This is a genomic window from Lysobacter hankyongensis (assembly GCF_039543145.1).
Lineage (GTDB): Bacteria > Pseudomonadota > Gammaproteobacteria > Xanthomonadales > Xanthomonadaceae > Lysobacter_I > Lysobacter_I hankyongensis.
Genome location: NZ_BAABJE010000017.1, coordinates 170,433 through 285,775, shown reverse-complemented (window position 1 = coordinate 285,775; position 115,343 = coordinate 170,433). Strand labels below are relative to the sequence as shown.

The 115,343-nt window shown below is 67.3% G+C and carries 82 protein-coding genes, 2 pseudogenes and 1 riboswitch (2 of these 85 cut by a window edge); of the genes and pseudogenes, 38 read left to right on the top strand and 46 right to left on the bottom strand.

What is annotated here, in order from left to right; translation table 11 throughout:
• A protein-coding gene (locus ABD974_RS16420) for a class I SAM-dependent methyltransferase (RefSeq protein ID WP_345304414.1) crosses the window boundary here: on the top strand, window positions 1–979 show its 3' portion. The gene continues 206 nt to the left of window position 1, outside the view; 979 of the gene's 1,185 nt are visible here — the last part of the coding sequence; its start codon lies off the left edge, out of view; its stop codon occupies window positions 977–979.
• Window positions 980–1,021: 42 nt separating this feature from the next.
• On the top strand, window positions 1,022–1,426 hold the full coding sequence (locus ABD974_RS16415; protein WP_345304413.1) for a VanZ family protein: 405 nt from the start codon (window positions 1,022–1,024) through the stop codon (window positions 1,424–1,426).
• Window positions 1,427–1,516: 90 nt separating this feature from the next.
• Here ABD974_RS16415 and ABD974_RS16410 read toward each other — a convergent pair whose 3' ends face one another.
• From ABD974_RS16410 to ABD974_RS16395, 4 genes are all read right to left on the bottom strand, one after another.
• Window positions 1,517–2,752 (bottom strand): multifunctional CCA addition/repair protein, encoded by a 1,236-nt coding sequence (locus tag ABD974_RS16410; protein ID WP_345304412.1) that lies wholly within the window; start codon window positions 2,750–2,752, stop codon window positions 1,517–1,519.
• On the bottom strand, window positions 2,749–3,126 hold the full coding sequence (locus ABD974_RS16405; protein WP_345304411.1) for a PH domain-containing protein: 378 nt from the start codon (window positions 3,124–3,126) through the stop codon (window positions 2,749–2,751). Before ABD974_RS16405 ends, ABD974_RS16410 begins: the two co-directional genes overlap by 4 nt.
• Window positions 3,127–3,190: 64 nt before the next feature.
• The gene (locus ABD974_RS16400; RefSeq protein ID WP_345304410.1) at window positions 3,191–4,084 is read right to left on the bottom strand and encodes a complex I NDUFA9 subunit family protein; all 894 of its coding nucleotides are present in this window, start codon (window positions 4,082–4,084) and stop codon (window positions 3,191–3,193) included.
• Complete coding sequence (locus ABD974_RS16395; RefSeq protein WP_345304409.1) at window positions 4,081–6,123, bottom strand: lytic transglycosylase domain-containing protein; 2,043 nt, start codon at window positions 6,121–6,123, stop codon at window positions 4,081–4,083. Before ABD974_RS16395 ends, ABD974_RS16400 begins: the two co-directional genes overlap by 4 nt.
• Before the next feature lie 320 nt (window positions 6,124–6,443).
• Here ABD974_RS16395 and ABD974_RS16390 point away from each other — a divergent pair, with 320 nt between their 5' ends.
• Window positions 6,444–9,335: a TonB-dependent receptor gene (locus ABD974_RS16390; protein WP_345304408.1), complete on the top strand. Its 2,892-nt coding sequence runs from the start codon at window positions 6,444–6,446 to the stop codon at window positions 9,333–9,335.
• 62 nt (window positions 9,336–9,397) lie between these two features.
• On the opposite strand, the gene ABD974_RS16385 is transcribed toward ABD974_RS16390, so the two are convergent.
• Entirely contained in the window at window positions 9,398–10,378 is a 981-nt protein-coding gene (locus ABD974_RS16385; protein WP_345304407.1) for a GlxA family transcriptional regulator, read from the bottom strand.
• On the opposite strand from ABD974_RS16385, the gene ABD974_RS16380 reads away from it, so the two are divergent.
• From ABD974_RS16380 to ABD974_RS16340, 9 genes are all read left to right on the top strand, one after another.
• Window positions 10,320–11,312 carry a dienelactone hydrolase family protein gene (locus ABD974_RS16380; protein WP_345304406.1) on the top strand — a complete coding sequence of 331 codons (993 nt, stop codon included), beginning with the start codon at window positions 10,320–10,322 and terminating at the stop codon, window positions 11,310–11,312. The two genes, ABD974_RS16385 and ABD974_RS16380, sit on opposite strands and share 59 nt — an antisense overlap.
• An 80-nt stretch (window positions 11,313–11,392) precedes the next feature.
• Entirely contained in the window at window positions 11,393–11,992 is a 600-nt protein-coding gene (locus ABD974_RS16375; protein ID WP_345304405.1) for a 2-hydroxychromene-2-carboxylate isomerase, read from the top strand.
• A gap of 330 nt (window positions 11,993–12,322) precedes the next feature.
• Window positions 12,323–12,613: a co-chaperone GroES gene (locus ABD974_RS16370; protein WP_345304404.1), complete on the top strand. Its 291-nt coding sequence runs from the start codon at window positions 12,323–12,325 to the stop codon at window positions 12,611–12,613.
• 109 nt (window positions 12,614–12,722) lie between these two features.
• A complete protein-coding gene (gene groL / locus ABD974_RS16365) occupies window positions 12,723–14,366 on the top strand; it encodes a chaperonin GroEL (RefSeq protein WP_345304403.1) in 1,644 nt (547 codons plus the stop codon).
• An 88-nt stretch (window positions 14,367–14,454) separates the two neighbouring features.
• On the top strand, window positions 14,455–17,424 hold the full coding sequence (locus tag ABD974_RS16360; RefSeq protein ID WP_345304402.1) for an SNF2-related protein: 2,970 nt from the start codon (window positions 14,455–14,457) through the stop codon (window positions 17,422–17,424).
• Window positions 17,421–18,746, top strand: a complete 1,326-nt coding sequence (locus ABD974_RS16355) for an ATP-binding protein (RefSeq protein ID WP_345304401.1) — start codon at window positions 17,421–17,423, stop codon at window positions 18,744–18,746. Before ABD974_RS16360 ends, ABD974_RS16355 begins: the two co-directional genes overlap by 4 nt.
• A gap of 6 nt (window positions 18,747–18,752) precedes the next feature.
• Window positions 18,753–20,453 carry a site-specific DNA-methyltransferase gene (locus ABD974_RS16350; RefSeq protein WP_345304400.1) on the top strand — a complete coding sequence of 567 codons (1,701 nt, stop codon included), beginning with the start codon at window positions 18,753–18,755 and terminating at the stop codon, window positions 20,451–20,453.
• Window positions 20,450–23,230, top strand: a complete 2,781-nt coding sequence (locus ABD974_RS16345; protein WP_345304399.1) for a DEAD/DEAH box helicase — start codon at window positions 20,450–20,452, stop codon at window positions 23,228–23,230. Before ABD974_RS16350 ends, ABD974_RS16345 begins: the two co-directional genes overlap by 4 nt.
• Window positions 23,231–23,564: 334 nt before the next feature.
• On the top strand, window positions 23,565–24,998 hold the full coding sequence (locus ABD974_RS16340) for a hypothetical protein (RefSeq protein WP_345304398.1): 1,434 nt from the start codon (window positions 23,565–23,567) through the stop codon (window positions 24,996–24,998).
• A gap of 120 nt (window positions 24,999–25,118) precedes the next feature.
• Here ABD974_RS16340 and ABD974_RS16335 read toward each other — a convergent pair whose 3' ends face one another.
• Window positions 25,119–25,622, bottom strand: coding sequence for a hypothetical protein (locus tag ABD974_RS16335; RefSeq protein WP_345304397.1), 504 nt, complete (start codon window positions 25,620–25,622; stop codon window positions 25,119–25,121).
• Window positions 25,623–26,070: 448 nt separating this feature from the next.
• On the opposite strand from ABD974_RS16335, the gene ABD974_RS16330 reads away from it, so the two are divergent.
• A complete protein-coding gene (locus ABD974_RS16330; protein ID WP_345304396.1) occupies window positions 26,071–27,591 on the top strand; it encodes a DUF3370 family protein in 1,521 nt (506 codons plus the stop codon).
• Between the two features lie 216 nt (window positions 27,592–27,807).
• Window positions 27,808–29,946, top strand: coding sequence for a S9 family peptidase (locus ABD974_RS16325; protein ID WP_345304395.1), 2,139 nt, complete (start codon window positions 27,808–27,810; stop codon window positions 29,944–29,946).
• Window positions 29,947–30,055: 109 nt separating this feature from the next.
• On the opposite strand, the gene ABD974_RS16320 is transcribed toward ABD974_RS16325, so the two are convergent.
• Window positions 30,056–30,916 (bottom strand): DUF8213 domain-containing protein, encoded by an 861-nt coding sequence (locus ABD974_RS16320; protein ID WP_345304394.1) that lies wholly within the window; start codon window positions 30,914–30,916, stop codon window positions 30,056–30,058.
• 555 nt (window positions 30,917–31,471) lie between these two features.
• On the opposite strand from ABD974_RS16320, the gene glnE reads away from it, so the two are divergent.
• The 4 genes from glnE (at window position 31,472) to ABD974_RS16300 (ending at window position 35,544) form a co-directional block, all read left to right on the top strand.
• Entirely contained in the window at window positions 31,472–34,312 is a 2,841-nt protein-coding gene (gene glnE, locus ABD974_RS16315; protein WP_345304393.1) for a bifunctional [glutamate--ammonia ligase]-adenylyl-L-tyrosine phosphorylase/[glutamate--ammonia-ligase] adenylyltransferase, read from the top strand.
• Window positions 34,313–34,478: 166 nt separating this feature from the next.
• Complete coding sequence (locus ABD974_RS16310; protein ID WP_345304392.1) at window positions 34,479–34,790, top strand: ElaB/YgaM/YqjD family protein; 312 nt, start codon at window positions 34,479–34,481, stop codon at window positions 34,788–34,790.
• Between the two features lie 14 nt (window positions 34,791–34,804).
• Entirely contained in the window at window positions 34,805–35,200 is a 396-nt protein-coding gene (locus ABD974_RS16305; protein ID WP_345304391.1) for a phage holin family protein, read from the top strand.
• On the top strand, window positions 35,197–35,544 hold the full coding sequence (locus ABD974_RS16300; RefSeq protein ID WP_345304390.1) for a hypothetical protein: 348 nt from the start codon (window positions 35,197–35,199) through the stop codon (window positions 35,542–35,544). Before ABD974_RS16305 ends, ABD974_RS16300 begins: the two co-directional genes overlap by 4 nt.
• Window position 35,545: 1 nt before the next feature.
• On the opposite strand, the gene ABD974_RS16295 is transcribed toward ABD974_RS16300, so the two are convergent.
• The gene (locus tag ABD974_RS16295; protein WP_345304389.1) at window positions 35,546–36,520 is read right to left on the bottom strand and encodes a mitochondrial fission ELM1 family protein; all 975 of its coding nucleotides are present in this window, start codon (window positions 36,518–36,520) and stop codon (window positions 35,546–35,548) included.
• 109 nt (window positions 36,521–36,629) lie between these two features.
• On the opposite strand from ABD974_RS16295, the gene ABD974_RS16290 reads away from it, so the two are divergent.
• Window positions 36,630–37,220: a malonic semialdehyde reductase gene (locus ABD974_RS16290; protein ID WP_345304388.1), complete on the top strand. Its 591-nt coding sequence runs from the start codon at window positions 36,630–36,632 to the stop codon at window positions 37,218–37,220.
• Between the two features lie 92 nt (window positions 37,221–37,312).
• Window positions 37,313–37,933, top strand: coding sequence for a YceI family protein (locus ABD974_RS16285; RefSeq protein ID WP_425562721.1), 621 nt, complete (start codon window positions 37,313–37,315; stop codon window positions 37,931–37,933).
• Between the two features lie 62 nt (window positions 37,934–37,995).
• Here ABD974_RS16285 and ABD974_RS16280 read toward each other — a convergent pair whose 3' ends face one another.
• Entirely contained in the window at window positions 37,996–38,643 is a 648-nt protein-coding gene (locus tag ABD974_RS16280) for a glutathione S-transferase family protein (RefSeq protein ID WP_345304387.1), read from the bottom strand.
• Window positions 38,644–38,990: 347 nt separating this feature from the next.
• On the opposite strand from ABD974_RS16280, the gene ABD974_RS16275 reads away from it, so the two are divergent.
• The 3 genes from ABD974_RS16275 to ABD974_RS16265 are packed head-to-tail and all read left to right on the top strand — an operon-like array spanning window position 38,991 to window position 41,705.
• A complete protein-coding gene (locus ABD974_RS16275; RefSeq protein ID WP_345304386.1) occupies window positions 38,991–39,182 on the top strand; it encodes a zinc-finger domain-containing protein in 192 nt (63 codons plus the stop codon).
• Between the two features lie 25 nt (window positions 39,183–39,207).
• A complete protein-coding gene (locus tag ABD974_RS16270; protein ID WP_345304385.1) occupies window positions 39,208–40,362 on the top strand; it encodes a glycosyltransferase in 1,155 nt (384 codons plus the stop codon).
• Complete coding sequence (locus ABD974_RS16265; RefSeq protein WP_345304384.1) at window positions 40,359–41,705, top strand: O-antigen ligase family protein; 1,347 nt, start codon at window positions 40,359–40,361, stop codon at window positions 41,703–41,705. The genes ABD974_RS16270 and ABD974_RS16265 overlap by 4 nt, the downstream gene beginning before the upstream one ends.
• Here the strand turns inward: ABD974_RS16265 and lpxL are convergent.
• Window positions 41,696–42,607 carry an LpxL/LpxP family Kdo(2)-lipid IV(A) lauroyl/palmitoleoyl acyltransferase gene (gene lpxL / locus ABD974_RS16260; protein ID WP_345304383.1) on the bottom strand — a complete coding sequence of 304 codons (912 nt, stop codon included), beginning with the start codon at window positions 42,605–42,607 and terminating at the stop codon, window positions 41,696–41,698. The two genes, ABD974_RS16265 and lpxL, sit on opposite strands and share 10 nt — an antisense overlap.
• Window positions 42,608–42,679: 72 nt before the next feature.
• Here lpxL and waaA point away from each other — a divergent pair, with 72 nt between their 5' ends.
• Both waaA and ABD974_RS16250 read left to right on the top strand, forming a co-directional pair.
• A complete protein-coding gene (gene waaA, locus ABD974_RS16255) occupies window positions 42,680–43,978 on the top strand; it encodes a lipid IV(A) 3-deoxy-D-manno-octulosonic acid transferase (RefSeq protein ID WP_345304382.1) in 1,299 nt (432 codons plus the stop codon).
• Between the two features lie 234 nt (window positions 43,979–44,212).
• Window positions 44,213–44,455, top strand: coding sequence for a hypothetical protein (locus ABD974_RS16250; RefSeq protein ID WP_345304381.1), 243 nt, complete (start codon window positions 44,213–44,215; stop codon window positions 44,453–44,455).
• 121 nt (window positions 44,456–44,576) lie between these two features.
• Here the strand turns inward: ABD974_RS16250 and ABD974_RS16245 are convergent, their stop codons facing one another.
• The 3 genes from ABD974_RS16245 to ABD974_RS16235 form a co-directional block, all read right to left on the bottom strand.
• On the bottom strand, window positions 44,577–45,950 hold the full coding sequence (locus ABD974_RS16245) for a TolC family outer membrane protein (protein WP_345304380.1): 1,374 nt from the start codon (window positions 45,948–45,950) through the stop codon (window positions 44,577–44,579).
• A 52-nt stretch (window positions 45,951–46,002) separates the two neighbouring features.
• Entirely contained in the window at window positions 46,003–46,662 is a 660-nt protein-coding gene (locus ABD974_RS16240; RefSeq protein WP_345304379.1) for a protein-L-isoaspartate O-methyltransferase family protein, read from the bottom strand.
• A 178-nt stretch (window positions 46,663–46,840) separates the two neighbouring features.
• The gene (locus tag ABD974_RS16235) at window positions 46,841–47,518 is read right to left on the bottom strand and encodes a TetR/AcrR family transcriptional regulator (protein ID WP_345304378.1); all 678 of its coding nucleotides are present in this window, start codon (window positions 47,516–47,518) and stop codon (window positions 46,841–46,843) included.
• 90 nt (window positions 47,519–47,608) lie between these two features.
• Between ABD974_RS16235 and ABD974_RS16230 the strand changes: the two genes are divergently transcribed.
• Both ABD974_RS16230 and ABD974_RS16225 read left to right on the top strand, forming a co-directional pair.
• Window positions 47,609–48,733: an efflux RND transporter periplasmic adaptor subunit gene (locus ABD974_RS16230; protein ID WP_345304377.1), complete on the top strand. Its 1,125-nt coding sequence runs from the start codon at window positions 47,609–47,611 to the stop codon at window positions 48,731–48,733.
• Between the two features lie 93 nt (window positions 48,734–48,826).
• The gene (locus ABD974_RS16225) at window positions 48,827–52,006 is read left to right on the top strand and encodes an efflux RND transporter permease subunit (RefSeq protein ID WP_345304376.1); all 3,180 of its coding nucleotides are present in this window, start codon (window positions 48,827–48,829) and stop codon (window positions 52,004–52,006) included.
• Window positions 52,007–52,311: 305 nt separating this feature from the next.
• Here the strand turns inward: ABD974_RS16225 and thrC are convergent, their stop codons facing one another.
• The 13 genes and pseudogenes from thrC to ilvD all read right to left on the bottom strand — a co-directional run bounded on the left by thrC (window position 52,312) and on the right by ilvD (window position 69,432).
• Entirely contained in the window at window positions 52,312–53,610 is a 1,299-nt protein-coding gene (gene thrC, locus ABD974_RS16220; protein ID WP_345304375.1) for a threonine synthase, read from the bottom strand.
• Window positions 53,610–54,584 (bottom strand): homoserine kinase, encoded by a 975-nt coding sequence (locus tag ABD974_RS16215; RefSeq protein ID WP_345304374.1) that lies wholly within the window; start codon window positions 54,582–54,584, stop codon window positions 53,610–53,612. The genes thrC and ABD974_RS16215 overlap by 1 nt, the downstream gene beginning before the upstream one ends.
• Window positions 54,581–57,142: a bifunctional aspartate kinase/homoserine dehydrogenase I gene (thrA, locus tag ABD974_RS16210; RefSeq protein ID WP_345304373.1), complete on the bottom strand. Its 2,562-nt coding sequence runs from the start codon at window positions 57,140–57,142 to the stop codon at window positions 54,581–54,583. Before thrA ends, ABD974_RS16215 begins: the two co-directional genes overlap by 4 nt.
• A 403-nt stretch (window positions 57,143–57,545) precedes the next feature.
• Entirely contained in the window at window positions 57,546–58,640 is a 1,095-nt protein-coding gene (gene leuB / locus ABD974_RS16205) for a 3-isopropylmalate dehydrogenase (RefSeq protein WP_345304372.1), read from the bottom strand.
• Window positions 58,630–59,217, bottom strand: coding sequence for a 3-isopropylmalate dehydratase small subunit (gene leuD / locus ABD974_RS16200; protein WP_345304371.1), 588 nt, complete (start codon window positions 59,215–59,217; stop codon window positions 58,630–58,632). Before leuD ends, leuB begins: the two co-directional genes overlap by 11 nt.
• Window positions 59,214–60,662 (bottom strand): 3-isopropylmalate dehydratase large subunit, encoded by a 1,449-nt coding sequence (leuC, locus tag ABD974_RS16195; protein WP_345304370.1) that lies wholly within the window; start codon window positions 60,660–60,662, stop codon window positions 59,214–59,216. The genes leuD and leuC overlap by 4 nt, the downstream gene beginning before the upstream one ends.
• Window positions 60,663–60,696: 34 nt before the next feature.
• Complete coding sequence (locus ABD974_RS16190; RefSeq protein ID WP_345304369.1) at window positions 60,697–62,313, bottom strand: 2-isopropylmalate synthase; 1,617 nt, start codon at window positions 62,311–62,313, stop codon at window positions 60,697–60,699.
• Complete coding sequence (locus ABD974_RS16185; protein WP_345304368.1) at window positions 62,313–63,512, bottom strand: threonine dehydratase; 1,200 nt, start codon at window positions 63,510–63,512, stop codon at window positions 62,313–62,315. Before ABD974_RS16185 ends, ABD974_RS16190 begins: the two co-directional genes overlap by 1 nt.
• A gap of 2 nt (window positions 63,513–63,514) precedes the next feature.
• Window positions 63,515–64,465, bottom strand: a complete 951-nt coding sequence (locus ABD974_RS16180; protein ID WP_345304367.1) for an aminotransferase class IV — start codon at window positions 64,463–64,465, stop codon at window positions 63,515–63,517.
• A complete protein-coding gene (locus tag ABD974_RS16175) occupies window positions 64,456–64,692 on the bottom strand; it encodes an ACT domain-containing protein (RefSeq protein ID WP_345304366.1) in 237 nt (78 codons plus the stop codon). The genes ABD974_RS16180 and ABD974_RS16175 overlap by 10 nt, the downstream gene beginning before the upstream one ends.
• Before the next feature lie 143 nt (window positions 64,693–64,835).
• Window positions 64,836–66,515 (bottom strand): annotated as a pseudogene (ilvG, locus tag ABD974_RS16170) (acetolactate synthase 2 catalytic subunit); the annotation flags it as partial.
• Window positions 66,515–67,561: a ketol-acid reductoisomerase gene (ilvC, locus tag ABD974_RS16165; RefSeq protein WP_345304365.1), complete on the bottom strand. Its 1,047-nt coding sequence runs from the start codon at window positions 67,559–67,561 to the stop codon at window positions 66,515–66,517. The gene ilvC and the pseudogene ilvG, both read right to left, overlap by 1 nt.
• Window positions 67,562–67,698: 137 nt before the next feature.
• Entirely contained in the window at window positions 67,699–69,432 is a 1,734-nt protein-coding gene (gene ilvD, locus ABD974_RS16160; protein ID WP_345304364.1) for a dihydroxy-acid dehydratase, read from the bottom strand.
• A 655-nt stretch (window positions 69,433–70,087) separates the two neighbouring features.
• On the opposite strand from ilvD, the gene ABD974_RS16155 reads away from it, so the two are divergent.
• The 4 genes from ABD974_RS16155 (at window position 70,088) to thiC (ending at window position 77,005) form a co-directional block, all read left to right on the top strand.
• Window positions 70,088–71,926 (top strand): FAD-dependent oxidoreductase, encoded by a 1,839-nt coding sequence (locus tag ABD974_RS16155; RefSeq protein ID WP_345304363.1) that lies wholly within the window; start codon window positions 70,088–70,090, stop codon window positions 71,924–71,926.
• Window positions 71,923–73,806: a 2-oxoacid:acceptor oxidoreductase subunit alpha gene (locus tag ABD974_RS16150; protein WP_345304362.1), complete on the top strand. Its 1,884-nt coding sequence runs from the start codon at window positions 71,923–71,925 to the stop codon at window positions 73,804–73,806. The genes ABD974_RS16155 and ABD974_RS16150 overlap by 4 nt, the downstream gene beginning before the upstream one ends.
• Before the next feature lie 3 nt (window positions 73,807–73,809).
• The gene (locus ABD974_RS16145) at window positions 73,810–74,865 is read left to right on the top strand and encodes a 2-oxoacid:ferredoxin oxidoreductase subunit beta (protein ID WP_345304361.1); all 1,056 of its coding nucleotides are present in this window, start codon (window positions 73,810–73,812) and stop codon (window positions 74,863–74,865) included.
• A gap of 77 nt (window positions 74,866–74,942) precedes the next feature.
• A riboswitch (TPP riboswitch) is annotated at window positions 74,943–75,043 on the top strand.
• 81 nt (window positions 75,044–75,124) lie between these two features.
• Entirely contained in the window at window positions 75,125–77,005 is a 1,881-nt protein-coding gene (gene thiC / locus ABD974_RS16140) for a phosphomethylpyrimidine synthase ThiC (RefSeq protein WP_345304360.1), read from the top strand.
• 184 nt (window positions 77,006–77,189) lie between these two features.
• Here the strand turns inward: thiC and ABD974_RS16135 are convergent, their stop codons facing one another.
• The 7 genes from ABD974_RS16135 to ABD974_RS16105 all read right to left on the bottom strand — a co-directional run bounded on the left by ABD974_RS16135 (window position 77,190) and on the right by ABD974_RS16105 (window position 86,360).
• Window positions 77,190–78,683, bottom strand: coding sequence for an FAD/NAD(P)-binding protein (locus ABD974_RS16135; protein WP_345304359.1), 1,494 nt, complete (start codon window positions 78,681–78,683; stop codon window positions 77,190–77,192).
• A gap of 242 nt (window positions 78,684–78,925) precedes the next feature.
• Window positions 78,926–80,164 carry a saccharopine dehydrogenase family protein gene (locus ABD974_RS16130; RefSeq protein ID WP_345304358.1) on the bottom strand — a complete coding sequence of 413 codons (1,239 nt, stop codon included), beginning with the start codon at window positions 80,162–80,164 and terminating at the stop codon, window positions 78,926–78,928.
• A 100-nt stretch (window positions 80,165–80,264) separates the two neighbouring features.
• Window positions 80,265–81,671, bottom strand: a complete 1,407-nt coding sequence (locus ABD974_RS16125; RefSeq protein ID WP_345304357.1) for a hypothetical protein — start codon at window positions 81,669–81,671, stop codon at window positions 80,265–80,267.
• Between the two features lie 400 nt (window positions 81,672–82,071).
• Entirely contained in the window at window positions 82,072–83,124 is a 1,053-nt protein-coding gene (locus tag ABD974_RS16120; RefSeq protein WP_345304356.1) for a PA5033 family protein, read from the bottom strand.
• A gap of 205 nt (window positions 83,125–83,329) precedes the next feature.
• Window positions 83,330–83,860: a hypothetical protein gene (locus ABD974_RS16115; protein ID WP_345304355.1), complete on the bottom strand. Its 531-nt coding sequence runs from the start codon at window positions 83,858–83,860 to the stop codon at window positions 83,330–83,332.
• Complete coding sequence (locus tag ABD974_RS16110) at window positions 83,857–84,780, bottom strand: c-type heme family protein (RefSeq protein ID WP_345304354.1); 924 nt, start codon at window positions 84,778–84,780, stop codon at window positions 83,857–83,859. The genes ABD974_RS16115 and ABD974_RS16110 overlap by 4 nt, the downstream gene beginning before the upstream one ends.
• Window positions 84,777–86,360, bottom strand: coding sequence for a (2Fe-2S)-binding protein (locus ABD974_RS16105; RefSeq protein WP_345304353.1), 1,584 nt, complete (start codon window positions 86,358–86,360; stop codon window positions 84,777–84,779). The genes ABD974_RS16110 and ABD974_RS16105 overlap by 4 nt, the downstream gene beginning before the upstream one ends.
• A gap of 304 nt (window positions 86,361–86,664) precedes the next feature.
• Between ABD974_RS16105 and ABD974_RS16100 the strand changes: the two genes are divergently transcribed.
• Window positions 86,665–88,182, top strand: coding sequence for a malonate--CoA ligase (locus ABD974_RS16100; RefSeq protein ID WP_345304352.1), 1,518 nt, complete (start codon window positions 86,665–86,667; stop codon window positions 88,180–88,182).
• 173 nt (window positions 88,183–88,355) lie between these two features.
• Here the strand turns inward: ABD974_RS16100 and ABD974_RS16095 are convergent, their stop codons facing one another.
• The 4 genes from ABD974_RS16095 to ABD974_RS16080 all read right to left on the bottom strand — a co-directional run bounded on the left by ABD974_RS16095 (window position 88,356) and on the right by ABD974_RS16080 (window position 89,980).
• Window positions 88,356–88,802 carry a hypothetical protein gene (locus ABD974_RS16095; RefSeq protein WP_345304351.1) on the bottom strand — a complete coding sequence of 149 codons (447 nt, stop codon included), beginning with the start codon at window positions 88,800–88,802 and terminating at the stop codon, window positions 88,356–88,358.
• Between the two features lie 64 nt (window positions 88,803–88,866).
• Window positions 88,867–89,208 carry a hypothetical protein gene (locus ABD974_RS16090; protein ID WP_345304350.1) on the bottom strand — a complete coding sequence of 114 codons (342 nt, stop codon included), beginning with the start codon at window positions 89,206–89,208 and terminating at the stop codon, window positions 88,867–88,869.
• 9 nt (window positions 89,209–89,217) lie between these two features.
• Window positions 89,218–89,718 carry a hypothetical protein gene (locus ABD974_RS16085; RefSeq protein WP_345304349.1) on the bottom strand — a complete coding sequence of 167 codons (501 nt, stop codon included), beginning with the start codon at window positions 89,716–89,718 and terminating at the stop codon, window positions 89,218–89,220.
• A gap of 19 nt (window positions 89,719–89,737) precedes the next feature.
• Complete coding sequence (locus ABD974_RS16080) at window positions 89,738–89,980, bottom strand: hypothetical protein (RefSeq protein ID WP_345304348.1); 243 nt, start codon at window positions 89,978–89,980, stop codon at window positions 89,738–89,740.
• Window positions 89,981–91,177: 1,197 nt separating this feature from the next.
• On the opposite strand from ABD974_RS16080, the gene ABD974_RS16075 reads away from it, so the two are divergent.
• A complete protein-coding gene (locus tag ABD974_RS16075; protein ID WP_345304347.1) occupies window positions 91,178–92,440 on the top strand; it encodes a hypothetical protein in 1,263 nt (420 codons plus the stop codon).
• 200 nt (window positions 92,441–92,640) lie between these two features.
• On the opposite strand, the gene ABD974_RS16070 is transcribed toward ABD974_RS16075, so the two are convergent.
• From ABD974_RS16070 to ABD974_RS16030, 9 genes are all read right to left on the bottom strand, one after another.
• A complete protein-coding gene (locus tag ABD974_RS16070; protein ID WP_345304346.1) occupies window positions 92,641–93,849 on the bottom strand; it encodes an IS4 family transposase in 1,209 nt (402 codons plus the stop codon).
• A gap of 424 nt (window positions 93,850–94,273) precedes the next feature.
• Entirely contained in the window at window positions 94,274–94,804 is a 531-nt protein-coding gene (locus ABD974_RS16065) for a hypothetical protein (RefSeq protein ID WP_345304345.1), read from the bottom strand.
• Between the two features lie 15 nt (window positions 94,805–94,819).
• Window positions 94,820–96,094 carry a hypothetical protein gene (locus ABD974_RS16060; protein WP_345304344.1) on the bottom strand — a complete coding sequence of 425 codons (1,275 nt, stop codon included), beginning with the start codon at window positions 96,092–96,094 and terminating at the stop codon, window positions 94,820–94,822.
• Between the two features lie 20 nt (window positions 96,095–96,114).
• Window positions 96,115–97,377, bottom strand: coding sequence for a hypothetical protein (locus ABD974_RS16055; RefSeq protein WP_345304343.1), 1,263 nt, complete (start codon window positions 97,375–97,377; stop codon window positions 96,115–96,117).
• Between the two features lie 89 nt (window positions 97,378–97,466).
• Window positions 97,467–98,483, bottom strand: a complete 1,017-nt coding sequence (locus ABD974_RS16050) for an OmpA family protein (protein WP_345304342.1) — start codon at window positions 98,481–98,483, stop codon at window positions 97,467–97,469.
• 531 nt (window positions 98,484–99,014) lie between these two features.
• Window positions 99,015–100,535, bottom strand: coding sequence for a 4-alpha-glucanotransferase (malQ, locus tag ABD974_RS16045; RefSeq protein WP_345304341.1), 1,521 nt, complete (start codon window positions 100,533–100,535; stop codon window positions 99,015–99,017).
• Window positions 100,532–102,673: a glycogen debranching protein GlgX gene (glgX, locus tag ABD974_RS16040; protein ID WP_345304340.1), complete on the bottom strand. Its 2,142-nt coding sequence runs from the start codon at window positions 102,671–102,673 to the stop codon at window positions 100,532–100,534. The genes malQ and glgX overlap by 4 nt, the downstream gene beginning before the upstream one ends.
• A 147-nt stretch (window positions 102,674–102,820) precedes the next feature.
• Window positions 102,821–104,998: a 1,4-alpha-glucan branching protein GlgB gene (glgB, locus tag ABD974_RS16035; protein WP_345304339.1), complete on the bottom strand. Its 2,178-nt coding sequence runs from the start codon at window positions 104,996–104,998 to the stop codon at window positions 102,821–102,823.
• Window positions 104,999–105,000: 2 nt separating this feature from the next.
• The gene (locus ABD974_RS16030) at window positions 105,001–107,523 is read right to left on the bottom strand and encodes a glycogen/starch/alpha-glucan phosphorylase (RefSeq protein ID WP_345304338.1); all 2,523 of its coding nucleotides are present in this window, start codon (window positions 107,521–107,523) and stop codon (window positions 105,001–105,003) included.
• A gap of 300 nt (window positions 107,524–107,823) precedes the next feature.
• On the opposite strand from ABD974_RS16030, the gene ABD974_RS16025 reads away from it, so the two are divergent.
• The 5 genes and pseudogenes from ABD974_RS16025 to ABD974_RS16005 all read left to right on the top strand — a co-directional run.
• Complete coding sequence (locus tag ABD974_RS16025; protein ID WP_345304337.1) at window positions 107,824–109,032, top strand: serine hydrolase; 1,209 nt, start codon at window positions 107,824–107,826, stop codon at window positions 109,030–109,032.
• Between the two features lie 20 nt (window positions 109,033–109,052).
• Window positions 109,053–109,691: an ion channel gene (locus ABD974_RS16020; RefSeq protein WP_345304336.1), complete on the top strand. Its 639-nt coding sequence runs from the start codon at window positions 109,053–109,055 to the stop codon at window positions 109,689–109,691.
• A gap of 160 nt (window positions 109,692–109,851) precedes the next feature.
• On the top strand, window positions 109,852–112,131 hold the full coding sequence (locus ABD974_RS16015) for a winged helix-turn-helix domain-containing protein (RefSeq protein ID WP_345304335.1): 2,280 nt from the start codon (window positions 109,852–109,854) through the stop codon (window positions 112,129–112,131).
• Window positions 112,132–112,302: 171 nt separating this feature from the next.
• Window positions 112,303–113,212, top strand: a pseudogene (locus ABD974_RS16010) (helix-turn-helix domain-containing protein).
• Between the two features lie 164 nt (window positions 113,213–113,376).
• Window positions 113,377–115,343: the 5' portion of a TonB-dependent receptor plug domain-containing protein gene (locus ABD974_RS16005; protein ID WP_345304333.1), read on the top strand. 1,051 nt of this gene lie beyond the right edge of the window; the window shows 1,967 of its 3,018 coding nt (coding positions 1–1,967); its start codon is at window positions 113,377–113,379; its stop codon lies off the right edge, out of view.

Below are 115,343 nucleotides of genomic sequence, written 5' to 3'. Positions count from 1 at the left end.
ACTGGGGCCGCTGTTCGCCGAATGCGTCGCCGACGCGCTCGCGCCGGTGCTCGCCGGGCTCGGCGACGATGCGGTGTTCATGGAAATCGGCGGCGGTACCGGTGCGTTCGCCGAGGCTGCGCTCGAACGGCTGGCCGCGTCTCACCGTCTGCCGGCGCGCTACGCCATCCTCGAACCGAGCGCCGATCTGCGCCAGCGCCAGCAGGCGCGGCTGCGCGAGCGTCTCGCTCCGGACGTGTTCGCGCGCGTGGAATGGCTGCAGAGCCCGGTGAACAATCGCTGGAACGGCGTGGTCTTCGCGAACGAAGTCATCGACGCGCTGCCGACCTCGCGGTTCGCGGTCCTCGACGGCGAGATCTACGAGGAACACGTCGCGCTCGATGCCGCCGGCGGTTTCGTCCGCCAGGACCGACCCGCCGATGCGCTGCTGGCGGCGGCCGTGCGCCACGTCGAGCGCCAGTGCGAACATCCGTTCAAGAACGGCTACCGCTCCGAAGTGTTGCCGCAGTTGCCGTACTGGGTACAGGCGGTGGTGGGCGGGCTGGAGGCCGGCGCCATGCTGTTCGTCGACTACGGTTATCCGCGCCGCGAATACTACGATCCGCGCCGCACGGACGGCACCCTGCGCGCGTTCCACCGTCATCGTCTCGCCGACAACGTGTTCGCGCGGGTGGGGTTGCAGGACGTCACCGTCTCGGTGGATTTCACCGCGCTGGCGGAGGCGGGCACCAGCGCCGGTTTCGAGTTCGCCGGCTACTGCTCGCAGGCGAGCTTCCTGATCTGCAACGGGCTGGAGCAGCGGCTGCAGGACCATGAGGACCGCAGCAGCGACGAGGCCGCGCGCTACGCGCTGCGCCAGCAGGCGAAGAAGCTGACGTTGCCCGGCGAGATGGGCGAGCGCTTCCAGGCGATCGGTTTCGCGCGGAAATCCAGCCTCGCCCACGCCTTCCTGGCGGGCGATCTGAGTCATCGGCTCTGACCCGCGCCACTGGGGAATCGATTACGGCATGATCGCCATCGCATGACCGCCTACCGCTTCGGCCGTTCGCTCAAACCGTTCCGCCGCCCGTGGCTGTGGGCGGGCCTGTGGTGCGTCGGCGTGGCCGCGACCGTGGTCGTGTCGCTGATGCCGGTGCCGGACCTGGGACGGCTGCCGTCCGGTGGCGACAAGCTGGAACATTTCGTGACCTACGCGGTGCTCGCCGCGGGCGCGGTGCAGTTGTATCCGCGCTGGCGTTCGCTGCTCAGCGTCGGCATCGGTCTGGTGATCATGGGCATCGGCCTGGAATACGCGCAGGGCGCGTTGACCACGTACCGGGTGATGGATCGTGCCGACGCCTTCGCGAACACGCTGGGCGTGATCGCGGGGCTCGGCCTGCAGCTCACGCCGTGGCGGGATCTGCTGTTGCGTTTCGATCGTCGGTAGCGCGGCCTCCTGTCTGCGCTTTTCACGCTTTTCGTAGGAGCGACGCGAGTCGCGACGGAGTCCTTGCGTCGCTCGCACGAAAAGCGGGTTCTATGGCGACGGCAGAGATTTTCGCGCCGCGCCGATCGCGGCGATCCTCGCGCGCCGCAGCGCGTCGCCGATCGCGGGGCCATCCATGCCCGGTTTGGCGACGTCGGCGCCGCGCACGGTCATCGCCGCCGCGTGCAGGCGCACCAGTTCGCGGCCCTGCGGGTAATCGGATTCGGCCATACCGCCGCGTCCGCGCTTGTCGGCTTCGCAGACGGTTGCCAGCAGCGCGATCCGCTGCGGTTGGCGGAAGCCGTCGTTGCGCGCGATGAGGTCGTGGACGCTGGCATTGCGCAGTTCCATCAGGCGATGCACGTTGAGATGCTCGCGGCATGCGCCGATCGCGAGGTCGCGATGCGCCAGCGGCACCTTCAGCCGCGCGCACAGCGCCTTCAGCGGTTCGACCCCGCGCTCCTCGTGCAGGATATGTTTCGGCAGCTCGGCTTCGGGTGTCAGCGCCTTGCCCAGATCGTGGGCGAGCGCGGCGAAGCCGACGAGGTCGTCGCCCGACGCGATCCGCGCAGCCATGTCGCAGACCATTTCGGTATGCACGCCGGTATCGATTTCGGGGTGATATTCGGCGCGCTGCGGCACGCCGTACAGCGCGTCCACTTCCGGCAGCACCACCGCCAGCGCGCCGCAGTCGCGCAGGGTGCGCAGGAACGCCGACGGCCGCGGCTGGCGCAGCGCCCGCGACAGTTCCTGCCAGACCCGTTCGGCGGTGAGGTCGGCGAGTTCGCCCTCGGCCACCATGTCGCGCATCAGCGCCATCGTTTCCGGGGCGACCCTGAAGCCGTGCGTCGCGAACCGCGCCATGAAGCGCGCCGCGCGCAGCACCCGCAGCGGATCCTCGACGAAGGCCGGGCCGACGTGGCGCAGCACCCGCGCATCGAGATCGCGCGCGCCGCCGTAAGGATCGACCAGAGTGCCGTCGTCGGCTTCGGCGATGGCGTTGATGGTGAAGTCGCGGCGGATCAGATCGTCTTCGAGCGTCACCGTCGGCTCGGCGTGCACCACGAAACCGCGGTGGCCGCGCGCGGACTTCCGTTCGGTGCGCGCCAGCGCGTATTCCTCGCCGGTCTCGGGATGGAGGAACACCGGGAAATCCTTGCCCACGGTCTGGAAACCCGCGGCGAGCATCGACGCCGGGGTTTCGCCGACCACCACGTAATCGCGATCGCCGCAGGGCAGGCCGAGCAGTTTGTCGCGGACGGCGCCGCCGACGAGATAGGTCTTCACTTCGGTGCGTGCTGGGCCAGCAGGGCGACGATGTGCTGCGCGCCGGAGCCGCGACCGAGATGCAGTTCGATCGGCGCCGGTTGGCCGGACAGCCAGATCCTCAGTTCGGCTTCCAGGTCGAAATGACCGGCGGTCTCCAGCGAGAACATCGTGATCGCGCGGTAGGGGACGCTGCGGTATTCGGTCTTCTTCGCGGTCACGCCCTGTTTGTTCACCAGCATGACGCGGCGATCGGTGAACACGATCAGGTCGCGGATGGTGGAGAACGCGCGCTGGATGACTTCGCCGGGCGCGAGCAGCGGCGCGAACTCTTCTTCGATCTTTTCCACCGGCTTCTCGCCGGCATGGCCCAGCAGGGCGTCGAGCAGTCCCATCGCGGTGTCCTCTTGGTGCGGTGTGGTGCGGTGATGCGGCGATTATGCCGCGGCGGTGCGCCGATCAGCCGCGGACGCCGAGAATTTCCGGCAGCTTCGCGCGCACGTCGGTCGGTGGGATCCCGAGTGCCGGCAGGCCGTTGTCGTCGCTGGTGGAATCGCGCTGCAGCGAGCGCCAGTTGTCGCGGCTGATCGGCTTGCCGGGCAGGTGCTCGCCGACTTCGGCCTGCAGTCGCCCGAGTGCGCCGGGCAGCGGCAGCACGACGCGCGTCCAGCCCTTGGTGCGTGCGGTGAGTTTCACGATGCCGCCCAGGGTCATGACCTCGGGGCCGACCAGGTCGTAGCTGCGGCCGATGGTCGCGTCGTCGTCGAGCGCGCGCACGAACGCGTCGGCGACATCGCCCACCCACACCGGCTGGAAGCGCACGTCGGCGCCGCCCAGCGGCAGGCCGGGCGCGAACCGCAGCAACTGCGCGAAGCGGCAGAACAGGCCGTCGCCGGGACCGGCGATCACCGAGGGCCGGAACAGCGTCCACTCGAGCGTGGACGCGCGCACGCGCGCTTCGGCTTCGCCGCGCGCCTTCAGATAGTGGCTCTCGCCGTCGCCGGCGTGCAGCGCGCTCATCTGCAGCAGCCGGCGCGGACCGGCGGTGTGCATCTCCGCGATGACGGCCTCGGCCAGTTCGACATAAACCTTGCGGAACCCGCGGCCGTCGTCGCCGCGTTCGTTGAGGATGCCGACGAGATTGATCACCGCGTCCGCGCCGTCGAAGGCCTCGTGCAGGAACGCCGCATCGAACACGTCGCCGGCCAGCAGCGTCGCGTCGGCAGGCACGCGGGCGCGGGTCTGTGCATCGCGGGTGAGGACGCGGACGCGATGGCCCTGCGCCAGCAGCCTCGCGACCAGCGTGCGGCCGACGAAGCCGCTGCCGCCGAGCACGACGACAGTGCGGCTCATCGCTGCGGCTTCCGTGCCGGCGCGGGCGCGGGTTTCGCAGCCGGAACGGCGGCGGGCGGCGCCGGCGGTTCGGGTGGCAGCGGACAGACGAACGACTTGCGGGTGTCGACGATGCGTCCGGCGAGGCGGTCGGTGATCGGCATCGCCCTGCCGTTGAGCCGCCAGTCGTAGATCACGCTGAAGGCGAGGATGCGCGCGACGTAGTCGCGGGTTTCCTTGTAGCTGATGGTTTCGATCCAGAAGTCGGCGTCCATGTCCGGACGCTGCGACTGCCAGCGCGCCACCGGCGCCGGGCCGGCGTTGTAGGCGGCGATGGCGACGTAGGTGTAGCCGTATTTGTCTTCCAGTTCGCGCAGGTAGGCGGTGCCGAGCTGGATGTTGAACTCGGGTTCGTACAGGCTGTCGCCGCCGCGCCACGGCAGGCCGAGCCGCCTGGCGATGCCGGCGCCGGTGCTCGGCAGCACCTGCATCAGGCCGCGGGCGTCGGCGTGCGAACGCGCTCGGGGATTGAACACGCTCTCGGCGCGGATTTCGGCCGCCACCCAGGTCGGGTCGATGTTGTGCTTCGCGGCCTCGCGACGGATGACGGTGTCGTGGTGCAGCGGGAAGCGCAGTGCGTACAGCCGCGATTCTTCGGGATACGACTTGCCCCCGACGTTCACCAGGCCGAACACGCCACGGTCGAACCAGCCGTTGTCCTGCGCGATGTCGACCGCGATCCGGCGCTGCTCGGGCGTGAACCGCGCCAGCGCGTCGCTCCATTCGCGTTCGGCCCAGCCGCCGCGTTCGAGGCGGTACAACAGCATCGCCCGGACCATGCCCGGGTCGCGGGCGATCGCGGCCTTCGCGGCGGCGTCGGTTTTCGGTGTCCACGGGCACAGCGCGTAGGGCGCACCGATGCGGTCGGCGGCGAGGAAGCCGTGGAACTCGGGCTTGTTCGCGGCGTCGCGATACAGAATGTCGGCGTTGGTCTTGTCGCCGGCCATTTCCAGCAACCGCGCCTCGAAATAGCGCCAGCGCGAATCGCGGCGCATTTTCCTGCCGGGCTCGGTGTCGCCCATCTTCCGGATCGCCGCGAGCGCGGCGCGCCAGTCGGAACGGGCCATGGCTTCGCGCACGCGCCACTCGTGCAGCTTCTCGTCGTAGGCGACATCGGGAACGGCGTTGAGCCGTCGTGCCGACTCGGGTTCGTAGGAGGCCACGGTCCACAGCGCGGCCTGGTACAGCGCTCGGCCGCGCTCGGCATCGTTCATGCCCAGCGCTTCGGCGAACTTCGGCAGCCGGGTGTCGGCCGAAGACGGCTGCGCCTTCGCGAGCTTCGCCAGACCGTGCGAGGCGATCAGCCGGCTGCGCAGCGTCTTCGGCCAGTTCAGGGCGCGGTCGTGCGGCGATTCGACGAACGCTGCGTAGTCGTTCGCCAGCGCGAACTCTTCCGCGGGCAGGCCGCGGGCCGCGGCGCGCATCACCCCCGGCTGCCACTCGGCGGCGGCCTTTTCGATCCGCTCCCAGCGCAGCGTGGGCGGCAGTCCGCCGTTGGCGGCGAGGATGGCCATCGGCGCATCGCATTCGTTCGGCAGCGATTTCGCGGCGCCGCGCCACAGCGCCTGCGCGTCGGCGGTCCAGTCGGCGTCGGTCGCGCCGAGGGCCTGGCGGGCGTTGAGTTCGGAACAGCGCAGGGCCGCGCTTTTGATCGATGTCGACCAGGCGCTGCGGAAGGCGGGCCAGTCCTCGCGCCGGGCCAATGCCGCCAGCCATTGCTCGCGGAACACCTCCGCCACAGGTTCGCCGCGATGGCGATTGAGGAAGGCCTGGCCGCTTGCGGCAGGCAGGGTGTCGAAGCTGCGGCGCAGCGCGGCGTACTCCGCCCAGCCGGCCAGCGGGTGATCCGCAGGCAGCGTCGACCCGTCTTCGCCGCGCTCGGCGGCATCGAGGGCCGCGCGGGCGCGGCTGAGGGAGGCGGTGTCGTTCTGGGCGTGGCAGGCCGTCGGCAGCAGGGCGATCAGCAAGGCTGCGACGATGCTCGGTGGGGAGATTCGCATGCGGGGGACTATAGCCCAGCCGGGTTTCGGGGTCAGGCGCGGGCCCCGGCAGGCTGATGTGTCGGCCGCCTGCTTGGGCCGTCCGGGCGGGCGGCGACGACAAGATGGGTGCGCAAGTAATTGATTTATCAGGGATGGGCTTGGGGGCTGGCCAGGCTCGCGGCTCCAAAAACGCCCGCGGTGCGCTCATCTCCGCGGACGCCGTGCCGGCCGGCATCTTGCCCCTGTTTCACATTTTGTTTACAAAGTCGCGATACCGCCCAAGGAGGGGGCCGACAGGCGGTGGCTGCGTCAACCTCAAAACGAATGGAGAGAACCCAATGAGCAAGCTGCGCCGTAATCGCCTGACGGCCGCCGTCCACCTGACCTTGCTTCTCGCGCTGCCCACCATGGCTGCAGCGCAGGACGCACCGAAGGAAGAGAACACCCTCGACACGATCAGTGTCACCGGCTCCCGCATCAAGCAGACCAATGCCGTTACCGCTCAGCCGGTGTACGTGATGGACCGCGCCAAGATCGAAGAAACCGGCGTCGCCAGCGTCGGCGAACTGTTGCAGCAGCTGACCGCCAGCGGCAAGGCGCTGAACGCCAAGTTCAACTCCTCCGGCAACTTCGGTTACCCGGCGGACGGCGGCGGCATCGGCGCCGGTTCCGCGCAGGTCGACCTGCGCAACCTGGGCTCGCAGCGCGTGCTGGTCCTCGTCGACGGCATCCGCTGGGTCAACGAATCCTCGGCCTCCGGCGTCAGCGGCAGCGCCGACCTCAACACCATTCCGCTGGCCATCGTCGAGCGCGTCGAAGTGCTCGAAGACGGCGCGTCCGCCATCTACGGCTCCGACGCCATCGCCGGCGTGGTCAACATCATCACCCGCAAGAATTTTCAGGGTGCCGAAGTCCACACCTATTACGGCCAGTACAGCCGCGGCGGCGACACCAAGGAAGCCTCCTTCACCTTCGGTACCGGCGGCGACCGCTGGACCGCGGTGTTCGGCGCCAGCTACTACGATCAGGAACGCATCAGTTCCGCCGAGTGGGATCAGTCCTCGTTCCCGGTGCCCGGCGGCGGCCTCGATTTCGGCAGCTCGGGTACGCCCCAGGGCCGTTTCCGTTTCTGCGATCCGGCGATCGCCGCCGGCCCGGGCTCCTGCAGCAGCGCGGCCACGTACTACAACATCACGCTGAATCCCGGCACCACCACCCCGATCTTCGTGCCGGGCAACCCGAACGGCGGCACCTACAACCAGTTCGACAGCGCCGATCGTTTCAACTTCGCGCCGTTCAACCTGCTGCTGACCCCCAGCGAGCGCAAATCGCTGTTCGCCAGCATCAACATCGACCTGAGCGACAACACCCGCCTGCACGTCAAGACGCTGTTCAACAACCGCCAGTCCGCCAACCAGGCGGCGCCTGAACCGATCTTCGTCGGCCCGGGCGCGGGCACCGGCGGCATCGCCGACACCATCTCGATTCCGGCGAACCATCCGTTCAATCCGTTCGGGATCGCGCTCGACGCCAACTCGAACTTCCTGTTCATCGGCCGCCGTCCGCTGGAAGTCGGCCCGCGCATCTTCGAGCAGAACGTCGATACTTGGTATTTCAACGTCGGCCTCGACGGCCTGCTGGACATCGGCGGCCGCAGCTATGGCTGGGACGCCAATTACGTGCATACCCGCAATTCGGCCACCCAGCGCTTCACCAACGGCTACAACATCGCGCACATCCGCACCGCGCTCGGCGATCCGGCCGTCTGCGCCGCCACGCCCGGCTGCACCCCGCTGGATCTGTTCGGCGGCCAGGGTCGTCCGTTCACCCGGGCGATGATCGACTGGATCGTGACCGACCAGCGCGACGCCAGCACCCAGGAACTGGACATCTTCTCGGCCAACGTCACCGGCGATCTGTTCGCCATCGGCGACCGCACCGCCGGCTTCGCCTCGGGCATCGAGCACCGCCGCTACAAGGGCGACTTCGACCCGGATCCGCTGCGCCAGACCGGCGAGTCACAGGACTCGTTCGCGGCTCCGATCTCCGCCAGCTATGACGTCACCGAAGTCTACGGCGAGTTCAACTTCCCGGTCATGGCCACCCTTGACCTGACCGCCGCACTGCGTTTCTCCGACTATTCGACTTTCGGCAGCGCCACCACCGGCAAGGCCGGCTTCCGTTGGCAGCCGATCGAAGACCTGGTCGTCCGTGGCACGTACTCGCAGGGTTTCCGCGCGCCGAACCTCGGCGAGCTGTACGGCCTGACCCAGTTCGGCGCCACCCTGGTCGACCCCTGCGGCCCGACCAATCAGGTCGTCGTCGACACCACGAACGGGATCTCGGCCGGGCTGGAAGCGGCCTGCGTCGCCGCCGGCGTGCCGAACAACTTCGAACAGGCCAATACCCAGATCACCACCTTCACCGGCGGCAATCCGGATCTGGATCCGGAAGAGTCCGACAGCTGGACGATCGGCGCGGTCTACAGCCCCGGTTGGGCGGAAGACAAGTCGTGGTCGCGCAAGCTCGACTTCGAACTGGGCTACTACCGGCACAAGATCGAAGGCGCGATCCAGGCCAACGATCTGCAGGGTCTGCTCGATACCTGCTACAACGCGCAGAACGGCACCGGCCCGGCCTGTGCGCCCTTCACCCGCATCTCCAGCGGCGACCTGCGTCCGCCGAACAACTTCCTCGCCAACCTCGGCCAGATCGAGACCGACGGCGTCGACATCAAGGTCAACTGGCTGAGCCCGGAATGGGGCTTCGGCAATCTCAGCGCTTCGCTGCAGTCGACCTTCGTCAACGACTACGAGGCGGTCGATGCCGCGGGCAATGTGTCTTCGCGCGCCGTCGGCGTCGAAGTCGGGGACAGCGCCATTCCCGAGTGGCAGTCCAATCTCCAGCTCGGCTGGCAGCGTGGCGGCCTGGGCTTCACGCTCTCCACGCGCTACATCAGCAGCGTCGAGGAGAGCTGCGCGGGCGTCGAGGGCCTGCCGGGCTGCGATGGCGTCGCCACCAACAAGCTGGGCGCGACGACCTACCACGACGTGCAGTTCGCGTGGAAGAACGCCTTCACGATGGAAGGCCTGAAGCTCTCGCTGGGCGCCAACAACGTGTTCGGAAAAGAGGCCCCGATCTGCCTCGGCTGCTCGTTGAACGGCTACGACGCCGGTACCTACGATCTGCCGGGTGCGTTCTGGTACGTCAGCGCCGATTACCGGTTCTGATGGCCGCTGCGCAACAGGCTTGAGCGAAACGGCCGGGGAAACCCGGCCGTTTTTCATGGCGCTCAACCAGCCGCCACGACCGGGCGGTAGCGGCTGGGATTCGCGCCGGTGGTTTTCTTCATCAACCGGCGCAGGGCGGTGGCATCGCCGTAGCCCACGGCTTCGGCGACCTGTTCGACCGTCATCCGGCTGGTTTCCAGCAGGATGCGCGCGCGCCTGAGGCGAATGCCCTGTACCAGCGCGGCCGTGCTCTTGCCGGTCGCGCGATGCAGATGGCGCGACAGCGTGCGCTCGGACATGCCGAACTCCTGCGCCAGTTCGAACACCGTCGGCGGATGCGGCAATGCGGATTCGATGCGCGTCGCGATCCGCGCGACCAGCGCGTTGCCGCCGGCCTGCTGCTCCGCCACGATGAACGGGGCCTGCGCTGGACGACCGTCGATCAGCAGCGACCGCGACACCGCATCGACCAGCGCGCTGCCGCAGCATTCGCGCAGGAGATGCAGCATCAGATCGGTCTGCGCGAAGGCGGCGCCCGCGGTCACGATCGGGCCATCGACGCACACCATGCGGTCGGCATCGACCATGCAGCCCGGCGCCATCTGCTTCAGCAGGGGCGCGAGCCACCAGGTCGTGGTGGCGCGGCGCCCGTCGAGCAGGCCGGCGGCCATGAGCAGGAAGACCGACGAGCACGAGGCCGCGACGCGTCCGCCCTGTTTCGCGTGACGCGCGATGGCGCCGATCGTGCCGATCGCATCGGCATGTTCGAGTCGTGCTTGCAGTGCCGCGGGGGTGGCATGACCGAGCCCGGGCAGGACCCACGTCGAGCGATCCTGTCTTGATCTCGCCGGCAATCTGGCGGTTTCGATGGAAAAGCCGCCCTGCAGCCGGACCTGGCCGCCGTCGATCGAACACAGCCGCCATCGCGGTGCCGTGGCGGCCGTGCGCGCCGCCAATACGCCGGCGGCCACGAGAATGTCGTGGGTGGCCGCCACGCTGGTGGGGTGCGCATCTTCGAGCACCAGGATGGTGAAATCGTGCATGGCGGATAAGGCCCGAAAAATGTCTGGACAGACACTGCCATTCTTGCCCTCGCGACGTTCCAATACAAGCCCGGACGGCTTGAGGTGCGATATGGCGATGACAGGGGATCGGGACACCAATCGACACGATGCGCTCGACGACTTCGACCCGCGCGAGGTGACCATCGACGGCATCGCGAAGCGCGTGCATGTGGCCGGCCGCGGGCCGGCGGTGATCGTGATGACCGAAATGCCCGGCATCAGTCCGCACGTCGCACGGTTCGCGCGCTGGGTGCGCGAGGCAGGATTCACCGTCTACATGCCGTCGCTGTTCGGCCGCGATGGCGCCGTCCCGGACGCGGAGGAAGGCCTGGCGATCATGAAGCGGGCCTGCGTCAGCGCGGAGTTCCGCGCCTTCGCTTCCAACGAATCCAGTCCGGTCACGCAGTGGCTGCGCGCGCTCGCGCGACGGGCCCATGCGGAATGCGGCGGTCCGGGCGTGGGCGCGATCGGCATGTGTTTCACCGGCAATTTCGCACTGTCGATGATGCTGGAATCCGCGCTGCTGGCGCCGGTCGTCTGTCAGCCCTCGCTGCCCATCGACGATCCCGCGGGCATGAATGTGGCCGCGCAAGAACTGGCGGCGGTGCGCGCAAGGCTGGAGCGCGAGGACCTGACCGTCATGGCCTATCGGTTCGAAGGCGACCGTCACTGCCGGGCGGAACGGTTCGCGGCGTTCGCGACGGCGCTCGGTCCGCGCTTCGTCGCGCGGGTGCTGCCGGACAGCGCGGCCAATCCGGAGACGCCGCCGTTCTTCGACAAGGTGGTGGCGTCGCCGCACAGCGTGGTCACCGCGCATCTCATCGATGCCGACGGTCAGCCCACACTCGCGGCGCGCGACGAGATCCTCGCGTTCTTCGCGCACCGCCTCCACGCGCCGCATGCCGATGCCTGAGGCGCATGCAGTGATGCCGCCCGCCCCGGCATTCGCCCATCCGTATGCGACCGAAGAAGGCCGCCCGTGAAGGAATACGCATGAAACTGGAGTTCTGGTTCGAATTCGCAAGCACGTACTCGTATGTCGCCGCGATGCGGATCGAGGACGCGGCCGCGCGCGTCGGCGTCGAGGTCGAATGGCGCGCGTTCCTGCTCGGTCCGATCTTCCGGCAGCAGGGATGGACCGATTCGCCGTTCAATCTGTTTCCGGCGAAGGGCCGCTACATGTGGCAGGACCTGCAGCGGCAATGCCGCAAGCATGGGTTGCCGCTGCGGATGCCGTCGATGTTCCCGCGCAATGGCCTGCTGGCGGCGCGCCTCGCCTGCGCGCATGCCGATGCCCCGTGGTTGCCCGCATTCGTTCAGGCCGTGTATCGCGCCAATTTCGAGCATGATGAGGACATCGCGGACGAAACGGTGATCGCCGCCTGCCTCGCGCACGCCGGCCAGGATGCGGCGTCGATCCTGCCCGATGCACAGTTGCCGGCGGTGAAGCAGGCGCTGATCGCGCGCACCGGGGACGCGGTCCGGCACGGCCTGTTCGGGGCGCCGTCGTTCCGGGTCGGCGACGACCTGTTCTGGGGTGACGATCGTCTGGCGGACGCGCTGGAGGCCTGCACCGCCCTGCGGTCGCGATGACCGGTTCGCGCGCGATGCCATGCCCGGGTCGCGGGATCCGGGCCGGCGGGCCGGCGGGCCGGCCTGCGTTCCGCAGGTCGGGGTGGAATCGTTCCCCGGTACAGGGCTCGCCGCCTGAGTCGGCGGGCCGTACTGTCCGCCGCCGTCGACGATCCGCGGCCCCGCGTGGACCGGTGCATCGAAGCCCCCTTGAAAGCCTTCGCCGCCGCCCCATATCCGCCGGGTCCCGGTCTGCCGGGGTTTCTTTGCCCGCGGTTTTGGCACTCTCCCCGGGAGACTGCTAGAATCGCCGGCCTTTTCTCCACCAATCAATCACTTGCGAGGGTTCCCATGAATCTGAAGCCGCTCTACGACCGCGTGGTCGTCAAGCCGATCGAAGCCGAAGAAATGACCGTTGGCGGGATCATCATCCCCGACGCCGCCAAGGAAAAGCCGACCAAGGGCGAAGTGGTCGCCGTCGGCGAAGGCAAGTTCATCGACGCCACCGGCGGCGTGCGCGCGCCGAAGGTCAAGGCCGGCGACAAGGTCATCTACGGCCAGTACGCCGGTTCGGCCTACAAGCACGAAGGCGTCGAATACAAGGTCATCAAGGAAGACGACATCCTCGCGATCGTCGGCTGATGCGCGCGGGCGGAGCGATCGCTTCGCCAGGCTGCGCTGATGCGCCGATCCCGCAATGGCGGGCCAGGGCCCGCCCTACGAAATCCATCAAATTCCGGAGCTTCAAACAATGGCTGCCAAAGATATCCGTTTCGGTGAAGATGCCCGCGTCCGCATGGTCCGCGGCGTCAACGTCCTCGCCAATGCCGTCAAGGCCACCCTCGGTCCGAAGGGCCGCAACGTCGTGCTCGAGAAGAGCTTCGGCGCCCCGACCATCACCAAGGACGGCGTGTCCGTCGCCAAGGAAATCGAACTGGCCGACAAGTTCGAGAACATGGGCGCGCAGATGGTGAAGGAAGTCGCCTCGAAGACCTCCGACAACGCCGGCGACGGCACCACCACCGCCACCGTGCTGGCCCAGGCCCTGATCCGCGAAGGCATGAAGGCGGTCGCCGCCGGCATGAACCCGATGGACCTCAAGCGCGGCATCGACAAGGCCGTCGTGGCCGCGACCGCCGAACTGAAGGCGATCAGCAAGCCCACCGCCGACGACAAGGCCATCGCCCAGGTCGGCACGATCTCGGCCAACTCCGACGAATCGATCGGCAACATCATCGCCGACGCGATGAAGAAGGTCGGCAAGGAAGGCGTGATCACCGTTGAAGAGGGCTCGGGCCTGGACAACGAACTCGACGTTGTCGAGGGCATGCAGTTCGACCGCGGCTACCTGTCGCCGTACTTCGTCAACAATCAGCAGTCGATGTCGGCCGAGCTGGACGACCCGTTCATCCTTCTGCACGACAAGAAGATCTCGAACGTCCGCGACCTGCTGCCCGTGCTGGAAGGCGTGGCCAAGGCCGGCAAGCCGCTGCTGATCGTCGCCGAGGAAGTCGAAGGCGAAGCCCTCGCGACCCTCGTCGTCAACACCATCCGCGGCATCGTCAAGGTCTGCGCCGTGAAGGCCCCGGGCTTCGGCGACCGTCGCAAGGCGATGCTGGAAGACATGGCCATCCTCACCGGCGGCACCGTGATTTCGGAAGAAGTCGGCCTGTCGCTGGAGAAGGCCACGATCAAGGACCTCGGCCGCGCCAAGAAGGTGCAGGTCTCGAAGGAAAACACCACGATCATCGACGGCGCCGGCGCCGCCGACGGCATCCAGGCCCGCATCAAGCAGATCAAGGCCCAGATCGAAGAGACCTCTTCGGACTACGACCGCGAGAAGCTGCAGGAGCGCGTCGCCAAGCTCGCCGGCGGCGTGGCCGTGATCAAGGTCGGCGCCTCGACCGAAATCGAAATGAAGGAAAAGAAGGCCCGCGTCGAAGACGCGCTGCACGCGACTCGCGCCGCGGTGGAAGAAGGCATCGTCCCGGGCGGCGGCGTCGCGCTGATCCGCGCGCTGGCCTCGATCTCCGGCCTGAAGGGCATCAACGAAGACCAGAACCACGGCATCCAGATCGCCCTGCGCGCGATGGAAGCCCCGCTGCGCGAAATCGTCACCAACGCCGGCGAAGAGCCCTCGGTCATCGTCAACAAGGTGAAGGAAGGCACGGGCAACTACGGCTACAACGCGGCCACCGGCGAATTCGTCGACATGGTCGAGGCCGGCATCCTGGATCCGACCAAGGTCACCCGCACCGCGCTGCAGAACGCGGCGTCGATCGCCGGCCTGATGATCACGACCGAAGCCATGGTCGCCGAAGCGCCGAAGAAGGACGAGCCGGCCGCCGGTGGCATGGGCGGCGGCATGGGCGGCATGGGCGGCATGGATTTCTGATCCGTCCCCGCACATCGCTTGCTGTACCACGGGAACCCCGCCTTTTTGGCGGGGTTCCTGCTTTCAGACGCAGCACTTCGCCTGAAAGTTGGCGAAGTGCCCCGTACTCGTCATACTCGCCAAGTGCGCGCCCTGCGTCCCATTTCAGGCACGAACCATGTCTCCCTCGCCCAATGCATTGAGTGAAGATGCGCGGTCCGGCAGCCGCTCGGAGGGGGGGCGCTACACGCATCATCAAGGGAAGTTCTTCTCGCATTGGCTGACGCTGCGCAGCCGCGACGAGTCGGCGATCGCCCGTGCGCTTTCCGTTGCGCGCGTCGACATGAACCCGCATCAGGTCGATGCAGCCCTGTTCGCGCTCAAATCGCCGGTGGAAGCCGGTGTGCTGCTTGCGGATGAAGTGGGGCTCGGGAAGACCATCGAGGCCGGCCTGGTGCTGGCGCAGCTCTGGGCGCAGCGACGTCGGCGCATGTTGCTCGTCGTGCCTGCGACATTGCGCAAGCAGTGGAGTCAGGAGCTTCTGGACAAGTTCCAGTTGCCGACCACCATCCTCGAAAGCCGGTCCTACGCAGAACGATGCAAGGCGGGCGATGCGAATCCGTTCGATGTCGACGATGCCATCGCCATCACGTCGTACGAATTCGCAGCGAACAAGGCCGCGGACCTTGCGCGGGTGCCATGGGATCTGGTCGTACTGGATGAAGCGCACAAACTGCGCAACCTCTACAAGGGGAAATCCGACGCGAAACGCGCCTCCGCGCTGAACGATGCATTGCGCGGGCGCAAGAAGGTGCTGCTGACCGCCACGCCCTTCCAGAATTCGCTGATGGAACTGTATGGCCTGGTGTCGTTCATCAGCGACGAATTCTTCGGCAGCCAGCAGGCGTTCCAGATGCAGTACGCCAGCGGACGCCATTCCGAAGCGCGGCTCAACGATCTGAGGCATCGCCTCAAACCGATCTGCCACCGCACGCTGCGCAGGCAGGTGCAGGCCGAGGGCGGCATCAATTTCACCAAGCGTTTCTCGATTACCCAGGATTTCACGCCTTCCGACGACGAATTCGAGCTGTACGAACAGGTGTCTGCCTATCTGCAGGACCCGTCCATTCTCGCCATCAAGCCTGCAGCCCGTCATCTGATCACGCTGGTGGTGCGCAAGATCTTGGCATCGTCCACTTTCGCCATCGCCGACACGCTCGACGCCATCATCGAGCGACTCCAGGCCAATCAGGCACTGACGGCGCGGATGCTGCAGGATTTCGAGACCGTCGATGAAGTCGGGGACGAGCTTGAGGCACCAGACCCGTCGTCGACCGATATGCCGGGAAGCGAGGCCCTGCAGGCCGAACTGTTCTGCCGGAATCTCGAAATCGAACGCCTCAGCGGCTATCGCGATCTCGCCAGACGCATCCAGTCGAATCGGAAGGGCGATGCCCTGCTTCTGGTGCTCGATCGTGCATTCGCCATGACCGAGAACCTCGGCGGGCGGCGCAAGGCGGTCATCTTCACCGAATCGAAACGCACGCAGGAATACCTGCGCGACCTGCTGGAAGCCAACGGCTATGCCGGGCGCACGGTCCTGCTCAATGGCAGCAACGACGACGCGGATTCGAAGGCGCTGTATGCCGACTGGATGGCGCGCCATGCCGGTACGGCGCTCATGTCCGGCTCGCGGACGGCCGACATGAAGGCTGCCGTCGTCGAGGCCTTCCGTGATCAGCGCGACATCCTGATCGCGACGGAGGCCGGCGGCGAGGGCATCAACCTGCAGTTCTGCTCGCTGCTGGTGAACTACGACCTGCCGTGGAACCCGCAGCGCGTCGAGCAGCGCATCGGGCGCGTGCATCGCTACGGCCAGCAGAGCGATGTGGTGGTGGTGAATTTCGTCAACCGCAAGAATCGCGCGGACCAACTGGTCTTCGAGCTGCTGGAGAAGAAGTTCCGGCTGTTCGATGGCGTGTTCGGCGCCAGCGACGACATCCTCGGCTCCATCGAATCCGGGGTGGATATCGAGCAGCGCATCCTGCGCATCTATCAGGAATGCCGCGATACGGCCCGGATCGAGGCCGAGTTCGCCGCGCTGCAGGCGGAGCTCGACGACAGCATCGCACGGCGCGAATCGGAGGCCCGGCGGACCTTGCTGGAGCACTTCGACGAGGATGTCGTGCGCAACCTGCGCTCCCGGCGCGAGGGCATGCTGCTGCGCATCAACCAGTACGAAGGCCAGTTCCTGCGCCTGATCGAGGCCGAATGTCCTGATGCGCGCATCAAGGATGCGCTCGTCGAGCTGGAGGAAGGACGGTTCGCGGTCAGCTGGCCGCCCGCAGAGGCCGCCAATGCTGGACTGCTGCGGCCCGACGCCGGGCTGGGCGCCGAACTCGTGCAGAGCGCCGCACAGCGCGAGACACCCGCAGGTGTGCTCCATTTCGACTATGCCGCGGTGGATGCACAGCGCGCCGACGTGCGCGAGTGGCTTGGTGCGCGCGGGCAGCTGAGGGTCGGTATCGTGACCATCGATACAGCGAACGAACAGCTGCAATCTTTGGTCTGCAGCGCGCGCAGCGACGATGGTCGCGTACTGTCCGACGAGACGGCGGCGCGCCTGATGGAAGTACCGGCGCGATACGCGCCGGCCAGGCGTGTCGCCGATGCCCCCCCGCTGCTTGCCTTCGAGGCCGCAGTGCAGCGGGTTCTGGACGACGCGGCCGAGCGCAACCAAGCCTGGTTCCTGCAGGAATCCGAGCGACTGGATCGCTGGGCGGAAGACCAGCGCCTGTTGCTGAAGCAGCGGGTCGACGCGCTGGATGCGCAGATTCGCGAGGCCAAGCGCACGCTGCGGCAATTGGAGACGCTGGAGGAGAAAGCCAGGCTCAAGCGCGAGATCAAGCGCATGGAGCAGCAGCGCGACGATGCCATGCTGGATTTCTATCAGAGCAGGAAGGCCATCGATCTTCAGCAGGACGCCATGCTCGATCGGGTCGAGGCCCTGCTGCGCATCCAGCACCGGGTGGACATCCTGTTCGATGTCGAGTGGACGTTGGAGCATACGCAGTCATGAGCAATTCCCGTGAATTGGCCGATGTGCTGACCCAGATTCGCCTCGGCGAAGATTCCCTGGTCGAGTTCAAGCGCATCGTCTTCGAGAACGACAGGATCAAGGGGCCCAACACGGAAAGCCTCTGCCAGGAGATCGCGGCCTTCGCCAATGCGATCGGTGGGCGGCTGATCCTGGGGGTGGACGACAAGACCCGGGAGGTCGTCGGCATCGAACTGGATCGACTCGACGAGGTGGTCGGCTGGGTCGAACGCAGCGTGCACGACCGGATCAAGCCCGAGCCCACGGTCTATCTGCGGCGCATGCTGGTGCCGGACCGTGCAGGCATCGAGTGCGCCGTGCTGGTGGTCGATGTGCCGCGTTCGCTGTACGTGCATCTGGCCCCCGGTGGTTATTTCCGTCGTCAGGGTAGTTCGAAGTACGAGCTGCCGCCCAACGAGCTGTTGCGTTTGATGCAGTCGCGCCAGCGTGCGGGCACGCTGGGCTTTGACGAAATGCCGGTGTTGGGTTGCACACGCAACGATCTGGTGCCGGAACTGTACGACCGCTTCATCGGCAATACCGACGAACCTGCCGAACTGCGCCTGCGCAAGCTCAAGCTGCTGGTGCCGGGCGAGCCGGGCGAGGAGTGGGTCAGCGTGGCGGGCGTGCTGATGGCGACGGCCACGCCGCACGAATGGCTGCCCCAGGCCTACATCCAGTGCGTGCACTACGCCGGCAGCGAACGCATCGCGCAGGAACAGCTCGATGCGCAGGATGTGCGCGGCCCGCTGGACCATCAGATCCGCGAGGCGACGGCGTTCGTGCTGCGCAACATGCGGATCGCCGCCTTCAAGCATCGGGGGCGGGTGGATGTGCCGCAGTTCGATCCGGATGCGGTGTTCGAGGCCATCGCCAATGCCGGCGCGCATCGCGATTACTCGATCCCCGGTGCGCCCGTGCAGGTGCACCTGTTCGCCGACCGGCTGGAGATCACCTCGCCGGGTGCGCTGCCCAATTCGCAGTCGGTGGACTCCATCGCGCTGCGCACCGCGACGCGCAACGAACTGCTGACCAACCTGCTGGCGCGCAGCCCGGTCGATATCGTCGTGGTGGCGCGTGGCCGGGTGATGGAAAAGCGCGGCGAAGGCGTGCCGCAGATCCTCGGCCGCAGCGAGCGCCTCTCCGGGCGCCGACCGAGGTTCGAGCTGCTGGGCGACAATGCCCTGCGCGTGACCCTCTACGCTGCCGACCCCGAGACCAGCCCGCTGGTGAGGGATGTGTACCTCGACGGCCTGCACTATCCGGCGCCGGGGCGCGGGAACGACGCGCAAGACCAGGACTGAACATCGATGAGCCGCAAGCAGAAGCTGGAACTGACCTGGGTCGGCAAGGACGAGCGCCCGCGCCTGGAGCCGCGCATCCTGCTGGAAGACCCGGCGCTGAGCCACCACGCCGCGCATCGCGTCGGCGATGCCGACCGCTTCGACAACCTGCTGATCCACGGCGACAACCTGCTGGCACTGAAGGCGCTGGAGCAGCAGTTTCGCGGGCAGGTGAAGTGCATCTTCATCGATCCGCCGTACAACACCGGCAGCGCCTTCACCCATTACGACGACGGTATCGAGCATTCGCTGTGGCTGTCGATGATGCGCGACCGGCTGGAAATCCTGAAGGAACTGCTGAGCAAGGACGGGTCGATCTGGATCACGATTGATGACAATGAGGCGCATTATCTGAAGGTGTTGTGTGATGAGGTTTTCGATAGATCAAATTTTGTGACATCTATTGTCTGGAGAAAGAACTACTCACCTAAATCTACAGCGCGTCATTTTTCGGAGGATCACGACTACATCTTCGTGTATGCGAAGTCTGCGGATGACTTTTCGCCAAATTTAATGCCGCGAACTGATAGGCAAGACAAGGCGTACAAGAATCCTGACAAAGATCCGCGAGGGCCATGGAAGCCTGGGGATCTCTCTGCTCGGAACTACTACAGCCTCGGCACCTATCCAATAACCTCTCCAAGTGGGCGTTTCATACCAGGTCCGCCCCCCGGAATGTTTTGGCGGGTATCCGAAGAGAAGTTTCGGCAGTTAGATAAAGAACAGCGGATCTGGTGGGGTAAAGATGGATCGAATATTCCTGCCATTAAGAGGTTTCTAACTGATGTGAAGCAAGGAACTGTTCCGCAAACTTGGTGGACATACGAAGAAGTTGGGCACACGCAGGATGCCAAGAAGGAGGGTGTAGCGCTGTTTGGAGATCAAGTGTTCGGAACGCCCAAGCCAGAGCGACTACTTCATCGAATACTGCATCTGGCCACCAACCCCGGCGATCTCGTCCTCGATTCCTTCGCCGGGTCCGGCACCACCGGCGCGGTGGCGCACAAGATGGGCCGGCGCTGGATCATGGTGGAGCTGGGCGAGCACTGCCACACCCATATCGTGCCGCGGCTGCGCAAGGTGATCGACAATGAAGACCCGGGCGGCGTCACCGTCGCCACCGGCTGGCAGGGTGGCGGCGGCTTCCGCTACTACCGGCTGGCGCCGTCGCTGCTGCGCGAGGATGCGTTCGGCAATCTGGTGATCAACCCCGAATATCGCGCGGAGATGCTGGCCGAGGCTGTGTGCAAACTGATGGGCTTCACCTATGCCCCCAGCGATCAGCGCTATTGGCAGCACGGTCAGGCATCGGAGTCCGATTTCCTGTACGTCACCACCGCCGCACTGACCCACGAACAATTGCGCGCACTGAGCGAAGAGGTGGGGCCGGAGCGCACGCTGCTGGTGTGCTGCAAGGCGTTTCGCGCCAAGGCCCATGCCTTCGACAACCTGACCATCCAGAAGATTCCGCAGACCGTGCTGGATCGCTGCGAATGGGGCCGCGACGATTATTCGCTGCGCATCCTCGATCTGCCGCCCGCGCCGGCGCAGGCCGCTGCCGCGCCATCCGCCGACGAGCCGTCGGCAGCAGAGGAGAAACCCGCGCGCGGACGCAAGCGCAAGCCGCAGGCCGACAGCGCCGATCTGTTCGGCGGGGACGCGACATGAATCGCGAGGTCCGCCAACTCTGCGCGCGCATGAGTCTGCGCGAGCCGCAGGCGCGTGCGCTGACGCTGCTGGCCGAAGTGCTGGATCGCATCACCCTGCGCAAGTCCGAGCAGGGCGGGGACGCCGATGTCGCGGCCCAGCTGGCGGCGATCCAGTTGATCGCTCCGCAGGTGGAGGATTTCGAGCGCGAGTTCGCCTCGCTGTGCTTCGCGCTGGCCACCGGCGTGGGCAAGACGCGGCTGATGGGCGCGTTCATCGCCTATCTGTATCTGACCGGACACAGCCGGCATTTCTTCGTGCTGGCGCCCAATCTCACCATCTACGAAAAACTGAAGTCGGACTTCGACCCCGCCAGCCCGAAATACGTGTTCAAGGGCATCCCGCAGCTGGCGCAGACGCCGCCGCTGCTGATCACTGGCGAGAACTACGAAACCGGCCTGGGCGTGCGCACCGAGCACATCGCGCCGGGCACCACCACGCCGCAGCTGTTCGGCGCGGCCACATCGGTGCAGATCAATATCTTCAACATCAGCAAGATCAACAGCGAAGTGCGCGGCGGCAGCGCGCCGCGCATGAAGCGCCTGCAGGAATACATCGGCGAAAGTTACTTCGAATATCTGGCCGGTCTGGACGATCTGGTGATGCTGATGGACGAGGCGCACCGCTACCGCGCCAGCGCCGGCGCGCGCGCCATCGGCGAACTGCGCCCGCTGCTGGGCCTGGAACTCACCGCCACGCCCAAGACCATCGGCGCCAAGCCGCAGCCGTTCCGCAACGTGATCTACGCCTACGGCCTGGGCGAAGCGCTGGCCGACGGTCTGGTGAAAGAGCCCGCCGTCGCCACACGCAAGGACTTCGACCCCACCTCGGTGCCGCCCGACGAGCTGGAACGCATCAAGCTGGAGGACGGCATCCGCTATCACGAATACGTGAAGGTGGAACTGGACACCTACGCCCGGCAGACATCGCTGCCGCGCGTGAGGCCCTTCATGCTGGTGGTGGCGCAGGACACCGCGCATGCGTCGCGCGTGAAGGCCTTGATGATGTCCGACGGGTTTTTCGAAGGGCGCTACCGCGGGCGCGTGATCGAAGTGCATTCCGCGCTGAAGGGCGAGGAATCCGACGAGGCCACGCAGCGCCTGCTGGCGGTGGAGCGCGACGAGACCACCGAGGTGGTGATCCACGTCAACAAGCTCAAGGAAGGTTGGGACGTCAGCAACCTCTACACCATCGTGCCGCTGCGGGCTTCTGCATCCGAGATTCTGACCGAGCAGACCCTGGGGCGTGGCCTGCGTCTGCCGTACGGCAAGCGCACCGGCGTTGCGGCGGTGGACCGCTTGACCATCGTGGCCCACGACCGTTTCCGCGAAATCATCGACCGGGCCGGCGCGCCCGATTCGGTGATCCGCGAACAGGTCACCATCGGCAACGGCGGCGATGTTCCCGAGCGCGCGCCGCAGGCATCGCAGGCGCAGCCCTTGAGCTACAGCGCGCTGACCGGCGAACCATCGCAAGTGGGCGCGAATGCCCATGAGGGCCGGGTGTCGGACGATGTTGCCGCGTACACCATCACCTCCGCAGCCGATCAGGCGATTGCGCGCGAAACTCTGCGCGTGTTGCAGCGCTACGAGCGCCTGCCGTCGATTTCGCAGCTGAACACGGAAGCGATTCGCGCCAAGGTGTCGGCCGAAGTGGCCGCCGTGCTGCAGCCGCGACAAACGCCCCTGGCGTTGCAGCCCGCACCGGGTGAACCTGCGGTTGAACGCTTCGAGGATCAGGTCGCGCGGATGGTGGCGCACGTCACCCGTGCGGTGGTGGAGCTGACCATCGAGATTCCCAATGTGGTGCTGATCCCGACCCGCGACGTGTCGTTCGGCTTCAGTGATTTCGATCTGCAGCAGCTGTCGCGGATCGCGTATCCGGCCGTCTCGGAGGAGATTGTGGTGCAGCAACTGCGCGACAACGCCCGCGAAATGATCGGCTGGACCAAACGCGAAGGCCGCGAGCGCCGAGCGGAAGACTACATCGTGAGCACGCTGATCGAGCGCGACGAGATCGACTACGACGCCCACGCCGAGCTGCTTTACAAACTCGCCGGCCAGATCGTCGCGCACCTGCGCAGCTATCTGCCGGACGAAGCGGCGGTCGAAAATGTGCTGATCTACTACCGGCGCCAGCTGGCCGAGTTCGTCTGGGCGCAGATGGAAGGGCATCTGTGGGAAACGCCGACCGATTATGTGCCGCGGATCACTCGCGGTTTCAGCCTGCTGCGGCCCATGGCCTTCAGTCTTCCCGCCGGCCAGACGCCGAGGCCGTTCCGGCAACCGGTGGCGCGCGGCGACAACATCCGGACACTCGTGTTCACTGGATTTCAGAAATGCTGCTACGACCTGCAGCGCTTCCAGTCGGCCGAGGGCGAACAGCGCCTGGCGATCGTGCTGGAAGACGACACCGACGTCCGTCGCTGGATGAAACCCGGCCCCGGCCAGTTCCAGATCGAATGGAAGAGCGGCCGCGCCTACGAACCGGATTTCGTGGTGGAAACGGGCACCCACAAACTGATCCTGGAACCCAAGGCGCGAGGCGATATCGACGATGTCGATGTGCAGGCCAAAGCCCGCGCCGCCGCCCGCTGGTGCAGCCATGCCAGCGAACATGCCCTCGGCAACGGCGGCAAACCCTGGCGCTATGCGCTGATCCCGCATGACGCCATGGAAGGTGGAGCGACGGCGTTGGGGTTGGCGAATCGGTATGGGGTGGATGTGGTGGAGTTGTGATGGGTTGGTCAGAATGGCGGGTGTGTACCAGCTTTTCGCTTCTTCGATATCAGGCTGCAAAAAAAACCGGCAACGATGCGTGGGTTTATTCTTTATTGAAGAAACCCAGTATGCTCGAGGTGTGGGGACAGGATCATTGTGGGGTCGTATCGAGATGTTGTCGGGCATGCGCATTCCAAAAGCGATTCGGAGTGCCAGAATGTCAACGAATCGTGTCGGCTACTGCGCCTGCAGTCGAGCCGGCGCTGTTTCGATCGGTTGATCCGGCCATCCTGTCGAATGTACGGAAGATCATTTAATCGCTAAACATCGAGCTAAGGCCAAGGAGGCTGTCATGACTATGCAGAACGCATCATGGGTGAAATGGACAGGGTGCACGGTATCGCTGGCGCTATTGGCCGGCTGCGTGATCAATCCGTATGTCAAGACTGCGGCAGTGCCACGCAACGATCCGATTGCGAAGAAATGTAAGGAAATTGCAAAGGCTGCTGTTGGTGCGAATGAGGCGAGAAATTACGCCGAGTGTGTGCGGCGCACGATGGAAAGCAAGGCCGGCAGATACGCATGGATGAACAATGGTGGTAGCGTGTTGCTGATGCAGATGGCAGGGTTCGCGGGTTACAGCGGCGTGCGCGGCGGGCATCAGGCGCAAGTCGCGGCATTCACGACGGGTGGGGCGAGCATGTATGGCGCGCAGCAATATCTGTATCGCAAGCCGCGCGAAGTGATCTACTGGTCCGGTTCAAACGCGATCGGTTGCGCGATCGGCGTGACTCAGCGTAGGACGGTGGTTGCAACTGCGGCAAAGGTTGAGTTCGAAAAGATGGTCGGACTGTACGCTACCGAAGGAAAGCAATTACAGAGCCTCTTGGAATCGTTGCAAACAAGACTGGAAAATCCTCCGAACCCAACGCAATGCAGCGCTGCTGTAAAGAACGATTGGGCTGTCCTCAAGGAAAAATTCGAAGACACCATTTTGTCTGCGATAGAGAGCGAGGCAAGAAAAGACGAGATTCAGATGAGAGTGCAGAACCTGTTTTTTTCCACGCAGAATGCAGACATCGATCTGATTGCAATCACGAACGCGATTCGCGACACCGTCAATCGTCAATTGGCGCTCGAACAGCCGGATCCGGCCGAGCTGGGTAAGATTTTGGGGGCGCTCAAGCTGCCTGCATTGGCGGGAGCAGCGTCTCCTTCTGGTCAAAAAGAAGCGGATATGTTGACCACTATTAGTGTGACGGGGCTCAATGCCATGATGTCTGATCGACGGATGGGGCTTGATCAGGAAGTGCATGTCTGTGGGACGCAGGCTGATCACGACGCAATTGCAGCCGATGCGCAAAATGTTTCAAGGATTCTTGCGGTGTTGGATCAGGGGCTGAAGGACATGGAGTTGAATCTCGATGTGCTTGAAGAGCGCGCCAAGGCGACCACCGAAGATGGTTCACAGCTCAAGTATTGCACGCTGACGAAAACCAATACGCTCATGCCGTTCGGGCTGCAGCTCGCTCAGCAAGGCGTGCAGAAGGTGACTGAAGGCCAGATGTTGTCGATCGCCATCGGCGGTGGCGTGCCTCCATTCTCGGTCGCAGCGATGTCGACCGACTCAAACGGAATCACTGCAATCCCCAAGGATACCGATGAGGGCGGCTACAAGATCGAGATAAGCGCTGTCTCTGCAAAAAAAGGTGCAAAGTCGATGTTCTTCGCCAGCGATGCGGTGGGTGCGGGGGCCGTATTCGCGGTTGAGGTCGTGGCTAAATGAGCCGGCTATCACATGGTTCCATGTGACAGCGGCGGCATGAATACCATGCCATGCATGTTTTCCGTCACGAAGAACCCCGCCGGAAGGCGGGGTTTTTCTTTGCGCGAAGCGGGCGCGGAATCAATCCTTGATGATGTAGACCTGCCCGAAGACGAATTGGGCGTTGCCGTGCTGGTAGATCGCGGTTTCCACCTCCTCGAAGCAGGGGTTCTCGAAATGCAGGGTGAAGAACTTCCAGGTGTTGGCCGCGAGGAAGTCGCGGCGGCTGAGGTCGCGTTGCGCGAGGATGCGTCGCCCCTGATGGGTGCAGATCTGCAGTGAGGCGATCACCGCTTTCGGCGTGGTGGCGATGTCGTTGACCTGGAGATAGTAGCTGGCGCGATGCGGGCCGACGCCGAAACGGGTGTCGTAGGGACCGTAGACCAGATAGCCGGGCGCGTCGATGTTCGGACGCGCACGGCAGTCGAGCCCATAGGCCGAGCCGGTCTGGTGCGAGGTGTTGCCGGCGTAGTACTGATAAGTGCCGGTGGCGCCCGCGGCGCATTGCGCGTGCGCGCGACCGGTGGCGAGCCCGGCGAGCGCGAAGGCGACGATGGCGAGACAGCAGGGGTTCGGGCGGAACATGGTGACTCCTATGTGCGGATGGGGGGATGGGGTGGCGATGCGCCGAGCGTCCGGCGCGTGCTGACACATGGGCGCCGCTGGGCGCACGCCGCCGCTCGGATCACAGCCGGCCCGTCGGCTGAAGTCAATGCGCATGGCGCCGGGATCGGACGGCGGGGGACGAGCGCGGCGATGGCGACATCAGCGATGACGATCAATGGAATCGTGGGATTCGATGGATCGCCCTGATCTAAAAAATCTCTCGTGTCCGCTGAGAGATCTCTCGTCCCGGCACTCTTGGACGTTGATCACGCTTCGCCTGCGGGTCGATCCCTAGGATGCCGCCCGCGCCGGAGCCGCTCGACCTCCGCCGCCGCTGCCCCCGGTCGAGCCTGCCGCCGCTGCGATGCGATCCGATCCATGCGCTCCGATCCGCGCGCGGCCTGCGGCCCAACAAGGAACGAAACAGATGAAGGAATCCGTTCGTACATGCCTGCGGCTGTTCGTCGCCGCCACGGCGATGCTGACCGCCGCGACCGCCCAGGCCCAGACCTGGTCGCAACTCAATGCACTGCCCGGCACGATGGAGGGCATGCCGTTGATCAACAGCAACAACCCCGAAAGCGTCAGCCGCGAAGGGTTGTTGCTGGCGACCGAGCCGATGCTGTCGGCCGACGCCACCAAGGTCACGCGGACGCTGGGCACCGGCACCCTGGACTCGGCCTGCCCCAGCGGCAGCCTGCGCGAGTTCGCGTTCTACATGCATCACCTCGTGGCCGCGGCCAGCGGGACCGATGCCCAGGTGCAGCGGGTGTTCGTGATTCTGGAACCGGCGGGCGCGAGCGCCACCTTCAACGCCTACGGTGCCGCGATCTCTCAGCGCGACATCACCGTGCCGGCGGGCCAGACCACGCTGGATCCGGGCAGGAGCCCGAGTTACTCGGTGTCGCTGGCGTCGCTCACCGGCACCCTGCCGAGCTGGGTCACCAGCAGCGCGAACGGTTCGAGCTTCATCAACCTGAGCGGACAGACCATCACCGGTGCCTTCGCGCTGGCCAACATCGGCGGCACCCAGGGCGCGTCCCTGGACGCACGCATCAAGGTGCGCGCCACGGCCGGCTGCCTGAAGGTCCGCGTGGTCGCCGCGTCCGCCAACAACAACACGCTGGCGCTCGCCAACACGCTGGGCAAGCGTCTGTATGCCTGGGGCAATGTCGCGTCCACGTACAACGCATCGGGCCAGCAACTGGTCTTCGGCGGCGCGCCGTGCTCCAGCCGCCAGCCGGTCAACGGCAACGGCACCTACGACTGGATCGGCTGGGGCCGTTCGGCGGGCGTCTATCGCTACGAGCGCTGGAGCGGCACCAACAACGTCTCGTTCACGTCGACGAACCAGAACTTCGGCTACAAGTTCCTGGCCGCGCCGTCGAACCTGATCAACACCACCAGCACCGGCACGGTCACGCCCACCGGCGCCTGCAACCCCACCACCGCCGATCCCTCGCCTTCGAGCAACGCGCAGCGCGCGCCGGCGCTGCGGTACTACAGCACCAACAGCTCGGGCGTGACCGGTGGCCGCGACAGCGATCCTTGGTCGACCGCCAACTACGGTGCCGAGTACCTCATGACCCATCGTGTGACCAACAGCAGCGGCGCCTGCGTCACCGCACGGCTGCAGATCACGATGTATCCGGCCCAGCAGCAGTGCTCCGCATACGGCGGTTCCGCCACCCGCCACTGGGACGGCGCGTTCAAGGTCACCCAGAACGGCACGGTGCAGCCGATCGTGCGCAATTACGTGAAGTGCAACGAATCGCCCGGTTCGACCAACCCCAACATTCCGGTGGCACGGGTGCCGGTCAGCACCATCGCGTCGAAGGTGATGACTCCAGGCGAAACTGTGACCTGGCTGGTGCAGGGTTTCGTGCCCGGCCTGATCTCGGCGCCGGGCGCCTTCCTGGTGAATTCCACGCCCGCGACCTGCCCCTGACGGATGCCCGCGTCGCCCGTGCCGGCGCGGCCGGTGCGGGATGGTATTCCGCCGCATCCGACGGCCCCGCGAGCGATCGCGGGGCTGTCGTGCCGGTGATCGCGGCAGGGCCGGGGCCGACCTCTGGCACATGCCGGCACGCCGGATTCGGGCATCCTCCGACGAGGTCCGTGCGCCGATGTCGCACGGAGGCCGCATTCCCTTCCGGAGAGTCCCATGATCCGTGGCATCCCCACCGCGCTGGTCGCGGCGCTGTGCGCCGGCGCGTTCGCGCCCGCGCAGGCGCAGACGAAGAAAGAACCGTTCACCGTCGAACGCAGTTGGCAGATCCAGCGCATCGGCGCGCCCACGCTGTCGCGCGATGGCCGCACCGTCATCGCACCGGTCACGCGCATCGCGATGGATGAAGACAAGTCCTACGTCGACCTGTGGATCTGGAATGCCGCCGACGGCAGCGGCCAGCGGCGCTTCACGACCGATGCCGCGAATGACGGCGCGCCGACGATCAGTCCCGACGGCCAATACGTAGCCTTCACTTCGCAGCGCGGCGACGACAAGGCGCCGCAGTTGTACGTGATGCCGATCGGCGGCGGCGAAGCGCGGAGACTCACGAAACTCGCGACCGGCGTGCAGAGCCCGAAGTGGTTCGGCGACGGCAAGCGCCTGGCGTTCGTGTCGCGGGTGTTCGCCGACCTGGCGCTGGACCAGCAGGGCAAGCGCCTGGACGAGCGCAAGGACCGCAAGATGACCGCGATGGTCTGGGATGCCGGCCCGGTGTCCGCCTGGGACCAGTATCTCGACGAACGCCAGTTCCACGTGTTCTCGGTGGCGTTCGACTCCGGCGCCGATGGCGCGGAACCGCCGGCGATCCGGGCGCTGACCCAGCCCAGCGGCCTGCAACTGCCCCGCGCTGCGGTGCAGGGCACCGACGGCCATTACGCGATCTCGCCCGATGGTCGCGAACTGGCGTTCGTCGCTGACAGCGATCCCGCGATCAACGTCGCCAACAACGATGTCTTCACCGTCGCGATCGCCGCCGACGGCAGCGGCGGCAAGGATCCGCGCAACCTCACCGCGGGCAATGTCGCCGGCGATGGCTCGCCGCTGTACAGCCCCGATGGCCGCCATCTGAGTTTCGTGCAGCAGCGCATCCGCGGCTTCTATGCAGACAAGGGGCGGCTGATGCTGCGCGATCGCGTCAGCGGCGCGACGCGCGAACTGTTCGCCGACTGGGACCGCAGCGCGGGCGGTCTGGTGTGGGCGCGCGACGGCCGGCGGCTGTACGGCGCGATCGACGACGCCGGCACCGTCCGCGTGTACGAACTGCCGTTGGACGGTGCACCGCGCAAGGTGACCGGCGCGATGTCGTTCGGCGGCCTCGCGCTGGCCGACAACGGCACCCTGGTCGCGCTGCGCGAAAGTTTCGTCGAGCCGCCGACGCTGGTGCGTCTGGATGCGAAGACCGGCGCCGCGACCAAGCTGTCGACGATCAACGACGCGCTGCTGGCCGCCACCGACTTCGGCACCTACGAATCGGTGACCTACACCGGCGCGAAAGGCAGGGACATCCAGATGTGGGTGAACTATCCGCCGGGCTTCGACAAGTCGAAGAAATATCCGTTCTTCATGCTGATCCACGGCGGACCGCACAATGCCATCACCGACGGCATGGCGTTCCGCTGGAACGCGCAGGTGTTCGGCAGTTGGGGGTACGTGACCGCCTGGCCGAACTTCCACGGCAGCTCCGGCTTCGGACAGGCCTTCGCCGATTCGATCAACCCGGAGTGGGCCGAGCAGCCGTACCAGGACGTGATCAAGGCGGCGGACTGGTTCGCCGCACAGCCCTGGATCGACAAGGACCGCATGGTCGCGGGCGGCGGCAGCTACGGCGGTTATCTCACCACCGTGATCCTCGGCCGCGAGCATCCGTTCAAGGCGCTGCTCGCGCATGCGGCGGTGTACAACCTCTACACCCAGCAGGCCGCGGATTTCTCGGCGGAACCCGCGCGTTTCGGCGGTTTCTGGGAAGGCGACAACCGCGCGGCGCTGGAGCGGAATTCGCCGCATCTGCGTGCCGCGCACTTCAAGACGCCAACCCTCGTCGTCCACGGGCAGACCGATCTGCGCGTGCCGGTGAATCACGGTCTGGAGCTGTATCACACGCTATTGAACAAGGGCGTGGCCAGCCGCTACGTCTATTACCCGAACGAAAACCACTGGGTGCTGAAGCCGCAGAATTCGGTGTTCTGGTATCAGCAGGTGAAGAAGTGGTTCGACGAACACAATCCGCCGCAGCGTGTCGGCGCGAGCGTGCCTGCGGCCCCGTCCTCCTCCGGCGCTGCCGCGGCCGACTGATCGCCGGCGTCATCGCGCCAACGCGGAGGGCCCGCTTCGCAGCGGGCCCTCTGTCGTCCGGCATCGTATTGCGCTGCGACGGCGGACTGGGTCTGCGCGTCCGCCGCGATCAATGACAGGTGGTGTAGCAGGAGATCGCGCCGAACGCGTAGTCGTCGGCCGCTTCGGTCCATTCGTCGCCGCAGGCGCCGAGCTGCGAGTTGTGGTCGCGATTGCAGATGTCGTGGTCGAGGCAGTCCTGATACCAGGCGCCGAGGCCGTCGCCCACGCCGCAGCCCGCGCCGCAGCGGCCCGGGCAGGAACTCGCGCCGCAGCCGTAGGCCACGCTCTTGCTGCTGTAGCCGTGCGACGGGCAGAAGTCGTGCGCCGAGGAACGATAGAACACGCGGTCGTCGTCGCAGACATCGACGATGGCGTGCAGGTTGGTGAAGCTGCCGCCGCCCTGTTCGTTGCATGCGGCCGCGGCCACGATCGGCTGCCGGTTGAGCGCCTGCGCGCCCGGCACGATGCTGCTGGACTCGCGGTCGAAATCGCGCGCCTGCGGTGCGATCGGCTTGGCGTCGCCGCGCTTCACCACCCATTCCGCCGCGAAGGTCTTGCCCAGCGGCACTTCCGAATACATCTCCGCCAGACGCCACAGCATGTCGTGCGATTTCGGCACGCGCTGGCCGCCGGCCAGCGTGGGCAGCGTGCGGCCGAGTTCGGTCTGGAAGCTCTTGAGAACGGCGCGGTCCTGTTCGTCGATGACGACCCGATCCACGGTGCGGACCGTCATGGTGCCGGCGGCGTAATCGATGTCGTGATCGATCACGGCGCCGTTGACTTCCAGCCGCACGGTCACGCGATCGGGGGAGACGCCCTGCGCCGCGGACTTGCCGGCGGAGAGGCTGGCGGTGCGGAACGAGAGCGCGCCGGATGGCGTGACCAGCGTGCCGGCGACATCGTCGCCCGGGGCGGCGAGGACTTTCATCTGCCCGGGCTGTGCAGGCGCTTCTGCGGCTGCGGCGGACGCCGCCTCCGGAGATGCGGCGGACACCGGCCGCGATGGCCATGCGCCAACGGCCAACAACAGACTGCATGTGCCTGCAGCCAACAACAGTTTGAGATTCGGGTTCATTTCGGAAACGCTCCTTGTCGATGCGGTGGCGGGGAGTCGGCAGGGTCGCCAACAGGATTGCCGGCTGCGCGTCGCGTCCACGCGCCCGAAGTCCGGCGCGGATCGTGATGTCGCGAAGGCTTCCGGGGCCCCGTCCCCGGAGACCCGCATTGTGCCCGCAAATCCGCGCGGCGCGGCGTTCGTTTCGCAAGCGGGCGGTGAGCCGAAAAGTCGCCGAGGGCAATTAAATGTACCTGCCGGTTCTTTTTTGCACCGCAGCGTGATTTGTCCTAACGCTTCCTTCACGATGCTCGCGCATCCCGACGTGGGGGAGGGAGCAAGCCCGCTACCGGTTCGACCGGGGCGGGCTTTTTTATTGCTTCGCTCGCCACGGAGATGGCCATCCGCGGGAGATGCCAGAATCCGTGCATGGACCCCGCCGAGCTTTCCTCCGTCGAACCGACCGCGGCCTCTGCCGCCATCGTCGCGCGCATCGACCGTGCCGTTGCCCGTCTGCGCATGGCGCATGCGGACTGGCCGGCGGCCGCCGAGACGCGCGTCCGCGCCCTGGCCCTGGTGAGCGATTTCGCGGTCGACGTCTGCCTGCGCCAGCCCGCACTGTTGCCCGTGCTGCTGGCCGACGACGGCGCGCGGTCGGCGCCGATGCCGGCCCTGACCGCGGATCTGCGCGCCGAATGGCCGACCCTGCTGCGGCGCTATCGCCAGGCCGAGTCGGTGCGACTGATCTGGCGCGACGTGCATGGGCTGGACACGCTGGACCAGACGCTGGCCTGCATCACCGCGCTGGCCGAAACCTGCCTGCAGACGGCGCTGGCGGCGCTGGAACGCGATTTCGCCGAGCGCTTCGGCACGGTGCGCGATCCCGACGGTGCGTCGGTGCGGCTGGTGGTGTTCGCGCTGGGCAAACTGGGCGGCGGCGAACTGAACTTCAGTTCCGACATCGACTTGGTCTACGCCTACGCGCAGGACGGGGACAGCGACGGATCGCGTGCGCTGGCGGCGGAGGACTACTTCGCCCGGCTCGGCCAGCAACTGGCGAAGCTGCTCGACGAAGTCACCGCGGAAGGCTTCTGTCATCGCGTGGACCTGCGCCTGCGGCCGTTCGGCACCGCCGGCCGCATCGCGCTGTCGTTCGCGGCGATGGAGCAGTATTTCCAGCGCGAAGGCCGCGACTGGGAGCGTTACGCCTGGCAGAAGGCGCGGCCGGTGGCTGGCGACCTCGACGCCGGCGCGCGTTTCCTCGACACCCTGCGGCCGTTCGTCTATCGGCGCTATCTCGATTACGGCGCGCTCGACGGCCTGCGCGAGATGAAGGCGAGCATCGCCGCCGAAGTCGCGCGCAAGGACATGGCCGACGACATCAAGCGCGGCCCCGGCGGCATCCGCGAAGTGGAATTCTTGGCCCAGGCGCTGCAGTTGATCCGCGGCGGGCGCGAGCCCGCGCTGCGTGAGCGCCGGTTGCAGCCTGCGCTGTCGGCGCTGCGCGATGCGCGCCATCTGTCCGCGGAGGCCTGCGACGCGCTGCTGGCGGCGTATCGTTTTCTGCGCCTGCTCGAAAACCGGCTGCAGATGCTGGGCGACGCGCAGACCCAGCGGCTCCCGGACGACCCGGCGACCCGGGCGCGACTTGCGCAGGGGCTCGGCGAAGCCGACTGGGATGCGCTGCATGCCCGGCTGCAGGCGCATCGCGAACGGGTGACGCAGGAGTTCGACGCGCTGCTCGCGCCGCGCGGGCGCGCGGCGCAGCCCGATGCGCTGGTGTCCTACTGGCGCGGGCTGCGCGACGGTGCTGGTCGCGACGGCGAGGACGACGACGCGGCGCGGACGCTGCGCGATGCCGGCTTCATCCATGCGACCGAGGTCGATCGCGCGCTGCGCGATTTCGCGCGCGCGCCGGGTGTGCGCGATCTGTCGGATGCCGCCCGCGCGCGGCTGGATCGGCTGATGCCGGCGCTGCTGGCGGGCGTGGCCGGGTCGGCCGAACCGCTGCTGGCGCTGCGGCGCGCGCTGGCGCTGCTGCAGGCGATCCTGCGCCGCGCGAGTTATCTCGCCTTGCTGGACGAACAGCCCGCGGCGCTGTCGCGGCTGGTCGATACCCTGGCGCGCAGCGCCTTGCTGGGCGACCGCCTCGCCGCGCATCCGCTGCTGCTGGACGAGCTGCTGGACATCCGTGTCGCCGGGCCGTTGCCGAAGCCGGAGGCATTCGCCGCCGCGGCCGACGCCGCGCTGCAGGCGGAGGATTCGGAAGCGGCGCTGTTGGCGCTCAACGAAGCCCGGCAGACCCTGAGCTTCCGCATCGCCCTGGTCACCCTCGACCGGCGCATGCGCGCCGTCGACACCGCGCGGCTGCTGGCGGCGTTGGCGGATGCGTTGCTGGCGGCGGTCTACCGGCTGGCGCTGCGCGAGCTCGAAGCGCAGCACGGCCGCATCGACGGTTTCCGTTTCGCGGTACTGGGCTACGGCAGCCTCGGCGGCCGCGAACTCGGTTTCGGCTCCGACCTCGACGTGGTGTTCGTCTACGACGCGCCCGCGGACGCGGTGTCCGACGGCGCGCGTGCGCTCGACGCCCCGCGCTGGAGCGCGCGCCTGGCGCAGAAGATCGTCGCGTTGCTGGGCGCGCCGACCGGCGCGGGCCGGCTGTACGACGTCGACGTTCGCCTGCGGCCCGACGGCGCCAAGGGATTGCTGGTGTCCACGCTCGCCAGTTTCGAGGAGTATCAGCGTCATCGCGCCTGGACCTGGGAACATCAGGCGCTGGTGCGCGCCCACGCCATCGCCGGCGACGCGGATCTGCGCGCCGCGTTCGAACGGGTACGCGCGGACACCCTGGCGCAGCCGCGCGATGCCGCGAAATTGCGCGAGGATGTGGCCGCGATGCGCGCGCGGATGCGTGCGGAGCTGGATCGTTCCGGTACGGACCGTTTCGACCTCAAGCAGGGGCAGGGCGGCCTGGTCGACCTCGAATTCCTGCTGCAATACCTCGTGCTGCGCGAGGCCGAGGCGAGGCCCGCCCTGCTCGCGCCGCGCGATACGCCGGGTCTGATCGATGCGCTGCGCGCGGAAGCGGTGCTGGACGCCGAGATCGCGGCGCGATTGCATGCGGCGCACGATGCGCTGCTCGGCGCCGGGCTGGCCTGCACGCTCGACCGCCGGGCGCGGATCGTCGATGCTGGCAGCGAAGGGCTCGATGCCGCGCGTCGCGTCGTCATCGCGGCCACGCACGGCATTCTGCACGCCGAAGGCGCATGATTCGTGCCGGATGCCTGTCCGCAGGCGGGCATCCGCCGCGTTCCTGACGCGTATCGCAACCGGATCGCACGGGAATCGAATGCGCTTGCGATTCCATCGGCGATGCGCGCTATGCTCGACTCCCGTTCTTGCCAACCACTCCGCCAACCCCCGTAAGGAGATGCACATGTCGAAGAACCACTATCTGGACACCGAAGAGCTCGTCACCGACGCCAAGGTCGTGCTGGAGGATGTCGAGGCCATTCTGGAAGAAGCCGCCGGCGCCACCGGCGAGCGCGCGCAGGCGCTCCGCGCACGCGCCAGCGAAGCGCTGGGTCGCGCCAAGCAGCGGATGCAGGACGCCCAGACCGCGGTCGCCGCCAACACCAAGGCCGCCGCGCGCGCCGCGGACGATCTGGTGCATGAGCACCCGTGGGGCGCGATTGGCGTCGCCGCGGGCGTCGGCTTCCTGGTCGGCCTGCTCGTCTCGCGGCGCTGAGCCGCCCCCGGGCCATGGCGTCCCCGTTCGCTTCCGTGCGCCGCCTGTCGGCGGCCGCGGTCAATCTGCTGGTCTCGCGCGCCGAGTTCGCATCGTTGGAACTCGCTCAGACCCGCGCCCAATTCATGCGCTGGCTGATGCTGGCGCTGTCGGGCGCGGTGCTGGCGCTGGTGGCGTTGATCGCGGGTTCGGCATTGCTGACGGTGGTGTTGTGGCCGCGATTTGGCTGGATCACGCTCGCGGTGCTGGTGGCGCTGTATGCCATCGGCGCGATCTGGATGTTCCGCACCCTCGCCGCCGAGATGGCGGCCGCGCCGCCGGTGTTGTCCGAGACCCTGCGCGAATTGTCCAACGATCGCGACGCGTTCCTCGCCGGGCGCGGCCGCGGCGACGCCGGGGAGACGCCATGAGCGATCAGGCGAAGATGCGCGAACTGCGCATGGAAATGCTGCGCATGCGCGCGACCGTCGAACGCGCCGAAGTGGCTTCGGCGATGCGTGAACTGCGTGGCGGCACCGACCGTCTCCGCTCCTTCGGCAACGCCGCCGGCGGGATCGGTGCGGCGTTGGCGGGACGCAGCGGCTGGGTCGGTCTGCTCGCCGCGCTCGCGCGCAAACCCTGGGTCACCGCCTTCGCGCTCGGCGCGGTCCGGTCGTTGAAGCGCCGGCCGGTGCTGGCTGCAGTCGCGGTGGCCGCGGTGGTCGTCGGCCTGCGCGCTGCGCGCTCGTCGGCCGTCGAGCGGACGAGGCGTTAAGTTAACCCGGCATCAGCCGCGCGCGCACTTCGGCCGCCACCCGCGCGGTCTCGCGCAGCGGTTCCACGTCGAACGCATCGAGCCGAGCGTCCATCGCGCGGATGCGGCCGCGCGCGAGCAGGGCATCGAGGAAGGCGCGCGGACGCCCATGGACGCGCGGCGGGTCGAACACGAACACCGGTACGCGGGTGGCGCAGGCCTCGGAGATCATGTTCACCGAATCCGGCGAACACACGATGCGATCCGCCCAGGCGAGCAGGCCGGGATACGGGTTCGGGCCGTCCGCGGCATCGCGCCAGACCACGCCGGGCGTGCCGTCGTAACGATGCCGGAGCACATCGCGCAGTTCCTTCGGCGTGCGGCGCGAGGTCGTGAGCAGCACGCTGCCGCCGTCGCGGGCGAGCACCGCTTCGAATTTCGCGGCCATCACCTCGAACGCCATCCGGTCGAAGCGTGCGTGCGCGCTCATGCCGCCGAGCAGGAAGGCGGTGCGCGGCGCGGGCAGGGCCGCGAACGCGGAGAAGTCCGCGCGCGCCTGCGCCAGCCACGCATCGTCGACCGGATGCAGGCTGCCGAGCATGGGGATGACGTTCGATCCGCGCAGGCGGTCGTGTTCCGGCACTACCACCAGGTCCCAGTGCGACGGATGCAGGCGCGGATCGAGGATCTGCACGGCGCGGGCGCCGCGTTCCCGCAGCAGGCGGGTGGCGAGCGCGGCCTGGCGGCCGCAGCCGATGGCGATCCGAGGCGGCGATGCCAGACGGGCGGCGAAGTCCGGGCCAAAGGCATGTGCGACACCGGGCAGACGCCGCGGCGCGGCCCAGCGCCACGGTGCGCGTGGCATCAGAAGGTGATGAGAAGCCGGAGTGCCATCGTTCGCGATCAGGGTGGCCAGCGCTTCGGCCTGACGCGTATTCCCGGCGCGGCCATCGCTGAAAGCACAAATATGGGTTGAATCGACGGTTTGATTGCTCATTGTTCCGGATTTGACCCGATACGTTCTCGCGGTGCCGCTGCCACGGGCCTGCGCGGACTCTACACTGCCGCCTCGCTTTCATCTTCACACGCCCGGGACGACTCCGCCGATGTTCTCTTCGCTCAACGACACCGCTCTGGATCAGCTCTTCCGCAGCGCCCGTACCTACAACGCCTTTTCGGGCGACATCGACGACGCCACCCTGCAGCGTCTCTACGATCTGCTGAAGTGGGGCCCGACCGCCGCCAACGCCGGCCCCGCGCGGTTCGTGTTCGTGAAGTCGCCCGAGGCCAAGGCCCGCCTCGCCCCTGCGCTGGATCCGGGCAATCGCGACAAGACCCTCGCGGCGCCGGTCACCGTCATCGTCGGCTACGACATGGCCTTCTACGACAAGCTGCCGGTGCTGTTCCCGCACACCGATGCGCGGTCCTGGTTCGCCGGCAAGCCCGAGCCGGTGCTGGAGACCGTGGCCCTGCGCAACGGCAGCCTGCAGGGCGCCTACCTGATCCTCGCCGCCCGCGCCCTCGGCCTCGATTGCGGCCCGATGTCGGGCTTCAACAATGCGCTGCTGGACGAGGCCTTCTTCGCCGGCACCGCGATCCGCTCGAACTTCCTGGTCAACCTCGGCAAGGGCGACCCGACCTCGATTTTCCCCCGCTCGCCGCGCCTGGGCTTCGACGAAGCCTGTCGCATCGAGTGACGTTCCGCGCACCGTTTCGGCGGCCTGCCGCCTCTGTGTTACGCCTTCACGCCCTCTTCGCTGCACCCCCTTCCGTTTCCAGGAGAATTCCGATGAAACCCGCCCTGTTCAAGCGCCCGCTGCTCGCCGCCGCCCTCGCGATGGCCTCCACCGTCGCCTTCGCCGCGCCGCTGACCTACAAGATCGACGCCAACCACACCGACGTGGTCGCCAGCTGGAGCCATTTCGGCTTCTCCAACCCGATCGCCCATTTCGGCAAGGTCGACGGCTTCATCACCTACGATCCCGACAAGGTCGGCGCGTCGAAGGTCGAAGTGACGATCCCGCTGTCGGGCCTGAATTCGCATGTCGGCGATTTCGACGACCATCTGCGCAGTGACGATTTCTTCGACGCCGAAAAATTCCCGACCATCACCTTCAAGAGCACGTCGGTGAAGGCCGCCGGCCAGGGCAAGCTGTCGGTCACCGGCGATCTCACCATCAAGGGCATCACCAAGCCGGTGACCCTCGACGTGACCATCAACAAGATCGGCGTACAGCCGATGGCCAAGCGTGAGGCCGCCGGTTTCGCGGCCACCGCCACGATCAAGCGCAGCGATTTCGGCGTCGGCAAGTACGCGCCGAACGTCAGCGACGAAGTCACGCTGTCGATCACGACCGAAGCGATCGTGCCGAAGCCGGCGCCGGCCGCCGAAGCCGGGTCGACGAAGTAATCGACAGCCAGCGATGATTTCCCAAGACGGGCCGCCTCGCGCGGCCCGTTTCCGTTGCGGCTTCAGCCTGCGGCTTCCGGCGGCGGTGCGTCGAAGCGATAGGGCGTCGCCTGCGCCGACGCGCGCAGGCCGAATTCGCCCACGAATCCGGTGAGCCGCGGCATCCGCGAGAGATCCATCGGATTGCGGAACGGCAGGTGTTCCAGCAGGCAGAACAGCCCGAGATCGAACAGCGCGATCTTTTCCGCCGGCAGCTCGGAATGGATCGCATCGAGATGCGCGTCCAGCCAGTCGAGGCACCGCGCCAGACTGGTGCGCCGCTTGCGCGAGGTCGCGTCCGCCGGTCGTTTCGAGACGATCTCGTGGAAGACCACTTCCACCTGCGCGGCCATCGCATGCGCCACCACCTCGTGCGCGTTCATCAGCAGCGGTGTCGTGGCGTCTTCGGGCCAGGCGACGCGCATCGCGCCGTCGGGCGCCTGCCGCGCGATCCAGCGGCAGGCATTGAGGCTGCCCCAGACCACGACGTCGCCCTGGCGCACGGCCGGCAGTTTCAGCGCCGGATTGCCGGCGAACGCGGCCGGGTCGTCGCCGAGCAGGTCGTGGATGGGCTGCAGTGTGTAGTCCACGCCCAGCTCGTGCGCCAGCAGGCGGACCTGACGGGTGTAGTGCGAGCTCTGGCGGCCGACGATCTCGATCGTGGAAGACATGGCGCGATCCCTGGGGCGGTTCGCGCATCGTAGCGTCGCGGCCGGGTTAGAGCGTGTTATGTACTTTTTCATGTGCCGCGAAGGTCGTCTGCGGGCCTGAGCCAAGGCGCGCGCCGCGGCCAAGGCTGGTGGCCTTGGCAAGGTGCGCAACGCCGGATCGGGCCCGCAGACGACCTTCCCTCCGGGTTGCGCCCCTGTGGCGCCGATCCTGCGGCCCGCGGCTTGCCTTGGCCACCAGCCAAGGCTGCGCCACGGAACCTTGTCTCGACGCCACAGGCTGCGCAACGCGACGCATGAAAAAGTACATAACACGCTCTAAAATGCCGCTTCCGCGCAGGATGACCGCCATGACCGCCCAGCCCACCCAAGCCAACGCCCAGCAACGCTATGAAGTCCGCCGTGGCGACCTGCCGCTGAGCTGCCCGACCGCCGAGATGGCGCTGTGGAATTCGCATCCGCGGGTGTATCTGCCGATCGAAGCCGAAGGCGGCACGTCGACCTGCCCGTACTGCGGCGCGGTCTACCATCTCGTCGACTGAATCCGCCTCCTCGCCAGATCCCACCATGCGTCGCCTGACCGTGGTGCAACTGCTGCCGGCCCTGCAGTCCGGCGGCGTCGAACGTTCCACCCTCGAGATCGCCGATGCGCTGGTCCGCGCGGGTCATCGCGCCATCGTGGTGTCCGCCGGCGGCCGTCTCGTGCCGGCGCTGGAAGCTGCCGGCGCCGAACACATCGCGCTCGACATCGGCCGCAAATCGCCGCTCACCTTCCGCCATGTCCGCCGTCTGCGCGCGCTGTTCGCCGACAGCGGCGCCGACATCGTCCACGCGCGTTCGCGGCTGCCGGCATGGGTCGGCCGGTTCGCGCTGCGCGGCATGCCGGCGGCGCGGCGACCGCATTTCGTCACCACCGTGCATGGACTGAATTCGCCGTCGCGCTACAGCGCGATCATGGCCGCCGGTGAGCGTGTGATCTGCGTGTCCGACACCGTCCGCGCGCATGTGCTGCGGCATTACCCCAGCACCGATCCGGCGGTGCTGCGCACGATTCCGCGCGGCATCGATCCCGCCGCGTTTCCGTTTGCCCCGCATCCGGACCGCGCGGCGCGGGCGCGGATCGCCGCGCTGCATCCCGCATTGGGCGGCGATGGCCCGCTGCTGCTGCTGCCGGGACGCGGAACGCGGCTGAAGGGCCATGCCGATGCGCTGGCGCTGCTGGCCGCACTGCGCGGCGATGGGCTCGATGCGCGGCTATGGATGCCGGGCGCGCGCGAACCCGGGCGCGAGGCCTACATCGCCGGTCTCGAACGCGACGCCGCGCAGGCCGGATGCGCCGACGCGCTGGCGATCACGCCACCCACCGCCGCGATCGCCGAAGCCTACGCCGCGAGCGATCTGGTGCTGCAGGTGTCGCGCAAACCCGAAGCCTTCGGCCGCACCGTGATCGAAGCGCTGTCGGTCGGTCGGCCGGTGGTCGGCTGGGCCCACGGCGGCGTCGGCGAATTGCTGCGCGAACTGCAGCCGGCGGGCGCGGTGGCGCCGTTCGACGCGGACGCGCTGCGGCGCGCCGCAGGCGCGATGCTTCTGCAGCCCGAGATTTCGCAGGCCAAGATTTTGCAGGCCAAGCCCGCTACGATGCCGCAGCGGCTGCAGCGGTATTCGCTCGCAACGATGCAGGCCGCGACCTTGGCCTGTTATCGCGAACTCTGTCCGGAATGACCGCCGCACCCACCATCGCAAACGACATCGACACCGCGCCCGCGCTGCCCGCGGGCTGGCGTTGGGCGCCGTTCTGGGTGCTGGCCTTCGTCGCGCTGTGGCCGGCGCCGGGTGTCGCCGAAGCGGTGCTCGGGCTCGGCGCGCTGGTCGCCCTGGGCCGGCTGCTGTTCGTGCGCTTCCGTGGCGGTGGCGCGCTGCTCGGCGCGCAGGCGTGGGCGCTGACCAGCGTGATGTTCTTCGCCTACTGGCTACCGGAACTCATCGGCGCGATCGACGCGATCGACCGGACGCGTGCCTTCCGTGAAGTGGCATCGGATCTGCGCTATCTGCCGTTCCTGTGGCTGGCCGCGGCCGCGGTGGCCGATGCGCGCGGGCGTCGCATCACCTTCGGCGGTCTGGCCCTCATCGTCGGCGCCTGGAGCCTCGATGCGCTGATCCAGGCGATCTCCGGCACCAGCCTGCTGTTCGCCGGCATGGATGCGGCGAAGCTCGCGATCAGCGGACATCGTCTCTGCGACGCCAACGACTACCTGTTGCTCGATCGTCTAGGCGGCGTGCTCGGGCCCTGCAATCTCAAGCTCGGCGTGGTCCTCGCCAGCCTGTCGCCGTTCGCGCTCTACATGGCCGGCCGTCGATTCGGCCAATGGGGCTGGCTTGTCGCCGCGGCGCTGATCGGCCTGGTGATCCTGCTCGCCGGTTCGCGCGCGTCGTGGATCACCTATGGCCTCGTGCTGCTGCTGTCCGGCTGGCGGCTGCTCGGCCGCAAACGGTTGCTGGCGGTGTTCGCCCTCGGCGCCGTGTTGCTGCTGGGCCTCGGCGTGGTGTCGCCGCAGGTGCGCGAACGCATCGAGCGCACCACGCATGCCTTCAGTGCGGATCGCGACGGCGTCGACAGCGCGCTGTCCGGGCGCGGCCGGATCTGGGGCGCAGCCTGGTGTATCGCGACATCGCATCCGGTCAACGGCGTGGGTCCGCGCGGATTCCGCGAGGCGTTCCCGGCCTGCGATCCCGAATCCGGCGCGCTGGCCGAATGGGGCCTGGGGCCGGCGTTGCACGCGCATCAGATCGTGCTGGAAATCCTCAGCGAAACCGGCGTCATCGGCCTGCTGCTGTGGCTGGCCGGCGTGGCGACGGCGCGACGCGCATGGCGTTACGCCGAGCCTGCGGGCCGCCGCGCGGCCGAGCCGGCGATGCTGGCGCTGGTGGTGACGGTGTTCCCGTTCAACACCCACCTCGCGTTCTATTCGACGTTCTGGGGCGGGGCGACGCTGCTGCTGGCGGCGCTGTACGCGGGGAGTCTGCTCGGTCGGGAAACGCCCGCACCGGTTGCCGCTCAGTCGTAAACGCGCCCGCCGTCCGGGCGGCGTTTGAAGCGGCGGTGGATCCACAGGTACTGCTCGGGCGCCTCGCGCGCCATCGTCTCGATCGCGGCGATCACCCGCGCGGTGTCGGCATCGGCGTCGTCGGAAGGAAACGCGTCGAATGCCGGCCAGAAGCGCAGCGTGTAGCCGCCGTCGTCGCGACGGAAGTGCTGGAACATCACCACCGCCGCGCCCGAGAGGCGCGCCAGCTGATGAGTCGATTTCAGGCTCTTCGCCGGCTGCCCGAAGAACGGCACGAACGCGCTGTCGCCCTTGCTCGGGTCCTGATCCGGCGCGTACCACAGCAGGCCGCCGCGTTTCAGATGCCGCGCCACGCCGCGCACGTCGTCCTTGGCGAACATGCCTGCGGCGTAGCGCGAACGCCCGCGCAGCACCGCCCATTCCATCGCCGGCTGCGGATAGGGCCGGTACATGCCAGCCAGCGGCACGTGGTCGCAGGCCAGTCGCGCGCACATCTCCAGGGTCGTGAAATGTCCCGAGACCACGATCACGCCGCGGCCGGCGGCGCGCGCGCGCTCGATGTGCTCCACGCCTTCGACCACCAGCCCGAGGCGCTGCGGTGCCACCGAGCCCCACCAGGCGCGGCCGAATTCGAACAGCGCGATGCCCAGCGCCGCGAAGTGGCGGCGCAGCAGGGCGTCGCGCGCGTCGGCGTCCAATTCTGGAAAGCACAGTTCGAGATTGCGTGCGGCGACCCGCCGACGATCGCGCAGCGTCCAGCGCAGGATGTTGCCGATGGCGCCGCCGAGCGCACGCTGCAGCGGCCACGGCAGCCGCGCCAGCAGCGTGAGCGCGCCGATGCCCAGCCACGTGGGCCAGTGTCGGGGCGAACGGGGCGGCGGGGCGTCGAACGTGAAGGACATGGCGCATTGTAAGGGCGCGGCCCCGCGCTTCGACCCGCGTCACCGATCATCGCGACCCGGTATCCTGTGCCGATGCGGGCTGGCACCTTCGAGCGCACGATCGAACTCACCCTGCGCGGCCTGTATTCGGCCGCGCTGTATCTGCTGCTGCCGGTCACCGTCTACCACCTGATCTGGCGCGGTTTCCGGCAGCGGGCCTATCTGCTGCGCTGGCACGAGCGCTACGCCCGCTACGGCACCACCGCGGAAGGCGGCGATCATCTCTGGGTGCATGCGGTGTCGGTGGGCGAAGTGAACGCCGCCGCGCCGCTGATCAATGCGCTGCTGCGCGAATATCCGCGCCGGTGGGTGCTGGTGACCACGATCACGCCGACCGGTTCGGACCGGGTGCGCGCGCTCTGGGGCACGCGCGTGGCGCATGTCTATCTGCCCTACGACCTCACCGGCGCGGTCGGCCGATTCCTCCGCCATTTCAAGCCGTGCATCGCACTGATCGTCGAGACCGAGTTGTGGCCGAACCTGTTGTTCGCCTGCCGCGACCACGGCATTCCGGCGCATCTCATCAACGCCCGGCTGTCCGAGCGTTCGCTGCGCGGTTATCGCGCGCTGCGTCCGCTGGTGGGCCGCGCGCTGCGCACGCTGCGCACCGTCGCCGCGCAGTCTGATGCCGACGCCGGGCGTTTCGCGCGACTGGGCGCCCGCGAAGACCAACTGGTCGTCTACGGCAATCTGAAATTCGACATGCGCGTGGATCCGACCATCGCGACGTCGGCGCTGGCGTTGCGCAGCCGCATTCCCGGGCGCCCGGTCTGGATCGCGGCCAGCACCCATCCGGACGAAGAAGCGCTGGTGCTCGCGATCGACCGCCGGCTGCGCCTGCGCTGGCCCGATCTGCTGATGCTCTGGGCGCCGCGGCATCCCGAACGCTTCCGTCCCGCGACCCAGCTGGCGATCGAAACCGGACTGCAGGTGGCGACGCGCACGCTCACCGTGGCGCCGGAAGCCGACGACGCGGTGTTCGTGATCGATACGCTCGGCGAGCTGATGCTGTTCTACGCCTGCGCGGATGTCGCCTTCGTCGGCGGCAGCCTGCAGCCGGTGGGCGGGCACAATCTGCTGGAGCCCGCCGCGGTCGGCACCGCCATCGTCACCGGCCCGCATCTGCACAACTTCAGCGACATCGCCGAACAACTGCGCAGGGCCGACGCCGTGCGCATCGCCGCCGACGCCGACGCGGTGGCCGCGGAGCTCGAAACGCTGTTGTCGGATCCGGATGCGCGCATGCGCATGGCCGAAGCGGGGCGCGCGCTGGTCGAACAGGGGCGTGGCGCGCTGCGGCGCACGATGCAGATGGTCGATCGATCGATCTGAACGGATCGATTCGCATCTTCCGATCCAATCGCTTGATCGAAGCCGCAGTCGCATGCGATCGGAGTCGATGGGCTCGATCAAAAACGCGTTGTCGATCGAAACGGTTTTCTGTTGAGTCCCATTTGTTTGATCCGGATCGACTCTTCGCGAAAGCCGTCGCGCTACAAAGATGGCGCGGGGCATCGCCTGTCGGCGATGTCCACCGCAACCCCGTTGAAGATGAGGAGACGTGTCATGCGACGTGCTGTTCTCACTGCATTGGCGGCAACCGCGCTGGCGTTCGGCATGGCCGCGCCGGCACCGGCGCAGGCTGCCACGGAACTGTCACTTTGCACGGAAGCGAATGTGTGGTCGGCCGAGGTGATCGATCTGCCGATCCTGGGCGGTTATGCGCAGTTGTACTACCTGTGCACGCCCGAGGGCTGGATGTTGTTCGGCGCCACGTATTGCGTCGGCGGAAACTGCAGCTCCGATTGACGATGCGCATGCCGCAGCGCGCGATCTCCGCTGCGGCGCGAGGATTCCCTCGCCCGGAAAACGCCGAAGGGCCGCGTCTTGCGGTGCGGCCCTTCGTTCGATGCGCCGTGATCGGATGCCGTCAGGGCGAAGACTTCGGCGCCGCATCCACGGTCAGCAGGCGATTGATGTCCTGCAGGTCTTCGATATCCAGCGTGCCGGCGGCCTGTTCGAGCAACAGCCGGTTCTGCAGGAAGTTGTAACGCGACTGGGCGTATTCCTGCTCGGCATTGAACAGCGTCTGCTGATTGTTCAGCACGTCGAGCACCGTGCGCGTGCCGACTTCCAGGCCGACCTGCGAAGCTTCGTACGCGCTGCGCGCCGAGAACACGGCGGCCTTGCGCGCTTCGACTTCGCTCACGCCCGCGACCAGCGTGCGATAGGCGTTGCGGGTGTTGCGAACCAGCGCGCGTTTCTGCTGTTCGAGCTCGTCGCTGGTGGCATCGCGCTGGGAGATGGCCTGGCGCACGCCGGACTGGGTGCCGCCGCCGGCGAAGATCGGGATCGACAGCGTCAGCCCGAGGCTGCGCGAAGCGCTTTCGCGCTCGAAGTCGGCGGTGGCGTTGAGCAGATTGTCGGTGGAGTCGCCGTCGGTGCGGGTGCGGCCGAGGTTGGCGCCGAAATACACCGTGGGATAGTGTCCGCCACGCGCGACTTCGATGCCGGATTCGGCCGACTTCACGCGATATTCCTGGGCCTTGAGGCTCGGATTGTTGTCCAGCGCGGACTGCACCCAGCCTTCCGAGTCCATCGAAGAGGGCAGTTCGGGCTGGAAATCCTGCGGCAGCGCCTTCAGCGCCCGCACGTCGCGGCCGGTGATCTCTTCCAGCGCGCGATATGCGTCTTCCAGCGCGTTGGCGGTGACGATGGTGTTGGCGCGGGCGCGATCGTACTGCGCGCGGGCTTCGTGCACGTCGGTGATCGGCGCCAGGCCGACTTCGAGGCGCTTGTCCGCGAAATCGAACTGCTTCTTCAGTGCGGTTTCCTGCGCCTGCGCCGCGGCCAGGGTTTCCATCGCGATCAGGACGTTGAAATACGCCGTGGACGTGCGCGTGATCAGCTGGTCGCCGGCCGCCTCGAGCTGGAAGTCGCCGGCCTGCGCCAAGGCGTTCTGGCTGCGCGCGCGATTGATCGCGCTGTGGTCGTACACCATCTGGTTCAGACGGACCCCGATGTCGCGGGTGGTCGAGTCGCTGCTGCCGTCGGAGACGGTGGGCGCGGACGACTCGTCGTCGCCGTCGGAGCGGGTATAGGACGCCGTGCCGTTGACCTGCGGCAGCAGCAACGAGCGCGCCTGCACCGCGCCTTCGCGTGAGATCAGGCGATTGGCTTCGGCCGCGGACAACTGGGGATCGCTGTTGCGCGCGAGCTCGTAGGATTGGAGCAGGTCTTCGGCCTGCGCGCCGAGCGGCAGCACCAGCAATGCGAGGGCGAGGGCGAGGGGGCGGCGAGTCATGGGGTTCCTTCTTGATCTTGATTGGACGATCCGCGTCCGCGGGTCGGTCGGATCACAAATGGAATTGCGGAATGGGGGCGCCGCCGACGAGATACGGCAGCTCGGTCTCGAACAGCGATTCGATCTCGAAACCGGCGGCGTTGTCCGCGGGTTTCACGAGGGCCGCCTCCATCGCCGGGGCGCGGCCGTGGACCAGGAACATGCGGCCGCCGGGGCGCAACCATTTCAGGAAGTGGACGGGCACTGTCGCGACCGCTCCGCCGACGCAGATCGCGTCGAAACGGCGTTCGCCGTCCCAGGCGAAGGCATCGGCGACATCGATGCGCACGTTGCCGATGCCCTGCGCCTGCAGCCGCTGGCGCGCGGTCTCGGCCAGGTCGGCATGCAGTTCGAGGCCGACGACGTCCCGCGCGAGGCTGCCGAGACAGGCCGAGAGGTAACCGCTGCCGACGCCGATCTCCAGCACGTCCTCGCCCGCGGCGATGGACAGCGCCTGGAGTGTGCGGCCTTCCAGCACCGGCTTCATCATCGATTCGCCATGGCCGATGGGCAGCGCCAGATCGGCGTAGGCCAGCGCGCGGTGCGCCTCCACCACGAAACGCTCGCGCGGCAGTCGCGCCAGGGTTTCGAGGACGCGGGCATCGAACACGTCCCAGGGGCGGACCTGCTGTTCGACCATGGTTTCTCGGGCTTTGGCGTAATCGATCGTCATGCTCGTGTCTCTCGCAGCGGCTGTGTTCGCGGGTCTGGTTCAGGAGGGCAAGTTTAACGGGGCAGCGCTGCGTCCGTTGACGTCAGCATCGCTTCAACCGGGGTTTTCGGCTGAGTGCCGGAAGTCACCGGGACCGTGGTCACGGGCTCGGCTGGGCCTGGAATCGCGGTCACGGGAGTCATTCCCGGGGGCTCCGACCGGTGCCGTAGGCGCGCAGGAACAGGTCCACGGTCGCTTCGATATGGCATTCGACCTCGCTGTTCGAAGGCGCACCGGCGCACATGCCGCAGAGCATCTGCATGTGCATTTCGCCCTTGATCAGGCAGAAGAACTGCGACGAGGCGCGGGCGATGTCCGGGACCTGCAGTTCGCCGCGGGCCACGCATGCGCGCAGGAATTCGCCGAAGGTGTCCTTCACCTGCTGCGGGCCCGCCTGCCAGAACAGCTCGCGGACATGGTCGTCGCCGGTACCCGGCATCATCATCATGCGTTGCATGCCGATGGCTTCCTCGCTGGCGGCGAGAGAGAAGAATGCGCGGGCGATCACGGTGAGCTGTTCGCGCAGGTCGCCTTCCAGGCCGGCCAGAAACAGCGTCGTCGGCAGCTGTTCCTCGCATTTTGCGCGGATCGCGGCGCTGAACAGCGAATCCTTGTCGCCGAAATGGCTGTAGACGGTCAGTTTGGACACGCCGGCATCGGCGGCGATCTGGTCCATGCTCACGCCGTCGAAGCCGTGCTGGGAGAACAGGCGCTTGGCGACATCGAGAATCGCGGCGCGCTTGCCGAGATCCTTGGGGCGGCCGGGACCCGCCGCTTTGGGCGCGTCGTTCGGCTCGGGCGGGTGGTTCGTTGCCATCATGGTTTCAATACTAGACTAATTGGTTTGTTATTTATACGATACCGGCAAGTTCATTAATCCCGGATCCCGGGCACACGAGGCAGCACCATGGCGATCGACAGGAAAGCGGGCTTGAAGGCGGCGGGAATGCTGCTGGTGGCGGTGGTCCTGTCCGCATGCGGCAATGGTGAACGAACGCCCTCGTCGGCACGGCCGGTGCTGGTGGCGCGGGCCGGAGCCGTCTCCGGTCACGGTCAGGACAACCTGACCGCCTATGCCGGCGAAATCCGCGCCCGCGAGGAAACGGCGCTGTCGTTCCGGGTCGGCGGCAAACTGGTGCGTCGTCTTGTGGATGTCGGCGATCGCGTGCGCAGCGGCGATGTCCTTGCCGAGATCGATCCGGGCGACCTGCGGCTGCAGGTCGAGGCGCTGCAGGCCCAATCCTCGGCCGCCGAGGCGCAGCTCGCCCGCGTGCGTGCCGATCATGCCCGCATCGCCAGCCTCGCCAAGGATCAACTCGTCAGCCGCTCCGCGCTCGACCAGCAGACCGCCGCGTTGCGCGCCGCCGAAGGCGATGCCCGCGCCGCGCGCGCCCAACTCGATCTTGCCCGCAACCAGGCCGGCTACAGCCAACTGCGTGCGCCGCGCGACGGTGCGATCGCCAGCCGTCAGGCCGAAGCCGGGCAGGTCGTCGCCGCCGGGCAGGCGGTGTTCGGGCTGGCCGCCGACGGCGGCCGCGAAGTCGCCTTCGCGCTGCCGGAAAGCAATATCCGCGATTTCCAGGTCGGCCAGCCGGTACTGATCGAACTGTGGAGCGCCGCCGGCGTACGCATTCCGGGCCGCATCCGCGAGATCGCGCCCGCGGCCGATCCGCAGGCACGCACCTACGCCGCACGCGCGACGCTCGACGGCGCCGAGGGCCAACGCATCGATCTCGGCCAGAGCGCGCGGGTCTACATTCCCGCAGGCGGCGAGGTCGGCGCGATGCGCCTGCCGCTGTCGGCCCTGCACCGCGGCGACGGCGACAAGACCATCGTCTGGGTGGTCGATCCCAAGGCGGGCAAGGTGCGTCGCGTGGCCGTGAAAACCGGCCCCTACGCCGCCGATGGCGCTGCGGTCCTTTCCGGCCTGAAGCCGGCCGACTGGGTGGTGATGGCGGGCGGCCATCTGTTGCACGAAGGCCAGGACGTGATCCCGGTCGATCGCAGCAATCGCCCGATCGCGTCGAACTGACCGGAGCGCCGACATGAGCATCGACCGTTCCGGCGCGATCCGCGATTGCCGCGTGCCCGTGCCGACCCGACGCATCCGCGGGGAGGGCTGAGCATGCGTCGATTCAATGTTTCCGAGTGGGCGCTGGCGAACCGTTCGCTGGTGCTCTACATGATGCTGGTGCTGGCGATCGTCGGATTCATGTCGTATCGCAGCCTCGGCCAGTCGGAAGACCCGCCGTTCACCTTCAAGGTGATGGTGGTGCGCACGATCTGGCCGGGCGCCACCGCCGAGGATGTCTCGCGCGAGATCACCGATCGCATCGAAAAGAAGTTGATGGAGACCGGCAACTACGAGGAAGTGCTCTCGTATTCCCGTCCCGGCGAATCGCAGGTGTTCTTCATCGCGCGCGATTCGATGCACAGCCGCGAACTGCCCGAGCTGTGGTACCAGGTGCGCAAGAAGGTCGGCGACATCCGCCCGACCTTGCCCGAGGGCACGGTCGGCCCCTTCTTCAACGACGAATTCGGCGACACCTACGGCAACATCTACGCGCTCTCCGGCAAGGGCTTCGACTATGCCCTGCTGAAGGACTACGCCGAGCGCCTCGAACTCGAACTGCAGCGCGTGCCGAACGTCGCCAAGATCGAGCTGATCGGCCTGCAGGACGAGAAGATCTGGATCGAACTGTCGAACACGAAGCTCGCCACGCTCGGCATTCCGCTGCCGGTCGTGCAGCAGGCGCTGGCCGAACAGAACGCGGTGACCGCTGCGGGTTTCTTCGAGACCGGCACCGACCGCGTGCAACTGCGGGTGACCGGCGCGTTCCGGTCGGTGGAGGAGATCCGCGCCTTCCCGATCCGCGTCGGCGACCGCACGCTGCGGCTCGGAGACATCGCCACGGTCACCCGGGGCTATGCCGATCCCGCGCAACCGCGCATCCGTTACATGGGTGAGGACGCCATCGGCATCGGCGTGTCGATGAAGCACGGCGGCGACATCCTGCAGCTCGGTCAGGCGCTGGACGAAGCGACCGCACGCCTGCGTCCGACCCTGCCGGTCGGCATGGAGCTGCATCGTGTCGCCGATCAACCCGCCGCGGTCCGCGATTCGGTCGGCGAATTCCTGCGCGTGCTCGCCGAGGCGGTGATCATCGTGCTGCTGGTGAGTTTCTTCTCGCTCGGCCTGCGCACGGGGCTGGTGGTCGCGGTCAGCATCCCGCTGGTGCTGGCGATGACCTTTGCGGTGATGCAGTACTTCGGCATCGGCCTGCACAAGATCTCGCTGGGCGCGCTGGTGCTGGCGCTGGGCCTGCTGGTCGACGACGCGATCATCGCGGTCGAGATGATGGCGATCAAGATGGAGCAGGGCTATTCGCGCCTGCGCGCGGCGGCGTTCGCGTACGAAAGCACGGCCTTCCCGATGCTCACCGGCACGCTGGTGACCGCGGCCGGCTTCCTGCCGATCGCGACCGCGGCGTCGAGCACCGGCGAGTACACGCGGTCGCTGTTCCAGGTGGTGACGATCGCGCTGCTGGTGTCGTGGGTGGCGGCGGTGCTGTTCATTCCGTATCTCGGCGACAAGATGCTGCCGGAGCCGAACGCCCTGCCGAAACCCGGGTCGCTCGAAGGCCGCATCCGCGCGTTCCGCGAGCGTCTCGCCGATCGCTGGCCGCAGTACGCCGGTCTGCTCGGTCCGGCGCCGGTCGCGGCCGAAGGCGCGCACGCGCACGATCCCTATCACACCGCGTTCTACCAGCGCTTCCGCGGCGTCGTGCGCTGGTGCATCCGGCGTCGCTGGCTGGTGATCGGTTCGACCCTGCTGGCCTTCGTGGTTTCGATCGCGCTGTTCCGGTTCGTGCCGCAGCAGTTCTTCCCGGATTCGACCCGGCTGGAACTGATGATCGACGTGGAGCTGGCCGAAGGCAGTTCGCTCAAGGCGACCGAGGCCGCGGCGCACCGGCTGGAGAAACTGCTCTCCACCCGCAGGGAAGTCGAGAACTACGTCGCTTACGTCGGCACCGGTTCGCCGCGTTTCTATCTGCCGCTGGATCAGCAGTTGCCGGCGTCCAACTTCACCCAGTTCGTGGTCCGCACCCGCGACATCGACGCGCGCGAAACGCTGCGCGAATGGCTGATGCACGACGTGCGCCTGCAGTTCCCCGAACTGCAGGTGCGCGTGACCCGGCTCGAAAACGGCCCGCCGGTGGGTTATCCGATCCAGTACCACATCTCCGGCGAACACGTCGAACGCGTCCGCGCCATCGCGGAAGAGGTGATGGCGAAGGTCCGCGAGAATCCGAACGTCATCAACGTCAATCTCGACTGGGGCGAGCAGAGCCGGATCGTGCGCCTGGTCATCGATCAGGACCGCGCCCGCGCCCTCGGCGTGAGCACCGAGCATCTGGCCAATTTCCTGTCCAGCTCGCTGTCGGGCCTGCGCGTGAGCACCTATCGCGAGGACAACGAACTGATCGAGATCCTGCTGCGCGGGCCGGAAGAAGAACGCGCGCGGCTGGAACTGCTCGGCAGCCTCGCGGTGCCGACCACCCAGGGCGGCACCGTGCCGGTGATGCAGGTCGCGCGGCTCGAATCGACGTTCGAGGACGGCGTGATCTGGCATCGCAACCGCCTGCCGACCATCAACGTGCGCGCCGACATCGGCAACGGACTGACGCCGGACACGGTGACGAAGCAGATCGACGGCACGCTCGATGGCATTCGCGCCAAGCTGCCCAGCGGTTATCAGCTCAGCGTCGGCGGCAGCGTCGAGGATTCCGCGCGCGGCCAGAATTCGATCAAGGCCGGCATGCCGCTGTTCGTGTTCGTGGTGATCACGCTGCTGATGCTGCAGTTGCGCAGCCTGTCGCGGGTGTTTCTGGTGATGACCACCGCACCGCTCGGCCTGATCGGCGTGACCCTGTTCCTGCTGGTGTTCCGGGTGCCGTTCGGCTTCGTCGCGATGCTCGGCGTGATCGCGCTGTCGGGCATGATCATGCGCAACTCGGTGATCCTGGTCGACCAGATCGAACAGGACATCGCCAGCGGCCACGACCGCTGGACCGCGATCGTCGAATCCACCGTGCGCCGCTTCCGTCCGATCGTGTTGACCGCGCTGGCCGCGATCCTGGCGATGGTGCCGCTGTCGCGCAGCGCGTTCTTCGGGCCGATGGCGGTGGCGATCATGGGCGGGCTGATCGTCGCCACCGCGCTCACGCTGCTGTTCCTGCCCGCGCTGTACGCCGCCTGGTTCCGCGTGCGCGCCAGCGAAGTCGGTACCGGCACGGCCGCCTGATCGTTCTTCTCGTTTCGCGCTTTCGCATCCGGGCCGCCCCGCGGCTTCCTCCCCCTCCCACCGCGGGCGGCCCGGGTTGCGATTTCCGGTTTGTACCGGACTGCGCTAGTGGCAATGCCTGTCATCCCGAGCCGCAGGCGAGGGACCTGCTTTCGAGCATCGCATCCAGCCGTATTTCACGATGAGGCGATGACGCCGTCTGCGATGCATCGCGCTCCCGACGTCGCGCTGGCATATCTTGGTAGAGCGGCTTTCAGGCCGCTGCCCCCGTGCACGCGAGCGAAAGCAGCGGCCTAAAGGCCGCTCTACCGGCTCAGCAACCGCTCGCGCAGCGCCGCATCGTCCGCCGTCAGCGCTTCGCCATACGCCGGCCGCGCAAGACAATCCGCCAATGCCGGCGGCACTTCCACCCCATGCCTCACCAGCGGTTCGACGATGCTGTCGAACTTCGCGGGGTGCGCGGTCGCGACGACCGCCCAGGGGCGCGTATCGCCCTGTGCGCGAAGATTGTCCAGCACGTGCAGGCCGCAGGCGGTGTGCGGGCAGGGGACGATGCCGTGGCGTTCCGGGGCGATGGCAATCGTCGTGCGAATGGTCGCATCGTCGACCGCATGCGCCGATACCGCGGCGCGCAGCGCGGCGTCGTCGGCGTGCCAGTGGCGCAGGCGTTCGAAATTGCTCGGTGCGCCGACATCCATCGCGTTGGCGAGCGTCGCCTTCGTCGCTTCCGGCGCGTAGTCGCCGCCGGCGAAAAACCGCGGCAGGACGTCGTTGGCGTTGGTGGCGAGCACGAGGTCGCCGATCGGGAACCCCATCCGTTTCGCCAGCAGTGCGGCGGCGGCGTTGCCGAGGTTGCCGGTGGGCACGATCAGATTCAGCACGGTCCCGTGCTGCGCGAAAAAATTGCGTGCGGTGTGCGCGTAGTAGGCCAGCTGCGGCAACAACCGGCCGAGGCTGATGCTGTTGGCCGAGGTCAGCGCCATGCGTTCGCGCAGGTCGCGGTCGGACAGCGCGGTCTTCGCCATGCGCTGGCAATCGTCGAAGCTGCCGTCGACCCGGAACGTGCGCACGTTGTCGCCCCAGCATTCCAGTCCGTGCGCCTGGCGCGGCGAGACGCGGCCGTCGGGGTAGAGGATGACGACTTCGAACCCCGGGCGGCGATGGAACGCACCCGCGACCGCCGCGCCGGTATCGCCGGAGGTGGCGACGAGAATCGTCGTGACCGGTGCATCCGGCGCGCGCAGCGCAGACAGGCATTCGGCCAGGAAACGCGCGGCGTAATCCTTGAACGCGGCGGTCGGGCCGTGGAAGAGTTCCAGCAGATGATCGCCGTGGCCGCGCATCGGCACCAGCGGTGCATCGAAATCGTAGGCGCGCGCGCACAGTGCGGGGAGGCGTTCACGCAGCGACGAATCGACGAAGAAGGGTGCCAGCGCTTCGGTCGCGGTCGCGGCCAGCGAGGGCGATGCGGTCTGCGTCGTCGACGGCGCGAAGGCGGGAATGCGTTCCGGCACGTAGAGGCCGCCGTCGGGCGCGAGGCCGGCGATCAGGGCCGCATCGATGCCGGTCGGCGGTGTGCCGCCGCGGGTGCTGACGAAACGCATCAGAGCACCTCCGCACGCGGGGCCGCGACCGGCGACACGTAGGCGCGCGCGTCGTAGCCCGCGGCGACGAAGGCCGCACGCATCACGGGCGCTGCCGCTTCCGCCTTCGCCTTCGACGCGAACCACGCGAACACGCTCGGGCCCGCGCCGGAAATGCTGGCGCCGAGTGCGTCGTGATCGAGTGCGGCCTGCTTGACCGCGGCGAAGCCGGGAATCAGCGGGGCGCGCCGTGGCTCGACCAGCACGTCGTGCAGGCCTTCTCGGATCATGCGCGCGTCGCCGCGCTGCAGGCCGGTGAGGAACAGCGCGAGATGGGTGCTCTGGGCGACGAACTGCGACAGCGGATAAGGGTCGGACAGCGCCGCACGCGCGCGACGCGTTTCCAGCACCTGGTCGGGATGCACCACCACGCAGTGCAGCCAGCTTGGCACGGGCAGCGGAATCATCCGTTCCTGCGTCGCCAGGACCACGCCGCCGAGCAGCATCGGCGCGACGTTGTCGCCGTGCAGACTGCCGCTGGCGACGGCTTCGCCCTGCAGCGAGAACGGATACAGCGCGTCGCGCGACAGCGGCGTGTCGAGCAGTGCGTTCGCGGCGATCAGTGCGGCTACGCACGAGGCCGCCGAGCCGCCGAGCCCGGAGCCCAGCGGAATGCCTTTCTCCAGTTCGATCGCGAAACCGCAGGGCAAGTCCAGCGCGTCGCGCAGCGCGATCAGCGCGCGGCCGGCGGTGTTGCGCGCGGCCTCGAGCGGCAGCGCGTCGACGCCGGGCACGTTGCCGCGGATCGCATCGATCCGCACCTCGGGCGCGTCGATGCGGCGCACGATCGCGATGTCGCGCGGGCCATCGATGGCGTGACCGAGCAGATCGAAGCCGACGCCGATGTTGCCGACGCTGGCGGGCGCGAATGCGCGCGCGACGGCGTCGGCGGCTCGTCGCTGTCGGGGTTCGGCATCGGCCGGGAATGCGCTCATGCGTGGGCTCCGAAAGGACGCGCACCGAGCGTGCCCGCGATCGCGAGGATATCGCCGAACACGCCCGCGGCGGTCACGTCGGCGCCGGCGCCCGGGCCCTGCACCACCAGCGGGTTGTGCGCGTAGCGGCGGGTGCGGAACTGGATGAGGTTGTCGGTGAGCCGGCTGGACAGGCTGGCGTGACCCGGTTCGGGCATCGCCAGGCCCACCCGCGCCTGGCCATCGGCATCGAGCTGCGCGAGATAGCGCAGCCCGCGGCCCTGCGCGCGCGCGGCGTCGAGTCGGGCCTGCATCGGCGCGTCGAGTTCGGACAGCCGTTCGAGGAATTCCTCGCGCGACACCGACTGCAGATCCGCGGGCACCAGGCTTTCGATGTCGATGTCGGACAGCGACAGCGAGGCGCCGGCCTCGCGCGCCAGGATCACGAGTTTGCGCGCGACATCGGTGCCGCTGAGGTCGTCGCGCGGGTCCGGTTCGGTGTAGCCCAGGCCCTTGGCTTCGGCGACCAGCGCGGAGAACGGCACGCTGCCGTCGTAGCGGTTGAACAGCCACGCCAGCGTGCCCGAGAGCACGCCTTCGATGCCGGTGAGCGCATCGCCGGTGTCCAGCAGCGAGCGCAGGGTCTGGATCACCGGCAGGCCTGCACCGACGGTGGCCTCGTAGCGGAACAGACCGCCGCGTTTCTCGGCCTCGCGGATCGCGCGGTAGCGCGCCCAGTCGCCGCTGCCGGCGTGCTTGCTCGGCGTGACCACGTGGATGCCCATCGCCAGCCATTCGGGATAGCGCGCGGCGACCGCGTCGCTGCCGCTGCAGTCGACGATCAGCGCGTGCGGAAGATGTTCGGCGCGGATGTGCGCGGCGAAACGATCGAGGTCGAGTGCTTCGCCCTCGGCGAGCGCGTCGATCGCGGCGGCCGGATCGAGGCGTCCGTTGGCCAGCGCCATGCGCCTGCTCGATGCCACCGCGCGCAGGCGCAGGTCGAGGCGATGTTCCATCCGCGGCTCGTCGGCGAAGCGCGGCAGCGCATCGGCCAACTGCGCGAGCAGCGCGCGGCCGACGTTGCCCGGGCCGATCAGGCCGACCGACAGGGTCGCCGGCGACAGCCAGAACGCGCTGTGCGCAGCGCGCAGACCGCGCACGGCGTCGACGTCGTCGATGGCGACCGAGATGTTGCGTTCGCTCGCGCCCTGCGCGATCGCGCGGATGTTCACCCGTGCCCGCGCCAGCCCTTCGAACAGCCGCGCGGATACGCCGGGCATGCCGACCATGCCGTCGCCCACCGCGGCGAGCACGGCGATGCCCGGGGTGGCGTCCACGCCTTCGACCTGGCCGTCGGCGATGGCCTCGCCGAAGGCGTCGCGCACCGCGTCGCGCGCGCGTTCCGCCTGCGCCGCCGGCACCACGCAGCAGATCGAATGTTCGCTGGAGCCCTGCGAGATCACGGTGACCGACACGCCGGCCGCATGCAGCGCGGCGAACATGCGTTCGGCGGTGCCGGGCACGCCGATCAGACCGGCGCCGGAGAGTTCGAGCAGCGCCATGTCGCGCACCAGGCTCAGGCCTTTCACCGGCGATGCGCCGGTGCGCTGCGCATCGTCGGCGATGCGCGTGCCTGGCGCAGCGGGATTGCGCGAGTTGCGGATCAGGATCGGCAGACGCGCCTGCATCGCCGGCGCCATCGTCTGCGGGTGCAGCACCTTGGCGCCGAAATACGCGAGTTCGCAGGCTTCGGCATAGGACATCGCCGGTAGGCAGACGGCGTCGGGCACCAGTCGCGGATCGGCGCTGAGCACGCCGTCGACGTCGGTCCAGATGGTGAGATCTTCGGCGTCGAACAATACCGCGAAGATCGCGCCGGAGTAGTCGCTGCCGTTGCGGCCGAGCGTGGCCGGGCGGCCGTCGGCGTCGCGGGCGACGAAGCCGGTGATCACCACGTCGGGCTGTGGATGATGCGCGCGCCACGCGGCGAAGCGCTCGCGGGTGCGCGGCCAGTCCACGGCGACGCCGAGTTCGCCCGGATGCGCGACCAGCACTTCGCGGGCATCGAGCCGGGCCCAGCCGGCGTCTTCGCCGCCGAGCGCGGCCTGCAGCAGCCGCGACGACCACACTTCGCCGAGGCCCTGTACCGCGGCGAAATCGTGCGCGTCGAGCGCGCTGCCCTCTGCGCCATCCTCTGCGATTCGGGTGAGCAATGCGGAGAGCATCGCGCATTCGGCGTCCAGCCACGACACCAGTGCGTGGCGATCGGCGCCGTCCAGACGATACGCGGTGGCCAGATGCTGATCGCGCAGTGCCGACCACGCGTCCTGCCAGTCGCGGCCGGCCGCCGCGGATTCGGCCAGCGCGGTCAATGCGTCGGTGACGCCCTGCATCGCCGAGACCACCACGGCGCGCGGCTGCGCGGCGTCCTGCAGCAGGGCGGCGACGTGGCGGTAGCGGTCGGCATCGGCGACGCTGCTGCCGCCGAACTTGTGCGCGCGATGGCGCGGCTGCGCCGGTTCGGGCGCGGGGCGTTGCGCGGGGCGTTCGGCGGAAGCGTGTTGCGCGGGCGAATCCATGGGTCAAGCTCCTGGTGGGAGCCCCGCATCTTCATGTCCGTCGGGTGCCAGCCCCGCGGACCCTGGTCGGGTGCGGGGCGGAAGTCGAAGGGGTCAATCCGTTTCGCTGCCGCAGCCCGCACCGCCGGTGGTACCCGTCCCGGTGGAGGTGGTCGTGGTCGCGATCGACGCGGCGCAGATCCCGCGCGGAGCGCGGGTGGCGGCGGTGTCGATGGCGAACGGGCTGTGCATGGAACAGGTGTAAACGATGCGGGGGCGGGGCGTCAAATGGTTTTTCGGTCAACAGCGATGACCACGTCGTATGTCTGTAGCGCTGTGGTAGAGCGGGCTTCAGCCCGCTGCGCCTCATGACAGAAAAGGCAGCGGGCTGAAGCCCGCTCTACCGTGCGTCATCGGCATGTACTCAATCGCGCAGCACCACCGCCTCGCATTCGACTTCGAGCCGTGCGATCACCGCGGCGGCCATGGCGTCGGTGCCGAGTGGTGGGCGCGCTGCGATACCCGTTAGCGCGAGATCCGCGGTCAGCGCGCCGCCGTCGATCGCATCGGCCACCGCCTTTTCGATGCAGCGCGCTTCGGCGTCCAGGCCCAGCGAATGCCGCAGCAGCATCGCCGCGCTGAGGATCGCGCCGCACGGGTTGGCGATGCCACGACCGGCGATGTCGGGGGCCGAGCCGTGGATCGGCTCGTACACACCGCCGCGGCCTTCGCCGAGCGAGGCCGACGGCAGCAGGCCCATCGAGCCGGCGAGCATCGACGCCTCGTCGGTGAGGATGTCCCCGAACATGTTCTCGGTGACGATCACGTCGTACTCGCGCGGCTTGGCGATCAGGTGCATCGCCATGCTGTCGACCAGCTGATGCTCCAGACGCACGTCGGGGAATTCGTCGCGCGCCACGCGGGTGGCGACCTGACGCCACAGGCGCGAGGTTTCCAGCACGTTGGCCTTGTCCACCGAGACCACGAACTTGCGCCGGCCGCGCGCCAGCGTGCAGGCGCGGCGGACGACGCGCTCGATCTCGGCGACCGTGTATTCGCACAGATCGGAGGCGGCGATATCGGTGCGCGTGCGCCGGCCGAAGTAGACGCCGCCGGTGAGTTCGCGCACCACGATCATGTCGACGCCGGTCAGCAGGTGCGACTTGATCGGCGACGCGGTCAGCGCCACCGGATGGGTGCGCACCGGGCGCAGGTTCGCGTACAGGCCCAGCGCCTTGCGCAGTTTGAGCAGACCCTGTTCCGGACGGATCTCGCCGTCGCTCCACTTCGGCCCGCCGACCGCGCCGAGCAGGATCGCGTCGGCCTTGCGGCAGGCGTCGAGGGTGGCGTCGGACAGCGGTGCGCCTTCGGCGTCGATGGCGGCGCCGCCGATCAACCGGGTCTCGAAACGGAAGGTGTGGCCATAGCGGCGGCCCGCGGCCTGCAGCACCGCGACCGCGGCGGCCGTCACTTCCGGGCCGATGCCGTCGCCCGGCAATACGACGATGTCAGCGTGCATGGAAAGCGTCCTCGTAACGTTGGATGTGGGGTGTCTGTTTCAGCAGATAGCCGAGCTGGTCGACGCCTTCGAGCAGGCAGGTGCGGGCGAAGCCGTCGATCGGGAAGGCGTAGCGGCGGCCGTCGGGCAGTGCGACGGTGGCGGCGGCGACATCGATCTCGAGTTCGATGCCCGGCGTCGCGAGCAGTTCGTCGACCACGGCCGCATCCAGCACCACCGGCAGCAGGCCGTTCTTCAGCGCGTTGCTGCGGAAGATGTCGGCGATCTCGGCGCTGATCACCGCGCGCAGGCCGAAGTCGCGCAGCGCCCACGGTGCGTGCTCGCGCGAGGAACCGCAGCCGAAATTGCGTCCGGCCACCAGGATCCGCGCGCCCTGCGCCTCGGGGCGGTTGAGCGGGAAGTCGGGATCGGGCGTGCCGTCGTCGCGCCAGCGCCAATCGTTGAAGGCGTGCTTGCCGAGACCTTCGCGCGAGGTGGTGGTGAGGAACCGCGCCGGAATGATGCGGTCGGTGTCGATGTTGCGCTCCGGCAGGCAGACGGTGCGCGAGCGGACGTGGGTCAGGGGTTCGGCGCTCATGCCGCGTGCTCCTGCAGGAAATCGCGCGGATCGACCAGATGGCCGGCGATCGCGCAGGCCGCCGCGGTGTACGGCGAGGCCAGCACGGTGCGCGCCTCGCGGCCCTGGCGGCCTTCGAAATTGCGGTTGCTGGTGGACACCGCGAGCTGTCCCGATCCGACCAGATCGCCGTTCATCGCGATGCACATCGAGCAGCCGGGCTCGCGCCATTCGGCGCCCGCGGCGCGGACGATGCGGTCGATGCCTTCGGCTTCGGCATCGCGTTTGACCTGCACCGAGCCGGGCACCACCAGCATCCGCACCCGCGGGTGCACGGTCTGGTCGAGCAGCACTTCCGCGACCTGGCGCATGTCGCTCAGGCGGCCGTTGGTGCAACTGCCGACGAACACCACGTCCACCGGCTGGCCCAGCAGCGATTGGCCGCCGTCGAAACGCATGTAGTCGAGCGCGCGCTGCGCGTCGGCGCCGTCCGCGACCGGAATCCGGGCGTCGATGGCCGCGACCTGGCCCGGATGCGTGCCCCAGGTGACGGTCGGCCGGATCTCGCGCGCATCGATCCGCACGACGCGGTCGAAGCGGGCGCCGTCGTCGCTGCGCAGCGTACGCCACTGCGCCAGCGCCGCGTCCCACGCGTCGCCCTTCGGCGCGCGCGGCGTGTTCGCGAGCCATGCGAAGGTGACGTCGTCCGGTGCGATCAGTCCGGCGCGCGCGCCGGCCTCGATCGACATGTTGCAGACCGTCATCCGTTCTTCCATCGACAGCGCGCGGATCGCGCTGCCGCGGTATTCGATGACGTGTCCGGTGCCGCCGTCGACGCCGATCGCGCCGATCACGTGCAGGATCAGATCCTTCGCGGTGACGCCGGGGCCGAGCGCGCCGTCGACCTCGATCGCGAGCGTCTTCGCCTTGCGCTGCAACAGGCACTGGGTGGCGAGCACGTGGCCGACCTCGCTGGTGCCGATGCCGAAGGCCAGCGCGCCGAACGCGCCGTGCGTGGCGGTGTGGCTGTCGCCGCAGACGATGGTCGAGCCGGGCAGGGTCAGGCCGAGTTCGGGGCCGATGACGTGGACGATGCCGCGGTGGTCGCTGCCGAAATCGAACAGTTCGACGCCGTGGCGCGCGCAGTTCGCGCGCAGCGTGCGCACCTGGTGTTCGGCGTCGGCGGTGTAATACGACAGCGCGCCGTCGGCATCCGGCGGCGAGGTCGGCGTGCTGTGGTCGAGGGTGCCCTTGGTGCGGTCCGGGCGGCGCACGGGCAGCCCGCGCGCTTCGAGTTCGGCGAAGGCCTGCGGCGTCGTCACTTCGTGGATCAGATGCAGGTCGATGTAGAGCACGGCGGGTGCGTCGGCGGTTTCGGGGACGACGACGTGCGCATCCCAGAGTTTTTCGAACAGGGTGCGCGGCGCGTCGGGCGTCGCGATGTCGGGCGTCGGATCGGAGGTCATGGGTGGTGGCGGGTCGATGGCATGCGGGAAAGGATCAGGCGGTCGCGACGCGCGCCGCGACGGGTTGCGGCGCGGCATCGGCATCGGAGCCGGCGGCGGTCGCGTCGGGCGCGCGGCGGCGCAGCAGGCGGTTGACGATGTCGAGCCACGCCAGCGCGCTGGCTTCGAGGATGTCGGTGCTGGTGCCGCTGCCGGTGACTTCGTCGCCATGCATGCGCGCGGTGAGGCTGGCCTGGCCCTGCGCGTCCTCGCCGGTGGTGACGCTGGAGACCTGATAGCTCTCGATGTCCAGATGCGTGCCGGTGCCGCGCGCCAACGCCGCGAACAGCGCGTGCACCGGACCGTCGCCGGTCGCGGCTTCGGTGATGCGTTCGCCGTCGGGCGAACACAGTTCGACGCTCGCCGTGGGCAGGATGCCGTCGCCGACGCCGGTGCTGACGTGCAGCCGGTTCAGGCGCCAACCGCCGAGCGTGCGGCCGTCGATGCCCAGCGCCAATGCTTCGAGGTCGGCGTCGAAGACTTCGCGCTTCTTTTCGGTCAGCGCCTTGAAGCGACCGAAGACCTGGTTCAGTTGCGCCTCGTCCAGCGCGAAACCCAGTTCCTTCAGCCGGTCCGCCAGCGCGGCGCGACCGCTGTGGCGGCCCATGATCATCTGCGACTTCGCCCAGCCCACGGCCTCGGGCCGCAGGATTTCGTAGGTGCCGCGATGCTTGAGCATGCCGTGCTGGTGGATGCCGGATTCGTGGGCGAACGCATTGGCGCCGACGATGGCCTTGTTGCGCTGTACGCCCATGCCGGTGATGCGGGTGAGCAGGCGCGAGGTCGGAACCAGGCGTTCGGTGTGGATGCCGGTGGTCGCGCCGAAATAGGCGCGGCGCGTTTCCAGCGCCATCACCAGTTCTTCCATCGCGCAGTTGCCGGCGCGCTCGCCGATGCCGTTGACGGTGCACTCGACCTGGCGCGCGCCGCCTTCGATCGCGGCGAGACTGTTCGCCACCGCCAGGCCGAGGTCGTCGTGGCAGTGCGCGCTGAAGATCGCCTTGTGCGCGTCCTTCACGTGCGCGCGCAGGTATTCGAACAGCGCGCGGATCTCCGCAGGCGTGGTGTAGCCGACGGTGTCGGGAATGTTCAGCGTGCGCGCGCCGGCCGCCAGCGCCGCGCCGCAGATCTCGGCGAGGAACTCCGGCTCGGTGCGCAGCGCGTCCTCGGCCGAGAATTCCACGTCGTCGACATAGCGTCGCGCCTGCTCGACGCCGGCGACCGCGCGCGCGAGCACGTCGTCGCGGCTCATGCCGAGCTTGTGCTCGCGATGCAGCGGACTGGTGGAGATGAAGACGTGGATGCGCGGGCGCTCGGCATGTTCCAGCGCACGCGCGCAGGCTTCGATGTCGCCGCTGTTGCAGCGCGCGAGCGTGGCGACGCCGGCGCCGCGCACGTCGCGGGCGATGGCAGCGCAGCCGTTGAGGTCGCTGTCCGAACTCGCCGGGAAGCCGGCCTCGATCGTGTCCACGCCGAGTTCGGCGAGCGCGTGCGCGAAGCGGAGTTTCTGTGCGGCGGTCATGCTGCAGCCCGGCGATTGCTCGCCGTCGCGCAGGCTGGTGTCGAAGATGGCGACCCGTGCGGGCGCCTCCGGACGAACGTCGGTGTCCATCAGGCGATGGCCTCCAGTGCGGGAAATTCGGGGGATGACCACTCTTGGGCGGGCGGTTCGGGGGATGTGCGTTCGAGGGCGGTGGGTTGCGCCAGCCGGACGACAGCGGGAGAGAGCGCTGTCGTCCGGCCGGCGCCGGGGGCGGGAAGACGGGTGTCGGCGCGACGCGCGGCGGGTTTCGCCGTGGACGGCGCGGCGTCGTCGTGGGCGCGGCGGCGCGGCTTGCGCGGCGCGCGCGGGCGCACGTCGGCGAGCAGGCCGGCGAGCACCGCGGCATCGATGTTGCCGCCGGAGACGACGGCGCATTTGCGTTTGCCGGCGACGCGGCGGCCGGCGGCCAGCGCCAGCGCGCCGGCGCCTTCGGCGATGACGTGTTCTTCCAGCGCCAGGCGCACCAGGGTTTCGCGCAGTTCGGCCTCGCGCACGATCACCAGATCGTCGAGCAGCTCGGCGAGGATGCGGCGGGTCAGCAGGCCGGGCTGTTTGACGCGCACGCCGTCGGCGAGGGTGGCGACCGGTGGTGCGCCCTCGGGTTCGCCCCTGAGCGCGCGATGCATGGCGTCGACGTGCTCCACCTGCGCGCCGACGATGCGCACGCCCTGCGTTTTCAGCGCCAGCGCCACGCCCGCGGCGAGGCCGCCGCCGCCGATCGGTACCAGCACCACGTCCGGCGCCAGCGATGCGATCTCCATGCCGACCGTGCCCTGGCCGGCGATCACGTCGGGGTCGTCGAACGCGGAGAGGAAGCGGTAGCCGTTCTTCTCGGCCAGTTGCATGGCGAACAGGCGCGCTTCGTCGAAGGTGTCGCCGTGCAGGCGCACGGTGGCGCCCCAGTGGGCGACGCCCGCGATCTTGGTCTGCGGCGCGCCGTGCGGCATCACCGCGATCGCGGGCACGTTGAGCCGGTACGCGGCCCAGGCCAGGCCCTGCGCGTGATTGCCGGCGGATGCGGCGATCACCGGGCGGTCGTCGCCGCGTTCGCGCGCGGCGAGCAGGGCGTTCAGCGCGCCGCGCACCTTGTACGAACCGGTGCGCTGCAGGTTTTCGAGCTTGAGCCAGCAGCCGAAACGTTCGGCGTGATGCAGCGGCGTCGGCGGCAGGTAGCGGCGCAGGCGGGCCTGCGCAGCGAGAACATCGCTGGCCCCGACGTGTACGGAGCCGGCCCGTTGCATGACATCGCCGACGTCGCTGCCGTCCATGCTCAGACCTCGGTCAGCCAGCTGGCCGACCACGCGCTGTCGCCGCGGACGGTGCGCGCATAGACATCGGCGATCTCGCGGCCCACCGGGCTCTGCGCGGCGTACGCGCGACCCGCGTTCTCGCCAGCGTGGATCTCGGCGATCGGGGTGACTTCCGCCGCGGTGCCGCAGGCGAAGACTTCGTCGGCGTCCAGCAGTTCCTCCATGCTGACCGGACGCGATTCGGCGCCGATCAGCCGGATCAGGGTGTCGCGGGTGATGCCGGGCAGGGCGTCGCGATGTTCTACCGCGGTCACGCGCCCGTCGCGCACCACGAACAGGTTCGCGCCGGTGCACTCGACCGCGAAATCGTCGTCGTCGACGAACATCGCTTCGTCGAAGCCGCGCGCCTTCACTTCGCGCTTGGCGAGGATCGAGTTGACGTAGGCGCCGCAGAGTTTCAGCGGCGGCAACGCGCTGGCCGGATTGCGGCGCCAGCTGGACACCGAGACGCGGGTGCGGTTGCCGTTGAGATGCACGTTGGTGGACGAGGTGGCGACCATCAGATGCTGCGGATGGCCGGCCACGTCCAGGCCGAAGCTGCCGTCGCCGTACCACGCGAGCGGGCGGATGTAGGCGTCGCCCTGGCGGTTGGCGCGCAGCGTCGCCAGCACCGCTTCGGTGGCTTCGGCGACATCGAAGGTCATGCCCAGCAGTTCGGCGCCCTTGCGCATGCGTTCCAGATGCTCGGGCAGACGGAACACCGCAGCGCCGCGCTTCGTCGCATATGCGCGGATGCCCTCGAACACGCCGCTGCCGTAATGCAGCGCATGCGTGTGCACGGTGGCCTGCAGGCGTCCGGTGTCGACCAGTTCGCCGTCGTACCACAGCTTCTGCGGCGCGGTCGCGGGTTCGGCCTGCGTCGGTGCGGCGGCAGCCGGGCGTTCCAGCGTGGCGGCGTGGTTCAGAGACATGGCTGCACCTGCACGTCGAGGCAGTCGTAGAGCTTGGCGAGCTGCTGATGCAGGCCTTCGGCGGGGCGTTCGCCTTCCACCGTCATCTGCAGATGCCAGCGGTCGCCGTCGGAATGGGTTTCGCCTTCGACCGTGACCGGACGGAAGCCGCGGCGTTCGGCGGTGCCCAGCACGCGGGTGAGCGCGCCTTCGGACTGGCGCAGGGTCAGATCGAGTCGGTAGCGCATGAGGGAGATTCCTGGGAGGAGGAGGGGAGGGAAGCGGTGGCGGCAGCGGCGACCGTCGCTGCGACCGCGGCGGGCGCCGCGGGCGCGGACGCGGCCGGGGCGCTGGCCGGCGACGCCGGCATGACGATGCGGTCCAGCGTGGTCGCTTCGTCGGCGTCCATCATTTCGGTGTTGTTGCGGTTCGGCGGCACCAGCGGCCACACGTTCGCGGCCTGATCGATCGCGACATGCAGCAGCGCCGGACCTTCGGTGGCGAGCAGCGCCTGCAGCGCGTCCTCGACCCTGGCGGCGCTGTCGAGCTTCAGCGTCTTCACCCCGAAGGCCTGCGCCAGCGCGCAGAAATCCGGGTTGTCGCTGAGGTCGATCTCGGAATAGCGGCGCTCGAAGAACAGTTCCTGCCACTGCCGCACCATGCCCAGCGCCTGGTTGTCGAGCAGCACGATCTTCACCGGCAGCCGGTAGCGCGCGACCGTGGCCAGCTCCTGCACGTTCATCAGGAACGAACCGTCGCCGCTGACGCAGATCACCTGCGCCGCCGGGTCCTGCAACTGCGCGCCGATCGCCGCCGGCAGGCCGAAGCCCATCGCGCCGAGCGCGCCGCTGGTGAGGTGATCGCGCGGATGATCGAAGGCCCAGTGCTGCGCCACCCACATCTGGTGCTGGCCCACGTCGCAGCAGACCACCGCTTCCGGCGCCAGGGTCGACAGCCGCTTCAGCAGCGCCGGCGCGTACACGGTGTCGCCGGGCGCGTCGTAGCGCGGCGCGGCCAGGGTCTTCGCGTGCAGGCAGGCGTCGCGCCACGCGTGGCGGGCGACGCCGTGGCGACCGCGCAGATGCGCGGCCGACGCCGCCATCATCCGCTGCAGGCTGGTCGCGATGTCGCCCTGCACCGGCGCATCGGCGGCGCGCAGCTTGCCGATCTCGCAGGCGTCGATGTCCAGATGCACCACGCGCGCGTTCGGTGCGAACTCGGCCAGCTTGCCGGTGGCGCGGTCGTCGAAGCGGGCGCCGACCACGAACAGCAGATCGCATTCGTGCACCGCGAGATTCGCGGCGCGGTTGCCGTGCATGCCGAGCATGCCCAGATTCAGCGGATGCGCCGCCGGCAGCGCGCCGAGGCCCTTGAGCGTGAGCACGGTCGGGATCTGGGTGGCGTCGACGAAGTCGCGGAACGCCTGCACCGCATCGCCCAGCGCGATGCCGCCGCCGCCGTAGATCACCGGTTTCTGCGCCAGCGCCAGCTGCGCCAGCGCCGCGTGCAGCGCGGCGTCGCTCGCGCCGGCCGGCGGCGCCACCGCGGCCGGCACGTGCGCCAGCAGATGCGAAGCGTCGGCGTTCTGCACGTCCTTCGGCAGATCGATCAGCACCGGGCCGGGCCGGCCTTCGCGCGCGAGGCGGAAGGCTTCGCGCACGACGTTCGGCAGATCGTCGACGCTGCGCGGCAGGAAGTTGTGCTTCACGATCGGCATGGTCATGCCGAACACGTCCAGTTCCTGGAACGCGTCGGTGCCCATCAGCGGCGTGCCCACCTGACCGGTGATGCAGACCATCGGCACCGAATCCAGCATCGCATCGGCGATGCCGGTGACCAGATTCGACGCGCCCGGACCGGAGGTCGCGACGCAGACGCCGACGCGCCCGCCGGCGCGCGCATAACCGTTCGCCGCGAACGCGGCGCCCTGTTCGTGCCGCACCAGCACGTGTTTGAGGGACGATCCGTGCAGCGCGTCGTAGAAGGGCATGATCGCGCCGCCGGGATACCCGAACAGCGTGTCCACGCCTTCCGCGAGCAACGCCTGCACCAGCCAGCGGGCACCGTTCATCAGGCGGTCTCGGCAATGGGATGAGTGGATTGCGACGGGGTGGCGGCCGGCTTCTCCGCCGCCGGCGCGGCGGCCTGCGGCGCACCGTTCTGCTGCAGCCACTGCATCTTGGCGCGCAGTTCCTTGCCGACCTTCTCGATCGGATGGTCGAGATCGGCCTGCTGGAACTTTTTGTAGTTCGGCAGGCCGGCGTCGTACTCGGCCACCCAGCGCTGGATGAAGGTGCCGTCCTGGATCTCGCTCAGGATGTCCTTCATCCGCGCCTTGGTCTCGGCGTTGATCACTCGCGGGCCGCTGACGAAATCGCCGTACTGCGCGGTCTCGGACACGAATTCCAGCATGCGGGTGATGCCGCCTTCGTAGAACAGGTCGACGATGAGCTTCAGCTCGTGCAGCACTTCGTAGTAGGCGATCTCCGGCTGGTAGCCGGCTTCCACCAGCGTTTCGAAACCGGCCTGCACCAGCGCACTGGCGCCGCCGCAGAGCACCGCCTGTTCGCCGAAGAGATCGGTCTCGGTCTCTTCCTTGAAGGTGGTCCTGATCAGGTTGGCGCGGGCGCCGCCGAGGCCGGCGGCATAGAGCTTGGCGAGTTCCTCGGCGCGGCCGCTGCGGTCCTGGTGGATCGCGTAGATGCAGGGCACGCCGCGGCCGATCTCGTATTCGCGACGCACCAGCGCACCCGGGCCCTTCGGCGCGACCAGCACCACGTCGAGGTCGGCGCGCGGCGAGATCATGCCGAAGTGCACGTTCAGGCCGTGCGCGAACAGCAGGCAGGCGCCCTGTTTCATGCTCGGCGCGAGCACGTCGGCGTAGAGCTTCTTCTGCACCATGTCCGGGGTGAGTACGGCGACCAGATCGGCCTGCGCGGCCGCTTCGGCCGGCGATTTCACGGTGAAGCCGTCGGCGAGCGCCTTCACTTCGGTCGGGCCGCCCGAACGCAGGCCGACGACGACATCGAAACCGGAGTCGCGGAGGTTCAGCGCGTGGGCGCGGCCCTGGCTGCCGTAACCGATGACTGCGATCTGGGGCTTGGAGGAGGTGTTCATGATCGGATTCCGTGGTGTTGGAGAGGAGGTTTCTTTCTGTCATCCCGAGCGGAGCGAGGGACCTGTTGTTGATTGTTTTTGCACTTCGGAAAATCAGGTCCCTCGCTTCGCTCGGGATGACGGCCATTTCTGTTTCGTCAGGCGGGCACCGCTTTTTCGCTGTCCGCAGCGGCCGTCAACGCGACATCGATCCGTCGCGTGTCGTCCAGCAGCCCGGGCGACGTCACCGCGCCCTGCGACGCCGAACGCACGTCGCGCGCGTACTTCGCGAGCACGCCGTGGCGCACGCGCGGCGCGATGCGCGCAGCGCTGCGGGTCGACAGATCGGCGGCGACATCGAGCCGGCGCGTGGTCGCGTCGATGGTCACCGCGTCGCCGTCGCGCAGCTTCGCGATCGGGCCGCCGTGCGCGGCTTCCGGCGACACGTGGCCGACCATGAAGCCGTGGGTGGCGCCGCTGAAACGGCCGTCGGTGAGCAGGGCGACGTCGTTGCTCAGGCCCTGGCCGACCAGCGCGGCGGTGACCGCCAGCATCTCGCGCATGCCCGGGCCGCCGGCAGGACCTTCGAAGCGGATCACCACCACGTCGCCGGCCCGGATCTGCCGCGCCTGCACCGCGGCGAACGCGGCTTCCTCGCTGTCGAACACGCGCGCCGGGCCGGTGTGCTTCTCGCGGCCGTGGCCGGCGAGCTTCACGATGCAGCCTTCCGGCGCCAGATCGCCGTAGAGGATCGAATAGCCGCCGCGCGGCTTGATCGGATCGTCGACCGGACGCACGACATCCTGCGTGGGGGAGGTGGTCGCCGCGTTCGCGTCCGCAAAAAAACTTTGGCCGGCGACCGTTGGGACATCCACGATCAGACCGGCCAGTTGCAGTGCCTGCGCCACCAGTGCGGTGCCGCCTTGTTGGAACATTTCCGCCGCGGTGTAGCGGCCGCCCGGTTTCAGGTCGGCGATCACCGGGGTGTTGGCGCTCGCGGCCTCGAATTCTTCCAGGTCGAAGCGCACGCCGGCTTCGTGCGCGATCGCCAGCAGATGCAGCGCGGCGTTGGTGGAGCCGGCGGTCGCCGACACCGCGCGCGCGGCATTGCGCAGCGCATCGAGGCTTAGCAACTGGCGCGGCGTCGGGCCACCTTCGTTCAACAGCTTCATCACCAGCGCGCCGCAGCGCTCGGCCGCCTTCGGCTTGTCCGGATGCGTCGCCGGAATGTCGTTCTCGCCCAGCGGCGACAGACCGAGGAAGGTCAGCACCATCGCCATCGTGTTCGCGGTGAACTGGCCGCCGCAGGCGCCGGCGCCCGGACAGGCCTTGCGTTCGATCTCGCCCAGTTCGGCATCGTCGATGCGCCCGGCCGAATGCGCGCCCACCGCTTCGAACACGTCCTGCACGGTCAGCGCCTTTTCGCCGCCGTCCTTCGACTTGCAGCGCCCGGGCATGATCGTGCCGCCGTAGAGGATCACGGTCGGGATGTCGAGGCGCGCGGCGGCCATCGCCGCGGCCGGAATGGTCTTGTCGCAGCCGACCAGCAGCACCATCGCGTCGAGGCAGTGGCCGGTCACCGCCAGTTCGATCGAATCGGCGATGGTCTCGCGCGACGCCAGCGACGCGCGCATGCCGTCGCTGCCCATCGCGATGCCGTCGGTCACCGCGATCGTGTTGAACTCGATCGGCGTGCCGCCCGCCGCCATCACGCCGCGGCGCACGTCCTGGGCCAGATCGCGCAGGGTGATGTTGCAGGGCGAAACGTCGGACCAGGTCGACACCACCGCCACCAGCGGTTTGGCGATGGCGGCGTCGTCGAGCCCGGTCGCGCGGAGCATGGCGCGGGCGGGGGCGCGGGCGGGGCCGGATTTGATCGCGTCGCTGTGCATCGGTCTGTGGTCTCTCGGATCGTGGTCGGTGAAGCGGTCGTGGAAAAAGCGGAACCCCAGAAAGCGAAAACCCCCGCACCTTCTTCAGGGGCGGGGGTTTCTAGAAACCCGGGTCGTGTGTCGCGCAACCCTATCCCGCACCTGTGGGCGTGGTAATAAGGACGACGACGACAAGAACGAGCGCCGCGATCGCGGCGTGCATGACGCTGACGGCAAGACCCTCGTTGCGCGCTGCAACCGACGCACGCGCCGCGGTGCGGGCGTGGTCGTGGAGCGGTCGATGGATGTTGCGCTGCGTCATGGCTGCAGGGAAACATGCCTTTTCGCGCGGTGTCAAGTCTCCGGCTGCTGACGAATCGGAATAAGCGCCGCCATCGCCTCTGCGCCGGGTGCGAAATCCTGTCCGATCAATGCGATAGCCGTGTGCCGCCCGGCTTCGACTTTGGTCGAAACGCACCCGCGAGCGACCGCAGTGGGGCGAGTTGAAAGCGTATGCAACCGAGTGAGTGCGCAAAATGTGGCCCTCCGGAAGCGTCGCGGACGGGGCTCCGATATCGCCCGCTCCGCCGCGTGACGGCGGGGCGAGCGCGGGGCTAGACTCGGGCTGCAACGCGTTGACCGACGCTCTCGGTCGGATGCCAGCCGCGAGGTCGCAGTGAAGCCGACCGATATCCGCAATCCCGACACCTTCCACAAGGTCGTCGACTGTCAATGGGCCTGTCCCGCGCACACCCCGGTTCCCGAATACATCCGCCTGATCGCCTCCGGCCGCTACGCCGACGCCTACATGGTGAACTGGCGCAGCAACGTCTTTCCCGGAATTCTTGGACGCACCTGCGATCGCCCCTGCGAACCGGCCTGCCGGCGCGGGCGGGTGGAGGAAAACAACGGCGGTGCGCTCGACGAGGGCGGGCCCGAGCCCGTCGCGATCTGCCGCCTCAAGCGCGTCGCCGCCGACTTCAAGGGCGATGTGTCTGCGCTGATGCCGGCCCCGGCCGCGCAGCGCAACGGTCGCCGCATCGCCTGCGTCGGCGCCGGCCCGTCGTCGATGACCGTGGCCCGCGATCTGGCGCCGCTGGGCTATCACGTGACCGTGTTCGAAGCCGACCCCAAGCCGGGCGGCTTCATGCGCACCCAGGTGCCGCGCTTCCGCCTGCCGGAAGAAGTCATCGACGAAGAGACCGGCTACATCCTGTCGCTCGGGGTCGAGTTCGTCGGCAACCGCCGCATCGAATCGATGCGCGAGCTGCTGGCGCAGGGCTACGACGCCGTGTTCGTCGGCAGCGGCGCGCCGCGCGGCCGCGATCTCGACATTCCCGGCCGTCAGGAGGCTGCGGCGCAGATCCATGTCGGCCTGGACTGGCTGGCCAGCGTCTATTTCGGCCACGTGACGAAGGTCGGCAAGCGCGTGCTCGTCCTCGGCGGCGGCAACACCGCGATGGACTGCTGCCGCTCCGCGCGCCGTCTCGGCGGCGAAGAGGTGAAGGTGATCGTGCGTTCCGGCTTCGACGAGATGAAAGCCAGCGCCTGGGAAAAGGAGGACGCGATGCACGAAGGCATCCCGATCCTCGATTACCGGGTGCCGAAGAGTTTCGTCCACGCCAGCGGCCGCCTGACCGGCATGACCTTCGAGAAGGTGCGCGCCGAATACGACGATCGCGGCCGGCGCAGGCTGGTGCCCACCGGCGAGCCGGACGAATTCTTCCCCTGCGACGAAGTCCTGATCGCGGTCGGCCAGGAGAACGCGTTTCCGTGGATCGAGCGCGATCTCGGCCTCGACTTCGACGAATGGGGCATGCCGGTCGTCGACAAGGTCACGCACCAGTCGACCCTGCCGCACGTGCTGTTCGGCGGCGACGCCGCGTTCGGACCGAAGAACATCATCTGGGCGGTGGCGCACGGCCACGCAGCCGCGGTCAGCATCGACAAGCTGCTCAACGGCGAGGACACCCGCGAACGTCCGGCGCCGGACGTGTCGCTGATCTCGCAGAAAATGGGCATCCACGAGTGGAGCTACGACAACGGCGTGTCGAACGACGAACGCTACAAGGTCCCGTGGTCGGAAGCGGCGAAGAAGCTGGACAGCATCAGCGTCGAGGTCGAGCTGGGCTTCGACCCCGCCACCGCCTGGAAGGAAACCCAGCGCTGCCTCAACTGCGACGTGCAGACCGTGTTCGCGAAGGACAAATGCATCGAATGCGACGCCTGCGTCGACATCTGTCCCACCGACTGCATCACCTTCACCGTCAACGGCGAGGAAGCGGATCTGCGCACGCGCCTGACCGCGCCCGCGCTCAACGCCGACCAGGACCTCTACGTGTCCGAACCGCTGAAGACGCTGCGGGTGATGGTGAAGGACGAGGACGTGTGCCTGCACTGCGGGCTCTGCGCCGAACGCTGCCCGACCGGGGCCTGGGACATGCAGAAATTCCTGCTGCAGGAGACGCAGGCCGGTCCGCGTTGCCGCAGCGCACAGAAGAAGGAGGCGGCATGACGCCCGCTCAATCCGCGGCCCCGGGTTCGTCGCAGCCGGCGCTGCTGCAGCATCCGCCGCTGCAATCGATCAACGATTTCGTGGTCAAGTTCGCCAACGTCAACGGCTCCGGTTCGGCTTCGGCCAACGAACTCTTCGCCAAGTCCATCCTGCGCATGGGCGTGCCGGTCAGCCCGCGCAACATCTTCCCGTCGAACATCCAGGGGCTGCCGACCTGGTACGAAGTGCGCGTCTGCGAAGCCGGCTGGCTGGGGCGCCGCGGCGGCGTCGACATGATGGTCGCGATGAATCCGCAGACCTGGGACACGGACATCGCCGAGATCGAACCGGGCGGCTATCTGTTCTACGACAGCAGCAAGCCGCTGCCGAAGTCGAAGTTCCGCGACGACATCCAGGTGCTCGGCGTGCCGCTGACCGAGATCTGCAACGCCACCTACAGCGACCCGCGCCAGCGCCAGCTGTTCAAGAACATCATGTACGTCGGCGCGCTCAGTGCGCTGCTGGATGTCGACGTGCCGTCGATCGAAGCGCTGATCGCCGAACAGTACAAGGGCAAGGAAAAACTGCTCAAGCCGAACATCGAAGCCCTGCATCTGGGCCGCGACTGGGTCCTGCGGCACCTGCCATGCCCGATCGGCCTGCGCGTGCGCAAGGCAGATGCGGTCGGCGACCGGATCTTCGTCGAAGGCAACGCCGCGGCCGCGCTGGGTTGCGTGTACGGCGGGGCCACGGTCTGCGCCTGGTATCCGATCACGCCGTCGTCGTCGCTGGCCGAAGCCTTCCAGAAGTACTGCCAGAAGTTCCGCGTCGACCCGGAGACGGGCGAAAACCGCTACGCGATCATCCAGGCCGAGGACGAGATCGCCTCGATCGGCATGGTGGTCGGCGCGGGCTGGAACGGCGCGCGCGCCTTCACCGCGACCTCCGGCCCGGGCGTGTCGCTGATGAACGAATTCATCGGTCTGGCGTATTTCGCCGAGATCCCGATCACCATCATCGACGTGCAGCGCGGCGGTCCGTCGACCGGTATGCCCACGCGCACGCAGCAGTCCGACATCCTCGCCGCCGCCTACGCCTCGCACGGCGACACCAAGCACATCCTGCTGCTGCCGGAAGATCCGCACGAGTGCTTCGCGTTCTCCGCGGATGCGCTGGATCTCGCCGACCGCCTGCAGACGCCGGTGTTCGTGATGACCGATCTGGACATCGGCATGAATCAGCGGCTGTGCGCGCCGTTCGCATGGGACGACAGCCGCACCTACGACCGCGGCAAGGTGCTGAGCCGCGAGGATCTGGAGGCGGGCAAGGAATTCGCGCGCTACAAGGACATCGACGGCGACGGCATTCCGTATCGCACCTATCCCGGCACGCATCCGGAGAAGGGCGCGTATTTCACCCGCGGCACCTCGCGCAACCCGCAGGCGCAGTATTCCGAGCGCGGCGCGGATTACGTCTACAACATGCAGCGGCTGCTGCAGAAGTTCGACACCGCGCGCGGCCTGGTGCCGCAGCCGATCGTGTCGCGTGCCGATGTGCCCGCGCGTCACGGCGCGATCCATTACGGATCCACCAGTCCGGCGATGCAGGAGGCCATCGAGCGCCTGCACGGGCAGACCATCGCGCTGGACACGATGCGCCTGCGCGCGTTCCCGTTCCCGGACTCGGTGCGCGCGTTCATCGATGCGCACGAGTCGGTGTTCGTGGTGGAGCAGAACCGCGACGGCCAGCTGCGGACGCTGCTGATCAACGAGTTCGGGATCGACCCGGCGCGGCTGATCGCGGTGCTGCACTACGACGGCACGCCGATCACCGCGCGGTTCATCGCCGATGCCATCGCGGCGCGCATCCGGCCCGCGCACCAACAGGACAAGGTGGCCTGACCCATGACCTATCTCGCCAAACCCAAGCTGCACCATCCCACCCTGGCCTGCAACGCGATCGGCTTCACCCGGCGCGACTACGAAGGCAAGATCAGCACGCTCTGCGCGGGCTGCGGCCACGATTCGATCTCCGCGGCGATCATCCAGGCCTGCTGGGAGCTGGACATCGAGCCGCACCGCGTCGCCAAACTGTCGGGCATCGGCTGCAGCAGCAAGACGCCGGACTATTTCCTCGGCCAGTCGCACGGCTTCAACACCGTGCACGGACGCATGCCGTCGGTGCTCACCGGCGCCAATCTCGCCAACCGCGAGCTGATCTATCTCGGCGTTTCCGGCGATGGCGATTCCGCGTCGATCGGCATCGGCCAGTTCGTGCATGCGATCCGCCGCGGCGTGAACATGGTCTACATCGTCGAGAACAACGGCGTGTACGGGCTGACCAAGGGCCAGTTCTCGGCCACCGCCGACCAGGGCTCGGTGTCGAAGAAGGGCGTCGCCAACACCGACAGCCCGCTGGATCTGGTGACGATGGCGCTGCAGCTGGGCGCCAGCTACGTCGCGCGCGGTTTCTCCGGCGACAAGAAACAGCTGGTGCCGCTGATCAAGGGCGCGCTTTCGCACCGCGGCGCCGCCTTCATCGACGTCATCAGCCCCTGCGTCGCCTTCAACAATCACGCCGGCAGCACCAAGAGCTACGACTACGTGCGCGAGCACAACGACGCGGTGAACCAGCTCGACGTGATGGTGCCGCGCAGCGAAATCGCGGTCGACTACGCGGCCGGCGACACCATCGCGGTCGAGCAGCACGACGGCTCGGTGTTGCGCCTGCACAAGCTCGACGCGGCCTACGATCCGCGCGACCGCATCGGCGCGATGAACCTGATCCAGCAGCGCCATGCGCGCGGCGAGGTCGTCACCGGCCTGCTGTATGTTGATCCGGGCGCCGACGACCTCCACGGGCATCTGAAGACCGTCGCCCGCCCGCTGAATGCGCTGGACGCCGCGGAGCTGAATCCCGGCGCCGCCGCGCTGGCGAAGATCAACGCCGGGCTGCGCTGAGCCCGCCGCGCAACATGAACGGCCCGGCCGTCGTCCGCACGGCTGGCGGCCGGGGCCGCGGAATGGTTCAATGACGCCACGAGAAGCGGGGGTATCGCCGGCCCGTCCGGCGATTGAGACACACCCTTCGAACCTGATCCGGTTGAGACCGGCGTAGGGAAGCTTCGCAGTCATCGACGGCCGATCCGGCCGTTCGTGGCGCGCCGCCGCTTCGTCCCTGTCACGAGACACGTCACCAGAGACGTCAGGACGAACGCCGATGAATGCCATTCCCGCCACGCTGCTGCAGCAGACCGAGCAGCTTTCCGAATCCGTCACCCGGCCGATCCCCGGCTCGCGCAAGATCCATGTCGAAGGCTCGCGCCCGGACATCCGGGTCGCGATGCGCGAAGTCGCGCTGTCGCAGACGCCGACGCTGTTCGGCGGCGAAGCCAATCCGCCGGTGAGCATCTATGACCCCTCCGGTCCGTATACCGATCCGGCCGTCGCCATCGATCTCGCCGCCGGCCTCGCGCCGCTGCGCGCCGGCTGGATCGAGGAGCGCGGCGACACCGAGCGCCTGGCCGCGCTGAGTTCGGAGTTCGGCCGTGCGCGCGAGAGCAACGCCAAGCTCGACAGCGTGCGCTTCCCGAACCGTGCATTGCCGCGCCGCGCCAAGGCCGGCTTCAACGTCTCTCAGATGCACTACGCCAAGCGCGGGATCGTGACGCCGGAAATGGAGTACGTCGCGATCCGCGAGAACCAGCGTCTCGACGCGGTGCGCGAAGCGCACCTGCTGATGCAGCATCCGGGCGAGAGCTTCGGCGCGAACATCCAGAAGATCATCACCCCGGAATTCGTGCGCGACGAGATCGCCCGCGGCCGCGCGATCCTGCCGAACAACATCAACCATCCGGAAAGCGAGCCGATGATCATCGGTCGCAACTTCCTCACCAAGATCAACGCGAACATCGGCAATTCCGCGGTGAGTTCCGGCATCGCCGAGGAAGTCGAGAAACTGGTGTGGGCGATCCGCTGGGGCGGCGACACGGTGATGGATCTCAGCACCGGCAAGCACATCCACGAAACCCGCGAGTGGATCATCCGCAATTCGCCGGTGCCGATCGGCACGGTGCCGATCTACCAGGCGCTGGAAAAGGTCGACGGTCGTGCCGAGGAACTGACCTGGGAGATCTTCCGCGACACGCTGATCGAACAGGCGGAGCAGGGCGTCGATTACTTCACCATCCATGCCGGCGTGCTGCTGCGCTACGTGCCGCTGACCGCGAAGCGCACCACCGGCATCGTGTCCCGTGGCGGTTCGATCCTCGCCAAGTGGTGCCTCGCGCATCACAGGGAAAACTTCCTCTACACGCACTTCGAGGACATCTGCGAGATCATGAAGGCCTACGACGTGGCCTTCTCGCTGGGCGACGGCCTGCGCCCGGGCTGCCTCGCCGACGCCAACGATGCCGCGCAGTTCGGCGAACTGGAAACGCTGGGCGAACTGACGAAGATCGCGTGGAAGCACGACGTGCAGACCATGATCGAAGGTCCCGGTCACGTGCCGATGCACCTGATCAAGGAAAACATGGACAAGCAGCTGCGCGAATGCGGCGAAGCGCCGTTCTACACCCTCGGTCCGCTGACCACCGACATCGCGCCGGGCTACGACCACATCACCAGTGCCATCGGCGCTGCGATGATCGGCTGGTACGGCACCGCGATGCTCTGCTACGTCACGCCCAAGGAACATCTGGGTTTGCCGAACCGCCAGGACGTGCGCGACGGCATCATGGCCTACAAGATCGCCGCCCACGCCGCCGACCTCGCCAAGGGCCATCCCGGCGCGCAGGTGCGCGACAACGCGCTCAGCAAGGCGCGCTTCGAATTCCGCTGGGAAGACCAGTTCCATCTCGGCCTCGATCCCGAGAAGGCCAAGGAATTCCACGACGAGACCCTGCCGAAGGACGCGCACAAGGTCGCGCATTTCTGCAGCATGTGCGGCCCGCATTTCTGCTCGATGAAGATCACCCAGGACGTGCGCGACTATGCCGCCGAGAAGGGCGTCGCCGACGAAGCCGCCGCGCTGGAAGCGGGCATGGCCGAAAAGGCCGCGGAGTTCCGCGCGCAGGGTGCGCAGGTCTATCGCAAGGAGTGATGGCCGTATCGGATGAGCGGCCTGAAGGCCGCTCATCCGCGACATCGCAAGCCCCTGTAGGAGCGCCGGGAGGCGCGACGGGCTGCGGACAATCTTTCCCTTGCCAGTCGCGCCTTGACCAGCCATTCGGCTGTTGAAAGCCGGCGCTCCTACATGGAGATTTCGGCAAACGGGTACATCACGCTCAGCGCACGGAAGGCCATACGGTCGAACCCGTTCGTGCGGCGGGCGCCATGCCCCGAGGCGTCGGCAGGTCGCTGTCGTCTCCGTGCGCGGACCCATCGCCCGTTCCGTGCCCGTCGTTGCCGGCGTCGTCGTCCCGGGCGGCGAGACCCGCCGCCGCGCGCAGCCGCCGGCTCAAGCCCCAGGTCGCGCTGCGCAGCTCGTTGATCGCGGTCAGCTCCCAGCAGTCGCCGCGCGCGAGCGCGCCGACGCAATACAGGCCCGACACCGGTTGACCGTCGGCGTCCAGGACCTCGAAGTGCGGCGACACCCGCACGCCCAGGCCCAGCGGGTCGGGCTGCAGGGTGCCAGCCGCGACCAGATGCTGGATCAGCGGATGCGTGGTGCGGGTGATGTCGGTGTCCATCCCGGTCGCACGGATCAACATGTCGAAATCGTGGCGCTCCGCATCGACGCTGCCGCGCGGTCGGATCAGGGCGGACAGGCCGGTGTCGGTGATCCCCGCGCGCAGCAGCCGTCCGGAGACGATCCGCAGTTGTCCGCTGGCGATCGCATCGTCGATCTCCGCCGCCGCCTTCGGCGGCATGCGGTGGCGGTGCGACTCCCAATACGCGCGCACATGGCGCAGGAACCGTCCGCGCTGCGTCTGCGACATCCCGCGCCAGCAGGCCTGGATCTCGGGCCGGATCGCATCGATCACGACGCGCCAGTCGTCGACCACGCGGGTCACCGAGCGCACCGCCGAGACCAGCGCGTGCAGATCGCTTTCGCGCAGCGCCTTGCGCAGGTTGGGCGGCAGTTCCACCGGGTCTGCGGGCGCTTCCGTGTGCCGCTGCGGCAGCAGCCCGTGCCGCGACAGCGCGACGATCCGTCCGCGATGCCCGCGCCGGTTCAGCGTGGCGACGATGTCGACCATCGTCAGCCCGGTGCCGACGATCAGCAGTTCGGCATCGCGATCGATGCGATCGAGATCGCCCTCCTGCCACGGCGACGCGATGTAGCGCGAATGCCGGGCCAGCCGCGGACCCACGCCCGGGAGCCGTTGCGGCGGCAGCGTGCCCACGGCGAGGACGACACGGTCGCTCATGAAACTGCTGCCGTCGTCGAGATGCACGCGATAGCCCTTGCCGTGCACGCGATCGATCTCGATCACCTCGTTTTCCAGCGAGGTCAGATTGGTCGAGGCGACTTCGGCCTCGTGCAGCCGGTCGAGCAGATATTCGCCGTACGCCACGCGCGGCAGGAAGGCATCGCGCGCCCGTTCCGACAGATTCAGCCATCGCGCGAAGCCGGCGGGTTTGTCGGCGGTCGCGCCGAGGTGCCCCGCGCGCGCGTTGAGCAGATGTTCGCCGCGCGCATCGCCGTAGGCGACGCCGCCGCCGAAATTCCCCGGCGTGCCGACCAGGCACACGTCGAGATCGGTGTCGTGGGAGGTCGCGAGTTCGGTCGCGAGCGTGCTGCCGGTGTAACCGGCGCCGACGATGGTGATGCGCATGCGGAGTGTCTCCATGCCCGGGGGTGGGCCGAGTATGCGAACGACTTCCGCTGCGCGTGTGAAAATTCGGTTTTGGTCGAAATGCCCGGGAAAATCGACTATTTCGATGCGGGCCCCACGGTTGCGTGGTTTCCGGGGCGCCGCGCACACGACATGCGCGATGGGCATGTCGTCATACGGACGCGTCGCGATGATGCGCGCGACCGGCGGCGGCCCGAAGGCCGCTCGACCGGGACGGAAGGTCAGCCTTCGACGACCTTGAACGTCAATCCCGCCTTCGCCTGCAGGCGTTCCACGAGGGTCATGCCCATCGCCGCCGCGGGTGTCCACACGCCGCCGGGCGTGCGGCTGCGATCGACGTCACGGGCGAGGCAGAGCGCGGCTTCGGCGATCATCTTCGAGGTGGAGCCGTAGCCGGGGTCGCGGTCGCCGGCGACGCTGGCGGTGAGCGTGCGGCCGTCGGCGGTCTGGCCGAAGAACAGCGTTTCGTGACGGCCCTTTTCGCGCTGTTCGAGGCTCGGGCCTTCGCCGGGCTTGGGCAGCGAAAAACGGCGCAGCAGGGCGCGGGTCGGCGCGAAGGCGAGCATCAGGTTCTGCAGCTTCGACTGCCGCAGCATCTTCCTGGCGCGCTTCTCGCCCGCGGGGCCGTCGCCGGTGAGCATGCGCTCGCTGTAGACGAAGTCGGTGCCCCACGGGTGGCCGAGCAGGGCATGACTGCGGTGCACGTTCTTGGTGTTGATCAGCGCCATCACGAACGGCGCGGTCCAGCTCTTCGCCAGCATGTCGTATTCGGCGACGTGGTCGTTGGGCTGGCGCGGGCCCTTGAAGCCGGGGGTCAGCGCGAACGGATCGACCAGCGCGCGACGCAGCGCGGGCGCGTGCTTCGTGGCTTCGATGGTGGCCAGCATGCTGGCCACGGTGCCGCCGGAGAAGGTGCCCTTCAGCACCTTCACCCGGCCATGCACGCGCTGCAGCGGCGCGCCGAGGCGTTGCTGCGATTCGTGCTGGACGTAGGCCACGCCCAGATCGAACGGAATCGAGTCGAAGCCGCAGGAGAACACGATGCGCGCGCCGCTGGCGCGGGCCTTGTCCTGCAGTTCGGGGATCATCTTCGCCATCCAGCCCGGTTCGCCGCAGAGGTCGACGTAATCGGTGCCGGCGTCGGCGCAGGCGTGGATCAGCGGTTCGCCGTAGGTCTGATAGGGGCCGACGGTGGTCAGCACCACCCGGGTCTGCCGGACCAGATCGGCCAGTGCGGCGGGATCGCTGGCGTCGGCGACCAGCAGCGGCAGGGCCGCGTCGATGCCGAGGGCGTCGCGGACTTCGGCCAGCCGGGCCGCGCTGCGTCCGGCCATGGCCCAGCGCACGTCGCCGCCGACGCCGTAGGTCTTGTTGAGATATTCGGCGACCAGCCGGCCGGTGAAGCCGGTGGCGCCGAAGACGATGATGTCGAAGGGGATGGCGTCGAGGGGGTTGTTCATTCCCCTATCTTGTCAGACTCGCCGCGGATTGGCGCGGCCGGCGGAACGGCCGCCCGGTGGAACGGGGCGGCCGCGGATGGACGGATGTCGCAGTGCGGACTCAGAACGGTGTGGCTTCGGCCGTCGCCCGCAGAATCGCGCCCGGATTCGGGCTCGGGTGGTTGCAGGTGGCCGCGTTGATCTCGTAGATGTCGAACTTGTAGTCCGGGTTGAGCGAGATCCACGGAATGGTCGAGCTGCCCGCCGCCGCTTCGCAATGCACCAGCGACGTGCCGCCCGGAATGCGGACGTAGATGCCGTACTTCCTGCCGGTCGGCGGCTTGGCCCAGCGCAGGCCGACGCTGCACGGGAAGCTGGCCTTGGTGGTGCAGTCGATGTCCTTCACGCCCAGGAAGTCGGCGTTGCTGGACGTGATGTGCATCTTGCGGACGCCGAGCATCGTCGTCTGATAGTTCGAGAACGTGGTGGTGGTGATGAGCGAATCGACCACCGGCCGCGAGAAGTGCGCCGCCCCCGGTGCGGTCGGCCATTGTCCGAAGAACGTGATGTTCAGGAACTCGTTCTGGTTCAGCGCCGCCTGCGCTTCCTGCGCGGTCTGCGCTCGGTTGAAATAGGTTTCGATCAGATGGATCGGCTGGTTCCGCAGCGGGCCCATCTCGTTGTACATCTGGCCGAAGCCGGTGGTCATGTCGTCGTAGATGTCGACGCCCCACATCTTCGGCAGCACGCCGGTGGTCGCCAGCAGGTTCTTCAGCCGGGCGAAGCGGCCGGGCGCCCAGGCGATCGAATAGCCGACGGTGTCGTCGTTGCCGAACGAATAGGTGTAGTCCTGCCACAGGCGCACCATGAACGGTTCGAGCTGGCCGCCGCTGAGGCCGCCGGATTCGCCGCCTAGGTCGAAGATCAGGATGTTGTTCGGCGACGCGTACAGGTGCGACAGGCCGCGGCTGTTCACTTCCTCGCGGGCGGCGTTGCGCGCGTCGACGATGAAATTCCAGGCCTGCTGGTAGCGGGTCTCGTTCCATTGCGTCCAGCCGTCCGGATTGTTGTTGTAGCCGAAGCGGATGTAGATCCGCCGGAACCCGGCGTCGAGCGCGGTGCCGATGACGGCCTTGAGGTTGGCGCGATGCTGCGGGCGCATCGCGTATTGCGAGTCGTCGATGACCTCGCCCCACACGCCGTCGTAGACGCCGTCGTTGCAGGCGTTGTATTCGCAATCTCCGATGCTCGAGTGGTGGAGGATGAGGCCGTAGCCGGTCTGGCCGCTGGCCTTCAGCGAATAGATTTGCGACTGCACGAGCTTCGGATTGAGATGGTAGAAGGCGACGGGCGTCCTCAGGTTCTGCGCGGGGACGTACCAGGTGTTGTTCGGATTATTGCCGTCGGTAGTGCCGTAGGAATGGATGAAGTGGATGGTGCCGCCGAAGTTCGCGCGTTTGGCCGCGGAGACGTCGGTGCAGGCGAACAGCAGCAGTGCGGCTGCGAAGATCCTGACGAGTGCCGTCATGTGAGCGATTCCTTGCATGGAAGGGGGACGATGGAATCCGCTCGACGCGATGGGCCGTCGACGATGCCGCTGTCGACCATGATGTCCTGAAGGATGCGGCGCGCGGGTTTCCGAAAGGATCAGCGGAATCCGCGGACGAAGAGGATCAGCTTAGAGCGTGTTATGCACTTTTTCATGTGCCGCGAAGGCCGTCTACGGGCCTGAGCCAAGGCTGCGCCGCGGAACCTTGTCTCGGCGCCACAGGCTGCGCAACGCGGCACATGAAAAAGTGCAGAGCACGCTCTAGATGCGGGCGCGCGGCGGTCGACTTCACGCCGTGAGCGGCAGGCGCCGGATGCGCGGGCGTGCTGTCCACGCCCGGCCGGAAGCGGGTGCGCGTTGCGCGCACCCGCGGGAGGCATTATTCGGCCACCACCGACCCGCTGCGCGGATAGATTCGGTAGTTGCGGGCCGTGCCGTTGTTGCGGACGCGGATCTCGTCGCCGGCCACGCCATCGAGGTTGGCGTAGTTCAGCAGCGACCACCAGCTGCCGAAGGTGTTGCTGCCGTTGATGTACTGCACGGTGCCGGTGCGCGGGTAGATGATGTTGATGTTGCCGTCGCTGCGCGCGACCGCGATCTCGTTGCCGGTGGTGCCGTCGAACTGGCGCACGCCGTCGCTGAGGATCGCGTACTGGGCGTTGATGATGTAATTGCTCATCGACCCGGTGACGTAGCTGTAGACGCTGATGTAGTTGGGCAGGATCAGGATCAGTTCGGCGCCGGCGGTGCCGTTGAGGTCGCTGACGCAGTTGGGGATGCCGGGGTCGTTGCAGATCGCCCAACTGCCGCTGCTGACCGGCGTGCTGCTCATGCTGCGGGTGCGGTAGTTGTAGACGCGCAACGCGGAGCCGTTGGCGATCGGGACCTCGGCGCCGGGCTGGCCGTCCAGGTCCCTGATGCCGTAGACCGCGACGGCGTAGGTGCCGGACATCGGCTGCGAACTGGTGCTGCGCGCCCGATGGTCGACGACCTTCAGGGAGTCATACGCCACGATCAGGATCTCGTTGCCGGCGATGCCGTTGAGGTCGGTGATGCCGCCGGGCGACGCGGCCCACGAGCCGGTGCTGATCTGGTAGTTGTAGCTGCTGCGCGAATTGTGGTTGATGACCTTCAGCGCGCCGCCGATGTTGATCGGGATCTCGGCGCCCGGCGTGCCGTCGAGGTCCTGCACGCTGGTGAAGTTGCCGTACAGCAGGGCCCACGAGCCGGTGCTGATCTGGTAGTTGTAGCTGCTGCCGCTGGTGTTCCTGACGGTGATGTAGGAACCGTTGTTGTAGACCGTTTCGGCGACGTTGTCGCCGTCGAGATCGGCGCTGCCCATCAAGACGCCCTGGGCGGACGCGGTGCCTGGCAGCCATGCGCAGGCGATGAGGGCCAGCGCGGCCAGCGCGGTGCGGAACGGATGTGTCATGTGTGCTCTCCTTGAGCGGGGATCCAAGATATCGATGCGCCGTGGTTGGCGCATCGACCGGGACGAAGGATGCACCGCCTTCCCGCTGCCGTGGACGTTCATGGCGGCGATGTCCCGACGAGCGGTCGCGCGCGCGCGACAAAACGTGACGCGCGACATGTCGTGCGGATATCGGGTGCGTGCCCGCCTCCCTTGGTCGGTGTCGTCAGCCCGCGTAGGTGTAGACGAAATACAGATGCATCAGCGCGAGCGCCGCGAGCAGGCAGCCGGCGCCGATGTGTATCGCGGTGGTCCACTGCCCCCAGCTGCCCAGGCGATGTGCCGGCAGCAGATTCAGCAGCGCGCCGGCGACCACCACCAGCATCGTCACCGCGAACGTGGCGTGCAGGAAGCCCGCGTGCGCGAATCCCGCATGCAGCACCAGCATCGCCAGCATGGTCAGACCGAGAATGCGGTGCGCCAGTTGCAGCGTGCGCTGCGCGCGCCCGCCGATCAGGCGCCGCTTGATCAGCGCCAGCGAAAGATCGAAACCGAGCAGACCGACCAGCACATAGCCGGTGGCCTGCTTGTACGCGTCCATCCGCTGCAGTGCCAGCAGCGACTGCAGGCTCGGTGCCCACAGCCAGGCGATGCACGACACCACGACGCCCACCAGGCCGCACCACGACGCCGCGACCAGCGCGGTCTGATAGACGGACTTCGATGCGGCGGCGTTGCGTTGCAGCGAGGCGCTCACGGCGCGGTGCCCGCGTTGTCCGGTGCGCCGGCGCCGCCCCCGGGCGATGGCGCGGCGCCCTTGGCGACCCTGCGCTGCGCATCGACGCGATCCGCCGCTGCGCGCGTCTGCAGCAACAGGTTCAGCGAGGCGATCGAATTCTTTTCCTCCACGCGTTTGCGGAAGGCCTCCGCGTCGGGCAGATACAGGCCCTCCTTCGGCCAGCGCGCGCCCAGTTGCGGGCGCGTCGCCGCGTCGAAGCTCGCGGACTTCTTCAGATACGCGCCATAGGCGTCCATCGCCGAAGCGCGGTAGGCGGCGAGGATCTCGATCACCTCGTCGGTCGACAGCGTCTTCCTCGCGAAGGACCAGGTCGTGGCGCCCATCACGTCGTTCTGCTTCCAGTCCTTGCGCGGACTCTTCGCATGGTCGTTGTGGCAGCTGACGCAGGCCGGCGCCGAGGCGATGTCGGGGAACATCGCGGTGTAGCGTCCGGTGCTTTCGTCGCGGAAGAACCGAGGCTTGCGATCGCGTTCGATCGCCGCGAAATACGTCGACTGCGCGCCCTTGAACATGTTCGACGCTTCGATCGGATAGGTTGACCCGAGGAAGAGATTGACCTCGGGGACGCGCTGTTGCAGGCGGTTGGCGGTTTCGCGCAGCAGCAGCGCCGGCAGCGGGCCGGCATGTATGTCCTTCGTCTTCCAGTCTTCGCGATATTTCAGCCCGATCTTCAGGCCCGGGGTGACGATCTCGCCGGTGTAGATCGCGCGGATCGATGCGTTCTCCGCGTCGAGCAGGCGGAACAGGGTCTCGACCGGCACGTCGCGCGTGGCGCTGGCGTCGTCGAGGTCGGCCGGGGCGGTGACGAAGAAATAGATGCCGGCCACGGCCAATGCGGCGAGGGCGAGTACGGAGCGGGGAATCTTCGGCAGCGTCATTGCGCGGTCTCCGGCTGCTTGGCTTTCACGACGGTCTCGCCGTAGGGCGAATCGGCGTGCTGGAGATAGGCGGCGACGACGCCCGGCGCCAGCGCGTCGTCGAGATCGTCGGGCGCGTCGTGAGCGTGGTTGCCGTGGAAGTCGTGGCAGGTCAGGCAGGTGTCCCAGCGTTCTTCGGCGAACAGCACGGCATGGGTCGGTGTCGTGGGGTCGTCCTTCACCTGCGTGTCGCTGTGGCAGGCCGCGCAGAAGCCGCTGTCGGTCTGGCTGACGCGGCTGCCGGTGTGTTCGCGATGGCAGCTCACGCACTGCTCGGGGGCGAGCCTGCGTCGCGCGGCTTCGAATCGCGGCTCCAGGAAGCGATGCGCGGGATGGCGATCGTCGGGATTGTCGTGGCAGCCGATGCAGGTCGGGTTGCCGACCGCACGCATGCCGAAATCACTATGGCCGCGCAGTCCCAGCAGATGTTTCGCCTTGGCCTGCAACTGCTGCCGCATCGTGCCCGGGGCGTCGCGATGGCAATCGGTGCAGGCCAGGTCTGCGTGGCCCGGGTTGTGCGCTGCGTTCGGGACGTACTTCGCCAGTGCCGGCGCCAACAGCAACAGCGGCAGGAAGGCCACCGCCAGTCCGGCGGCATAGGCGAGCCGGCGCACGCTGCGTCGCGGTTTCGCATGCGATTTCAGGAAGAACGCTTCCACCCGCACGTCGGCATCGGGCACGCCGGCGTTGCGCAGACCGTCGACCACGTTCCCGGTGTAGCCCTGCGGCCCGCAGACGTAGAAGCGCGCGCCGGGAAACGCCTGCACGGTCTGCCGGATGTCCTCGTCGTCGATATGGCCGTCGACGTCGTCGGCACGCAGGAAGCAGCTCACTTCGCGGCTGCCCGACGCCGAGGCCTCGATGCGGTCGGCATAGACCATATCGCCGCGATACGACGCGCTGTAGTCCACGTGCAGCATCTGTCCCGGCGGGCGACCGTTGAGCAGCGACAGCGCGAGGGTCACGCCGACGCCGGCCACGAAGCACACCACCGGTCGACCGTCGGCCGGATCGGCTTCGCCGGCCGGCACCGCGATGCGCATGGGGATCGCGGCGAAGATGGTTTCGTCGGCATCGAGCAGGCGCGTCGTCAGTTCGCCGTAGGGCAGGCGACGCATCGCGATGCTGACCGTATTGCCATCCTCGGACTGCTTCACCACCGTGTAGGTGCGCGTGATCCAGGCGTCGTCGATCCACGCCTGCAGCACCACATGCTGCGCCGGCTTCGCCTGCGGATAGGGCGGAAAGCCCACCAGCTGCAGGTCCAGCTGCACGATGCTGCGCTGCGGGAAGCGGCCGTCGGTGAGGGTGGTGCGGGTCGCGTTCGCGACTTCGTACCAGGGCGATTCGCCCAGCAGTTCCTGCACCAGCGGCCGGCAACAGCCGCAATGCACGCCGCAGCCGAGCTGGCTGCCGAGGGATTCGAGCGTGGAGGCCGGCGCGGTGGCGATGGCGGCCTTGATGCGGGCACGGCCGACGCCCGCGCAATGACAGACCAGATCGTTCTGGTCCTGATTCTCGCGAACCGGTATCGCGTCCATGCCACCCCTGCCGGCAGGCAATGCCGTACTGTCGGCGGCCGTGGGCCACCGGAATCCTTTCCATCCCCGGCGTTCCGATGCCGGGCACCTGCGCGGGCCTCCTGTCGACACCCCGCGCTTATGCTCTCGGGTGCCTCCCGCTGGCGATATGGTTATCAGCAGCGCCCTGCTTTTTCAAGCGCAATCCGGCGCATCGTCGACCATGGTCGCAGTTGCGGCCTCGGGCACGCGCACGATGAGCCGCGACGCATTAGCATGTCGGGCTCGCTGCAACGCCGTCTTTCTGATGCAACAGGATGTTTCCGTGGCCAATCCTCTCTACGACCGCCTGTTCGCACCGCTCGCCGCGCGCCCGCATTGCCTGATCCTCGCCGACGGCACCGCGATCGGCGGCGCGGCATTTCTCGCCATGGTCCATCGCGCCGCCAACGCGCTGCGCGCGCGCGGCGTCGTCGCCGGCGACCGGATCGCGGCCCAGGTGGCGAAGACGCCCGAAGCGCTCGCGCTCTACGGCGCGACGGTCGCGACGGGCGCGGTGTTCCTGCCGCTCAACACCGCATACACGCCGGCCGAAGTCGATTACTTCGTCGGCGACGCGACGCCGCGGCTGCTGCTGGCCGACCCGGGCAAGGCCGATGCGCTGGCGCCGATCGCGGCGAAGCATGGCGCCGCGATCATGACCCTCGACGCCGCCGGCCGCGGCGGTTTTCGCGACATCTGCGATGCGCAGGACGATGCGATCGCGGTCGCCTCGCGCGGCGTCGACGATCTCGCCGCCCTGCTGTACACCTCCGGCACCACCGGGCGTTCGAAGGGCGCGATGCTCAGCCACGGCAATCTGCTGTCGAATGCGGAAACGCTCGCGCGCGAATGGCGCTTCGGCGCGGACGACGTCCTGCTGCACGCGCTGCCGATCTTCCACACCCACGGCCTGTTCGTCGCCAGCAACGTGTCGCTGATCGCCGGCGCGACGATGCGCTTCCTGCCGGGCTTCGATCTCGACGCGATCCTGCGCCTGCTGCCGCAGTCGACGGTGTTGATGGGCGTGCCCACGTTCTACACGCGCCTGCTCGACGACGCGCGTTTCGACCGCGACCTCGTCGCAGGCATGCGCCTGTTCGTGTCGGGCTCGGCGCCGCTGCTGGCGGAAACCCACGTCGCGTTCGAGGCGCGCACCGGCCATCGCATCCTCGAACGCTACGGCATGACCGAAACCAACATGAACACGTCGAATCCGTACGACGGCGATCGTCGTGCGGGTACCGTCGGCCGGGCGCTGCCAGGCGTGGACGTGCGCGTGGTCGATCCCGAGTCCGGCACATCGCTGGCGGCAGGCGAAACCGGCATGGTCGAGGTGCGCGGGCCCAACGTGTTCAAGGGCTACTGGAACCTCCCGGAGAAGACCCGCGACGAGTTCCGCGACGACGGTTTCTTCGTCACCGGCGATCTCGGCGTGCTCGCCGACGACGGTTATCTCACCCTCGTCGGCCGCCAGAAGGACCTGATCATCACCGGCGGCTTCAACGTCTATCCGAAGGAAGTCGAACTGCTGCTCGACGAACAGCCCGGCGTGCTCGAATCCGCGGTGATCGGCGTCCCGCATCCGGATTTCGGCGAAGCGGTGGTGGCGGTGCTGGTGCCGCAGCCGGGAGCGACGCTGGACTTGGCCGCGATCGACGCCGTCCTGCGCGAGCACCTCGCGCGCTACAAACAGCCGAAGGCGCTGGAGATCCTGCCCGAACTGCCCCGCAACACCATGGGCAAGGTGCAGAAGAATCTGCTGCGCGAACGCTTCGCGACGCGTTTCGCATCGAAGCCGTAGGGCGGGCTCAAGCCCGCCGTTTTGACGATCGAATCAGCGCCGCGACGATCGAAACGCTTTCGATCGGCATGCGACAGGGTCGGCAAACGCGTAGCCCGGGTCTCGGCAAAGCCGAGACCCGGGGCTTTTGCTTCTGATCGAAATCGCGCCCGGTTGTCACGCAAAACGGATCCTCACCGCGCCGTTGCGAAATAATCGCGAAGCGAACGGCTGTTGGCGGTCCAGACCAGCAGGATGATGGGGATGAGATAGCGGGCGATCTCCGCGGCGGCTGCCAACAAAAGCAGTTCAGGCGGGGTGGGGTGCGACTGATGATACAGCCCGAAGGACTTGGCGATGTTGGTGACCGGAAAGATCAGCAACATGCACCACAGGTAGACTTTGAGCAGCGCAGGGTTCCGCATTCTGTTGCCCGACAACGTGTTCAGCATCGCCCCGGAAAATGCGATGACGAGCCCCCCGATCAGAATGGTTCCGATCAATGCGGTCGCGCCTTGCTCGGAAAATGCCGAAATCGCCTTGAGGATCTGAAGAGACTGGGATAGCAACGCCAGCAGCGCGAAGCCGATCACGAGGAAGAGCACGAAGGGTTTCTTGCGCGGCAGCGGAGGTGGCGGCATGTCATGAGCGAGCGCGTATCGGAGGGGGAATGCTAGCAGCCCTCCTACTGCCTTGCATGGCGGTTCAGGCATCAAGCCAGGCGAGCCTCCGTCGCAAACGCCTGATCATCGAGGCGCGTCCAGGATTCGGACCTTTGGCTTCCAGTCGGTCGATTTCCCGCTGCAGCGCCGTGCGCGCATGGTCGCGGGTCAGATATTCGACCATCTCGCGACGTCTCTTTTCACGCAAGAGCTGCGCATGCAGCGCGGCCCACTCGCGCCGCTTGCGCTTCGGCGGGACCGGAATCCTATAGCCCAGATACGCGCACAACCTGCCGCAGTTCGGGCAGGGCACGTCGCCCTCGTATTGCGTGTGGCGCCGCACCGCACTGCGGCAGTCGAAACAGATCCATGCGGCGGTTCCCATGGGTGGCGTTCAATCCCGCAGCCAACGCAGCATCTGCGGATAACGCACCGGCAGCGGTTCTGGCGCGAAGCCGGGCGCGGCGGTCAGGCCGGCGGCGCACAGGCCCTGCAGCCCGGGATACACGCCGAAGGTGTACATCTGCAGCAGATCGCGCGATTTGCCGTTGTAACCGCCCTCGTGGATCAGCACGTCCGGCGGCAGCCCGATCTCGACCACCGCCGCCCAGGCCCAGGCCATCGCTTCGAGTTCGCCCGCATGGTCGACGCCGAATTCCACGGCCAGATCGTCGTTCGCCTTGTCCCGCATCGCCGCGGGCAGCACCGCCAGATGACCGGCCTCGTGCAACAGATCCCCGGGCCAGACCAGCGCGTTCGGGTCGACCACCAGTCCGCCGTCGCGCAGCGCGACGCCGGGCAGGAAGGTGTCCGCGGGCAGCGTCTCTTCGGCGATGTCCAGGCCGATGCCGGCGATGAAATCGACGATGGCCCGATAGTGGTCGGCGTGATGCATGCGGCGATCGTGCCGGAACTCAGTCTCCGCCGCCACCGCCACCGTCGCCACCACCTCCGCTATCGCCGCCCGCGTCGCAGCTGTCGGAACCGCCGCTGTCGTTGTTGTCGCAATCGTCGTTGCGGTCGTTCCACGATGCGCTGTCGCTGCTGGTGTAGCTGTCGCTGCTCCCGGACTTGCGATTCGACCCCGATGCGCGCGAAGCGGTGTACACCACGAACAGACCGACGAAGACGACGATGAGGGCGATCCAGATGGCCATGAGGGCAGATCGAGAAGGGATGAGGGAGATACGGTATCGCAATTTGGCGTTCAGGTTTCAGGGCGTGGCGCATCCGGTCCCCACGCAATGCCGGCCGCGCTGACTGTCAGGCCGACATGGCGCGTCATCGGCACCCATGACCTCGCGCGGGTGTGTCGTATTCGATGATCCCGTAGTCCCTGCCGCAGGTCGGCCAGTCCCGGCACAGCGCAACATTCGGATGCGCATCCCGGGCGATGGACGTCGAGCGCATGCGGCACCCCCGCAGAACTCGCCGATCGGATCGGCATGCGGCCTCTCCAATCACGGAACAGCTGTGCTTGCGGCCGATGATCCCGAGTGCGTGGGGAGGAAACAGGAAAAGCATTCATTCGCAGCAGAAGGATCGGTTCTGCACGCGGCGGTCTGCTGCCGAATACAAGGTGCCGTTGCGACGGCATCCACCACGGTTGTTTCAGGCATGGGGGGGCGGCCCTCGCGTCGTCGAGGTTTCACTGCCGGCGAGCGGTGGATGCATCGCTGCTTGGCAGAGAAGGCTGCGCGCAAGATGAACGTCGAGTGATGAAACGCATCGGTCTTCCTCGGCATGGGTATCCGGCGCGGTTCGAGCGAGAATGAATATCGTTTTTCTGTTGCAATCGTTTTCGATGAGGTCACGAAAATTTCCCGATTCTCAACAGGTGTTTCAATAAAATTTACGCCGACAGGATTTTCGTGCTTGGTCTCGACCGTTTATTGACGCGATTTTTCGCCTTCGTGTCGTTTCATCGAATCGTCATGTTCGAAAGAAATTCTTTCATGCCGTGTTTTCATGGCGTTTATTCGCTGAATCGTGATCGTGGCACTCTGCTTGATGCGCAGTCGCGCATACTATGCACGCGCTGCGATATCCGGTAAGGTCGAAATGTCGCAGTTGAAGTTCGGGTCCGAGCGGTATCGCCTGCGAGATCGCAAGTGGGTCGTGCTGATCTCCTTGCAGTCGCCGATGAGCAGTGTTTCTGTCGGCATTCAGGCAGATCGGTTCGCACTCGGATCTTCGGCCGTTTGCCAAGATGGCTCGTGCGGAGTGGCGCTGGTCCAGGGCCGCCACCGCTGGCTGCGGTTGTCCGGATCGATGCCGGATGGACGGTCGTCAGGAACTGATCGATCGATGCAACGTTGTGCCACGGAAGCTTTATTCATCAAGGAAGGACAGTCATGACAACCGCCGATCCAACCCATTTCCACAAGCTGTACGGCGTGAAAAGGCCGAGGACGACCTACCGGGGCAAGGACTTCTTCGATTACACCCTGATGACCGTGATCTGCGGGGTGGCGCTCTATTTCATCTACGGCCCGACCCACGTGCTGTCCTGGGTCACGATCGCCCTCTGCGTCTACATGATCGTCGCCTTCGCTTTGAGGCACGGGGTGGAGGCGGCGGTGCCGCTCCTGCTGCGCAGGCCGCAGGACGCGCTCTACATGATCGTGTACAAGATCCAGAACATCAAACCGGTGTACTTCTTCGCGGTCGCGGTGCTGCTGCTGGAAAACTACATCATCCGCATCACGCCGGATCTGCCGCACCACGTGGGGTTGATGCGCAATATCGCGCTGTGGCTCTTCTACATCCACCTCGGCGGCATCACGATCTACAGGACCGTCATCCTCGTCGCTCATCTGCGCGAGCGGGTGCTGGTCCGGGACTTCCTGATGGAAACATCATGGAAGAAGGCGTTCTCGAGGCGCGACAATGTCGTTCTGGAGATCTTCCACGCCTACTTCACCGGCTTGCTGGCGCATATCGTGACCCTGGCGCCGTGGTATCTCATCATCACGCATTTCGAATTCTCAGTCCTGGCGTTGCCCTTGGCGCTGGTACTCAACGTGTTCACGGAGTCCTGGTACCTGAAGGTCGTGAACGACTGGTTCTATCGCGACCATTGGCTGGGGCACAACTCCGAACTGGAGTTCATCTATCTGCACGGCACGCACCACGACGCGATCCCGAGCGGACTCATCGCCGTCGCCGGAAACGGACATCTCGAAGGCTTCGTTCGCTACCTGATCGCGTTTCCCACCTTCTTCCTGAATCCCATCGCGACGTTCGCATTTCTCACCCTGATCGTGCAGAAGGACATCGCCACGCATCAGTACATCCCCGGCGTGTATCCGAAACTCGGGCGGAAGTACCTTGAGAAGGCGCAGCACGCGACCCATCACATGGGGCAACTCGAGCCCTACAGTTTCGGGCTGAAGAAGGAGTTGCCGGGCGAGGCGCCGGCGCCGGTCAAAAAGTCCGCCGCCGCGATTCCGGACGAACTGATGAACTCCATCGGGTTGGACGAGCACTTGACCGGATTCCAGTGGGACAACGAAAGCCACCGGAAATACATGCGTCTTTTCGACAAGTATTCCAAGGCATCGGAAGAGGAATCCGATTCGCCAAGCCTGGAAAGCGAACCGCCCCCCATTCAGTAGGCGCTTTCAAGTCTGTCGATATTCGGGGTCGAAACCCGTGCCTCCGGCGCAACGCGCCGGACGCGACCGACGGGGGCAGACACGCGCTCGCGCGCAGCAGGCGCGCAGGGGCTGAGGTCCCAGTGCTGCGCGCACTGGGCAATTGATTTTTCATCGATCAAAAAGTTTCGGTGCGCCGGAGCCTGAGGTATCCCCACATTTCATGCTGCGATTGAAGCGGTTTCGATAAAACGCCGCAGTACCGCGTTGACCGCATCGGTCAGCGTTGGTGGCCAGATTGACATTCGCAACCACTCCAACGCTCTTCTGAAAACTGAGTAGCTGTGCAGCAGTGAAGGTCGGGCAGCCATCGGGTCTACCTTCACGGCTCCTTGCGCCAACGCCAATCCCAACAGCCATGCCGTGAACCCCGCCAGCATGTTCAGCAACAGCAACACCGACAATCTGCGCTCGTTGCGCGTCTGGCAGTCTTCGAAACCCATGCCATAGAGGTGGCTCTTCAGATCCCGGAACGATTCCTCGATCTGCATGCGCTTGCCGTACATCGCCACCGCCTGGGCAGCCTTGCCTTGATCCGATGGCAGCGACGTCGCCAGGATCCACGGCTCGCGCGCGGCCTTGCGCGCTCTGCGCGCCACGGTGCCCTGCTGCGGTTGCCCGGACCGAGTCAGCTGATCCCGCTGTTTGCGTTCTCGTCGTATCCGGATCAGTCGACTGGGCATCGGTTCGCCCTGCACGATCTGGTGCTGGCCGCGATCTTCCGGGCGCGCACGTGCCTGCGCATGCAGCGTCGCGCAGGGGCGCCAGTTCGAGTTCGCATCGTCCCTGATCTTGACGTTGTTCCTGACCCGACCGATGTAATCCCATCCATATCCGGCCGCCGCACGGAACCAGCCGCTCCGGAAACCAGCGTCCGTCACCACGATCGGTCGTACGCCTTCAGGCATGACCTGGGCCAGCATGGCCAGAAACTCGCGCTCGGCCGCCGGCGTATTGATGCGCACGATCGGATAGATGCGTTCGTAGACCGTCACCGTGCGCCCTGCGGCCGGTGTCGCCGCCCGCAAGGTGCACCAGCCCCCGTCGCGTCGCAGGTCGACCCAATCCACCACCAGCACAGGGCGCGGGGCCCTGAGCAACCATGCGCTCATGGCCCGGCTCAACGGCAGGATCGACTGCTGGACATGGACATTGCTCAGCAGCCGATCCACCGCCTTCAGCGGCGCATGCGAGAACGTCGCACCCGGCCAGGAACGCGACAGGTTGGTCATGCTCAGACGGCGCCCATCGATCAGCGCCTGCAGGGCCTGGAGCAGGACCCGGCGTCGGCGGGCGTGCATCGGGGCTAGCACACCCGACAGTGATTGGCACAGAATCCGTTGTGCGTGCATGGCGCGGATCTCAGGCATAGACAACCCGAGAATAACCGCGCCATGCGCGCATCACTGCGCCGAAGTCAATTCATCGCGTTGATCCACATTGAAAAAATGTGGGGATACCTCAGGCCGGAGCGCACCCTATGGGAGTCGTGCGAGTTCGAACTGCGTGCGACCGCTGGCGGTCGTAGAAAGAAGCAGAACGACACTCAAAGTTGGGGATTGCCTGACAGACGCTTACGGTGTTTTCCGACAGCGCAGCTCCCGGCGCATGCGGAACATGACCGCATGACTCGATCCCGCATCGCCCCACCCAATGCCGCAGGCACCTACCATTGCGTCCAGCGATGCGTGCGTCGCGCGTTCCTGTCCGACCGCAGCGAGGGGGAGCAAACGAGGGAAGAGATGGGTGGATAGGGACATGTTCTTTCCTTGGCGTGGGTTGGTTCAGGCGTCTTCAGACGGATAACTGGTTTCGCGGTACGAAGTTCCCGTCGGCAGTGCGGCACCAGACATCCTGAGATGTGTCTGCACGCGAGCCATCGGCCTGGACTTGAACATTCAGCGTCCGGCAGTAAATGCCTGTATCTTTTGCAGACTTGTACGAAGCAGAGGGCTGCATTGTACCGTCGAACGTGACATTTACAGCGCGTCCGCGGCCGTCATCGCCACGCCATTCTGCTCGCTGGGGTTGACCCGTCTTCATCGCATTCAGGCTCGCATCGGCGATATATTTTTTGTCTCGCTTGTTGTTGAACAACAGCCAGACACCGCAGGATGCAGCGCCTACCAGAGCGCCATCCCGCGCATCTCCCCCGAGCGCCTTGGCCAAGGCTGCGCCGCCGGCGACCATCGCAACGCATCGGATGATTTTCTGCTCGGAAGTGAGCGGCCTCCGGTCATTAGGCATGGTGGCGCATGCAGTAAGGGCCGTGGCTGCGACTGCCATCAATGCAAAAGACAGCGTTATTCCATTCGCGAAGCGCATATATTTTCCTCCATCCTAGAAATCTGCGTTTTGAACAAGACTAGCTTCGATTTTGAAGTCATCCTGCCCCTGTATCAGCACACGAGCGATAGCGGCGTCATATATCCTTCCGACAAGCTTTTCGTTTTTAAGGCTGATCTCCCAGCTCCGCATTCCGCCGAAAGGCATGGCATCGTCGAATGCGGGCTCTGCGCCTCGCGAGGCGATCCAGGCTTGTGCGAACAAGCCACTATCCGAACGCAACTCGCAGCTGCCATCGGTTTTGCAAGCGCCGCCGCCTGTCATCGGGATGCCTTGAGGGCTTCCCGGAAGAATTACCCAAGAATTGACGAGTTGGTTGTTCTGATCAAGCGCGATACGGATGTTGATGATCTCGCGGTATGAGGTGCCGACGACAAATGCCTCGCCCGAATAGCGGAGGATTTTGGTCGGTGCGGGCGTCGCCGACAGGCTTTCCGAGTCCTCTGACCAGCTGTTCAGGTTTGCGCCCATCGCCAGGAAGGACGATGAGAGATAACCTCGGGCGGATTCAGATTGGCTGCCATCGCCGACGACTAGGATCTCGGCATTTCCAAGCTGCGTTTTCTGCTTGGCTCCAAAGATCAATCCCGCTTGACGTGCTTTGGTCAGGTCGGTCGGCACGTCGTCGAGGAGGTGGTCGGAGATGATGATGATGCGAGGAACCGTTTCCACTTCCCTGTAAATGGACCCTCCGGCCGCAAGGCTTTGGAATACGCGGCTATCGGATGGCGGCTCGAAAGAATTTTCCTTCGAGGCATTGAGAAGAGATGCAACGACGCGGGATCGAAAGTTCGAAGCCGCTTCGTTTATGTCCTGCTCTGATCCTCCGGTAAAGAAATTCGACATTGAAGATTCCTTCTCTTTGATCTTCTGCCGATCTGCCGATGAGAGCGCAGGCAGACACCCGGTGAAAATCTTTTTCGGCGCCGAGCCGTCTGAAGGCGCAAGAATCAGTGTCACGCGCTCTCTGGCGGCGGACTTGCCGTACTCCACCGCCAGCGCCGGGTCGGTGAATGCCAATACGGCATCCCTGGTGCGCGCATTCTTTTCGTTGAATTCCTGCGGGCTCTTCGTGCCCAGAAGTTTTTTTTCGTCTATCACGATGAAAGTCTGACGAAAGGGAGTGCTCATTCCCGGCATCGTGCAGAACTGATCCATTCGCTGCATTGGCTTGTCGGCCTTGCCGGGAGGAGACGTGCCGTCATCTGTACAGCCGGTGCCTGCAAGAATGAGAATTAGGGGCGCGAGGAAGATGGATTTGCGGTGCATGGAAAGTCCTTTTGGTCCGATCAGTCGTCAAACATCCAGAGCTGAAGGGGGTGGGCGGCGAACTCCTTGCTGCTGAAATGGCGAACGGTACGCAACGGATCGCCTGAGAAGTCTTTCATCGAAACGGTCGTGCCGGGTTGCAGGCGCTCCGCCAATTGCCTGCGATAGTCCTGCAGCATGGCGATCACTTTTTGATCCATGGCGCGAATGCGCTCGAAACGCTGGAGTACTGTGGCGTAGCCGGGTTTTCCTATCATCGCCCGGTTTTTCTGGCGGATAGCGTGGCGATCGGACTCAAGGCGACGATCGATTTCCTTGCGCATGCCATTTAATCTGGAACTCCGTTTCATGAGTTCCTTCTTTCTCTTGCCGAGGTCTCTCGCTGCCGATTCATACTCGGGATTGGGGTCGTGCATCACGAAAGCAACCATGGCGGTGAGCAGGAAGCAGAGCAGGTTTCCAAGCATCAGGCCGGCGACCGAGCTGTAGATGTTCGGCGGTTCGTTGCCCAGTGCGATCATCTCCGCGATCTTCGGCAGGATGAAGTGATAGCGGGCGACAGCCACTGCCGCAAGTGCCAGGATCAGGCACCCCAATCCCATCCAGAGCATCGGCCATCCGGAGTTCCGTCGAATATTGTCGTTGCCTCGGCGGTAATAATTGAAGCGCCGAATGAAGATGCCAAGGGAGTGGCCGCCGAAAGCAATCGCCATGCCGACGATCAAGGTGATGCCGGATGCCATGGCGGCTGATCGGATCATAGGCGCCACGCGGAAGCTCTCGTAGTTGAGCGCGCTTTCGGGAATCAGCACCACCAGAAACAGGATCGAAAGCGCTAGCAAGCTGGGCGTCTTCGCTTCTCGGCCTTCGTTGTTCCTGTGGCGAACATAGACGGTTTCGAGTTGGTTGTGCCGCTCGATCAAGGCCGAATTCTTGTGTATGAATTCCTGAGTTGCTGTGGCAAGATCTTTCGTGCGGCGACGTTGCGCGCTCCCCAGTGCAAGCGGCTCGAGGACGCCATCGTCGCCACCGTCGAGGGTGATTCTCCTGGCTTCGTTCGCGACCTCCGCGATCGCCAGAACGCGCTTAGGCGCGATATGGTTGTTGAACCAACTGAGTGCGAACGGCGGAAGCCCCTCGGCCGGAGAGCCGTCGTCGTTTGCCTGGCTCAGGAAGATTTCTTTAGTCGTCGCTTCCTGTTGGAGCCCGGAAAAGAGTCCGGCCCGTAGTGCATCAAGGTCGATTGAAGCATATGTGTCGATGTTGTCAGCAGCTTGATTCACGCAGGCATCCCCTGTTTGGTATGGCGGCCGCACTAACGAAATGGATTCGGATTCCGGGCCGGTTGTGATTCCGAGCCGGAGCTAATGTCTTATCTGCCCGGTGTCGCGGTTCTTCGCGTTGGATCGATGGTGAATCGCCGGCCTGGAACAGGGTTCAATACGCGAATGGCTTGGGGGCGCGTGTTGATGGCGGCATCGGGGGGGCGGGATGGATTGGTGCCGTCTTTGGATCCGTCCGGTTCGATGCGGCGTGCAACATGCGTCGGTCTGTTCAGTGTGCTTTCTTCCTCACGCAATTCGATCGCTTCGTAGGTGCTCTTGAGGGCCAGTTCACGCTTGCACTGTTTGGCATCGGACTCAGAATTCGATGCGCACAAGCCGTCGATTTGCATGTCGGCCATCCAGATCGCGATCGCGGCGGGTGTGCCCGAAAACAGGAATTCGACTCGACGGTTGTATCCCCACCCGGTGGGTCCGGTATTGGGCACGAGCGGCATGTCCTCGCCGAAGCCTATCCACCAGAGATTGCGCGACATACCGCCTTTCTCGAAGATTCTCTTCGCGACGGCATAAGCACGGTCGATCGACAGGTTGTAGTTGTAATCGGAACCGCCGCGCGGGTCGGTATGTCCAGCGACGAAGACAGTCACATCCGGGGCGTCCTTCTTGAGTGCTGAGACGATGATGTCAACTACCTGGTCGGCTTCCGGGCGCAAGAAGGATTTCCCCGTATCGAAGAAAACACGCTGAGGGAACACCACGCGGAGGATGGGCACATCCGAAGTCGCGCCTTTTGGAAGTTTGAAGCGGGGTACGCGCTCGACGTAAAACTCGGGTTCTGCTCCGTCAATACGCTGGTTGGCGATCATCGCCAATTTCTGCAAACGAAAGCAGTGCTCGAACTCAAGCGCCTGATCCGGAGCTTCGAGCACATCGTTGCTCTTGATTCGCTCGTCTAGAAATTCGTTGCAATTATAGTTGAGGGGATCGATTCGCTGACTCATGTAAACGGTGGCTTCGGCGCGAGCGTCGAATACGCCAATCAGCCAGAGGCTGATTGCGAGCAATATGCCTTGAGGCCAACGTTTCTCTATCCAAATCATCATGAGATCAATCCTTGAATTCTCGATATGCTTCGAAGGGCATTGCCCTTGCCGACATATGGCGACTTCCTGATCCGCTGCCGGCGAGTCCGGCCGTCTGCCTTAATGCTGGCCGCGAAAACAAGACGTTGATCAATCGTCGTGTGCCTTTTCTTCCGCGATTCGCGGGGTTCGCCTTCCGATGCCGGCGAGCGACGCCACTGCGCGAGGAGTACGCACAGACGGCATTGCCAGCCGCATCGCTTCGAATCCAATGGATGCGCTCACCCCGAGCGCTGAAGAATGCCCATCACCGTTTCCCCCTGTCGTCCTGTCCCTGCGCGATCGCGTATGACTTGCGAAACGTGGCTGCGGGTCGAATCTGCCACTGCGTTTCCGGAGTGTCAACGGGCGTATGTCTTGTTTTCCTGACCTCGATCGAATGACATCGCGTATGAAGCTGCTTCAACGAAAAAGCGCCGGTTTTCCGGCGCTTTTTGCTTGAGGGGATTAATCGATTTCGTCAATCGAAAAACCCGGTGCGCCGGGCTCGCCCTATGGGAGTCGTGCGAGTTCGAACTGTGTGCGACCGCTGGCGGCGGTGATGAGGGCGAGGACGCGGGTGGCTTCGCCGTCGACCATGTCCCAGGTGAAACGCCAGGTCCAGTTGTGGTCGCCGACGGTGCCGGGTGTGTTCATGCGGTGCTCGACGCCGAGGCCGAGGACGTCCTGCAATTGGCAGACGGCGAGGTTGGCGACGGAGTTGCAGCAGGCGCGGATCATCGCCCAGTGCACATCGCCGTCGCTGGCGGGGAGATAGCTGCCGGCGTAGGCGCGTTCGCGCGCGGGTGCGCTCTGCCACCAGCCGCGGACGGTGTGGTTGTCGTGGGTGCCGGTGTAGGCGACGAAGGGGCGGCCCCAGTTGTGCGGCAGGAAATCGTCCGTGGCGTCGGTGCCGAAGCCGAACTGCAGGATCTTCATGCCGGGGAAGCCGCAGCCGTCGCGCAGTTCGACCACGTCGGGCGTGATCAGGCCGAGGTCTTCGGCGACGATCGGCAAGGGACCGAGCACGCGTTCGATCGCGTCGAACAGCGCCTTGCCCGGGCCCGGGCGCCACTCGCCTTCCTCGGCGGTGGGGCAGGTGGCCGGAATCTCGTAATAGCCGGCGAAGCCGCGGAAGTGATCGATGCGGAACACGTCGGCCTGGTCCAGCGCGCGGCGCAGGCGTGCGGTCCACCACGCGAAATCCTCTTTCGCCATCCGGTCCCAGCGATAGAGCGGATTGCCCCAACGCTGGCCGGTGGGCGCCATCGCGTCCGGCGGGCAGCCGGCGACCGACGTGGGTTGATGCGCGGCGTCGAGCAGATACAGATCGGGACGCGACCAGCAGTCGGCACTGTGATGCGCGATGAAGATCGGCAGGTCGCCCATGATCGCGATGCCGCGCGCGTTGGCGTAGGTCTTGAGCGCGTGCGACTGGGTGTCGAAACACCACTGCACGAAGGCCCAGAATCCGATCTCGGCGGCGTGCTGTTTGCGCGCGGTGTCGAGTGCGGCCTTGTCGCGCGCGCACAACGGCGCCGGCCACTGCCACCACGGTTGTCCGTCGTGCGCGGTTTCCAGGGCCATGAACAGGGTGTAGTCGTCGAGCCAGTCGGCCTGCGCCTCGCACCACTGCGCGAACGCGGCGTGTTCGGTCTTGGTGCCCTTCGCGATGAAGCCGGCATGCGCGGCGCGCAGCTGCGCCTGGCGCCAGCCGATGACCTTGCCGAAGTCGACCTGATGCGGTGCGAAGCCGCCGTCGGGCAGGGTCGGCGCGGGCAGCCAGCCGGCGCCGATCAGCGGTTCCAGCGCGACCATCAGCGGGCTGCCTGCGAACGCGGACACGCTCTGGTAGGGCGAATTGCCGGGACCGATGGGATTGGTCGGCAGCCACTGCCAGATGCGCTGGCCGGCCGACTGCAGCCAATCGACGAAGCGATAGGCGTCGGGTCCGAAATCGCCGATGCCGTGCGGGCCGGGCAACGACGTCACGTGCAGCAGCACGCCGGCCGCACGTTGTTCGAGATCGATCATCGGTCACTCTCCTGGGAATGCGGTTCATCGCCATGCATGGCGCGGCGCAGCAGCAGCAATGCGCGGGACGGTACCTCAAGCGCGCCGTCGGCGGCCTGTGCGGTTGGTCCTGCGTCGAGCGTGCCGCTGCTGTCGATGGCGAGCCGCCATGGGCCGTGCGGCAGACGGAAACGGGCCGGCTGCGCGCCGGGATTGAAGACGATGCACCAGCGCGGCGTCGACGCGGCGTCGGCCGCGAGCTGGCAGGCGAAGGCGTGCGCATGCGCGTCGTGCCAGTCGTCCACCTGCATCGCGTCGCCATCGGGGCGCAGCCAATGGATCGCCGGTTCGCGCGCCTCTGGCGTCGGCGAGAACCAGCGCGCATGGCGCAGCAGCGGGTCCTCGCGACGCAATGCGATGAGCGCAGCGACGAAATCGATGTCGTCGTCCGCTTCTCGAGGCGCCGGCCAGTCCAGCCAGCCGGTGGCGTTGTCCTGGCAATAGGCGTTGTTGTTGCCGCGCTGGCTGTTGCCGAACTCGTCGCCCGCGCAGAGCATCGGCGTGCCCTGCGCGAGCAGCACGGTGGCGAGCAGCGCGCGGCGCACGCGACGGCGGGTGTCGACGAGCTGCGGATGATCGCTCGGACCTTCGCTGCCGAAGTTCGCGCAGACCTCGTGCGAATGACCGTCGCGGTTGTGCTCGCCGTTGGCGAGGTTGTGCTTCTCGCGATAGGTCACGACATCGGCGAGCGTGCGGCCGTCGTGCGCGGCGACGAAATTGACGCTGGCGGCGGGCAGGCGATGGCCGTGGTGGAACAGATCGCTCGACGCAGTGAAGCGGCGCGCGAACTCGCTGCGGCCGACCTGCGCGCCGGCGTCGTGGCCGAGCCAGTAGCCGCGCGCGGCGTCGCGGAAGCGGTCGTTCCATTCGAGGAAGCGGCCGGGCAGACGGCCCAGTTGATACCCGTCGTGGCCGCAGTCCCAGGGCTCGGCGATCAGATGCACCTGCGACAACACCGGGTCCTGGCGCAGCGCGATCCAGAACGGCGCGGTCGGATCGAAGCCGTGGCGCGTGCGTCCCAGCGCGGGGGCGAGGTCGAAACGGAAACCGTCGACGCCCATCACTTCGACCCAGTAGCGCAGCGAGTCGAGCACGAACTGGGTCACGCGCGGATGGATCAGCCGCAGCGTGTTGCCGCAGCCGCTGGCGTTGTCGCAGCGGCTGCGGTCGTCGGCCATCAGCCGGTACCAACTGGCGTTGTCGAGACCGCGGAACGAAATCGTCGGCCCGTGTTCGTCGCCCTCGGCGGTGTGGTTGTAGACCACGTCGAGCACGACCTCGAAGCCGGCGGCCTGCAGGGTCGCGACCATCGCCCTGAATTCGGCGATCGCGCCGCCGGGCGAGCGGTCGTGGGCGTAACGCGCGTCGGGGCAGAAGAAGCCGAGCGTGTTGTAGCCCCAGTAGTTGGTGAGGCCGCGCGCGCGCAGCGCCTGTTCGTCCAGCGCGGTCTGTACCGGCAACAGCGACAGCGCGGTGACGCCGAGCCGCTGCAGATGCGCGATCGCCGCCGGATGCGCCAGCGCGGCGTAGGTGCCGCGCAGCGCGTCGGGGATGCCCGGCAACGTCATCGTGAAGCCCTTGACGTGCAGTTCGTACAGCACCAGCTCCGACAGCGCGCGGCGCGGTTGCCGCGGTGATCGCGACGCCGGCGCATCGGGCGCGGCGACCCGCGCCTTCAGCGCGAACGCCGCGTTGTCGCGGGTGTCGAGGACGCGCGCGCCGTCCGGATGGCCGCTGGCATGGGCGAAGTGTTCGGAGCGCCATTCGAAGCGGCCGACGATCTCGCGCGCGTACGGGTCCAGCAGCAGCTTGTGCGGATTGAAGCGATAGCCCGATTCCGGCTTCCAGCTGCCGTGCGCGCGATAGCCGTAGACCAGGCCCGGGCCGGCATCGGGCAGCACGCCGGCGAACACGCCGTCCTCGACATGTGGCAGTTCGCAGCGCGCGCGTTCGTGCCGGCCGTCGTCGTCGAACACGCACAGTTCCATCCGCTTCGCGCGCTGCGAGAACACCGCGAAGTTCACGCCGCCATCCACGACATGCGCGCCCAGCGGTGCGGAGCGGCCGGCTTGCAGCGCGATGGGCGACGGCTCAGCCATGATGCGCGGCCACGGCATGGGCAGGGTGGCTTTTCGTAGGAGCGACGCAAGTCGCGACTGGACGGCCGGGTTCGTCGGATCGCAGGCAGGTCGCGACTTGCGTCGCTCCTGCGAAAGGCGAGAAACCGGCGTTCAGGCGATGGTCGATCATGCCGGCACCAGGATCAGCGTCGACAGCGGCGGCAGGGTGAGCGCGAGCGAACGTGCGTGGCCGCCGGCCGGCACCTGTTCGACGTGCAGCGCCTGTGCGCCGTTGCCGAGGTCGCTGCCGCCGTAGTGGCGCGAGTCGGTGTTGAGGGCTTCGCGCCACGCGGCGGCGCCGTCGTCGGGCACGCCGAGACGATAGCCCTGTCGCGGCACCGGCGTGAAATTGCAGATCACCAGCGCGCTGCCGCCGTCGCCGTCGCGGCGGATCCACGCGAACACCGACTGGTCGCGATCGTCGCCGACCAGCCACGCGAAGCCGGCTGCGACGCAGTCGAGCCGGTGCAGCGCCGGGATGTCGCGATAGACGCGGTTGAGATCGCGGACGAGATCGCGCATGCCGGCATGGCGCACGTCCTCCAGCAGATGCCAGGGCAGCGCTTCGTCGTGGCGCCATTCGTGGGGCTGCGCGAATTCCTGGCCCATGAACAGCAGTTTCTTGCCCGGATGGCCCCACATGAAGCCGAGATAGGCGCGCAGGTTGGCGAAGCGCTGCCAGTCGTCGCCGGGCATCTTCTGCAGCAGCGAGCCCTTGCCGTGCACCACTTCGTCGTGCGACAGCGGCAGCACGAAGTTCTCGCTGAAGGCGTAGACCAGGCCGAAGGTCATCAGGTCGTGATGCCAGCGCCGGTGCACGGGATCTTCGTGCACGTAGCGCAGCGTGTCGTTCATCCAGCCCATGTTCCATTTGTAGTGGAAGCCGAGGCCGCCGACGTGCGTGGGCGCGGACACGCCGGGAAAACTGGTGGACTCTTCGGCCAGCGTGATCGCGCCGGGCATGTCGCCGCCGATCCGCGCGTTGATCGTCTGCAGCAGCGAGATCGCTTCGAGGTTCTCGCGGCCGCCGAACGCGTTCGGAATCCACTCGCCTTCGTTGCGGGAGTAGTCGCGATACAGCATCGACGCCACCGCGTCCACGCGCAGGCCGTCGATGCCGTACTGCTCCAGCCAGTGCAGTGCGCTGCCGGCGAGGAAGGCGCGCACTTCGGTGCGGCCGAAGTTGTAGATCAGCGTGCCCCAGTCGCGGTGTTCGCCTTCCTTCGGGTCGGCGTATTCGAACAGCGCGGTGCCGTCGAAGCGGGCGAGGCCGTGCGCGTCCTTCGGGAAATGCGCCGGCACCCAGTCGATCAGCACGCCGAGCCCGCGCGCATGGCAGGCGTCGACGAAGCGCGCGAAACCTTCGGGCGCGCCGAAGCGCGCGGTCGGCGCGAACATTCCCAGGGTCTGATAGCCCCAGGAACCGTCGAACGGATGCTCGGACACCGGCAGCAGTTCGATGTGGGTGAAGCCGAGGTCGGCGGCGTAGGCCGGCAACTGCGCGGCGAGCGCATCCCAGTCGGGAAAGCCGTCGTGCGCATCGCGCCGCCACGAGCCCGGATGCACTTCGTAGATGCTGATCGGCGCGTGGCGATCGTTGGCGGCGGCGCGCTCCGGCGGCAGCATGCGCGGCGGCATCGGCGCGGCGACCCGGCTGGCGGTGCCCGGACGCAATTCCGACGCACGTGCGAAAGGATCGGCCTTCGCCGGCAGCAGGGTGCCGTCGCCCGCGATCAGTTCGAACTTGTAGAGATCGCCGGTGACGACGTGCGGCACGAAGATTTCCCACACGCCGGCGGTGTGGCGCAGACGCATCGGGTGGCGGCGGCCGTCCCAGCCGTTGAAATCGCCGACGACGCTGACGCGGCGCGCGTTCGGGGCCCACACCGCGAAGCGCACGCCGTCGATGCCAGCGATGGTGCAGGGGTGCGCGCCGAGGAAGGTATGCGGCCGCAGTTCGCGGCCGTCGCGGAAATCCGCGAGCTGGTCTTCGTCGAGCTGCGGGCCGAAGGCGTAGGCGTCGCAATAGGTGCCGGTTTCGCCGCTCTGCCAGCGCACGCGCAGCCGGTAGTCGAAGCGCTTGCGCCGCAGCGGCACGCGCGCCTCGAAGAAACCGTCGCGATGGTGGAGCAGATCGGTGAGCGCGCGGCCGTTGGCGGCATCCAGCACCTCCACCGATTCCGCGCCCGGCAGCAGCGCGCGCAGCCACAGTTTGCCGTCGGCATCGGCATGCAGACCGAGCACCGCGAACGGGTCGGCGTGCCGCGCCTCCAGCAGTGCCGCGATGTCCCCCTGTGCCAGCATGCTCAGCCCGACGTCCGTCCGGGTTCCGGCGCCAGGGCGTGGCCGGACCAGACCTTGTCGGCGTATTCGCGCACGGTGCGGTCGGTGGAGAAGAAGCCCATGCCGGCGATGTTGCGCAGCGCGCGGGCGTTCCATGCGGCGGGGTCGCGATACAGCGCGTCGACGCGCGCCTGGGTGGCGACGTAGTCGGCGAAGTCCGCGAGCAGCAGGTAGGGATCGGCGCCGAGCAGGCCGTCGACCAGCGCGCGGTAGCGCTTCGGTTCGCCAGGGCTGAAGCTGCCGTTGCCGATGGCGTCGAGCACGCCGCGCAGCGCGGCGTTCTGGCCGGCGATCCAGCGCGGGTCGTAACCGACCGCGCGCAGTGTCGCGATGTCGTCGGTGCGCAGGCCGAACACGAACATGTTCTCTTCGCCCATGGCTTGCGCCATTTCGATGTTGGCGCCGTCCCAGGTGCCGATGGTCAGCGCGCCGTTCATCGCGAACTTCATGTTGCCGGTGCCCGAGGCTTCGGTGCCGGCGGTGGAGATCTGTTCGGACAGATCGGCGGCGGGAATGATGGTTTCGGCGAGGCTCACGCCGTAGTTCGGCAGGAACACCACCTTGAGCTTGCCGCCGAGCCGCGGGTCGCTGTTGACGGTGCGGCCGATGTCGTGGGCGAGGCGGATGATCTGCTTGGCGGTGTGGTAGGCCGAGGCGGCCTTGCCGGCGAGGATCACGGTGCGCGGTACCCAGCCTTGCCCATCGGGGCCGTCGGGCTGCGCCAGCATCGCCTGGTAGCGCGCGACCACGTGCAGCAGGTTCAGCAGTTGCCGCTTGTATTCGTGGATGCGCTTGATCTGTACGTCGAACAGCGAATCCGGATCGACCTCGATGCCGAGTTCGTCGCGGATCAGCGCGGTGAGCCGCAGTTTGTTCGTGCGCTTGACCGCGGCCAGCCGCGCGCCGAGCGCGGCGTCGTCCGCGCGTTCACGCAATGCATCGAGCCCGCCGAGGTCGCGGCGCCAGCCATTGCCGATGGTGTCGTCGAGCAGCGCCGACAGGCCGGGGTTGGCCTGCTGCAGCCAGCGCCGCGGCGTGACGCCGTTGGTGACGTTGATGAAGCGCTCGGGAAAGAGCTTCGCGAAGTCGGCGAAGATGGTGTCGACCATCAGGTCCGAATGCAGCTTGGCGACGCCGTTGACCCGGTGCGAGGCCAGCACCGCCAGCGCGGCCATCTTCACCCGCCGGCCCTGGGTTTCGTCGATCAGCGAAACGCTGCGCACCAGCGCTTCCGCGCCGGGATGACGCTGGCGGACGCTGTTGAGGAAGTCGTGGTTGAGGCGATAGATGATTTCGAGATGGCGCGGCAGCAGCGCTTCGAACATCCGCAGCGGCCAGGTTTCCAGCGCTTCGGGCATCAGCGTGTGGTTGGTGTACGACACCGCGCGGCGGGTGATCGCCCAGGCGTCGTCCCAGGCGAGATTGTGCTCGTCCACCAGCAGGCGCATGAGTTCGGCCGGCGCCAGCGCGGGGTGGGTGTCGTTGAGATGGATCGCGTTGCCGTGGCCCAGTTGTTCCAGCGCACGGCCTTCGCCGAGATGGCGGGCGATGAGATCCTGCAGCGAGGCGCTGACCAGCAGCGCTTCCTGTTTCAGGCGCAGTTCGCGGCCGGCATCGGTGCTGTCGTCGGGGTAGAGCACCCAGTTCAGGGCGTCTGCAGCGACCTGATGGCGCGCGGCGCCGGCATGGTCGCCGCGGCAGAACGCCGCGAAGTCGATCGGTTCCTCGGCGCTGGCCTGCCATTGGCGCAATGTGGACACGCGCTGGCCGTGATGCGCGGGCACCACGAAATCGAAGGCGCGCGCGACCACGCGTTCGGCAGGCTGCCAGCGGCGGCCGCCGATGCCGTCGGAGCCGACGCTGCCGCCGAAACCGACGATGTATTCGACGTCCGGGCGTTCGATGTCCCAGAGCGCGCCGTGGCGCAGCCAGTCGTCGGGGCGCTCGATCTGGCGGCCGTCCTGGGTCGCCTGCGCGAACATGCCGTAGCGGTAGCGCAGGCCGTAGCCGAACGACGCCAGCCCGGTTTCGGCGAACGAATCGAGGAAGCAGGCGGCGAGCCGGCCGAGGCCGCCGTTGCCGAGCGCGGCGTCGGGCTCGGCTTCGAGCACGTCGGCCAGCGACAGTCCGTGCGCGGCCAGTTCGCGCTGCAGTTCCGGCTCCAGTTTCAGCGCCGCGAGCGCGTTGCGCAGGGCGCGGCCCATCAGGAATTCCATCGACAGGTAGTGCACGCGGCGCTGCGACGGATCGCGACGCGCGTCCTCGGCCTGGGTCGCGGCCCAGCGTGCGGCCAGCGCATCGCGGCAGGTGTCGGCGGCGGCGCGCAGCGCGGCGCGTGCGGCCGGGACCGCATCGGATCCGGCGACGGAATCGCCGCGGACGGTCGCCAACGCGGCGCGGAACGCCGGCAGAAGATCCGTCGCGGCAGATGCCGTCGCCGGTCTCCGGGTGTCGTCGCGCGTCGCGCTGGAATCGATCTGATGCATGTATCGCTCTCCGCAGGGGACCTGCACGGGTCCGGGGTACGGCGGTCGCGAACGACCCCGTCTCGTAAACCCACGAAGCTTAGGAGCCGCATGCCGCCGGAGCGACCCCGCTACAATCGTATTCACCGGGAGAGTGGGCGCGCGGGGCCGGAACGCGGTGTTGCATACGTATTCATGCCGTGCAGTCCGCACGGTCTTTTTTGCGATGCAGCATCGTTCGCCGCAGATTCCGGCGCGACTACGGCACGACCTCCTGCGCGACGGGCGTCGCCACCGCCATCCCACGACGAGGTCCATTGCATGCATCGACGCGAATTCCTGGCTCTCGGTGCGTTGAGTCTGGGCGGGGCCATGGCCGCGCGATCGGCGCAGGCGGGCGCGCCGGTCGATGCGATCTGGTCCGAGGTCTTCGCGCGGATGCCGCCGGCACTGGCCGCGGTCGCGAGCGATCCCGTCCATGCGGTCCAGGTGCGCTGGCTGCGCGGCGAGCGCGATGCCGATGGCGCGCGGCGCTGGTCCACGCACGATTGGGGCATGACCCCGCGACGCTGGTTTCCCGCGGCCAGCGTGGCCAAGTTGCCGATGGCGCTGCTGATGGCCGAAGCGGTGCAGGCCGCGGGCGGCGATGCGGACAGCGTGCTGCGCCTGCATGCGCCACCGATCACGGGCGAATGGGGCGAGGAAGCGCTGGACGAATCGTTCGCCCGTGGGTTGGCCCGCACCTTCGCGGTCAGCGAGAACGTGCCGTTCAACCGCTGGTACGCACTGCTCGGCGTCGACGCGGTGCACCGGCGCCTGGCCGAGTTGGGCTATCCGCATGTGCGCCTGATCGCGCGTCTGGGGTCGTCCGACATCGACGCGAACCGGCGCAGCGGCGGCGGCCAGCTGCTGTCTTCGCGCGGAGATCAGCTGCGGAGTTTTCCGCCCGCCGTGGCCATCGCGCGACGGTTTCCGTTCGGCGCGGCGTTGCTGGGCGACGGCTGGCGCAACGACGACGGCAGCATCACCCCGGGGCCGCACGATTTCTCGCATGCGAACTTCCTGCCGCTGGCCGACGCGCTGCGCATGCTGCAGGCGTTCCTGCGCCCGGACTCGGTGCCGGCGTCGCAGCGCTGGCGGATCGACGATCCGCTGCGCGCGCGTCTGCTGCGCGCCCTGAGTCTGCGTCCGCGCGACAGCGTCGATCCGGTCTATCCCGAGACCGACCATCCGGACGGCCATGCGCGCTGGTTCCTTGTCGGCGATGGCCGTGCGCGCTATCCCGACGGCGTGACCGTGTTCGGCAAGAGCGGCATGGCCTACGGCTCGCTCAGCGAAGTGGCCTGCATGGTCGATCGCGCATCGGGCGTGGAGTGCCTGCTGGCCGCCAGCATCCGGGTCAACGCCGACGGCATCTACAACGACGACCGTTACGAATACGACGGCATCGGCCTGCCGTTCATGGCAGCATTGGGACGTGCGGTGCTCGATGTCGAGCGCCATCGCAGTGCGGGAGGCGCGCGCGGATGAACATGACGATGCGGCGGTGGATGCGGAATCCCTCGCGGACGCTGCTGTGGGTGCAACTGCTCGCGCTGCTGCTGTATCCCTTCGTCGGCGACAGCCGCGCGGGCCACATCGTGTCGACCGCGATCAGTGTCGGCGTGCTGTCGGCCGCGGTGTGGATGGTGCACCGCTCGCCGCGACCGGGCTGGATCGCGGGCGTGCTCGCCGCGATCGGCGTCGGCGCGTGGATCGCCCACAACGTCACCGGCAGCGTCGCGCTCGGTGCGCTGGGGGCCGCCGGTTACGCCGCCGCGTATTTCTATGCCGCGGTGTCGCTGATCTCGTACATGATGAGCGACGAGCGCGCGACCCGCGACGAACTGTGGGCGGCCGGCGCGACCTTCATGCTGTTCGCCGAGGCCTACGCCTGGCTGTTCATGCTTTGCCAGCAGTGGCAGCCCGATGCGTTCCTGGCACCGGGCGGCAAGGTCCGTCCGCTGGACTGGGTGGAACTGCTGTTCCTCAGCGCGACCAACTTCTCGGCCACCGGCCTGAGCGACATCATTCCGTTGTCGCCGCATGCGCGCACCCTGGTCATCGTCGAACAGTGGAACGGCGTGATGTACATGGCGCTGATCGTGTCGCGGCTCGCCGGCATGCTCGGCCGCACGCGCGCGAACTGAGACGCTCGGCCGCTGTGCCGAGTTTGGCGGCCTGGATGTCCTTCCTTGACCCGTCGTCCAGTGACCTGCGGCACTGTGTCGAAGGGCGGGTTGGGTGCAGTCTGCTGCGACGGCCTTTCGCCACGACCGGCGCGCATGCGTCCCACTCCGGGCTTTGCCGATGCTGAAATCCCACGCCAACCTGCTTGAGCCGCGCCCGTCCGATCGTCTGCGGATCGGCGACCGCGTCGTCGACATTCCGTTGCGCGAGATCGCGCCGCTGGACGGCGGCGAGCCGGTGCGGGTGACGCTGAAGTCGCTCGGCGTGCTGCTGGTGCTGGTGGCGCATGCGGGCCGGCCGGTGAGTCGCGAGGCGCTGCTGGAATGGGTGTGGCCGGACACCTTGCCCACCGACGACGTGATCACCCAGGCGATCACGCAGCTGCGCAAGGCGCTTGGCGACGACCGCGAGCGCCCGCGTTACATCGAGACGCTGGCGAAGCAGGGCTACCGCCTGATCGCGTCGATCGAATGGCAGGTGGCGCCGGACGCGCCGCCCGCGGACGCGCCGGCGGCCGCCGCGACGGCGGAATTGTCCGCGCCGCGCGCGCGCAGGCGCTGGGTCGTGCCGGCGTCCGCCGCCGCCGGCGTGGTTCTGAGCCTGTTCGCCGCCGGCTATCTGCTCGAACTGCGTCCGAAGGCCAGCACCGACGACCTGGCAGTACCGTCGTCGGGTGCGCCGACCACGGCGCAGCGCCTCGAATTCCAGCGCATCGCCTCGATGCCCGCCGCCGAGGAACGGCCCAGCCTGTCGCCCGACGGCGCGCTGGTCGTCTACACCCGCAGCGGCAAGCAGGGCGCCAGCGCGACCCTGATGCTGCAGACCTCCACCGCCACCCCGCCGCGGGCGCTGACCGAAGCGGTGCCCGGACAGTACGACCTGATGCCGGCGTGGTCGCCCGACGGCCGCGAGATCGCGTTCGTGCGCAGCGGCCCGGACCGGTGCCAGGTGATGGTGATTCCCGCCGCCGGCGGCAGCGCGCGCGAGATCGGCGACTGCATCGGAGGCGAATCGCATCCGCTGGCGTGGTATCCGGACGGCCGCGCGCTGGTCGGTGCGCGCCGCACCGGCGATGGCACCCGCACCGGCGCCGAGAAGGCGCTGTACCGGATGGCGCTCGATGTCGGCCGCTGGGAACGGATTCCCTACGCCCGCTCGCCCGCGGACGAAGACCTGTCGCCCGTGGTGTCGCCGGACGGGCGCTGGATCGCGTTCCAGCGCAACGTCTCGCTGGCCGACCTGTGGCGGATCCCGGTCGGCGGCGGCACGCCGCAGCGGCTGACCGATCTGCGCACCAACATCTACGGTCTGGCGTGGACGCCGGACAGCCGCGGCCTGCTGTTCACGCGCTATCGCGACGGCAAGGTGGTGCTGTCGACGCTGGATCTGGACAGCGGCCGCATCGTCGACCACCCGGGCGGCGAAAGCAGTTTCATGTTCCCCTCGGTTTCCGCCGGCGACGGCACGGTCGCGTTCGAGGTCGAGAACATGCGCTCGATCGCGCGTCGGCTCGCGATCGACGATGGCGAAGCGGCGCTGGGCAGGTCGGAGGTGGTGTTCGAGAGCACCGGCTCCAACATCCTGCCCTCGGTCGCGCCCGACGGCCGCCAGGTGCTGTTCGTGTCCGATCGCACCGGCGACATGCGCCTGTGGTGGCAGGACGCGAGCCGTCCGGACACCCTGCGCTCGTTCGCGGACTTCATCCCGATGCCGCGGCATCCGGTGATGTGGCATCCGGAGTCGCAGCGCGCGCTCGCCATCGGCCGCGCGCCGGGCGGTACCGCGGGCGTCTACGAGATCGAGCCCGCACGCGGCCGCATGACCCGGCTGGCGGTGCCCGATCGCGATCCCGTGCATGTCGCCTATCACCCGGACCCGAACCGCCTGCTGGTGGTCGCCGACCGCGGCGGCGGCCGGCTCGGGGTCACGCTCTACGACCGCAGCGCGCGCCCGTGGCGGGCGCTCGCACAGGTGTCCGACGTGGCGGTGGCGGTGGTCGATCCGCGCCATCGCCGGATCGTGCTGGCCCGCACGGCCACCCCGGAACTGCTCGGCGCCGACCTCGACCTGCGCCATGTCCGCGCCGTCGACCGGGTGATCAACCAGCGCCGCAACCGCATGCTGGTGAGCACCTCGGACGGGGTGCGGGTGATGGATGCGCGCGGCTGCGCCCTGTACTGGCGACGGGTCGCCGTCGATGCCGCGGACAAGGACGCGCAGCAGAGCGGCCGCTGTCTCGGCAGCGAGGGATGGTGGCTCGAAGGCGTGACCTACGCCGCCGCCGCAGGTGCGGTCTACGTGTCGGTGATCCAGGACATGCAGACCGACATCGGCGTCGCGCCGATCCCGAGCGTCGGCGGCGGTCCGGCATCGATCGTCCGCCCGGTCGCAAGTCGTTGATCCGTAAGGTTTCGGAACGATTTCGGAACGGATTCGCGTTGATTTAGGCGAAATCTCCACGGAATTTCCTGCTGCTCCGCCGCGATCCGGTCACACCGGAGACCACACTCGGCACGGAGCGCAGACATGCAACTCGAACACGCGACAGCGACCCCACGCATTCCCCCGTCCATGGTCCGCCACCACGCGCTGGCGGATCGTGGCGGCACGGTGGATCTCGAACACGGCCCCCATCTGAGCGCCGTCCGCTGGCTCGCGGTCGCGCGCATGGGCAGCGTCCGCGCCGGGGGTGGTTTCTCGGTCTGGTTCCAACTGCGCGGACGTACCCGGGTGCAGGCGCGGGAGGGCAGTTTCGTCCTCAACCCGGGAGAGTGGCTGGCGCTGGATCGCGATTCGGCCCCGGAGCTGGTGGCCGCACGGCATGGCGCGACCCTCGGTCTGCTGTTGCCCGCCGATCCAGGCGGCGCCCGGCGCGCCGACCTCTTGCCGGGGCGCGGCGTCATGAGTCGTCGCGATCTGCGCATTGCCATCCGCCTGTGGCGCAACGGTCGCGACGCCGGCGCCGGCCGGCCGGGCGGCCAGGATGCGGCTTCGCGCGCGCTCGGCGCGATGCTGCTGCACCTGTGCGCGCTGCAGCGCGATCTGGATCGCGGCATCTCGCGTTGTCCGGGGCGTTCGGTGCGGCGCAAGCGCCAGGTGTTCGGACGCCTGCAGCGCGCGCGGTTGTTCCTGGACGGGCATCGCGACCGCGTAGTGCGCCTCGGCGAACTCGCCGAGCTGACCAGTTTCTCCAGCTGGTATCTGTCGAAGACCTTCCACGAGATCTACGACGAGAGTCCGCAGGCCGCGTCGGTCCGCCTGCGTCTGGAGCACGCCTGCGAACTGCTCGCCGCCACCGACGATGCGATCAGCGAGATCGGCGCGTGCTGCGGTTTCGACAACAGCTGCAGCTTCGCGCGCGCGTTCCGTGCGCGCTATCGCACCACCGCCACCGCCTGGCGCGAAGCGTCGCGGCGTGATGCCAAGGTCGGCACAGGCACGAAACCCGCGGCGCAAAGCGGCGCATCGGCGCGAAACGTAATGTGGTCCGAGCTTTAACGCCGCGCTAACGCGATGCCGCGAGACGCAGCGATGCATTCGCGCATCGCCGTGCGTCCGCTTCGAAGGCATCCGCACATTCCTGCAACAACTTCTCACGCCGATTTTTACGCTCATTTCTCACGCTCATTTTTCATGGAGACGACGATGACCCCATCCCATCCGCACGCCATCGCGCCGGCCGCGCTGCCGTTCGCCATCGCGGCCGCGCTCGCTTCGGGCGCGCTGATGCCTGCCGTCGCGCAGGCCCAGGACGCCGAAACGCAGGACGAACTCGACACCGTCGTCGTCACCGGTTCGCGCATTCCGCGCGCCGCCGAAGTGGAAAGCACCTCGCCGGTGCTGACCATCGATCGCGCAGCGATCGAGGCCACCGGCCTCACGTCGGTCGGCGACATCCTGTTCAACATCGCCGCCAGCGACGGCGGTGCGCTGCGCAACGTCACTACCGGCACCAACGGCAGCGACGGCACCCAGAACATCTCGCTGCGCGGTCTCGGCGCCAACCGCACGCTGATCCTGGTCAACGGCCGCCGCTGGATCACCGCCGGCATCACCAACGCCGCGGTGGTCGATCTCAACTCCATCCCGATCTCGGTGGTCGAGCGCATCGAAGTGCTGAAGGACGGCGCGTCGGCGATCTACGGTTCCGACGCTATCGCCGGCGTGATCAACGTGATCACCCGCAAGAATTTCGAAGGCGCCGAAGCCAACGTCTATCTCGGCGGCTACAGCAAGGGCGACGGCTTCCAGCAGTCCTACGATTTCACCGTCGGCGCGGGCAGCGATCGCTGGAACGCGGTGTTCAGCATCGCCTACCAGGACCAGGAGCCGGTGTATGCCGGCGACCGCGAAATCTCGTCGGTGCCGGTGTACGGCGGCGGCGATCTGGCCTCGGGCGGCCTGTTCGGTTCGGGCACCAGCCTGCGCGGCAATTTCACCCGCTGCGCCGGCGCGCTCACGCCCACCGCGTCCGGTTTCCAGACCTGCACGCCGGTGGCCGGCGGCCCGTACACGCTCACGCCGGGCGAAGACGGCCGCCAGGCCACCGATTTCCGCGCCTTCATCAACTACACCGTCGACGGCTCAGGCAGCTCCGACCGCTACAACTTCGCGCCGGTGAACTATCTGCTGCAGCCGATCGAACGCTTCAACGTCTACGGCCAGGCCAGCCTGCGCCTGACCGACCGCATCAACTTCAACGCGATGGCGACCTACGTCCAGCGCAGTTCGGACCAGCAGTTGGCCGAAGTGCCGCTGACCATGGACGTGCGCGGTCTCGCCGGCCCGCAGTGGGCGTTCGCGCCGACCGCCGGCAACGTCTTCAACCCGTTCGGGCAGGATCTGCGCCAGGCCAATTTCCGCGCGCTCGCGGTCGGCCCGCGCAAACCCTATTTCGACAACGACAACCTCGCGGTGACGCTGTCGTTCGACGGCGCCTTCGATCTGGCCGGTCGCGATCTGTACTGGGATGTCGGCTATTCCTATCTGGATTCGCGCATCGCCCAGCGTGGCGAGAATTTCATCAACCTGTTCAACCTGCGCCGCGCGGTCGGCGACTCCCGCCGCAACCCGGTCACCGGCGCGCTGGAATGCCTCGACGGTTCCGGCGCGGTGATCGCCGGCTGCGTGCCGTTCAACGTCTTCGGCGGTCCCGATCTCGGCCTCGGCGCGGGCGTGATCACGCGCGAAGAATACGAGGCGATGGTCGACTACATCAGCTACACGCAGAACGCGCTGCAGCAGATGACGACGAAGGACTACTTCGCCAACCTGTCGGGCTCGATCGTCGACCTGCCGGCCGGTCCGCTGGGCTTCGCGGTCGGTCTCGAACATCGTCGCACCGCCTTCAACAACCAGCCCGATGCGCTGGTGGCCGGCGGCGGTTCCTCGTCCAACTTCACCGAGCCGACCAACGGCAAGGTCAACGTCGACGAAATCTACGCCGAACTGAACATTCCGCTGCTGGCCGACCTGCCGTTCGCCAAGCTGCTGGAAGTGAATCTCGCGGCGCGCAAGTCGGACTACGACTCCAGCGGTTTCTTCGGCGGCACCTCGGTCGATCCCGACATCGGCGGCGACACCTCGAAGAAGATCGGCGTCAAATGGCAGGT

Coding starts and splice junctions, on each gene's coding strand:
- ABD974_RS16405 (WP_345304411.1), bottom strand. CDS start 3,126: ATGGGACTGCTCGACGCCCTGCTGGGCCATGCCGGCGAGAAGCCGGTG.
- ABD974_RS16020 (WP_345304336.1), top strand. CDS start 109,053: ATGCGGAATCCCTCGCGGACGCTGCTGTGGGTGCAACTGCTCGCGCTG.
- ABD974_RS16415 (WP_345304413.1), top strand. CDS start 1,022: ATGACCGCCTACCGCTTCGGCCGTTCGCTCAAACCGTTCCGCCGCCCG.
- leuD (WP_345304371.1), bottom strand. CDS start 59,217: ATGAGCGCCGAACCCCTGACCCACGTCCGCTCGCGCACCGTCTGCCTG.
- malQ (WP_345304341.1), bottom strand. CDS start 100,535: ATGATCGATCTCGAACAACGTGCGGCCGGCGTGCTGCTGCACGTGACG.
- ABD974_RS16180 (WP_345304367.1), bottom strand. CDS start 64,465: ATGTCTCTGAACCACGCCGCCACGCTGGAACGCCCGGCTGCCGCCGCA.
- ABD974_RS16075 (WP_345304347.1), top strand. CDS start 91,178: ATGACAACCGCCGATCCAACCCATTTCCACAAGCTGTACGGCGTGAAA.
- ABD974_RS16065 (WP_345304345.1), bottom strand. CDS start 94,804: ATGCGCTTCGCGAATGGAATAACGCTGTCTTTTGCATTGATGGCAGTC.
- ABD974_RS16070 (WP_345304346.1), bottom strand. CDS start 93,849: ATGCCTGAGATCCGCGCCATGCACGCACAACGGATTCTGTGCCAATCA.
- ABD974_RS16300 (WP_345304390.1), top strand. CDS start 35,197: ATGAGCGATCAGGCGAAGATGCGCGAACTGCGCATGGAAATGCTGCGC.
- ABD974_RS16345 (WP_345304399.1), top strand. CDS start 20,450: ATGAATCGCGAGGTCCGCCAACTCTGCGCGCGCATGAGTCTGCGCGAG.
- ABD974_RS16105 (WP_345304353.1), bottom strand. CDS start 86,360: ATGGACGCGATACCGGTTCGCGAGAATCAGGACCAGAACGATCTGGTC.
- ABD974_RS16030 (WP_345304338.1), bottom strand. CDS start 107,523: ATGCATCAGATCGATTCCAGCGCGACGCGCGACGACACCCGGAGACCG.
- ABD974_RS16085 (WP_345304349.1), bottom strand. CDS start 89,718: ATGCATCACGCCGACCACTATCGGGCCATCGTCGATTTCATCGCCGGC.
- ABD974_RS16370 (WP_345304404.1), top strand. CDS start 12,323: ATGAATCTGAAGCCGCTCTACGACCGCGTGGTCGTCAAGCCGATCGAA.
- ABD974_RS16135 (WP_345304359.1), bottom strand. CDS start 78,683: ATGCGCATCACCATCGTCGGCGCCGGTTACACCGGCAGCACGCTCGCG.
- ABD974_RS16060 (WP_345304344.1), bottom strand. CDS start 96,094: ATGCACCGCAAATCCATCTTCCTCGCGCCCCTAATTCTCATTCTTGCA.
- ABD974_RS16400 (WP_345304410.1), bottom strand. CDS start 4,084: ATGAGCCGCACTGTCGTCGTGCTCGGCGGCAGCGGCTTCGTCGGCCGC.
- ABD974_RS16150 (WP_345304362.1), top strand. CDS start 71,923: ATGACGCCCGCTCAATCCGCGGCCCCGGGTTCGTCGCAGCCGGCGCTG.
- ABD974_RS16335 (WP_345304397.1), bottom strand. CDS start 25,622: ATGTTCCGCCCGAACCCCTGCTGTCTCGCCATCGTCGCCTTCGCGCTC.
- ABD974_RS16240 (WP_345304379.1), bottom strand. CDS start 46,662: ATGACGATCGATTACGCCAAAGCCCGAGAAACCATGGTCGAACAGCAG.
- ABD974_RS16250 (WP_345304381.1), top strand. CDS start 44,213: ATGCGACGTGCTGTTCTCACTGCATTGGCGGCAACCGCGCTGGCGTTC.
- ABD974_RS16390 (WP_345304408.1), top strand. CDS start 6,444: ATGAGCAAGCTGCGCCGTAATCGCCTGACGGCCGCCGTCCACCTGACC.
- glgB (WP_345304339.1), bottom strand. CDS start 104,998: ATGCTGGCACAGGGGGACATCGCGGCACTGCTGGAGGCGCGGCACGCC.
- ABD974_RS16280 (WP_345304387.1), bottom strand. CDS start 38,643: ATGTCTTCCACGATCGAGATCGTCGGCCGCCAGAGCTCGCACTACACC.
- ABD974_RS16025 (WP_345304337.1), top strand. CDS start 107,824: ATGCATCGACGCGAATTCCTGGCTCTCGGTGCGTTGAGTCTGGGCGGG.
- ABD974_RS16125 (WP_345304357.1), bottom strand. CDS start 81,671: ATGACGGCACTCGTCAGGATCTTCGCAGCCGCACTGCTGCTGTTCGCC.
- ABD974_RS16245 (WP_345304380.1), bottom strand. CDS start 45,950: ATGACTCGCCGCCCCCTCGCCCTCGCCCTCGCATTGCTGGTGCTGCCG.
- ABD974_RS16130 (WP_345304358.1), bottom strand. CDS start 80,164: ATGAACAACCCCCTCGACGCCATCCCCTTCGACATCATCGTCTTCGGC.
- ABD974_RS16185 (WP_345304368.1), bottom strand. CDS start 63,512: ATGGACGGCAGCGACGTCGGCGATGTCATGCAACGGGCCGGCTCCGTA.
- leuC (WP_345304370.1), bottom strand. CDS start 60,662: ATGACCTCCGATCCGACGCCCGACATCGCGACGCCCGACGCGCCGCGC.
- ABD974_RS16340 (WP_345304398.1), top strand. CDS start 23,565: ATGACTATGCAGAACGCATCATGGGTGAAATGGACAGGGTGCACGGTA.
- lpxL (WP_345304383.1), bottom strand. CDS start 42,607: ATGTCCTTCACGTTCGACGCCCCGCCGCCCCGTTCGCCCCGACACTGG.
- leuB (WP_345304372.1), bottom strand. CDS start 58,640: ATGCACGCTGACATCGTCGTATTGCCGGGCGACGGCATCGGCCCGGAA.
- ABD974_RS16395 (WP_345304409.1), bottom strand. CDS start 6,123: ATGCGAATCTCCCCACCGAGCATCGTCGCAGCCTTGCTGATCGCCCTG.
- thrA (WP_345304373.1), bottom strand. CDS start 57,142: ATGGATTCGCCCGCGCAACACGCTTCCGCCGAACGCCCCGCGCAACGC.
- ABD974_RS16215 (WP_345304374.1), bottom strand. CDS start 54,584: ATGAGCGCATTCCCGGCCGATGCCGAACCCCGACAGCGACGAGCCGCC.
- ABD974_RS16190 (WP_345304369.1), bottom strand. CDS start 62,313: ATGGACACCGACGTTCGTCCGGAGGCGCCCGCACGGGTCGCCATCTTC.
- ABD974_RS16110 (WP_345304354.1), bottom strand. CDS start 84,780: ATGACGCTGCCGAAGATTCCCCGCTCCGTACTCGCCCTCGCCGCATTG.
- ABD974_RS16325 (WP_345304395.1), top strand. CDS start 27,808: ATGATCCGTGGCATCCCCACCGCGCTGGTCGCGGCGCTGTGCGCCGGC.
- ABD974_RS16355 (WP_345304401.1), top strand. CDS start 17,421: ATGAGCAATTCCCGTGAATTGGCCGATGTGCTGACCCAGATTCGCCTC.
- ABD974_RS16295 (WP_345304389.1), bottom strand. CDS start 36,520: ATGAGCAATCAAACCGTCGATTCAACCCATATTTGTGCTTTCAGCGAT.
- waaA (WP_345304382.1), top strand. CDS start 42,680: ATGCGGGCTGGCACCTTCGAGCGCACGATCGAACTCACCCTGCGCGGC.
- ABD974_RS16375 (WP_345304405.1), top strand. CDS start 11,393: ATGAAACTGGAGTTCTGGTTCGAATTCGCAAGCACGTACTCGTATGTC.
- thiC (WP_345304360.1), top strand. CDS start 75,125: ATGAATGCCATTCCCGCCACGCTGCTGCAGCAGACCGAGCAGCTTTCC.
- ABD974_RS16225 (WP_345304376.1), top strand. CDS start 48,827: ATGCGTCGATTCAATGTTTCCGAGTGGGCGCTGGCGAACCGTTCGCTG.
- ABD974_RS16290 (WP_345304388.1), top strand. CDS start 36,630: ATGTTCTCTTCGCTCAACGACACCGCTCTGGATCAGCTCTTCCGCAGC.
- ilvC (WP_345304365.1), bottom strand. CDS start 67,561: ATGAACACCTCCTCCAAGCCCCAGATCGCAGTCATCGGTTACGGCAGC.
- ABD974_RS16095 (WP_345304351.1), bottom strand. CDS start 88,802: ATGCCGCCACCTCCGCTGCCGCGCAAGAAACCCTTCGTGCTCTTCCTC.
- ABD974_RS16305 (WP_345304391.1), top strand. CDS start 34,805: ATGGCGTCCCCGTTCGCTTCCGTGCGCCGCCTGTCGGCGGCCGCGGTC.
- ABD974_RS16270 (WP_345304385.1), top strand. CDS start 39,208: ATGCGTCGCCTGACCGTGGTGCAACTGCTGCCGGCCCTGCAGTCCGGC.
- ABD974_RS16320 (WP_345304394.1), bottom strand. CDS start 30,916: ATGAAAGTCCTCGCCGCCCCGGGCGACGATGTCGCCGGCACGCTGGTC.
- ABD974_RS16230 (WP_345304377.1), top strand. CDS start 47,609: ATGGCGATCGACAGGAAAGCGGGCTTGAAGGCGGCGGGAATGCTGCTG.
- ABD974_RS16350 (WP_345304400.1), top strand. CDS start 18,753: ATGAGCCGCAAGCAGAAGCTGGAACTGACCTGGGTCGGCAAGGACGAG.
- ABD974_RS16120 (WP_345304356.1), bottom strand. CDS start 83,124: ATGACACATCCGTTCCGCACCGCGCTGGCCGCGCTGGCCCTCATCGCC.
- glgX (WP_345304340.1), bottom strand. CDS start 102,673: ATGGCTGAGCCGTCGCCCATCGCGCTGCAAGCCGGCCGCTCCGCACCG.
- thrC (WP_345304375.1), bottom strand. CDS start 53,610: ATGCGTTTCGTCAGCACCCGCGGCGGCACACCGCCGACCGGCATCGAT.
- ABD974_RS16235 (WP_345304378.1), bottom strand. CDS start 47,518: ATGGCAACGAACCACCCGCCCGAGCCGAACGACGCGCCCAAAGCGGCG.
- groL (WP_345304403.1), top strand. CDS start 12,723: ATGGCTGCCAAAGATATCCGTTTCGGTGAAGATGCCCGCGTCCGCATG.
- ABD974_RS16080 (WP_345304348.1), bottom strand. CDS start 89,980: ATGGCCATCTGGATCGCCCTCATCGTCGTCTTCGTCGGTCTGTTCGTG.
- ABD974_RS16145 (WP_345304361.1), top strand. CDS start 73,810: ATGACCTATCTCGCCAAACCCAAGCTGCACCATCCCACCCTGGCCTGC.
- ABD974_RS16310 (WP_345304392.1), top strand. CDS start 34,479: ATGTCGAAGAACCACTATCTGGACACCGAAGAGCTCGTCACCGACGCC.
- glnE (WP_345304393.1), top strand. CDS start 31,472: ATGGACCCCGCCGAGCTTTCCTCCGTCGAACCGACCGCGGCCTCTGCC.
- ABD974_RS16285 (WP_425562721.1), top strand. CDS start 37,313: ATGAAACCCGCCCTGTTCAAGCGCCCGCTGCTCGCCGCCGCCCTCGCG.
- ABD974_RS16175 (WP_345304366.1), bottom strand. CDS start 64,692: ATGCGCTACCGACTCGATCTGACCCTGCGCCAGTCCGAAGGCGCGCTC.
- ABD974_RS16090 (WP_345304350.1), bottom strand. CDS start 89,208: ATGGGAACCGCCGCATGGATCTGTTTCGACTGCCGCAGTGCGGTGCGG.
- ABD974_RS16265 (WP_345304384.1), top strand. CDS start 40,359: ATGACCGCCGCACCCACCATCGCAAACGACATCGACACCGCGCCCGCG.
- ABD974_RS16385 (WP_345304407.1), bottom strand. CDS start 10,378: ATGCACGATTTCACCATCCTGGTGCTCGAAGATGCGCACCCCACCAGC.
- ABD974_RS16050 (WP_345304342.1), bottom strand. CDS start 98,483: ATGATGATTTGGATAGAGAAACGTTGGCCTCAAGGCATATTGCTCGCA.
- ABD974_RS16015 (WP_345304335.1), top strand. CDS start 109,852: ATGCTGAAATCCCACGCCAACCTGCTTGAGCCGCGCCCGTCCGATCGT.
- ABD974_RS16275 (WP_345304386.1), top strand. CDS start 38,991: ATGACCGCCCAGCCCACCCAAGCCAACGCCCAGCAACGCTATGAAGTC.
- ABD974_RS16330 (WP_345304396.1), top strand. CDS start 26,071: ATGAAGGAATCCGTTCGTACATGCCTGCGGCTGTTCGTCGCCGCCACG.
- ilvD (WP_345304364.1), bottom strand. CDS start 69,432: ATGCACAGCGACGCGATCAAATCCGGCCCCGCCCGCGCCCCCGCCCGC.